We start from the raw sequence: 112,647 nt of genomic DNA on the forward strand, positions 1-112,647 counted from the left end.
CACGACCACCGTGTTGACGCCGGCCTTCTCCGTGTAGACCTGCGCCTGGCGGGCGTTGGTCTCCAGCCAGTCGCCGAAGGACGTCGACCCGGTGTAGTCGATGATCCTGATCTCCGGGCGGGTCGCGAGGGTCTTGGCGATGCCCTCGCCGGGGCGTTCGGCGGCCAGGGCCACCAGGTTGGCGTCGAAGCCGGCCTCGGCGAGCGCCTCGCGGGCGATCCGCACGGTCAGCGCGAGCGGCAGCACCGCGCGCGGGTGCGGCTTGACCAGGACCGCGTTGCCGGTCGCCAGGGAGGCGAACAGGCCCGGGAAGCCGTTCCAGGTCGGGAAGGTGTTGCAGCCGATGACCAGGCCGATGCCGCGCGGGACGGGGATGAACTCCTTGGTGAGCACCAGCGGGTCGCGCTTGCCCTGCGGCTTGGTCCACTCCGCCGTGCCCGGGGTGCGGACCTGCTCCGCGTACGCGTACGCCACCGCCTCCAGGCCGCGGTCCTGGGCGTGCGGGCCGCCCGCCTGGAACGCCATCATGAAGGCCTGCCCGCTGGTGTGCATGACGGCGTGCGCGAACTCGTGCGTCCGGTCGCTGATCCGCTTGAGGATCTCCAGGCAGACCACGGCCCGCACCTCGGGGCCGGCGTCCCGCCAGGCCCGCTGGCCCGCCTTCATCGCGGGCAGCAGCACGTCCAGGTCCGCGTGCGGGTAGCTGACGCCCAGCTCGATGCCGTACGGCGAGACCTCGCCGCCGACCCAGTCGTCGGTGCCCGGCTGGCCGAGGTCCAGGCGCGAGCCCAGCAGGGCGTCGAAAGCGGCCTTGCCCGCCGCCGCGTCCAGGCTGCCGTGTTCGCCGTACGCCTTGGGGTGCTCGGGGTGCGGGGACCAGTAGGCGCGCGTGCGGATCGCTTCCAGAGCCTGGTCGAGCGTGGGCCGGTGCTTGGCGATCAGCTCCGGGGCGGTCAGTTCGGCGGCCATGCGGGACCAACTCCTCGTCTCGGGAACTCTTCGTCGAGTTCACGTCCTGGCAGAAAGAGCAGCGGGATGGGACGGTCAGGGCTAGAGTAACCGAACGATCGGTCGGTTCAAGGGGGTCCGCCGTATCTGTGGAAAACCCCGTGCGGGAGGATCGCGGACATGACAGCACTCGACCTCAGCAGCCCCGTGGCCGTCGTCGGCACCGGCACCATGGGCCAGGGCATCGCCCAGGTCGCGCTGGTCGCCGGCCACCCCGTGCGGCTCTACGACGCCGTACCCGGGCGTGCCCGGGAAGCGGCCGCGGCGATCGGCGCCCGCCTCGACCGGCTGGTGGACAAGGGCCGGCTCGACGCCGCCGCCCGGGACGCGGCCCGCGCCCGCCTGGAACCCGCGCAGGCCCTGTCGGAGCTGGCCGACTGCGCCCTCGTCGTGGAGGCCGTCCTGGAGCGCCTCGACGTGAAGCAGCAGCTCTTCGGCGAGCTGGAGGACGTCGTCGCCGAGGACTGCCTGCTCGCCACCAACACCTCCTCGCTGTCGGTGACGGCGATCGGCGGCGCCCTGCGCCATCCGGGCCGCTTCCTCGGCCTGCACTTCTTCAACCCCGCCCCGCTGCTCCCGCTGGTCGAGGTCGTCTCGGGGTTCGCCACCGACGTCGCCTCGGCCACGCGCGCGTACGAGACCGCCCGCGCCTGGGGCAAGACGCCGGTGGCCTGCGCGGACACCCCCGGGTTCATCGTCAACCGGATCGCCCGGCCCTTCTACGCCGAGGCGTTCGCCGTCTACGAGGCGCAGGCCGCCGACCCGGCCACCATCGACGCGGTCCTGCGCGAGTCGGGCGGCTTCCGGATGGGCGCCTTCGAACTCACCGACCTGATCGGCCAGGACGTCAACGAGGCGGTGACGCACTCGGTGTGGCAGTCCTTCTTCCAGGACGTGCGGTTCACCCCGTCGCTGGCCCAGCGCCGCCTGGTGGAGTCGGGCCGCCTCGGCCGCAAGACCGGACATGGCTGGTACGACCACACCGAGGGCGCCGAGCGGCCCGAGCCGCACACCGCCGACAAGGAGCAGCCGCCCGCCCACGTCGTCGCCGAGGGGCGGCTCGGCCCCGCGCGCGAACTGCTCGACCTGATCCGCGAGGCGGGCATCCAGGTCCGCGAGGAGGACGAGGACAACGGCACCCGCCTGGTGCTGCCGAGCGGCGGCCAGCTGGTGCTCGCCGACGGCCAGACGTCCGTGGAGTTCCGCGACGTCGTCTACTTCGACCTCGCCCTCGACTACCGCAAGGCCACCCGTATCGCCCTGGCGGCCTCCCAGGACACCTCGCCCCGCACGCTCGCCGAGGCCACCGGGCTCTTCCAGGCGCTCGGCAAGGACGTCAGCGTCATCGGCGACGTCCCCGGCATGATCGTGGCCCGCACCGTGGCCCGGATCATCGACCTCGCCCACGACGCCCTCGTCAAGGGCGTGGCGACCAAGGAGGACATCGACACCGCGATGCGCCTGGGCGTCAACTACCCGCTCGGCCCCTTCGAGTGGGACGACAGGCTCGGCCACGACTTCGCCTACGAGGTGCTGGACGAGATGCACGACCGCGACCCCTCCGGTCGCTACGCGCCCTCGCTCGCGCTCTTCCGCCACTCGTGCGCCGCCGAACGGCGGGAGGACCCCTCATGACCACGGCACGACGCGACACGTACACCCCCGAGACGCTGCTCTCCGTGGCCGTCCAGGTCTTCAACCAGCGCGGCTACGACGGCACCTCCATGGAGCACCTGTCCCGGGCGGCCGGCATCTCCAAGTCGTCGATCTACCACCACGTCAGCGGCAAGGAGGAACTGCTGCGCCGGGCCGTCAGCCGTGCCCTGGACGGCCTGTTCGCGATCCTGGAGGAGCCGGGGGCGGGCGAGGGGCGGCCCGTGGACCGCCTGGAGCACGTCGTGCGGCGCATGGTCGAGGTGCTCATAGCCGAACTGCCCTATGTGACGCTGCTGCTGCGGGTGCGCGGCAACACCGCCACCGAGCGGTGGGCGCTGGAGCGGCGCCGCGACTTCGACCACCGGGTCGCGGAACTGCTCAAGGCGGCCGCCACCGACGGGGACGTACGCGCCGACGTGGAGGTGCGACTGGTCACCCGGCTGGTCTTCGGGATGATCAACTCCATCGTGGAGTGGTACCGGCCGGATGCGCGCGGCGCCACCGGCCGCGAGGTGGCCGACGCGGTCGTCCGGCTGGTCTTCTCGGGGCTGCGCGGGGACTGAGCTAGGGCCTCTCGTCTGGATCATGCCGGGCTCGCGGGGTCTGGCACGCACATCTGCGGCGTTGTCGTCGGTCGCCAACGCTCCGCGTTGACTCCCTCCTCCGCCTTGCATCTGCACGCACCAGACCCCGCTCCCTGATCCGGCCTGATCCAGACGAAAGACCCTAGGCGTCCGGCTCCAGGTCCTCCTCCTCGAACACCAGCAGCGTGCGGGTGCTCAGCACCTCGGGGATGGCCTGGAGCCGGGTGAGCACCAGCTCGCGCAGTGCCCGGTTGTCGGGCGTGTGCACCAGCAGCAGGACGTCGAAGTCGCCGCCCACCAGCGCGATGTGCGAGGCGCCGGGCAGCTGCCTGAGCTGTTCGCGGACCGTGCGCCAGGTGTTCTGGACGATCTTCAGCGTGATGTACGCCGAGGTGCTGTGTCCGGCGCGCTCGTGGTCCACGCGCGCGCCGAACCCCCGGATCACCCCGTCCTCGACGAGCCGGTTGATGCGCGCGTAGGCGTTGGCGCGCGAGACGTGGACGCGTTCGGCGACCGACCGTATCGAGGCGCGGCCGTCCGCCTGGAGGATGCGCAGAATGTCCTGGTCGATCGCGTCCAGCGGCCGGGCCGGGGACAGCACGGCCTCCTGCGTCTCGTCGGCCATTCGTTCAGGTGGCATGTCCCCCCGCTTCCTCGCCGTGGACGTCCTGCGTCCATTCCAGGCTGTGGAGAACCGTTTGTCCACAGCCTCGACCCGCCTGTAGCCAAATTGTGCCGACGACCGAACAATCGGTAGGTGAGGCGGGTCACAGCCGACACGCCTCCCGTAGCCGCTCCCACGAGGAGGTGCCGTCATGACGGTTCTGGAGCAGCGGGGCGCGTACCGGCCATCGCCGCCGCCCGCCTGGCAGCCCCGTATGGACCCCGCGCCGCTGCTGCCCGACGCCGAGCCCTACCGCGTCCTCGGCACCGAGGCGGCCGCCAAGGCCGATCCCGACCTGCTCCGCCGGCTCCACGCCCACCTGGTGCGCGGCCGCCGCTACAACACCCAGGCCACCGCGCTCACCAAGCAGGGCCGCCTCGCCGTCTACCCCTCCAGCACCGGCCAGGAGGCGTGCGAGGTCGCCGCCGCCCTGGTCCTGGAAGAGCGCGACTGGCTCTTCCCCAGCTACCGCGACACCCTCGCCGTCGTCGCCCGCGGGGTGGACCCGGTCGAGGCCCTCACCCTGCTGCGCGGCGACTGGCACAGCGGCTACGACCCCCACGCCCACCGGGTCGCCCCCCTGTCCACCCCGCTGGCCACCCAGCTCCCGCACGCCGTCGGCCTCGCCCACGCCGCCCGTCTCAAGGGCGACGACGTGGTGGCGCTCGCCATGGTCGGCGACGGCGGCACCAGCGAGGGCGACTTCCACGAGGCGCTGAACTTCGCGGCCGTCTGGCAGGCACCCGTGGTCTTCCTGGTGCAGAACAACGGTTTCGCCATCTCCGTCCCGCTCGCCAAGCAGACCGCGGCGCCCTCCCTGGCCCACAAGGCCGTCGGGTACGGCATGCCGGGCCGCCTGGTCGACGGCAACGACGCCGCCGCAGTACACGAGGTGCTCACCGACGCCGTACGGCACGCCCGCGCGGGCGGCGGCCCCACGCTGGTCGAGGCGGTCACCTACCGCATCGACGCCCACACCAACGCCGACGACGCCACCCGTTACCGCGGCGACGCCGAGGTGGAGGCCTGGCGCGCGCACGACCCGGTGCGGCTGCTGGAGACGGAGCTGACCGAGCGCGGCCTGCTCGACGAGGCCGCCCTGGAGGCCGTACGGGAGGAAGCCGAGGCGATGGCCGCGGACCTGCGCGCACGCATGAACCAGGACCCCGAGCTCGACCCCATGGACCTCTTCGACCACGTCTACGCCGAGACCACCGCCCAACTGCGCGAACAGCGGGACCTGTTGCGGGCCGAGCTGGCGGCCGAGCAGGACGGGCCCGACCAGCAGGAAGGCGACCGCCGATGACCACCGTGGCCGTCAAGCCCGCCACCATGGCACAGGCCCTCACCCGCGCGATGCGCGACGCGATGGCCGCCGACCCGAGCGTGCACGTCCTGGGCGAGGACGTCGGCACCCTCGGCGGAGTCTTCCGGGTCACCGACGGACTCGCCAAGGAGTTCGGCGAGGACCGCTGCACCGACACCCCGCTCGCCGAGGCCGGCATCCTCGGCGCCGCCGTCGGCATGGCCATGTACGGCCTGCGGCCGGTGGTGGAGATGCAGTTCGACGCCTTCGCCTACCCGGCGTTCGAGCAACTGGTCAGCCATGTCTCCCGGATGCGCAACCGCACCCGCGGCAGGATGCCGCTGCCGATCACCGTGCGCATCCCCTACGGGGGCGGTATCGGCGGCGTCGAGCACCACAGCGACTCCTCCGAGGCGTACTACATGGCCACCCCCGGCCTGCACGTGGTCACACCCGCGACCGTCGCCGACGCCTACGGCCTGCTGCGCCGGTCCATCGCCTCCGACGACCCGGTGGTCTTCCTGGAGCCCAAGCGGCTCTACTGGTCCAAGGACATCTGGAACCCCGAGCAGCCGGCGGAGGTCGAGCCGATCGGCCGGGCGGTGGTGCGGCGCACCGGCCGCAGCGCCACGCTGATCACCTACGGCCCCTCCGTGCCCGTCTGCCTGGAGGCCGCCGAGGCAGCGCGGACCGAGGGCTGGGACCTGGAGGTCGTCGACCTGCGCTCCCTGGTGCCGTTCGACGACGAGACGGTGTGCGCCTCCGTGCGCCGCACCGGACGCGCGGTGGTGGTGCACGAGTCCACCGGCTTCGGCGGGCCGGGCGGCGAGATCGCGGCCCGCGTCACCGAGCGCTGCTTCCACCACCTGGAGGCCCCCGTGCTGCGCGTGGCCGGGTTCGACCTGCCCTACCCGCCGCCCATGCTGGAGCGGCACCATCTGCCCGGCGTGGACCGCATCCTGGACGCCGTGGCCCGGTTGCAGTGGGAGGCCGAGGGCTGATGGCACAGGTGCTGGAGTTCAAACTGCCCGACCTCGGCGAGGGACTGACCGAGGCGGAGATCGTCCGCTGGCTGGTCCAGGTCGGTGACGTGGTCGCCGTCGACCAGCCGGTGGTCGAGGTCGAGACCGCCAAGGCCTCGGTGGAGGTGCCCTGTCCCTACGGTGGCGTGGTCACCGCCCGCTACGGCGAGGAGGGCACCGAACTGCCGGTCGGCGCACCGCTGCTGACGGTCGCCGTCGGCGAACCGGAGGCCGAGCCGGAGAGCGGTTCGGGCAATGTCCTGGTCGGCTACGGCACCTCCGAGGCGCCCGGCCGCCGGCGGCGGGTACGGCCGACGGCGCCGGCCGGCGGGGCGAGGGTGAACGGCGCCGCGCCCGCGCCCGCCGTGAGCGCCCCCGCCGTCGCCCCGGCCGCGGCGCCCGGCGGTCCCGTGCCCGTGATCTCCCCGCTGGTCCGGCGACTGGCCCGCGAGGGCGGGCTGGATCTGCGCGGGCTGGCCGGTTCGGGTCCGGACGGGCTGATCCTGCGCGCCGACGTGGAGCGCGCCCTGCGGACCGAACCGGACCGGGACCGCGGCCGCACGTCCGGGGCCCCCGCCGCGGCCGTTTCCGCCCCGGGCGCGGGGGAGGTCCGCGTTCCCCTCAAGGGCATCCGCGGCGCCGTCGCCGACAAGCTCTCCCGCAGCCGCCGGGAGATCCCGGACGCGACCTGCTGGGTGGACGCCGACGCCACGGAACTGATGCGCGCGCGGGCCGCGATGAACGCGGCCGGAGGGCCGAAGATCTCGCTCATCGCGCTGCTCGCCCGCGTCTGCACCGCCGCGCTCGCCCGCTTCCCCGAGCTGAACTCCTCGGTCGACAGCGAGGCCCGTGAGGTCGTCCAACACCCGTATGTGCACCTGGGATTCGCGGCACAGACCGATCGCGGCCTGGTCGTACCGGTCGTCCGGGACGCCCATAAGCGCGGCGCCGAGTCGCTGACCGCCGAGTTCGCCCGGCTCACCGAGGCCGCCCGCGCCGGCACGCTGACCCCGGGGGACCTCACCGGCGGCACCTTCACGCTGAACAACTACGGGGTCTTCGGCGTCGACGGCTCCACGCCGATCGTCAACCACCCCGAGGCGGCCATGCTCGGCGTCGGCAGGATCGTCCCCAAGCCCTGGGTGCACGAGGGGGAACTGGCGGTGCGCCAGGTCGTCCAGCTGTCGCTCACCTTCGACCACCGGGTGTGCGACGGCGGCACGGCGGGCGGCTTCCTGCGGTACGTGGCGGACTGCGTGGAACAGCCGGCGGTGCTGCTGCGCACGCTGTGAACCCGCGGTTCCCTGTGATCGGCCCGGCCCGCATACTCGGGGAGTGACCGACAAAGCCACCGCCGACGAGACCGGCGCCGGGCCGCCGGCCACCGCGGCCGCCACGACCCCCGTGCCGTACGACCCGTACGACGCCGTCGTGCTGGCCGGCGGTGCCGCGCGGCGGCTCGGCGGGGCCGACAAGCCCGGGGTACGGGTCGGCGGCCGGGCACTGCTGGACCGGGTGCTCGCCGCCTGCGCGGGCGCCCGTACGACCGTCGTGGTGGCCGCGCCCCGGCCCACCGTCCGGCCCGTGCGCTGGGCACGCGAGGAGCCGCCCGGCGCGGGGCCGGTCGCCGCGCTGGCCGCCGGTCTGCGGCACACCACGGCCGAGCACGCCGTCGTCCTCTCCGCCGACCTCCCCTTCCTCCGCCCGGCCACACTGCGCCGGTTGCTGGCCGCGCTCCACGGGACCGGCGCCGACGGCGCACTGCTCACCGACGCGGACGGCCGCGACCAGCCGCTGGTGGCCGCCTACCGCACCGCCGCGCTCCGCCGTGAACTGGCCGCGCTCGCCGCCGCGCACGACGGACTCACCGGCCTGCCGCTGCGCCGGCTCACCGGCGCCCTCCGCCTCACCCGCGTTCCGGACCCGCACGCGTCCTTCGACTGCGACACCTGGGACGACATCGTCAACGCCAGGGCGCGCATCAGGGAGCATGGGCACGTGTTGGATGAATGGATCTCCGCAGTCAAGGACGAGCTGGGCATCGACCTGGACGTCGACATGAACGTCCTGCTCGACCTGGCCCGGGACGCCGCGCACGGTGTCGCGCGGCCCGCCGCCCCGCTGACCACCTTCCTCGTCGGCTACGCCGCGGCCCGGGGCGAGGGTGGCCCCGAGGCCGTCGCCGAGGCCGCTCGCAAGGCCGCCGCACTGGCGCTGCGCTGGGAGGAAGAGGCGCGGGAGACCGGCGGGGCCGGGGAAGGGAACGGGGGCCCGAGCGCCCCGGACGCCGGATGACCGCGTCCCGCCTCCGCGGCGGGGCACCCGTGGAGGACGGCGACGACCTCGATGTCGAGGAGGCCCTGGCCCTCGTGAGGGAAGCCAAGGACGACGGCACCGGCCCGGCCCCGGTGCCCGGGACACGGGACGCGCGGACCGACGGGCCGCACCGGGCCGCCTCCTGGCCCGAGGCCCGCGAGATCGCCGCCCGCGCCGCCCGGACGGCCCGGTCCGCGGGCACCCGTCGGGGCCCCGTCTCCGTCCCGCTCGGCGACTCCCTCGGCCTGGTCCTGGCCGCGCCCCTCGACGCGCTCGGCGACCTGCCCTCCTTCGACACCTCCGCGATGGACGGCTGGGCGGTCGCCGGACCCGGCCCCTGGACGGTGCGCGAGGAGGGCGTGCTCGCCGGGCACGCCCAGCCCGCGCCGCTCACCGACGGCGAGGCGGTGCCCATCGCGACCGGTGCCCGCGTCCCCGCCGACACCACCGCCGTGCTGCGCACCGAGCACGGCCGCACCGACACCCAGGGCCGGCTGCACGCCACCCGGGACCTGGCCCACGGTCAGGACATCCGCCCGCGCGGCCAGGAGTGCCGCAGCGGCGACCAGTTGCTGCCCGTCGGCACCCTGATCACCCCCGCCGTCCTCGGCCTGGCCGCCGCCGCGGGATACGACACCGTCACCGTCGTCCCCCGCCCCCGCGTCGAAGTCCTCGTCCTCGGGGACGAGTTGCTGACCGAGGGGCTGCCGCACGACGGCCTGATCCGGGACGCGCTCGGCCCGATGCTGCCGCCCTGGCTGCGCGCCCTCGGTGCCGAGGTCGTCGCCGTACGCCGGGTCCGCGACGACGCCAGGGCCCTGCGCAAGGCGATCACCGCATCCTCGGCCGACCTGATCGTCACCACCGGAGGCACCGCCGCCGGGCCCGTCGACCATGTCCATCCCACCCTGGAACGCATCGGCGCCGAACTCCTCGTGGACGGCGTCGCGGTGCGCCCCGGCCATCCCATGCTGCTGGCCCGCCTCCAGGACGGCCGGCATCTCGTCGGGCTGCCCGGCAACCCCCTCGCGGCCGTTTCCGGCCTGCTCACGCTCGCCGAGCCGCTGCTGCGGACCCTGGCCGCCCACCCGGCCCCCGAGCCGTACGCGCTGCCGCTGACGGAGGCGGTGCACGGGCACCCCTACGACACCCGGCTCGTCCCCGTGGTGCTGCGCGGTGACCGCGCCGTACCGCTGCACTACAACGGCCCGGCGATGCTGCGCGGTGTCGCCGCCGCCGACGCGCTGGCCGTCGTACCGCCGGGCGGGGCCCGGCCGGGCGAGGAGGCGGAACTGCTGGACCTGCCCTGGGCGGTCGCCGGGATCGGGGTATGTTTCACGTGAAACACGCGGACTACGACGCCACCGCCTCGCCCGATTCCGACCGCCCCCCGGGCAACGGCACCCAGATGGACGAACGGTCGGCCACCCACCGGGTGAAACTTCCCGTGAAAGTGGTGGAACGCCCCCTCCGTCAGGTCGCCAAACGGCTGCTCATGGCGCTGCTGGTCCTGCTCCTCACCGCGCTCGTCGTCTACGTCGACCGCGAGGGCTACCGCGACAGCGCCGACGACTCCGTGGATCTGCTCGACTCCTTCTACTACGCCACCGTCACCCTCTCCACCACGGGATACGGCGACATCACCCCGGTCAGCGACAGCGCCCGGCTGACCAACATCTTCGTCATCACGCCCCTGCGCGTGCTGTTCCTGATCATCCTGGTCGGCACCACGCTGGAGGTCCTCACCGAACGGACCCGGGAGGAGTGGCGCCTGAAACGCTGGAGGTCCGCCTTGCGCGAGCACACCGTCGTCATCGGCTTCGGCACGAAGGGGCGGTCCGCCGTGCAGACCGTGTGCGCGACCGGGCTGAAGAAGGAGCAGGTGGTCGTGGTCGACCCCAGCGCCAAGGTGATCGACGCGGCGACCGCCGACGGCTACGCCGGGGTCATGGGCGACGCCACCCGCAGCGATGTGCTCAAGCGGGCCGAGGTGGGCAAGGCCCGGCAGATCATCGTCGCCCCGCAGCGCGACGACACCGCCGTGCTCGTCACCCTGACCGCCCGGCAGCTCAACCGGAGCGCCAAGATCGTCGCCGCCGTGCGCGAGGAGGAGAACGCCCCGCTGCTGCGGCAGTCCGGCGCCGACGCCGTCATCACCAGCGCCAGCGCGGCCGGCCGGCTGCTCGGCCTCTCCGTCCTCAGCCCCGCCGCAGGCATGGTCATAGAAGACCTCATCCAGCAGGGCAGCGGACTGGACCTCGTGGAACGGCCCGTGGTGCGCGCCGAGGCGGGCAAACGGCCGCGCGAGATCGACGACCTCGTGGTGAGCGTGGTCCGCGGCCACCGCGTGCTCGGTTACGACGACCGCTCCATCGGCACCCTGCAACTCACGGACCGGCTCATCACCATCGTCCGCGCCAGCCCGGGCACCCGGATCACCCCGCACATCCGCCCGCTGCCCACGGACTGAGCGAACGGCCCCCGCGCACCGGCACCGCGGCCCCTCGGGGAGTAGCGTCACCAGCATGCATGCGATCACGATTCCCGAACCTGGTGGTCCCGAGGCGCTGGTGTGGGACGAGGTCCCCGACCCGGTGCCCGGCGAGGGCGAGGTGCTGGTCGAGGTGGTGGCCGGTGCCGTCAACCGCGCCGACATCCTGCAGCGCCAGGGCTTCTACGACCCGCCGCCCGGCGCCTCCCCCTACCCCGGCCTGGAGTGCTCCGGCCGGATCGCCGCGCTCGGCCCCGGAGTGTCCGGCTGGGCCGTCGGCGACGAGGTGTGCGCCCTGCTCGCGGGCGGCGGCTACGCCCAGAAGGTCGCCGTACCCGCCGGGCAGCTGCTGCCCGTCCCGCAGGGCGTCGACCTCGCCCAGGCCGCCGCGCTGCCCGAGGTGGCGTGCACGGTCTGGTCCAACGTGTTCATGGTCGCCCATCTGCGCCCCGGCGAGACGCTGCTCGTGCACGGCGGCTCCAGCGGCATCGGCACCATGGCGATCCAGCTGGCCAAGGCTCTCGGCGCCAAGGTCGCGGTGACCGCCGGGACCAAGGAGAAGCTGGAGCGCTGCGCCGAGCTGGGCGCGGACATCCTGATCAACTACCGGGAGCAGGACTTCGTCGCCGAGATCAAGGAAGCCACCGGCGGCGCGGGCGCCGACGTCATCCTCGACAACATGGGCGCCAAGTACCTCGACCGCAACATCCAGGCGCTCGCCGTCAACGGGCGGCTGGCGATCATCGGGATGCAGGGCGGCGCCAAGGGCGAGCTGAACATCGGGGCGCTGCTGAGCAAGCGGGCCGCCGTCAGCGCCACCTCGCTGCGGGCCCGTCCGCTGGGCGAGAAGGCCACCATCGTGGCCGCGGTGCGGGAGCACGTCTGGCCGCTGCTCGCGGCGGGGCACGTCCGGCCGGTGGTGGACCGGGCGCTGCCGATGCCGGAGGCCGCGCAGGCCCACCGCGTGGTCGAGGAGAGCGGCCACATCGGCAAGGTCTTGCTGCTGGCGCCGTAACGGAGTCCGCCGGTGTGCGCGGGGGCGCTCAGCCCCTGCGCAGCCGCAGGCCCAGGAAGGCCAGCCCCAGCCCCAGGCCGATGAGGACGAGCCCGCTGCCCAGCGGGAGGATCCGCAGCTCCGGCTCGCTCGCGTTCTTGCTCTGCCGGGCCGCGTCCCGCGGGGCCCCCGTGGGATCGAGGCCCGCGTCCCGGGGCGGGGGCGAGGCCGCGGACGTGGGGCTCTCGGCGGTCTCCGGTTCCGCGGGCTGGGCCGCGGCGGAGCCGACCGGGTCGTCGTCGCCCTCCACCTCGGCCCAGGGGCCGTCCGGCCGGCCCGGGCGCATCCTGCCCTCTCCGGCCCCGCTCCCGGCCCGGGACGGCTCGGACGGCGGGTGGTTCGAGGAGGCGGAGGGCCGCGGGGCGTGCGTGGGACGCGGGGGATCGCCGGGCCCCGGACCGTCGTGCTCGTGACCGGGTTCGTGCCCCGGGCCGTCCTGGTGATCGTGCGCCGGGCGGGCCGGGTCGCCGGAGCTGCCCGCGTGCCCCGAGGCGGAGGACGAGGGAGACGGGGGAGGTGCCGCGGGCGTCGAGGAGTGCGGGGTGCCGGGGCCGGCGTACGCGGTGGCGGCGCCGTAGGCGGGCAGGGCCGTCGCGAGGACGACCAGCAGCCGCAGCGAGCGGTGGGTGAGTCGCAGCCATGGAGTCACGTCGGTGACCTCCCGGAGCCCAGCCGGCGTGAGCCGTGATCGATGGATGAACCGACGGGAACAGCCTCACATCCACCGACTCTCCGGGCATTCCGGATTGGGCCGACGGGTCTAAACCGACGATCGGCCGATCCGGGGGGCACCCCGGTGACGAGGTGGGCGGGTGCGAGAGAATGGCGGCATGGAGATGCCGAGGAACGAACGGTCGCCCGAGAATCCCCAGATCCTCGTCGTGGGCCAGGACGGGATGGCGCTCGGCGGAGGCACCGGGAACGACGATTCCCGCGAGACTCCGGTGACGGAGCAGGTCGAGCAGCCCGCCAAGGTCATGCGGATCGGCAGCATGATCAAGCAGCTCCTGGAGGAGGTGCGTGCGGCTCCCCTCGACGAGGCCAGCCGGGTGCGGCTGAAGGAGATCCACGCCAGCTCGGTCAAGGAGCTGGAGGACGGGCTGGCGCCGGAGCTGGTCGAGGAGCTGGAGCGGCTGTCGCTGCCGTTCACCGACGACGCCACTCCGAGCGACGCGGAACTGCGGATCGCGCAGGCCCAGTTGGTGGGCTGGCTGGAGGGCCTCTTCCACGGCATCCAGACCACGCTGTTCGCCCAGCAGATGGCCGCCCGCGCCCAGCTGGAGCAGATGCGCCGGGCGCTCCCGCCGGGCGTCACGGGCCCCGACGGCGACGACCATCCGGCCGGCGGCCGCTCGGGCGGCCCGTACCTCTAATAACCCCCCGACCGCGCGAAAGGGCCCGGCGCACCGGCGCCGGGCCCTTCTTCACGCGCGCGTCACTGCGGCGGATTGCCCGTCGACACGCTCAGCTCGATGGTGCCCGGGTCCTTGGCGTTCACGTCCGTGCCCTGGGACGGGAACTGGTCCATCACGGTCCCGTCGCCCCAGGTGTTGTCGTCCACCTTCTTGACCTTCAGCTGCCAGCCGGCCGCCTGGAAGCACGCCTTGACGGAGTTGATGTCCTTGTAGCGGAAGTCGGGCAGCCGGATCTTGGCGGGGTCGTCGTAGGACTCCTCCGGCTCCGTGCACTTCGTCTTGTCGATCACCCGGGTGGTGTCCGGTGCCCGGTAGCCCGGCCGGTGCGAGGCGGCCGCCGAGGCGGAGGCGCCGCCGCGCCCGCCCGTGTCCTCGTCACCGCCACTGTTCGCGGTCAGCGCCACGATCAGGCCGGCGACCGCGGCGAGCGACACCACGCTCGCGCCGATGATCACGGCCTTGTTGCCCCGGCCGCCGTCGGAGCCACGCCCGGCCCCCTGCACGGACGTGTGCGGCGTCTGGGCGTACGGCGGCGGGGTCTGCGGCCCGTAGCCCACGGGCGGGGTCTGGTAGCCGGCCTGCTGCGGATAGCCGTAGGCCGGGGCGGGCGCGACCGGGGCGGGGGTGCCCTGGCCGGGGCCGTACGGGCCCGGCTGGTACGGCGTCTGCACCGGCCCGGGCGGCGTCTGCCGCGCCTGGTCGACCGGCGGGAAGACCGCGGAGCCGACTCCCGAGCCGCTCTGCTGCGGACCCGCGCCGGGCACGATGCTCGGCGCCGCCGCCTGGAAGGAGGCGGCGACCCGAAGGCACTCCTCGCGCATGGCGTCGGCGGTCGGGAACCGCTCGTTCGGGTTCTTCCGCAGCGCGCGGGCGACCAGCGCGTCCACCGCGGGGGGCAGCGAGCGGTTGACGGAGGACGGCGCGACCGGCTCCTCCTGCACATGCGCGTACGCGATGGCCAGCGGGGAGTCCGCGTCGAACGGCAGCCGCCCGGTGACCAGTTGGAACAGCATGATGCCGACCGAGTACAGGTCGGAGCGGGCGTCCACGCCACGGCCGAGGGCCTGCTCGGGCGAGAGGTACTGCGGGGTGCCGACGACCATGCCGGTCTGCGTCATCGACGTCACACCGGACTGCATGGCGCGGGCGATGCCGAAGTCCATGACCTTGACCACACCGCGCTTGGTCATCATCACGTTGCCCGGCTTGATGTCGCGGTGGACGAGCCCCATCTCATGGCTGATGTCCAGCGCCGCCAGCACGTCGGCGGTGACCTTCAGCGCCTTGTCGGCGGGCATGGCGCCGTACTGCCGGATGTCCTCTTCGAGCACGGAGCCGAGCGGGCGGCCCTCGACGTACTCCATGACGATGTACGGCGTGGCCAGGCCGCCCAGGTCGTCCTCGCCCGTGTCGAAGACGGAGACGATGTTGGTGTGCGTGAGTTTCGCCACGGCCTGTGCCTCGCGGCGGAAGCGCTCGCGGAAGGCCTGTTCGCGGCCGAGTTCGGTGTGAAGTGTCTTGATCGCGACCTGACGGTCCAGCACGGAGTCGTACGCGAGGTGCACGGAGGCCATGCCGCCCTCGCCGAGCAAGTCGCGCAGCTGGTAGCGGCCACCGGCCAGCGCCTGCCCCGCGTACCGGCCGTGTGCGCCGTCCTGGCTCATCTTTCCGCGTCCCCCGTCGGCCGTCGGATGCCCTGGCTCATCGCGCGGGCCTTGATCGAATGTGTCATTCCCGGCCAAGTCTGCCCCAGGCCCCGGACACGTCAAGCTCGGTGCCCGTTCCGTGACCGTACGCGCAAGAAGCGTCGCGCAAGCGTTACAGGGGGTGTACGACCGGCACACACAATTTGCACGACGGCCCTTGCTGGGGGTTTCATGGCCGGTCCGTCGCTTGGCTGGTCCCGGTTCCGGTTCCGGACCGGTGGCCCCCACGGAGGCTGTAGCGTGGCCGACGGAGACCGTGACAACACCGCGCGCACCGCGGGCAGAAACGACGGCGAGGACTGATGGCACAGACGCAGCGCGCCCAGGGCCCGTCCGACCCCGAGGCGTCTGGCGGCGGCATGTCGGACGCGCCGGAGACGTGGGGCAACGGAGGGCTCGTCGGCGACGGCCGGTACCGGCTCACGCACCGGCTCGGCCGCGGCGGCATGGCCGAGGTCTTCGCCGCCGAGGACGTCCGTCTGGGCCGTACGGTCGCGGTCAAGCTGCTCCGCGCCGACCTGGCCGAGGACCCCGTCTCCAAGGCCCGTTTCACACGTGAGGCACAGTCGGTCGCCGGACTCAACCACCACGCGATCGTGGCGGTGTACGACTCCGGTGAGGACGTCGTGAACGGCCAGTCCGTGCCGTACATCGTCATGGAGCTGGTCGAGGGCCGCACCATCCGCGATCTCCTGATCAACGCGGAGGCGCCGGGCCCGGAGCAGGCGCTGATCATCGTCTCCGGTGTCCTGGAGGCGCTCGCCTACTCCCACCAGCACGGCATCGTGCACCGCGACATCAAGCCGGCGAACGTGATCATCACCGACAGCGGCGCCGTCAAGGTGATGGACTTCGGCATCGCCCGCGCCCTGCACGGCGCGCAGTCCACGATGACCCAGACCGGCATGGTCATGGGCACCCCCCAGTACCTCTCCCCGGAGCAGGCGCTCGGCAAGGCCGTCGACCACCGTTCCGACCTGTACGCGACCGGCTGCCTGCTGTACGAACTGCTCGCGCTGCGGCCCCCGTTCACCGGTGAGACCCCGCTGTCGGTGGTCTACCAGCACGTGCAGGACACGCCGGTGCCGCCGTCGCAGGTCCTTCAGGCCTGCCCGCCGGAGCTGGACGGCCTGGTCATGCGCTCGCTCGCCAAGGAGCCGGACGACCGGTTCCAGACGGCCGAGGAGATGCGCGGCCTGGTCCAGTACGGCCTGCAGATGCTGTACGACCAGGGCGGACACACGGGCACCTGGAACACCGGCCCGGTGACCGCGCACGACGCCCGGCAGACCCCCGCGGGCGGCTTCGCGGGCACGACCGTGATGCCGCACTCCATGGACGGCGCCGGCACCGCCCAGATCCCGCAGCCCCTGCTGCCGCAGGGCTACGGCAGCGGTGACGACGGCGGCTTCGAGGGCCACGGCAACAAGGGCAGCGGCCGCGGCAAGCTGTGGATCCTCGCCGTGCTCGCGGTCATCGCCATCGCGGCGGGCGTGGCACTGGCGGTCAAGGGCACGGACACCGGCGGCGGTTCCGGCACCGACACCAAGCCGCCGGCGACGCACACCAAGAGCACCAAGGACGACTCCGAGACCGCGAGCCCGACCGACGACAGCACCGGGCGGCCCACGGACACCACCACCGACAACGGGTCGGACACCGGTTCCGGGTCGGGCTGGGGACAGCCGTCGTACACGCCGTCGTACACCCCGTCGCAGCCGCAGAACACCGGCCAGAGCGGCCAGCCGACCGCCCCGCAGAGCACGGCCTCGCAGCCCGCGGACCCGTCGAGCGGCGGCGCGGACGCGGGGACCGGCGACGGCGGCACGGACGCCGGCAGCTCGGACGGCGGCACGGACGCGGGCGCCAACGGCGGCGGCACCACCAACGACGGCGGCCTGTCGGCCGGCGGGGCGGGCCTGCCCACCGGCTGAGCGGCGCCGCCGGTCACCGGGTGAACGCCTCGCACACCGCGTCGTACTGCCGGGTCCACCACACCGCGAGCGCGGAGGCGGCCGGGAACTGGCAGTCGGCGCGGGTGTCGCCGCGCTCGTAGTGCCAGCGCAGCATCCAGAAGTCGTTCAACCGCTCCCACCACACCCGGTGCACGGCCGCCGTCAGTTCCCCGGAGGTGGCGCCGGCCGCGCGCCGGTACGCGCGGGCGTACGCCCGCACCTTCGGCAGGTCCAGTGTGCCCTCCGGGCGGACGAAGAAGATCGCGGCGGCGCGTACCGCCTCCTCGGCGCGCGGCTGCACGCCGAGCCGGTCCCAGTCCACGATGGCCGCGGGGGCGCCGTCCCTGTAGAGCAGGTTGAACGGGTGGAAGTCGCCGTGCACCCAGCCGACCGGTCCGCCGGGCGGCGGGCGCCGGTCCGCGTGCCGCTCCAGCAGTGCGCGCCGCTCCAGCAGCCGGTGCCGGGCCAGCGCGTCGAAGGCGTCGGCGGGACGGTGCCGGCGCACCCGGGCGAGCAGCCGGCCGATGAGGTCGAAGGTGTCGGCGGGATCGGCGCTCTGCACGGGATGCGGTCCGGTGGCCGGGCGGGTGCGCCCCTTGGGCGGCATCACGCGCTCCAGACAGGCGTGCACGGCGCCGAGCAGCGCCCCGAGACGGGCGCTCTCCGAGCGGGTGAGCTGGCCGCCGTCGCGGTGCCCGCCGTCGATCCAGGGGTGCAGGGCGTAGGCGTGGCCGCCGATCACGGCGACGGTGCGGCCCTCGCGGTGCGCGAGCGGCACGGCGACCGGGACGCCCAGGTCGGCCAGGCGCTGGGTGGCCCGGTGCCGGCGTTCGATGGCGGCCGGGTCGGCGGTGTCGGGATCGAAGTGGTGCTTGAGGAAATAGCGGCCGCGCGTGGTGCACAGCCGGTAGCCGCGATTGAGCAGGCCCTGGTCGACCGGTTCGCAGGCCACAGCGGTACCCGCGGTGTCGTAAAGGCGTAGAAGGGCGCCCACCGGGGGCACGGGGGGTGGTACACAAGGGCGCGGCACGCCGGAGATGCTAGGGCACCGAAAAGGCCTGTGAGCTGGGCATTGTCACAGGAAGTCAGCGCTGATCGCATTCGGTCACAGGGTGTACCGCCGTGAACGCACACGTGTATTCCGGTATCCACCGCGAACTCTTCCCGTCACCTGGGTGAGCGGGATAACGTGCGGGTGCTCCGGCCTTGCCACAAGGCTGTGACCAGCACGCTTCCGCACCATCTCGATTTACTTGGAAATCCAAGCAAAATCGCAGGTCAGGTGGGGTTTCACAGAATTGTGGAGCACTGGGTAACGTAATGGTTGCAGGGCGCTCGCCGGGGCACCTGTCACGCCTGTTCCCGGCCGAGTGGCACCCACCCCGTGCCCGGTGGTCGAAACAGGTGAGCCGCACTGGCCTACCGGCAACCCCGGGGGCCGGAACGACGGAGGAGCACACGTGACCGTGGACAGCAGTGCCGCGCGCAAGCGCAGCGCCGCAGGCAAAGCCGGCACCACCGGCAGCAAGACCGGCACCGCCGGGACGACGTCCGGAGCCACCGGCGCCAAGCGCACCACCAGCACCACCCGGGCCCCGCGCACCGCGCGCGCCGGCGCCGGTAAGAGCACCGAGCCCGCTCTCGTGCAGCTTCTGACGCCGGAGGGCAAGCGGGTCAAGAACGCCGAGTACGACTCCTACGTCGCCGGCCTCACCCCCGAAGACCTGCGCGGCCTCTACCGCGACATGGTGCTCACCCGTCGTTTCGACGCCGAGGCCACCGCCCTGCAGCGCCAGGGCGAGCTGGGCCTGTGGGCCTCGATGCTCGGCCAGGAGGCCGCCCAGATCGGTTCCGGCCGCGCCACCCGCGAGGACGACTACGTCTTCCCGACCTACCGCGAGCACGGCGTCGCCTGGTGCCGTGGGGTGGACCCGACCAATCTGCTCGGCATGTTCCGCGGTGTGAACAACGGCGGCTGGGACCCCAACGGCAACAACTTCCACCTGTACACGATCGTCATCGGCTCCCAGACGCTGCACGCCACCGGCTACGCGATGGGCGTGGCCAAGGACGGCGCCGACTCGGCGGTCATCGCCTACTTCGGCGACGGCGCCTCCAGCCAGGGCGACGTGGCCGAGTCCTTCACCTTCTCCGCGGTCTACAACGCGCCCGTGGTGTTCTTCTGCCAGAACAACCAGTGGGCGATCTCCGAGCCGACCGAGAAGCAGACCCGGGTGCCGCTCTACCAGCGCGCCCAGGGCTACGGCTTCCCGGGCGTGCGCGTGGACGGCAACGACGTGCTCGCCTGCCTGGCGGTCACCAAGTGGGCCCTGGAGCGCGCCCGCAACGGCGAGGGCCCGACCCTGGTCGAGGCGTTCACCTACCGCATGGGCGCCCACACCACCTCCGACGACCCCAGCCGCTACCGCGGCGACGAGGAGCGCCAGGCGTGGGAGGCCAAGGACCCGATCCTGCGCCTTCGCCGCTACCTGGAGGCCTCGAACCACGCGGACGAGGGATTCTTCGAGGAACTCGAGGCCGAGTCCGAGGCGTTGGGCAAGCGAGTGCGCGAAGCGGTCCGCGCCATGCCCGACCCGGACCACTTCGCCATCTTCGAGAACGTGTACGCGGACGGGCACGCGCTCGTCGACGAGGAGCGGGCCCAGTTCGCCGCCTACCAGGCGTCGTTCGCGGACGCAGAAGGGGGTCACTGAGATGGCCGAGAAGATGGCGATGGCCAAGGCCATCAACGAGTCGCTGCGCCGCGCCCTGGAGGCCGACCCCAAGGTCCTGGTCATGGGTGAGGACGTCGGCAAGCTCGGCGGCGTCTTCCGGGTGACGGACGGCCTCCAGAAGGACTTCGGCGACAGCCGGGTCATCGACACCCCGCTCGCCGAGTCCGGCATCGTCGGCACCGCGATCGGCCTGGCCCTGCGCGGCTACCGGCCGGTGGTGGAGATCCAGTTCGACGGCTTCGTCTTCCCGGCCTACGACCAGATCGTCACCCAGCTCGCCAAGATGCACGCGCGCTCGCTGGGCAAGGTCAAGATGCCCGTCGTGGTGCGCATCCCCTACGGCGGCGGCATCGGCGCGGTCGAGCACCACTCGGAGTCCCCCGAGGCCCTGTTCGCGCACGTGGCCGGCCTGAAGGTCGTCAGCCCCTCGAACGCCTCGGACGCCTACTGGATGATGCAGCAGGCCATCCAGAGCGACGACCCGGTGATCTACTTCGAGCCCAAGCGCCGCTACTGGGACAAGGCCGAGGTGGACGTCGAGGCCATCCCCGCCCCGCTGCACAAGGCGCAGGTGGTCCGCGAGGGCACCGACCTGACGCTGGCGGCGTACGGTCCGATGGTGAAGCTCTGCCAGGAGGCCGCCGCCGCGGCCGCCGAGGAGGGCAAGTCGCTGGAGGTCCTGGACCTGCGCTCGGTCTCCCCACTCGACTTCGACGCCGTCCAGGCCTCGGTGGAGAAGACCCGCCGCCTGGTCGTGGTCCACGAGGCCCCGGTGTTCTTCGGTTCCGGCGCGGAGATCGCCGCCCGGATCACCGAGCGCTGCTTCTACCACCTGGAGGCCCCGGTGCTCCGGGTCGGCGGCTACCACGCCCCGTACCCGCCGGCCCGCCTGGAGGAGGAGTACCTGCCGGACCTGGACCGCGTGCTCGACGCCGTCGACCGCTCGCTGGCGTACTGAGGGAGAGGGTCGTGACGACGATGACGGACGCGTCCGTACGCGAGTTCAAGATGCCCGACGTGGGCGAGGGCCTGACCGAGGCCGAGATCCTCAAGTGGTACGTCCAGCCGGGCGACACGGTCACCGACGGCCAGGTGGTGTGCGAGGTCGAGACCGCCAAGGCGGCCGTCGAACTGCCCATCCCCTACGACGGCGTGGTCCGCGAACTGCGCTTCCCCGAGGGGACCACGGTCGACGTGGGCACCGCCATCATCACGGTGGAGGTCGCGGGCGGAGCCCCGGCCCCGGCGCCCGCTGAGCCCGAGGTGTCGGCGCCCCCCGCGGCGCCCGCCGAGGAGCCCAAGGCCGAGGGCCGCCAGCCGGTCCTGGTGGGCTACGGCGTGTCGACGTCCTCCACCAAGCGCCGCCCCCGCAAGGGCCCCGAGGTCACCGTCCCGGCGCCGGCCGAGGCCGTCCAGGCCGAGCTGAACGGCCACGCCCCCGTGGCGGACCGCTCCCGCCCGCTGGCCAAGCCTCCGGTGCGCAAGCTGGCCAAGGACCTCGGCGTCGACCTGGCGACGGTCACCCCGTCCGGCCCGGACGGCGTCATCACCCGCGAGGACGTCCACGCGGCGGCCACGCCGGTGGCCGCGCCCGAGCCGGTGGCGGCCCCCGCCGCTCCGGCCGCCGCTCCCGCCCCCGTGGTGACGTACGACGGCGCCCGGGAGACCCGCATCCCCGTCAAGGGTGTGCGCAAGGCGACGGCGGCGGCGATGGTCGGCTCGGCGTTCACGGCGCCGCACGTCACGGAGTTCGTGACGGTGGACGTGACCCGCACCATGAAGCTGGTCGAGGAGCTGAAGCAGGACAAGGAGATGCAGGGCCGGCGGGTCAATCCGCTGCTGCTGATCGCCAAGGCCCTGCTGGTCGCCATCAAGCGCAACCCGGACATCAACGCGTCCTGGGACGAGGCGGCCCAGGAGATCGTGGTCAAGCACTACGTCAACCTGGGCATCGCGGCGGCCACCCCGCGCGGTCTGATCGTGCCGAACATCAAGGACGCGCACGACAAGACGCTGCCCCAACTGGCCGACGCGCTCGGTGAGCTGGTGTCCACGGCGCGCGAGGGCAAGACCTCCCCGTCGGCGATGCAGGGCGGCACGGTGACCATCACCAACGTCGGCGTCTTCGGCGTCGACACCGGTACGCCGATCCTCAACCCCGGCGAGTCGGCGATCCTCGCGATCGGCGCGATCAAGCTCCAGCCCTGGGTCCACAAGGGCAAGGTCAAGCCCCGCCAGGTCACGACCCTGGCCCTGAGCTTCGACCACCGCCTGGTCGACGGCGAGCTGGGCTCCAAGGTCCTCGCCGACGTGGCGGCGATCCTGGAGCAGCCGAAGCGGCTGATCACCTGGGCGTGACGGCCCAGCGGAGGCCGTGACAAGGGCCGCGCACCCGGTCGGGGTGCGCGGCCCTGTCCTGTGGTGCGGCGGCCTCGGCCCCGGGGCGCGCGGCTCGGTCCCGAAGCGCGTGGCTCAGTTCCCGCCCGCGGGCGCTGCGAGCTGTCCGGCGACGAGTGCCAGCCAGCCGCTGGGCGAGTAGGGCGCCGGCGGGTCGACCTCCATGCCGAGTTCCGCGACGGCGAGGGCGTAGTCGGACTCGTCCAGGTCCAGCGCGAGCAGTTCCTGTAGCTCGCCCGCGAGGCGGGCGACGAGCTGCGGGTCGGTGGTGCGCCGGTAGTCCTCGACGGCGGCGTGGTGGTCGTCGAACTCGTCCGGCATGTCCTGGGAGAACCATCCCCCGAGGAACTGCCCGAGTTCCGGGAACCGGGCGTGCCACTCCCAGTGGGTGACGGGCGCCGCGGGCGCCGGCACCTCGCCGGTCTCGATGCTCGCCCTGATGTGGTCGGCGAGGCAGCGCAGCCAGGACTGGATCTCGCCCTGGTCCAGCCCGACGTCGGGAATCGCGTAGAACTCCCCGAGGCGCAGCCGAAGCCGTCCGGGCGGGTTGTCGGCGTACTCCCGCAACTGCCGCTCGGCGACGGCGAGGGCCCAGGGCCGGCTGTGCCAGGTGTGCCGGAGGTAGGCGGTGAGCGCCCGACCGGCCTGCTCCGGGGTGTCGTCGGCGGGCTGCCCCAGGTAGGCGCGCATGACCTGGTCGAGTTCGCCGTACCGGCGGTCGTGTTCGAGGGGGCTCAGGGGCACGGTGGTCAGCCTCTACGGGTCGCTACAGATGGATCGGGAAGGTGGCGTGCACGGCGAACCCGTGCGGGCGCGCGGGGTCCCTCCTGAGGACCACCCGGGCGGCCCGCGCCTCGACGGGCTCCCGGCCCGCCAGCATCATCGCCTGCAACAACACCCGCCCGACCGGCTCCTGCCGCGCGGGCCAGGCCGCCTCGATCGTCAACCGCGCCCGCGTGGACTGCGCGAGCCAGCGGTGAATGAGCTGCTCATTGGCGGTGACGACCTGCTGGGTGGCCCACTGGGCGGTTTCCCGGTCGGGGTAGGTGGCGGATCGGGTGCGCATCTAGCCGGCGTCCCCCCTCGGCCGGTCCTGGCCGGGTGTCCACAGCGGCGAGTGGGCTTCCCTCAGGTGCTCGATGCAGTGCCGGGCGAGCAGCGGGAAGAAGTCGAGGAAGTCCGCGCTGCCCGACCCGCCGCCCATCCCCTCCAGGGAGAAGAACATGTCCAGCTGGTCCTCGGTGTGGAAGAGCGCGAGGGCCTGGTAGCACTCGGACACGACACTCGGCAGCTGCCACGGGCACTGCGGGTGCGTCTCCTCGATGAACATGCGGATTCCGTCTTCCACGGAGGAGTCCTGCATCCCGTCGCTGATCGCGACGCCGTCCTGGCCCCAGTAGACCGGCAGGATCTGGGAGAAGCGCGGGAAGCGCAGCCGCAGCTCGCCCGTGGTCAGGGGGACGTCTTCACCGGACCGCCATTTCCCGCTCACCAGATGCTCGGCGATCTCCCGGAGCACCCGGGGCGTGCGGTCCTCGGTCTCCGCACGGGGAATGCGACCGAGTGCCTCGTGCGTCGGGTCGGCGTCGAAGAGGTCCGCGGCCACGCGCAGTTCGGCGGCGATCTCGCGGAGATTTCGGCCGCCGTCCTGTTCCGCATTCCGCATTCCGCGGATGAGGGGGAACAGCCGCGACTGCCATTGGGCGGGGTCGTCGGGAATTCCCGTGCCCCACCGGTCGTACGGGGACAGGAGCACGCGGGCGCCCTCAAGGCTCCAGTAATCCACGGATCCCGGATTTGTCATGCGCTCATCCTACTTCTCAGAGGTTCTTCGGCATCGAGGTCATGACGGTGAACGGGGGATCGAGATCCTCGTTGTACACGAGACGTGTTTCGACGCCCTGCACATTCCTCGCCTTGTCCGCCGGGAAGGGATCGCTCTTGAGCTCCGTCTTGCTGATGCTCCGGCCGCTGTCTCCGTACGGGGTATTGGGAACGCTGATGTCCAGGCGTTTCCGTTTACCGGGCTCCTCTTCCTTCTGCGCGGCTATCCATTCGCTGATCTGCTTGGAGTTCTGGTCGATGTTGTACTGCGTCATCTTCTGCGCGGACTCCAGGTCGGTGAAGGTCGACGCCTCCCCGACCATGGGCTGCCCATAGGGCCAGTCCGTTCCGGGGCGGGGCGGCTTCTTCAGCTCGTCCCGCAACCGCTGCGCCAACTGCTCGTCCGTCAGACCGACATGCTTGGTGACGGTGTGCGAGTTCTGCATCCACTCCGTCGAGGCGAGATCCACCTTGTAGACCCCGTGGTCCGCGTCACCCGGCGTGCTCCACTTGTGCTCGTTCTTGAAGTCGTTGAGCGAGCGTGCGCCGAACGCCTCCGCGCGCGCCTCTTCCGCCACGAACGTCGGAGCGCTCAGCGACGCCTCGTTCAGCTCGGGGATGAGCGCCCTGAGCTTGGCCGCCTGCTCGTGGAACGCCTTGTGGCAGTCCTCCACAGCCTTGTCGGCGCCGGACTTGTCCATGTGCGAGCGGAAGACGGCGACCACTTTGCCGAACGTCGCGATGGCGGCGAACTTGGTGAACTCCTCCCAGCTGAAGCCGTCGGGCGTCAGGTCCTTGACCGTCGCCTTGGCCGCCTCGGTGGCCAGGTGCTCGGTGATCTTCCGGCACTTCTCCGCGGCGGTCGCCGCGTCGTGGAACGCCGTCTTCATCTCGTCGCCGGTCTTCTTCAGGACGTCGATGATGGGGCGGCGGGCAGACGGCGCCACCGAGGGATTGGTGCGCCAGTCCCGGCCGCCGGTGTCCCCCGGGCCCATGAAGCCGCCGTCCGGCTTCCAGCTGCGCCCCCACGCGGTGGTGCCCCAGATCGACTGGCAAAACGCGTTCATGGCGCCCTGCCAATCGCTGTTGCCGCCGTCGGTCAGGTACGCGACGCAGCCGGTGAACGCGTCGGCGGACTTCTGCGCGGCCTTGCCCGCGGCCTCCCAGGCGTTCCCGATGCTGCGCAGGTCGTCGGTCTCGGCCCCGGGGGTGATCTCGGCGGTCTTGCCCAGCCGCAGGCCTTCCTCGATGGCGGGCTTGATCAGATCCGCCAGGAAGTCGGGTACTTCGCCGATCGCGCCCAGGATGGGGACGTCCGTGCCGTCGCCGGTGCCCGTCCACTTGATCGAGGCGACCGGGCCGTAGGACGCCTTGCCCACGCCGATCGGAGGATCCCTGCGCGGGGGCGGCCCGAAGATGCCGCGGGACGACCAGTCGGCCGCCACGTAGTTGTTCGCGGTGAGGGTCAGCCCGACGGCGACCCCGCCGATGCTGGCCACGGCCTTCGCCCAGACCTCCAGGAACAGCTTGGCGACCTCGTCGTAGGCCTTCGCGAAGTCGTCGGCGCCCGATCCCTTCCCGGCCGCCTGCCGGTGGTGCACGTCCTCGACCAGCTGTATGGCCGCCTTGTGGAAGGTGAACTGTTCGTCACGGATGAGGGCGGACGTGTAGTACACGTGACCGGGCTCGATGTGGAAACCCTTGCCGTCACTGCCCGGCGCGGGCTGCTTCAGCTGCTCCCGCTCCCACTTGCGGCGGGCGTCCGACGGCCGGCCGTCGGCCCCGGTGGGCGGCGGCGGAGGGGGCTTGTAGTTCGGGTCCGGGGACGGGCCGGGGCTGGGAGACGGCAGCTTGGGCTCGCTCGGCTCGTCCGGAGGGTTCGGGTTCGCGGAGGGGGTGGTGGAGGGAGACGGCTGCGGTGGGGGCGGGGTTGCCATCAGGCCGCTCCCCAGCCGCGCAGTACCGCACGGTGCGCCGCCGCGTAGTTGGCGTGGCCGGTGGTCACGTACGCGTGCAGCCATTTCTGGGCCGCCTGGAGGTCCTGGGCCGAGCGGTCCCACTCGTCGAGCTTCTGCACGAACACCTCGCGGGCCTCGCCCTTCCAGGACAGGACGACGGGCTCCACGCGGTCGAACAGGTCCTCCAGCCGGCCGTTGAGCTGCTTGAGGATGTCCTCCAGGTCGGAGGCGAGTTCGTGCAGGGTGGAGAACGAGACGGTGATGTGGTCGTCGGCGGAACCGGCAGACATGATCCCCCTTGTGTCGGTAACCGTGGCAGAGCGGCTTGTCCGGCGTCCCGGAGCGGCTGTCGATGTCGATGTGGATCCGCCGCATGTGCTCGAGCACCTGGAGATCGTCGGAACTGAAGCCGTCGCGGCTCAACCGCACGGCCTCCTCCAGCTGTTTCATCACTTCCCGGATCCGCACGGCATCCTCCGCCGCCGCCCGGTGGAACTCCCGGTACGCCCTCGCCGCCGGGCCCTGCCAGCCGGCCTCGATGCGGTCGACCAGTTCGTCCATGCGTCCGACCTGCTGGTCGAGGTGGTCCTGCATATGACCGAGGTCGTTCGCCAGCTTGGTGAGGTCCTGGGACGAGACATGCAGGTCGGCGCCTTGCCCGTGCTCCTGCCCGGTCCGTCGAGTGCTCATGGTCGTACCCCCCGTCATCGGCGGCACCAGTGGCCCACCGATGGAGTCATTCTACGGCGGTCTCACCGGAAGTGGCCTGGTCCGAGCGCCGCGTTGGCGCCTCCGGCCGTCAACCTCCCCTCCTCCTCGCGGGTGAATCGGGAGCATGCCCGGCGGGCTCCGGGGAGCGCCGGCGGGACGCACCCCCGGCGCACACCTCACGCGCCCGTCCGGCACGCCTTCTCAGCGCTCCCGGACGGTGACCAGAGTTCTCCTTGCCGGAGCCGGGTGCCCGGCTCCAGGCGCAGTTCCGCTCTTCGCTCCGGAGGTTCGATGACGACGCAATCCGGCCGGCCCCGTGGGCTCACGGTGCTGTTCGCCACCGTGGCCATGTCCGCCGCCTGTCTGACCCCCGCCGCCCAGGCGGCGCCCGCCACCTCGTACAACGACTGCGCGCACGGCCTGTTCTGCGTGTGGAGCGGTGACAACGGGACGGGGCAGCGGTGCGAGTGGCGGGTCGACGACGCCGACTGGCTCGCCGGGTCCCGGACCTGCAAGTGGGCCAGGGGAACCCGCGTGCAGTCGGCGTACAACCACGGCGAGTCCGGCGCGCCGGTCTCGGCGTACACCGCCGCCGACTACGGCGGCACGAAGATGTTCTGCCTGACCAGCGGCCGGCGCGCCAACCTCAAGGGCGTCGGCACGTACCTGCGGTCCCACAAGTGGGCGTGCTGACAGCCGTCGTCGAGCCGTACCCGCCCGCTGGACCGCTCCCGGCGAAGAGCTTCCTCGAAGGAACGCGAAGGAAAAAGGTGACTGGTTTGCGTAGTTCCGCCCTCGCCACCGTGTTCGTGGCCGCGCTCGGCCTGCCGCTGGCCGCGACCGCGCCGGCGTCCGCCGTCGCACCGGTGACGTACACCCACGCCCAGGCGGCCAAGGAGTTCCGGGCCCACGGGGTGTCCTGGACCTCGTCCGGGCACTGCGACAACCGCGACGACAGCAGGTGCACGTCGTTCACGGGCATTCGCCGCACCACCGTCTCCGGCGTCATCGCCCTGAAGCGCACGAGTCATTGCGCGGTGACGGTCACGGCGGGCACCGAGAAGGGCCACAGCCGGACGGGCAAGTACCGCCACGACAACGGCTACAAGGTCGACCTGCACGTGACCAACTGCCTGGACACCTACATCCGCAAGCACTTCCGCTCGGCGGGCACGCGCGGTGACGGCGCCAAGCTCTACAAGTCGGCCAACGGCAACGTCTACGCCTACGAGAAGCCCAAGAAGGGCGCCCTGCACTGGGACGTCACCTACTACAACGGCAGCGCCTGACCGTCCTGGCACGGCCCACCAGCCGCCCCTGTCCGTGCGCGACACACGGGCAGGGGCCTCACCGTGCGGCGGCGCTCACCACGGCCACCGGCGGCGCCGGTGCGGCCCGTCCCTGACGGTCACTCAGGGGCGGATCAGGGTTCCGCCAGGGAAGTCACGGATGGTGAGGATGTGATCGCGGACGGCACGCTGGTGCCATGACGAAATCCCCCGCAGCCGGGCCCCGTTCGGGTTCCGCTCGCCGCGCCGCCGTCCTCGTGGGCGCCGCCGTCCTCGCCGGTACGGCGGCGGTCTGCGCTCCCGGTGCCGCCTACTCCGCGCCCCTCCCGGCCGCGTCCCCGCCCACCACTCCTCTGGCCGTCACGTCCCCGTCACCGGCGTTGCCGTCCGCCGGATTCGCCTCCGCCGCGACCCCGGTGCCCGAGGCCGGCTTCCGTGACTGCCCGGCCCTTCCCGACGGCGTCGACCCGGCCCGCTGGAGATGCGAAGTGCACACGGCCGCACCGAGGTTGACCATGGGCGCGGTGTCCGTGCAGCTCGCCCCGATCACCATGACGCACGCCGAGGGCCCCCTGCCGGACGGCGGCGACGGGCAGGTGTGGGGAGCGATGCACACCACGCCGACCGCCCTGCCCGCAGGCCCCGGACCCGTCCGGCACCTCGCGATACAGCCCGAGTACGGCGGCCGTTCGGACTTCTACACCGGCCGGTTCAGCCTCCGCTTCCGCCTCCTCGGCCCGCGGCTGGCGCCCGGTTGCGAGATAGGCGCGAGCGCCCCCGTGGACTTCCGGCTGACGCGCTCGGGCCCGTCCACCTGGGTGTCCCAGGACCCGCCGCTGATCGAGTTCTCGGCCTATGACGACACCTTCACCGCGCCCGCCGCCGAACACTGCGGTCCCCTCACCACCGTCCTCGACCGGCGCCTCGCACTGCCCGCAGCGGAAGGGAACCTGATGACCTACGACGCCGCGTACACCTTCGAGACCTACGACCGGCTGGGCCGGGACTGACGCGCGCGGAGCGCGTTCAGCAGGGCCGCGCCCCGTTCCGCGTCGTCCAGGCTCACCGCGAAGTCGGAGCGCCGGCCCCGGGGCCGTACGACCAGACAGTCGCCGGCGCGGAGCATGACCGTGGTGCCGAGGCCGCTGATGCGGTAGCCCCAGCCGCCGACCTGGGAGGGCAGGCGCCGCTCGGCGCGGGCGGATTCGAGGGCGTCGGGGGACCAGCGGCGGACGGGCCGGCCGAACGGGCCGAAGGAGATCTCCAGCCCGGCCTCCGAGACCTTCGCCCGGACCGAGGAGGAGACGGTGCCCGCGAGGGCGACGACCGCGCAGGAGGCGCACACGATCCCGAGCGTCCCGGCGGGGGCCAGGCCCAGTGCCAGTCCCACGGCCGAGCCCACGGCGGCCACACCGGCGACCGCGGACAGCAGTTGCAGCCAGGGGTTGGCCGCGCGGGAGAACCAGACCAGCCGCTCGTCCCGCGGCAGGTCCAGCGCCGGGGTCCCGGCCCGGGGCGCGGCGGAGGCGGCGCGGACGGTCAGCCGCCAGGCGATCACCCCGGCGACCGCGGCCAGGGCCAGCGTCACGGCGATCCACCAGGACGGCTGCCGGGCCTGGTGCCAGTCGGCGCGGTCGAGGTTGGCGCCGACGATGGACACCTGGGCACCGAGGAGGACGACACCGGCGGGGGCCAGGGCGATCGCGGCCCAGGCGCGCGTCGAGGCCCAGGCGCGGCGCCGGCGCACGCTCACGGCGAGGGCGATGAGCAGCCAGACCGCGGTGGGGAACGCGCAGGCCTGCCACAGCGGCATCGAGCCGTCGGGCGCCGAGCCGCCGCTCCAGTGGGTGGCCAGCCGGTCGGGAAGCCGGTCCCGCTGGGTCCAGGGCAGCACGGCCAGCAGCGCCGCCACGGCCGCCGTAGCGCCGGCGAGCACCCAGGGCGCGGCGCGGTGCCGGCCGAGCCCTCCGTCGTGTCCGTCCGTCATGACAACCCCCGGATCATGTCGATGAGATCGGTCCGGCTGTATCCCAGCCGGGAGGCTTCCGCGACCAGTTCCCGCACCTTGATCTGGAGGCCCGAGCGGGGGGCCGCGGCGCCCTCGGCGACGGTGATGCCCCGGCCCCGGCGGAACTCCAGCAGGCCTTCGTCCCGCAGTTCGCGCAGGCCGCGCAGGACGGTGTTGACGTTGATGTCCAGGGCCGTGGAGAGGTCGCGGGCCGAGGGCAGGCGCTCGCCCGCGCGGCACTCGCCCTCCGCGACGGCCCGCCGGATCGCCGCCGCGACCTGCTCGTGCAGGGGGCGGGTGTCGGTGGTGTCCAGATGCAGCAGCATGGTGCTAATGAAGCTAGCACCATTCGCTTCATCGTGGCACTCCGGCCGGATCCTCCCGGGCCCCGCCCGGGTCCGGGCAGCGGAAAGGGCCCGCCGCTGGGTGCGACGGGCCCGGGAGTGCGGCCGAAGGTCAGCCGAGCTTGGCGAAGCCGTAGTTGAGGAGCTTCGTGGCGTCCGACTGGCGCTGGTTGACGGAGCTGGAGGCGAGGACGGTGCCGATGACCGTCTTGCCGTGACGGGTGGCGGCGAAGACCAGGCAGTACCCCGCCTCGGGGCCGGAGCCGGTCTTCACGCCGATGGTGCCGCTGTAACTGCTGAGCAGCGTGTTGGTGTTGGTCCACGTGCCCATCGTGCGGGTGCCGCCGGTCTTGGTCTTCGTCTTGGCCGTGTACGACTTGGTCTTGACGATGGTGCGGAACGTGGAGTTCTTCATCGCGCTGCTGGCGATCTTCGTCAGATCGCGCGGCGTCGAGTAGTTCTTGCCGTTGCCGATGCCGTCGAAGGAGTCGAAGTGCGTGTGCTTGAGACCCAGGCTCTTCGCGGCGCTGTTCATCTTGCCGATGAAGTTGGACACGCGGGCGGCGCGGGTGGAGCCGGAGCCGTACTTGTCCGCGAGGGCGTAGGCGGCGTCGCAGCCGGACGGCAGCATCAGGCCGTACAGCAGCTGACGGACGGTCACCTTGTCGCCCACGATCAGGTGTGCCTGGGAGGCGTTGTTCTTGACGACGTAGTCGCTGTACGCCTTCTGGATCGTCACCGTGGCGTCGAGGTTCAGGTTCTTCTGCGCCAGCACGACCTTGGCGGTCATGATCTTGGTGGTGGAGCCGGTGGATCGCGTGGTGTCCGCGGCCTTGGTGTACAGCGACGAACCGTTCGCGTTGTTCATCACGTAGCCGCCCTTGGCCACGATCGAAGGCGTCGTGACGGCCTGCGCGGGCGCCGCGGAGAGGGCGCCGGCGGCGAGCAGCGCGCCGGAGGTGACGGCGACGGCGGTGGCTCGGCGGAGGCGGATGCCCTTGATGCCGGTAATCAAAGTAAATACCCCGATTGTCTGGAATGCCCCTGGATGCGGCCGAGTTGAGGTGGCGAGAGTGGGGCCGCACATGTGTGACACGTAGGTAGCACAGAAGGTTGTGCGGCCGCCGGGGGTGATCCGGGTCATGTCCGCATCGTGGATACCAGGACGCGTTGCGTACCTGTTGTATCTATCCTGTAGGCATGAAAACGGCCGTCCCGCACTCCTCCCCGCCCACCAAGCAGCCCCCCGCCGCCGACCGGGTCTACGCCCACGTCAAGCAGGGCGTCCTCGACCGCAGCTACGAGGGCGGCACCCTCCTCACCGAGGGCGAGCTGGCCGAGGCCGTAGGGGTGTCGCGCACCCCCGTGCGGGAGGCGCTGCTGCGGCTGGAGGTCGAGGGCCTGATCCGGCTCTACCCCAAGAAGGGCGCCCTGGTCCTGCCCGTCTCCGCGCAGGAGATCTCCGACGTGGTGGAGACCCGGCTGCTGGTGGAGGAGTACGCCGCCCGCAAGGCCGTACCCGCCCCGCCGGGGCTGGTGGAGCGGCTGGCCGAGCTGCTGGAGCAGCAGAAGGCGCAGGTCGCCTCGGGCGATCTGGCCGGGGCCGCGGTGACCGACCGCTGCTTCCACGCCGAGATCGTCCGCAGCGCGGGCAACGAGATCCTCTCCCGCCTTTACGACCAGATGCGCGACCGCCAGCTGCGGATGGGCGTCGCCGTCATGTACTCCCATCCCGACCGGGTCGCGAGGACCCTCGCCGAGCACGCGGAGATCCTGGACGCGCTGCGGGCCGGGGACACGGACGCGGCCGTCGGGGTCGTGCACCGGCACGTGAGCCGGGTGTCGCTTCTGGCGCGGGGGGAGGCCCGATGAGCAAGGTCACCCTTCCGAGCGACCCGCCCGGCGGCCTGCGGGCCGTCGTCGTGTGGTCCGTAGGCGTCGCGGTCTACTTCGTCGCCGTCGTCTTCCGCACCTCGCTGGGGGTGGCCGGCCTCGACGCGGCGGCCCGCTTCCATGTGAACGCCTCCGCGCTGTCCACCTTCTCCATACTCCAGCTGCTGGTCTACGCGGGCATGCAGATACCCGTCGGCCTGATGGTCGACCGGCTCGGCACCAAGAAGGTGCTGGGGCTGGGCGCCGTGCTGTTCACCATCGGCCAGCTGGGCTTCGCCTTCTCCCCCTCCTACGGCACCGCGCTCGCCTCCCGGGCGCTGCTGGGCTGCGGCGACGCGATGACCTTCATCAGCGTGCTGCGGCTGGGCACCCGCTGGTTCCCCGCCCGGCGCGGCCCGATGGTCGCGCAGCTCGCCGCCCTGGTCGGCATGGCGGGCAACCTGATCTCCACCCTCGTCCTGGCCCGGCTGCTGCACAGCATCGGCTGGACGCAGGCGTTCGCGGGCAGCGCGCTGGCCGGTGTGGTCGTCCTCGTGCTGACGCTGCTCTTCCTGAAGGACCACCCCGAGGGGCACGAGCCCGAGCCGTCCGGGCACCGGGGCTCCGCCTACGTCCGCCGGCAGATCGCCGAGGCCTGGCGCGAGCCGGGCACCCGCCTCGGCATGTGGGTGCACTTCACCACCCAGTTCCCGGCGATGGTCTTCCTGCTGCTGTGGGGCCTGCCGTTCCTCGTCGAGGCGCAGGGCCTGAGCCGGGCCACGGCCGGTGAACTGCTGACCCTGGTGGTGCTGTCCAACATGGTGGTGGGCCTGGTCTACGGCCAGATCGTGGCCCGGCACCACACCGCCCGGCTGCCGCTCGCGCTGGGCACCGTCGCGGCGACGGCGCTGCTGTGGGCGGCGACCCTCTTTCACCCCGGTGCGCACGCGCCGATGTGGCTGCTGATCGTGCTGTGCGTGGTGCTCGGCGCGTGCGGTCCGGCCTCGATGATCGGGTTCGACTTCACCCGCCCCGCCAACCCGCCCGAGCGGCAGGGCACCGGCTCCGGGATCACCAACATGGGCGGCTTCATCGCCTCGATGACGACGCTGCTCGCGATCGGCGTGCTGCTGGACGCGACGGACGACAACTACACGGTCGCGTTCAGCGCGGTGTTCGTCCTCCAGGCGCTCGGCCTCAGCCAGATCCTGCGGCTGCGCGGCCGGGCGGCCCGCAGGGAGCGGGAACGGCTGGTGGCGAGCCGGGTGGAGACGGTGCACGTACCGGCGTGAGCCCGGGCCGGGCCCGGGTCAGCGCCGTTCCGGTACGAGGGTGAGGTAGGCGATCCCGAGGACGCCCCGGTAGCTCATCCACTGGGCCCGGTGCCGGTCCAGGCGGGCCCGGGTCTCGGCCGCCGACGGGTGGTCCGGGTGAGCGGCGAGCCAGACCTCCAGGTCCGCCTGGTAGCCCGACTCGAACTCCTCCCACTCCTCGCGGCTCGCGGTCTCGGTCCACTCCGGCCGGAAACCGGCGGCGACGGCGAGATCGAGCAGGGTCGCGAGGTCGTAGTGGTCGCCGGCGGTGGCGCCCGGCCACATGCCCGACAGTTCGGCCTCGGTGGGCGGCCGCTCCCAGAAGCCCTCGCCGACCAGCACCCGGCCGTCGTCGCTCACCAGGCGGCGCAGCTCGCGCAGGGCCTCGGCGGTGGCGGGTTCGGCCTGGCTGAGGGCCTGGGTGGCGCCCAGGCAGAGCACCAGATCGGCCGGTCCGCGCCGGGTCCCGAGGGCGGACTCCTCGGCGAACTCCACCCGGTGGGCGAGCCCGCGTTCCTCGGCGTTGTGCCGGGCGCGGGCGAGGTCCTCGGCGTTCACATCGACGCCGGTCCCGGTGGCGTCGGGCACGGCCGCCAGTATCCGGAGCAGCAACTCGCCCCAGCCGCAGCCGATGTCGAGGACGGTGCGGGGGCGGTTCGCGGCGAGGCGGCGGACGACGGCGTCGGCGCGGGAGGCCGAGAGGGGGCCGTGGAAGGTGAGCCGGGTGAGCCGGGGCAGGGCAGTGGTCATGCCGGGCACGCTAGGGGGATGTCCCGGCCGTCACCACTGATTTGCGGGTGACCCGGCCCCCCGGGGCCGTGCGGGCCTCACGGGGTCACGGCGAAGTTGTGCAGGATGGCCTTCGTCAGGTCCTGGTCGCCCTCGGTCTTGACGCGGTCCGCCACCGCCTCGGGGGTCACCCGGCCGCACGCCAGCCGGACATAGGTCTCCCAGTCTAGGGTGAGGGTGGCCACCGGGCCGAGCGCCGGGGCGGTCTCCAGGGTGCCGCGGCCCTGGATGTCGACGCGGATGGTGCGCAGGAACTCGACGGGGCCGCTCACGTCGAAGACGACGGCCGAACTGCGCGGCGCGTTCGCGTCCTTCGCGACGATCTTGGGCAGTGCCTCCAGCAGGACGTCACGCGTGACGTGCGCGCCGGGCGAGTCGAGGTTGCCGGGGCGGCCGAGGGCCGTGCGCAGGTCCTGTTCGTGCACCCAGACGTCGAAGGCGCGCATCCGGTAGGCGTGTTCGAGGGTGATGTCCTTGCCCAGCGGGCCGCGCACCGTGGTGGCGGGGTCACGGTTCTCGTTGCGCAGCTGGCGGTTGCGGCGGATGACCGTGTACTCCAGTTCGGCCGTCATCTCCGGCGCCGTGTGGTGGCGGCGGACGTCGACCTGCATCTCCATGTAGCGCTGGTGCGCGGTGGTGACGTGGAAGAGGTCGCGCGGCAGGGCGTGGATGGGGCGCGGGTCGCCGAGCAGCTCGCAGTCCATCCCGATGACATGCGACACGATGTCGCGCACCGACCATCCCGGGCACGGTGTCCGCCGGTTCCACTCGCCCTCGACCAGTGACTGCACCATCTCGGATATCGCGTCGACGGAGTGCGTCCAGGCGTCGGCGTAGGGCTGGAGGGTGGGATGCAGACTCACGGAACGGGACCCCTCGGCGGTCGGTACACGGGCAGGTTGTGGCGGCGTTGCCAGCGGGCGGCGGCTGCACGTCGGCGGGTGTCTGGGAAGCTAAGTTACGCTGCTGGCAGGCACCCCGGCAGTGCTTTCGCGTGACGATCGTAGGCCCGTGTGGACGACTCGAATGCCAGGACGGTGGTAGTGTGCGCGCCTCTCTGATCCAGATGGCCGTCGACGAGGGCGAATCGGTCGCCTCGCGCAGGCACCGGGCGGCCTCGCTGGTGCGCGCACAGGCCGGGGCCGACCTGGTGGTGCTGCCCGAGCTGTGGACCACCGGTGCCTTCGCCTACGAGGAGTTCGGCCGCGAGGCCGAGCCGCTGGAAGGCCCGACGTACGAGACGATGGCCAAGGCGGCGGCCGACGCGGGCGTGTGGCTGCACGCCGGGTCGATCCCCGAGCGCGCACCCTCCGGCGACGGCGCCACCGACGAGGGCACGCTCTACAACACCTCCCTCGTCTTCTCCCCCTCCGGCGAACTGGCCGCCGCCTACCGCAAGATCCACCGCTTCGGCTTCGACAAGGGCGAGGCCGTGCTGATGGGCGCCGGGCGGGACCTGGTGACGGTCCGGCACCCGCAGGCCACACTCGGCCTGGGTACCTGCTACGACCTGCGCTTCCCCGAGCTCTTCCGCGGGCTCGTCGACGCCGGCGCCGAGGTGCTGGTGCTCCCGGCGGGCTGGCCCGAGCGGCGACGCGCGCACTGGACGCTGCTGGCCCGGGCACGGGCCGTGGAGAACCAGGCGTTCGTGCTCGCCTGCGGAACGGCCGGGACCCACGCGGGAGTTCCGCAGGCCGGTCACTCGATCGTGGTGGACCCGTGGGGCGAGGTGCTGGCCGAGGCGGGTCCCGGCGAGGAGGTCCTCACCGTCGAGTTCGACCCGGCGAAGGTGGCCGCCACCCGAGAGCAGTTCCCCGCGCTGAAGGACCGCGTCCTCGGACTGGTCCCGCCGGCGCGGTAGGGGCCCGCCGGGCCGGGCCGGCGGTCGGGGCTCAGTCGTGTTCCCGCCCCTTCTCCGCCAGGTGGATCACGCACACCGCGACGGCGATGAGGAGAGCCGGGTCGGCGTCGTCGCGTACGACGTCCACGCCGTAGGTCTCCCGCAGGTGCAGCCAGCGCCGGGAGATCACGGCCAGCAGTTCGCCGTCGTACTCGACCGCGAACTCACGGTCGAGGATCTTGCCGCTGACGTCCAGTTCGGTGCCGTCCGCCAGCGCGACGCGGTAGTGGTTGCGCAGCAGGGACAGCCGCTTGCGCCGGATCGTGGCCAGGCCCTCGCCGTCCCGTTCGATCACCATCGTGTCGCGCAGCGCGAACATCTTCTGGTGGATGTCGATCAGGACCCGGCCGTGGGCGTCCTTCAGCTCGAAGGTGTCCCGCAGCCGCATCGCCTTGCCGTCGACGAGGAACACCTTTTGACCGTGCTCGTCCTCGATCCAGTAGTCCTCGCCGATGCCGAGGAGCCGGTCGCGTACCAGGAATCTCATGCCTGAGCCCTTCCCCGGTACGGCGGATTCGTCACGGCCGGACGCGGGGCGATCGGCCGGGCGCGGACCACTTTTCCACAGGCCGCGCGGGTGGGTCGCACCGTTGTCCACAGGCCCGGCGGGGTGCCGGGGACGGGTGGCACTCTGGAGCCATGACCGACTCCGCACGACCCCGGCGCCCCCGCGTCCGTGCCCCCGAGCTGACCGGCGAGGGCGGCTGGCTGAACACCGGAGGCCACCGCCCCACCCTGGCCGGCCTGCGCGGCCGCATAGTCGTCCTGGACTTCTGGACCTTCTGCTGCATCAACTGCCTGCACGTCCTGGACGAGCTGCGCGAGCTGGAGGAGCGGCACCGGGACACGGTGGTGGTGATCGGCGTGCACTCGCCCAAGTTCGCGCACGAGGCGGACCACCGGGCGGTCGCGGACGCGGTGGAGCGCTACGGCGTGGCGCACCCGGTCCTGGACGATCCGGAGCTGGCCACGTGGAAGCAGTACGCGGTGCGCGCCTGGCCGACACTCGTGGTGATCGACCCGGAGGGGTACGTGGTCGCCCAGCACTCGGGCGAGGGCCATGTGCACGCCATCGAGCGGCTGGTGGCGGAGCTGGAGGCCGAGCACGGCGCGAAGGGCACCCTGCGCCGCGGCGACGGTCCGTACGTCCCGCCGGAGCCCGAGCCCACGACCCTGCGCTTCCCGGGCAAGGCCGTGCTGCTGCCCTCCGGCGGCTTCCTGGTCAGCGACACCACCCGGCACCAGCTGGTCGAGCTGGCGGCGGACGGGGAGACGGTGCTGCGGCGGTTCGGCACCGGGACCCGGGGCCTCGCGGACGGCGGCCCGCGGCAGGCGTCCTTCAACGAACCGCAGGGCCTCGCCCTGCTGGACGACGGCTCGGTGGCCGTCGCCGACACGGTCAACCACGCCCTGCGCCGGCTGGACCTCGCGACCGGCGAGGTGACCACCCTGGCCGGCACCGGCAAGCAGTGGTGGCGGGGCTCACCGGCCTCGGGCCCGGCCCGCGAGGTGGACCTCTCCTCGCCCTGGGACGTGGCCTGGTGGCAGGGCCGGGTGTGGATCGCCATGGCCGGCGTCCACCAGCTGTGGGCCTACGACCCGGTGGCGCGGACCGTCGCAGTCACCGCGGGCACCGCCAATGAGGGTCTGGTCGACGGCCCCGGCGCCGAGGCGTGGTTCGCCCAGCCCTCCGGACTCGCGGCCACCGCCGACCGGCTGTGGCTCGCGGACGCCGAGACCAGCGCGCTGCGCTGGGTGGACCCCGACGGGTCGGTGCACACCGCCGTCGGCACCGGCCTGTTCGACTTCGGACACCGCGACGGCCCCGCGGAACAGGCGCTGTTCCAGCATCCGTTGGGCGTCACCGCACTGCCGGACGGCTCGGTCGCGGTCGCCGACACCTACAACCACGCCCTGCGCCGCTACGACCCGGTGACCGGCGAGGTCGGCACGCTCGCCACGGATCTGCGCGAGCCCAGCGGCGCCGTCCTCGCCGGCGAGGACATCGTGGTGGTGGAGTCGGCCCGGCACCGGCTGACCCGGCTGCGGCTGCCTCGGGAGACGGCGCGGGTGGCGCCGGTGGCCCACCGGACCCGGCGCGCGGTCACCGAGGTCGGCCCCGGCCGCCTCCGGCTGGACGTGGTCTTCCAGGTGCCCGCGGGCCGGAAACCCGACGACCGCTCCGGCCCCTCCACCCGCCTCCTGGTCTCCTCGACCCCGCCCGAGCTGCTGCTCGAGGGCGAGGGAGCGGACACCGGTCTGAGCCGTGAGCTGGAGCTCGACCCGGCCGTCCGGGAAGGGGTGTTGCACATATCCGCGATGGCCGCCTCGTGCGACGACGACCCGGGCGTCGAGTACCCCGCCTGCCATGTCCACCAGCAGGACTGGGGCATCCCGGTCCGCCTCACCGAGGGTGCGGCGGACCGCCTGCCGCTCGTCCTCGCGGGCATGGACGAGCAGGAGGGCGGTTCTCAGACGCCGTAGCCGTCCGTGTAGCCGTCGCCGGTGTGGTGGTGATGGTGGTGGGGTTCCTCCTCCACGACCGGCGTCGGCGGCACGATGACCCGCCGACGCCGCGCGATACCGCTGAACGTGGCGGTGCCGATCAGGCCGACGGCCATCAGGATCAGGCCGACGACCGTGAGGTTGACACCGTTCATGTGCCAGTCGGTAGCGAACGTGAGTATGGCCCCCACGGCGATGAGGATGATGCATCCGCCGAGCCCCATGAGGCTTCGCCTCCCCTTTCGGTTCCGGAATCTCCGGTCTCGTCCGGGTACCCCGGGGCTTCCCGGCTAGCCCTCCAGAAAAGCCGTCAGGGCGTTCGCGAGGAGGAACGGGTCGTCGGCGCCGCACAGTTCGCGGGCGCTGTGCATGGAGAGGATGGCCACGCCGATGTCGACCGTGCGGATGCCGTGCCGGGCCGCGGTGATCGGTCCGATGGTCGTGCCGCAGGGCATGGAGTTGTTGGAGACGAAGTGCTGGAAGGGGACGTTCGCCTTCTCGCAGGCGGCGGCGAACACCGCGCGGCCCGAACCATCGGTGGCGTAGCGGTTGTTGACGTTCACCTTGAGGATCGGGCCGCCGTTGACCCGGGGGTGGTGCGTCGGGTCGTGCCGCTCCGCGTAGTTGGGGTGCACGGCGTGGCCGGTGTCCGAGGAGAGGCAGACGGTGTCGGCGAAGGCGCGGGCGCGGTCCTCGTAGGAGCCGCCGCGGGCGAACACCGAGCGCTCCAGGACGGTGCCGAGCAGCGGGCCGTCGGCACCGGTGTCGGACTGCGAGCCGTTCTCCTCGTGGTCGAAGGCGGCCAGCACCGGGATGTGGGTGAGCGAGGCGCCACCGGTCGCGGCCGCGGCCAGCGCGGCCGCGCCCGCGTGCACCGACAGCAGGTTGTCCATGCGCGGCCCGGCGACCAGTTCGCGGTCCCGGCCGAGGTAGGCCGGCGCCTCCACCGGGTGCGCCATCAGGTCCCAGCCGGCCACCGAACGGGCTTCGAGGCCCGCCTCCTGCTCCAGGAAGGAGATCAGATCGCCGTCGAGCACCTCGTCGCCCAGGCCCCACACCGGCTGGAGGTGCCGCTGCTTGTCCAGCTTGAGCCCCTCGGTGCTCACCGAGCGGTCCAGGTGGATGGCCAGCTGCGGCACCCGCAGCAGCGGCCGGTCCACGTTCACGAGGACCGTGGAGCCGTCGCGCAGGGTGAGCCGGCCGGCCAGGCCCAGGTCGCGGTCGAGCCAGGAGTTCATCAGCGGGCCGCCGTAGATCTCGACGGCGACCTGGCGCCAGCCGTGCGCCCCGCTGTCCGGGCGCGGCTTGATCCGCAGGTTGGGGGAGTCGGTGTGCGCGCCGATGACGTGGAAGGGCGTGTGCGGCGCGGCGCCCTCGGGGACGTACCAGGCGACGATCGCACCGCCGCGCAGCACGTACCGGCCGCCGCTGGTGCCGTCCCAGGCGTCCGTCTCGGCGACCTGCCTGAAGCCTGCCTTCTCCAGCCGCTCGGCGACGTTCGCCACGGCGTGGTACGGCGACGGGCTCGCCGCCAGGAAGGCCATCAGGTCGTCGGTGTGGCCGCGGTCGAAGGTGAGGGGTGCGCGCGCAGCGCTCGCTGGAGGGGTGGCGGCGGGCGACGGGCTGGATGGTGCGCTCATGGGATTCACCTTAACGACGTGCGCGGGCCCGCTCCCGGTAAGGGGAAGCGGGCCCGCGCGGGGATACGACGGGGACGTCCAGAACGTCGGGATGGCGTACCCGAAACGTCCGGAAGCGTCCGGGGCGAGGTTCTAGAAGGCGGCCTCGTCCAGCTCCATCAGGTCCAGCTCGACGCCCGAGGCGACCTTGCGGGCCAGGGTGACGCCCGGCAGGACGTTCGCGGCGAAGAACTTCGCCGCGGCGATCTTGCCGGTGTAGAACGCCTTGTCCTTCGCGGAGGCCGTGGCCAGCTTCTCGGCGGCGACCGCGGCACCCTTGAGAAGCAGGTAGCCGACGATGACGTCGCCGGAGGCGAGCAGCAGGCGGGTGGTGTTCAGGCCGACCTTGTAGATGTTCTTGGCGTCCTCCTGGGTGGCGGACAGGTCGGTCAGCATGAGGCCGACGATCGCCTCCAGCTCGACCGCGGCCTTGGCCAGGTGCTCGCGGGCGCCCGCAAGCTCCTCGCCGCCGGTGCCGAGCGCCAGGAACTTCTTGATGTCCTCGGCGAGCGAGTTCAGCGCGGCGCCCTGGTTGCGGACGATCTTGCGGAAGAAGAAGTCCTGGCCCTGGATCGCGGTGGTGCCCTCGTAGAGGGTGTCGATCTTGGAGTCCCGGATGTACTGCTCGATCGGGTACTCCTGGAGGAAGCCGGAGCCGCCGAAGGTCTGGAGCGACTGGGCCAGCTGCTCGTAGGCCTTCTCCGAGCCGTAGCCCTTGACGACCGGCAGCAGCAGGTCGTTGAGGGCGTGCTCGGCGGTGGCGTCCTCGCCGTTCGCCTCCTTGACCTGGATCGCGTCCTGGATCGAGGCGGTGTACATCACCAGGGCGCGCATGCCCTCCGCGTACGCCTTCTGCGTCATCAGCGAGCGGCGCACGTCGGGGTGGTGGGTGATGGTGACCTTGGGCGCGGTCTTGTCCATGAAGTTGGCCAGATCCGGACCCTGGACGCGCTCCTTGGCGTACTCCAGGGCGTTCAGGTAGCCGGTGGACAGGGTGGAGATCGCCTTCGTGCCGACCATCATGCGGGCGAACTCGATGATGCGGAACATCTGGCGGATGCCGTCGTGCTTGTCGCCGATCAGCCAGCCCTTGGCGGGGTGCTTGTCGCCGAAGGTCATCTCGCACGTGTTGGAGGCCTTCAGGCCCATCTTGTGCTCGACGTTGGTGGCGTAGACGCCGTTGCGCTCGCCCAGCTCGCCGGTCTCGAAGTCGAAGAGGTACTTCGGCACGAGGAAGAGGGACAGGCCCTTGGTGCCGGGGCCGGCGCCCTCGGGACGCGCGAGCACGTAGTGGAGGATGTTCTCCGACATGTCGTGCTCACCCGAGGTGATGAAGCGCTTCACGCCCTCGATGTGCCAGGAGCCGTCCTCCTGCTGCACGGCCTTGGTGCGGCCGGCGCCCACGTCGGAGCCAGCGTCGGGCTCGGTGAGCACCATCGTGGAGCCCCACTGCTTCTCCACGGCGACCTTGGCGATGTGCTTCTGGACCTCGTTGCCCTCCTCGAAGAGGATGCCGGCGAACGCCGGGCCCGAGGAGTACATCCACACGGCCGGGTTGGCGCCCAGGATCAGCTCGGCGTAGGCCCAGATCAGGGAGCGCGGCGAGGTGGTGCCGCCGATCTCCTCGGGCAGGCCGAGGCGCCAGTACTCGGAGTCCATGAAGGCCTGGTAGCTCTTCTTGAAGGACGCCGGCACCGGGGCGGTGTTGGTCTCCGGGTCGAAGACGGGCGGGTTGCGGTCGGCGTCGGCGAAGGACTCGGCCAGCTCGTTCTCCGAGAGGCGGGTCAGCTCCTCCAGGACGCTCTTGGCGGTCTCGACGTCCATCTCCTCGAACGGGCCGGTGCCGTACACCTTGTCGCGCCCGAGTACTTCGAAGAGGTTGAACTCGATGTCGCGGAGATTCGACTTGTAGTGCCCCATGGCGACGGCTCCGTTGAGGGATCGGCGAGGCACTGACTCCTCGCATTCGGTTCACGTACCAACAAGTAGCTACGATGATGCTACCCGTCGGTAATAAGGCGCAACCCCTGTCCCGACAAGTGTGAGAAGGGTCTACTCCTCCGGGCCGTTCGGGTCCATCCCTGAGGCGGCCATTCCCTCGGTACGCTTGCGCCCATGTACGGATACGGCCAGCCCATGGACGGCGGCGCCGCGCAGCAGCAGTACACGTCGGGGCAGCAGCAGATGGCGGGCGGGGCCGGCGGGTACGGCCAGCAGCCGCCGCTCTACCCGGAGCCGTCCCCGCCGTCGCTCGCGGACGCGGTGCGCGCGTTCACCACCGGGCAGATGTCCCCCGAGGACTTCCAGCAGATCTTCGCCACGTCGAAGGTGTACTGCCCGCGCGGCGACACCCCCGGCTTCCTCGCCCTGCACAACACCCAGCAGCCGGTGATCCCGATGTTCACCTCGCTCAAGGAGCTGCGGCGGTACGCGGGCAAGGAGTCCAAGTACTTCGTGATCACCGGTGCGGAGGTGATCGACCTGCTGCCTACCGGCTACGGCTTCGTCCTCGACATGGAGGGCGAGCACCGGATGGTGTTCGACGCCAAGGCGGTCGAGCAGATGGTGGACTACGCGATGCGCCGTATGTACGGCTGAGATCGTCCGTACGGCTGAGAGTCGCCGTTGGAAGAGCCCGGAGGGAATGCCCTCCGGGCTCTTTCCGTTGTGGGTGGCGGGAAGTTCAACGCTCAACTAAACTGGGCGTACGAAGGAGGTAGCCACCATGCCTGCAGTGACCGTCGAGAACCCGTTGACGCTGCCCCGTGTGACCGCTCCCGCCGATGCCGTGGCGCGACCGGTGCTCACCGTCACCACCGCTCCCAGCGGCTACGAGGGCGAGGGCTTCCCGGTGCGCCGGGCGTTCGCGGGGATCAATTACCGCCATCTCGACCCGTTCATCATGATGGACCAGATGGGCGAGGTGGAGTACGCGCCGGGCGAGCCCAAGGGCACCCCCTGGCACCCGCACCGCGGGTTCGAGACCGTCACCTACATCATCGACGGCATCTTCGACCACCAGGACAGCCACGGCGGTGGCGGCACCATCACCAACGGCGACACCCAGTGGATGACGGCCGGCGCCGGCCTGCTGCACATCGAGGCGCCGCCGGAGCACCTGGTGGTCTCGGGCGGCCTCTTCCACGGCGTCCAGCTGTGGGTGAACCTCCCCGCCAAGGACAAGATGATGGCCCCGCGCTACCAGGACATCCGGGCCGGCAGCGTCCAGCTGCTGACCTCGCCGGACGGCGGCGCGCTGCTCCGGGTCATCGCGGGCGAGCTGGACGGCCACGCGGGCCCCGGCATCACGCACACCCCGATCAGCATGGTCCACGCGACGCTCGCGCCGGGCGCGGAGATCACCCTGCCCTGGCGGGAGGACTTCAACGGCCTGGCGTACGTGCTGGCGGGCCGCGGCAGCGTCGGCGTCGAGCGCCGTCCCGTCCGCACCGGCCAGACGGCGGTCTTCGGCGCCGGGTCCTCGCTGACCGTGCGCGCGGACGAGCAGCAGGACGGCAACACGCCGGACCTGGAGGTCGTCCTCCTCGGCGGCCGGCCGATCCGCGAGCCCATGGCCCACTACGGCCCGTTCGTCATGAACACCAAGGACGAGCTGATGCAGGCCTTCGAGGACTACCAGAAGGGCCGTCTGGGGACGGTCCCTGCGGTGCACGGCATGACGGACGAGGGCCCCGGGGCCTGAACCGGGACGCCGTCGCCCCACAGAACGAGGAGGGCCCCGCCGGGCCGAGGACGTCCCGGCGGGGCCCTTCCTCACCCGCCCGGCCGCGCGGGCAGGACACCCGGCCGCGGTCGTGATCCGCTGGGAACGTGCTGCTGTTGCCCGAGCCGGTCCGGCGGCTCGCCGCCTGGTGCGTCGTGCTGCTGCTCGTCGCCGGGGTCGGCTGGATCGGGGTGCGGCTGTGCGGGGAACTCCGTACGGCCGTCACGGCGGTGCTGCTGGCCCTGCTGGGCACCGCCCTGCTCGCCCCGCTGCACCGGCGGCTGGTGCGGGCCGGCGTGCGGCGCTCGGTGTCGGCGGGGCTGACCTGCGTCGCCGTGGTGGCCGTCGTCGGCGGCGCCCTCTACATCGTGGTCGCCGCCCTCGTCGACAGCGGCGACGAGATCATCGCCTCCCTGCGCAACGCGGGCAAGAGCCTCTCCGGGCACTTCGGCGCCGCCGGGACCGGCCTGGACGACCTCGCCGCCAACTCCCGTGAACTGCTGCGGAAGTTCGGCGGCACGGCCGCGTCCAACGTCATCAGCGGGGTCAGCGTCGTCGGCGAGAGCATCGCCATCGCGGTGCTCGCCCTCGTCCTGGTCTTCTTCTTCCTGCGCGACTCCCACCTCGTCCTGGGCACCCTGCGGGCCGTCGCCCCCGGGGACAGCGCCGACACCCTGGAGGCCGTCGTCCGGCGCGCCTACGAGGCGGTCGAGGGCTTCATGCGCGGCACCACCCTGATCGCGCTGATCGACGCCCTGTGCACCACCATCGGCCTGCTGATCCTGCGGGTGCCGGGCGCGCTCGGGCTCGGCGCGCTGGTGTTCGTCGGCGCCTACATCCCCTACCTCGGCGCGTTCATCTCCGGCGCGGTCGCGGTGCTGGTCGCCCTCGCCGACCGGGGCTTCGTCATCGCGCTGTGGGCGCTCGGCGTGGTCCTCGCCGTGCAGCTGCTGGAGGGGCACGTGCTGCAGCCGGTGATCCAGAGCCGCACCGTGCAGATGCACCCGGCGGTGGTGATGGTCACCATCACGGCCGGTGCCTCGGTGGCGGGCATCCTCGGCATGCTCCTGGCCGTCCCGCTGACCGCGGCCGCCTTCGGCGTCGTCCAGGAACTGCGCACCCGCTACGCGTCCTCGCCGCCCGGCTCCCCGGGGCCCCCGGACTCCCCGGCCCCCGAGCGCTCGTAGAGCTCGAACCAGATGCTCTTGCCCTCGCCCCTCGGCTCCACCCCCCAGGTGTCCGCCAGGATGCCGATCAGCAGCAGCCCGCGCCCGGACGAGGCGAGTTCGCCGGGGCGGCGCTTGTGCGGGAGGTCGTCGCCGGTGTCGAAGACCTCCACCCGCAGCCGGCGCCGGCCGCCGTTCGCGGCGACCTCGGCCAGCAGCAGCGCGTCGGTGTCGGTGTGCACCAGCACGTTGGTGACCATCTCGGAGGCCAGCAGCTCGGCCGAGTCCACCTGGTCGGGGTCGGCCCAGTCGTGCAGCAGCTCGCGCACGTACCGGCGGGCCTCGGCGATCCGCTCGGGCTCGTCCTGTCCCACCGGCAGCAGCACGCGCCGTACCAGGGGCCACACCGCCGCGCCGCCGTCCGGATCGCCGCCCCGCTCCGGACGGCACAGCAGCGCCAGCGCGATGTCGTCCTCGCGGCGGTCGGCCAGCGGGCCGGTGGTGTGGTGCGAGGAGGGCCCGTGCACGCCCTGCACCAGCGCGTCGGCCAGCGACTCCAGATCGCCGTCGTGGTCCTCCAGGATCGCGCGCAGCCGCCGCCAGCCGCTCTCCAGGTCGTGCCCGCCGGTCTCGATCAGCCCGTCGGTGCACAGCATCAGCGTCTCCCCCGGCTGGAGCGCGAACCGGGTCGTCGGATAGTCCGCGTCCGGGTCGATGCCCAGCGGCAGCCCGCCCGCCGTCGGCCGCATCATCACCGTGCCGTCGGCCATCCGGATCACCGGGTCCGGATGGCCCGCGCGGGCGATCTCCAGCCGTCCCGTCGCCGGGTCGACCGCCACGTACAGGCAGGTCGCGAAGCGCGGGTCGGACTCCTCCTCGTCCTGGGTGATCCCGTGCAGGAAGCGGGCGGCGCGCGAGAGCACGGCGTCCGGGCGGTGCCCCTCGGAGGCGTAGGCGCGCAGGGCGATCCGCAGCTGGCCCATCAGCCCCGCCGCCCGCACGTCATGCCCCTGGACGTCCCCGATGACCAGCGCGAAGCGGCCGGAGGGCAGCGGGATCATGTCGTACCAGTCGCCGCCCACCTGGAGTCCGCCGCCGGTCGGGATGTAGCGGGCGGCGATCCGGATCCCCGGGATCTCCGGGCCGAGCGAGGGCAGCATGGAGCGTTGCAGCCCCTCCGTCAGCTCCCGCTCGGACTCGGCGGTCTCCGCCCGGGACAGGGCCTGGGCGAGCATCCGGGCCACCGTCGTCAGCACCGCGCGCTCGTCGGGGGTGAAGGCCACCGGATAGGCGAAGCCCGCCATCCAGGCGCCCATCGTGCGCCCGCCCACGGTCAGCGGGAGGAACGCCCACGAGCTGCGCCCGAAGGGCCGGGCGAGCGGCCAGGTCACCGGATAGCGGTCCTTGTACTCCTCGGGCGAGGAGAGGTACACCGCGCGGCCGGTGCGCACCACCTCGGCCGCCGGGTACTCCATGGCCAGCGGCATCTGGGTGAAGGGGCCCATGTCGTCGGTCCGGTGCCCGTGGTGGCCGATCATCGTCAGCCGGTCGCCCTCGACGCCGAACACCACCAGCCCGTCCGGCGAGAACCCCGGCATCGACAGGCCCGCGGCGACCCGCAGCACCTCGGCCGTGGACCGCGCCTCCGCCAGCGCCCGGCCCGCGTCCAGCAGGAAAGCCTCCCGCGAGCGCCGCCAGGGACCGGTCACCGCGGTGCGGCCGCCCGCGTCCGGACCCGGCTCGGCGACCTCCTGGAGGGTGCCGGTCAGTACGTAGGCGTGCCGCTCGCGGTCGTACGACGGCTTGGAGCGGCTGCGCACGACGCGCAGCACCTCGCCGCGCTCGTCCATGATCCGCACGCGCACCTCGGCGAGGGTGCCCTCGGCGACCGCGAGCTGCACCACCGAAGTGATCTCGTTCCAGTCCACCGGATGCAGCCGGGCCCGGGTCTGGGCCTCGGTGAGGGTGGCCGGCGCCGCGGGCAGCCCGAGCAGCCGCGCCGCCTCCGCGTCCACGGTGACCAGCTTGTCCGCCGTGTCCCAGTGCCACAGCCCGGTCGCGAGGGCGGCGAGGACATCCCCTACGGCCGGGAGCGGCTCACCTGTGCGCATTGTCCCCATTTAAGACAATGTGTGCGCGGCGTGCCACCGTAAGCCCGCGGGCCGCAAATGGTGGGGAGCCGATCTTGGGGTGGCCGGTACCCTTGGTTCAGCTGGGGGCGGCAACCCCGGTGATCACCAACTCAATCCGCGAAGGACGATGAACGACGATGCATCGGTACAGGTCCCACACCTGCGGCCAGCTCCGCGCCTCTGACGTCGGCACCGACGTCCGGCTCAGTGGCTGGCTGCACAATCGGCGCGACCTGGGCGGCATCCTCTTCATCGATCTGCGCGACCACTACGGCATCACGCAGCTGGTCGCCCGCCCCGGCACGCCCGCCTACGAGGCCCTGGACAAGCTCTCCAAGGAGTCCACGGTCCGCGTCGACGGCAAGGTCGTTTCACGTGGAACCGAGAACGTGAACCCCGACCTGCCGACCGGCGAGATCGAGGTCGAGGTGACCGAGGTCGAGCTGCTCGGCGCTGCCCAGCCGCTGCCCTTCACCATCAACGCCGAGGACGGCGTCAACGAGGAGCGGCGCCTGGAGTACCGCTTCCTCGACCTGCGCCGCGAGCGCATGCACCGCAACATCATGCTGCGCACGGCGGTCATCTCCGCGATCCGCCACAAGATGACCGCGCTCGGCTTCAACGAGATGGCGACGCCGATCCTGTCCGCGACCTCCCCCGAGGGCGCCCGCGACTTCGTCGTCCCCTCCCGGCTGAACCCCGGCAAGTTCTACGCCCTGCCGCAGGCTCCGCAGCAGTTCAAGCAGCTGCTGATGATCTCCGGCTTCGACCGCTACTTCCAGATCGCGCCCTGCTTCCGCGACGAGGACGCCCGCGCCGACCGCTCGCCGGGCGAGTTCTACCAGCTCGACGTCGAGATGAGCTTCGTCGAGCAGGAGGACGTCTTCCAGCCGATCGAGCAGCTGATGACGGAACTCTTCGAGGAGTTCGGCGGCGGCCGCCACGTCACCTCCCCCTTCCCGCGGATCCCGTTCCGCGAGGCGATGCTGAAGTACGGCTCCGACAAGCCGGACCTGCGCGCCAAGCTGGAGCTGGTGGACATCACCGATGTCTTCGAGGGCTCGGAGTTCAAGGCGTTCGCCGGCAAGCACGTGCGCGCGCTGCCGGTGCCGGCGGTCCAGGACCAGCCGCGCAAGTTCTTCGACCAGCTCGGTGACTACGCGGTCTCGCTGGGCGCCAAGGGCCTGGCCTGGGTCCGGGTCGGCGAGGACGGCACGCTGTCCGGCCCGATCGCGAAGTTCCTCACCGAGGAGAACGTCGCCGAGCTGACCAAGCGCCTCTCGCTGGCCCCCGGCCACGCCGTCTTCTTCGGCGCGGGCGAGTACGACGAGGTCTCGAAGATCATGGGCGGGGTCCGCGTCGAGGCCGCCAAGCGCGCCGGCCAGTTCGAGGAGAACGTCTTCCGCTTCTGCTGGATCGTCGACTTCCCGATGTACGAGAAGGACGAGGAGACCGGCGCGATCGACTTCTCGCACAACCCCTTCTCGATGCCGCAGGGCGGTCTGGAGGCCCTTCAGACCCAGGACCCGCTGGACATCCTGGGCTGGCAGTACGACATCGTCTGCAACGGTGTCGAGCTGTCCTCCGGCGCGATCCGGAACCACGAGCCGGAGATCATGCTCAAGGCCTTCGAGATCGCGGGCTACGACCGGGAGACCGTCGAGGAGAAGTTCGCGGGCATGCTGCGCGCGTTCCGCTTCGGCGCCCCGCCGCACGGTGGCATCGCCCCCGGCGTGGACCGCATCGTCATGCTCCTCGCGGACGAGCCCAGCATCCGCGAGACGATCGCCTTCCCGCTCAACGGCAACGCCCAGGACCTGATGATGGGCGCCCCGACGGAGCTGGAGGAGGCCCGCCTGCGCGAGCTGCACCTGGAGATCAGGAAGCCGCAGCCGAAGTAGTATCTCCGGTGGTCGTCGAAACGCCCGGGGCCCTTGGGGTCCCGGGCGTTTCGCCGTCATTCGGCGTCCTCCGCTTCCTCCTCCCCGCCTTCCGTGTCGGGTGAGGCACCGTCCTCCAGCAGCCGTTCGGCGATGTCGTCGGACCACCGCTGCGCCCAGGCGCGCAGCTCGGTGAGCGCCGCCTCGTCCAGGCCGTAGCGGGTGAACTGGGCGTCGGAGTAGAAGTCAGTGCCGGTCAGCCGGGACTGGAGGGTGGGCAGGTCGAAGACGTCATGGGCGTGCCGGCGCCCCAGCTCCTCCAGACCGGGCAGGGAGAAACGGGCCGCCGCCGCTTCGGCGTCGATCAGGTCGACGGCAGCGCCCCGGTCGTAGAGGGCGCGGATCTTCGTGCCGACGGCGTCCTCCAGACAGAGGGTGGGGCCGTACTCGGTGAGGTCCGGCGGCCCCCACAGACTCTCCTTGTGCAGGGCGAGGACGCAGGGCTCGCCGGTCGGCGGGTCGGTGACGGTCAGCTGCGCGGTGCGCTCGGTGGCCGCGCCGGGGCGCACGGTACGGCCGCGCGCCTCCAGGGCGGCGGCGAGGGCACCGGCGAGGCGGTCCATGGGCTCGCCGCTCTCGGTGGCGAGGTCCACGTTGGCGTGCGGGCGCCGGACCAGTCCGTGCGCCTGGAGGGCGTAGCCGCCGGCGAGCACCAGACCGTACGGTCCGCCCGCGGTGACGGCGTCCGCGAGGAGCCGCCGGTGGGGTTCGGGAAGGTTCACGGCATCCGTACTCTGCCAGACGGGCCGCCGGTGACGGCGGATGCGGGAAGGACCCGGGAGCGGTGTGGCTTCCGGGTCCTTCGGGCGGGGGGTGTCCCAGGCGGGCCTGCTCAGCCTTCCTGGCCGCCGAAGCGCTCCTTGTAGGTGGCCAGGTCCTCGTCCGTCAGCTTGGCGAACAGGACCGGCGGGACCGTGAAGGCGGTGCCGGACGGGACGGAGGCGAGGGCCTTGGCCTCGTCCGAGGTGACCCAGGTCGCGGTGTCGGCCGGGAGGTCGAAGGCGCCGCGCATGGCCGCCGAGGTGGCCGGGATCAGGGGCTCGGAGACGACCGCGTAGAGGTGGATGAGGTTCATCGCGGTGCGCAGGGTGAGGGCCGCGCCGTCCTTGTCGGTCTTGATCTCCAGCCAGGGGGCCTTCTCCTCCAGGTAGGAGTTTCCGGCCGACCACAGGGCGCGCAGAGCGGCCGCGGCCTTGCGGAACTGGAGTGCCTCCATCTGCGACTCGTACTCCGCGAGCAGCGCCGCGATCTCCTCGCCGAGCTTCGCCTCCGCCTCGCCCGGTTCGCCGCCGGCCGGGACCTCGTCGCCGAAGCGCTTGCGGGAGAAGGACAGCACGCGGTTGACGAAGTTGCCGAGGGTGTCGGCCAGGTCCTTGTTCACCGTGGCGGTGAAGTGCTCCCAGGTGAAGGACGAGTCGTCCGACTCCGGCGCGTTGGCGATCAGGAAGTAGCGCCAGTAGTCGGCGGGCAGGATGTCGAGGGCCTGGTCGGTGAAGACGCCCCGCTTCTGCGAGGTGGAGAACTTGCCGCCGTAGTACGTCAGCCAGTTGAAGGCCTTGACGTAATCGACCTTCTTCCACGGCTCGCGCACGCCCAGCTCCGTGGCCGGGAACATCACCGTGTGGAACGGGACGTTGTCCTTGGCCATGAACTCCGTGTAGCGGACCTGGGTGTCGACGTCGTACCACCAGGACTTCCAGTCCCGGTTCTCCGGGTCCTGGTCCGCCCACTCCTTCGTGGCGCCGATGTACTCGATCGGGGCGTCGAACCAGACGTAGAAGACCTTGCCCTCGGCCGCCAGCTCCGGCCAGGTGTCCGCCGGGACAGGGACGCCCCAGTCCAGGTCGCGGGTGATCGCCCGGTCGTGCAGGCCCTCGGTCAGCCACTTGCGGGCGATGGAGGCGGCCAGCTGCGGCCAGTCGGCCTCATGCCGGGCCACCCACTCCTCGACCTCGTGCTGGAGCTTGGACTGGAGCAGGAAGAGGTGCTTGGTCTCGCGGACCTCCAGGTCCGTGGAGCCGGAGATCGCGCTGCGCGGGTTGATCAGGTCGGTCGGGTCCAGCACGCGGGTGCAGTTCTCGCACTGGTCGCCGCGGGCCTTGTCGTAGCCGCAGTGCGGGCAGGTGCCCTCGACGTAGCGGTCCGGCAGGAAGCGGCCGTCGGCCGGGCTGTAGACCTGGCGGATCGCCCGCTCCTCGATGAAGCCGTTCTCGTTCAGCTTGCGGGCGAAGTGCTGGGTGATCTCGCGGTTCTCCGGGCTGGAGCTGCGGCCGAAGTAGTCGAAGGCCAGCGCGAATCCGTCGTAGACGGCCTTCTGGGCGTCGTGCGCCTGCGCGCAGAACTCGTCCACCGGCAGGCCCTGCTCCTTGGCCGCCAGCTCGGCGGGGGTGCCGTGCTCGTCGGTGGCGCAGATGTAGAGGACGTCGTGGCCGCGCTGGCGGAGGTACCGGGAGTACACGTCCGCCGGGAGCATGGACCCCACCATGTTGCCCAGGTGCTTGATCCCGTTGATGTACGGAAGGGCGCTGGTGATGAGGTGTCGAGCCATCCGGCTGCTCCCAGGTCGGGTTGTTTTACGAACCTTGAAATGGTAGCCGAGACAGGTGGGCCGCCCGCTTCCCGTTTTACAGGGTGGGAAGGGGGCGGCCGGTGGCTGGACGGGGCGGGCCGGGACTACGGCGTGCTCACGGCCGCCAGGTGGCGAGTACGCCCTCGTACAGCTCCGCGTCGGTCAGTTCGCGGGGGGTGGGGCCCGCGTGGAAGAAGGCGGTGTTGGGGGTCTTCAGCTTGCGCAGGTAGTCGAACGCCTTGTTGTCGTGCTCACCGAACGCGACGAAGGAGAAGAAGACCGTGGGGTGGCTCTTCGCCGCGGCGGTGAGGGCCTGGGTCGCGGGCGTCTTGGCGTCCGGGGCGCCGTCGGTCTGGAACACCACCAGCGCCGGGGTGCCGGGGGCGACGTGCTCGTCGTAGTGGGCGAGCACGGCCTCCACGGCGGCGTGGTAGCTGGTCCGGCCCATCCGGCCGAGGCCCGCGTGGACGTCGTCGATCCTCGTCGCGTGGTCCGGGGCGAGGGTCAGATCGGTGCTGCCGTCGACCTCCGTGGAGAAGAAGACGGTGTGGACCGTGGTCTCGGGGTCCAGGTGAGCCGCGAGGGCGAGGGCCTGGTCGGCGAGGGCCTGCGCGGAGCCGTCCTTGTAGTACGGCCGCATGCTGGCGGAGCGGTCCAGCACGAGGTAGAGCTTCGCGCGGGTCCCGGTGAGGTCGGTCTTCGCGAGCGGCTCGACGGCGGCGGTGTAGGCCGTGGCGAGGGCGGGGGCGACGGCCTGGACGGCGGGGAGGGGAGTGGCGGCGGCCCGGCCGGCGTCGTCGGCGGGTGCCTCCGGGGCGACCGGCTCGGCGGGCTCGCTGTCGGCGGTGACGGCCTCCTGGCCGGGCGCGGGCTCGGCGGGTGCGGCTTCGGAGGTCGTCGCGGCGGGCGCGGGCTCGGCGGGTGCCGCGTTCGTCTCCGGCTCGGTTTCGGCGGGTGCCGCCTTCGTCTCCGGCTCGGTTTCGACGGTTGCGGGCTCCGGCTCCGTCTCGGCGGCGACGGGTTCCGGTTCCGTCTCGGCGGGTGCGGCTGCCGGCTCTCGCTCGGTCTCGGCGTCGGGGGTGGCGGTCTCCTGGGCGGGCGTGGCCGCTTCGGTGGTCGCCGTTTCCGGCTCGGTCCCGGTGGGCTCGGCCTCGGCGGCTGCGGCGTCCGACTCCGGTTCCGCCTCGGCGGTTGCGGCTTCGGCCTCGGGGGCGGCGGTCCCCTCGGTGGACTCGGCTTCGGCGGTGGCCGCCGTTTCCGGCTCAGCCGCGGCTGGCTCCTCCTCGGTCACCGTCTCCTCGGTCTCGGTGACCGACTCCGCGTCCGCGGTCTGCGTCGGCTCCGCGGGGACGGCCTCGGCCTCCGATGTCTCCGGCATGGCCGCCGGGGCGTCCGCGTCTTCCGGGGCCGGTGCGGGTTCCGCCGCCTCTTCCTCGGCGGTCGCCTTTGCCCGGGGCTCGCCCGACTCGGTGGTCTCCGGCTCGTCCAGGGGGGACGGCGCCTGCGGGGTCACCTCGTCCGCCGGTGCGGGTTCCGTCGTCGGCGCTTCTTCGCCCTGCGCCTCGGCGCTGGTCTCGGCCCCGGCCTCGGGTTCCACCGCCTCGGTGTCGGTTTCCGGCTCAGCGGTCACCTCCGGCTCAGCGGTCACCTCCGCCTCGGTCTCGCCGGTCGGCTCGGACTCGCCCTCGGCAGCCGTCACGGCGTCCGCCTCGGCCTCGGCAACGGCGTCGTCCTCGACAGGCACGTCCGCCTTCGCCTCGGTGTCGGTGTCGGCCTCCGCCCCGGCAACGGCGTCGACCTCGGCCTCCGCCTCCACCTCGGCCTCGGTGTCACCTTCGGCCCCGGCCCCCGTGCCCCGCTCGGTCTCCGCGTCGGTCTCCGCCACCGGCTCGGCCGCCCGCCCGGTCTCCTCGGTGGCGGGCGTCCGTTCGGAAGTCGTCGTCTCGGTGGTCGACGCGTCGGGTGCGTCGTCCGCCGGGGCCGAGGGGTTCGGTACCCGGACCTTGTCGAAGGCGGCGGACACCAGTTCGTGTTCCCCGGCGGAGGAGTCGCGGGGCTCGGGGACCGTCGCCGTCGGCTCGGGAGCGGCCGGGTCGCGGGGTTCCGGAACCGTCGGCGTCGGCTCGGCCGAAACCGGCTCCACCGCCTCCACCGGCTCCACCGGCTCCACCGACTGCGCCGGCTCGGCCGGGGGCTGGGCCGTCGCACCCTCTGCCTCGGCGGCTCGGGACTTGCGTGAGCGGCCGAATGCGTTCCGCAGGAGAGTGAGAATGCCCATGTGTGCAACCCTTCGCGTGAGGTGACACCGTCAATCGCTGGCCAGGACGGACACGTAAGGTTAGCGGCCCTGGATGTCCGCGGTGTGGCCCCGAACCCTCACGGCGCACCGTCGACGCGTGCCAGGAAATCCCCCAGCACCCGGTTGAACTCCTCGGGCCGCTCCAGATTGGGCAGATGGGCCGCCCCCTCGACGACCTCCAGGGTGGAATCGGGGAGGGATCGCGCCAGGGACTCGGCGTCGGCGACGGGGGTGTAGGTGTCGTCGGCACCCACCACCACCAGCGCGGGGACCGTCACCCGTGTCAGCAGGCCCCGGTAGTCGGGGCGTTCGGCCCGCCCGCGCAGGGACGCCGCCGCGCCCGGGGCGGCCGTCGCGGTCATCATGCCGTGGACGTGCGCCTTGACCTCCGCGCGCGCGTACGGCGCGACCATGCGGTCCAGCACCTCGTCGGCGTAGCCGCGCATCCCCTCCGCGAGCAGCCGGTCCGCCATCGCGTTGCGGTTCCGTACGCCCTCGGGGGTCTCCGGCTCGGCGAAGGTGTCCGCGAGGACCAGGCCCCGGATCCGGTCGCCGAAGCGGTCGTGGCACTCCATGGCGATCTGGCCGCCCATCGACAGCCCGGCCAGCACGAAGGTGTCGACGCCCAGGAAGTCGAGGAGTTCGGCCACGTCCTCGGCGTGGCGGGAGAGCGGGACCTTGCCGGGAGTGACCGGTGAGGCGCCGTAGCCGCGCAGGTCGGGGGCGACGACCCGGCGGCCGGCGGAGAACTCCGCCACCTGCGGGTCCCACATCGTGCGGTCGAAGGGGTGTCCGTGGATCAGCACCAGGGGGCAACCGGCGGAAGCGGAATCACGGCATTTGTCGGTGAACGCGAGGTACGGGGGCATGTGATCGACCCTAGGCGGGCCCAACTGCTCGGTGCAATAAGATCTTTGCCCTCGGTGCAATCGCGGGCTCGGCCGACGTGCCAGACCAACAGGGGGACCGATGAACGACTTTCGGCGGATCGCCGACCGGATAGCCGCCGACATCGCGAGCGGGCGGCTGCGCCCGGGGCAGCGGCTGCCGCCGCAGCGCGCCTTCGCGCGGCGGCACGGGCTCGCGCCCTCCACGGCGGGGCGGGTGTACGCCGAACTCGTGCGCCGGGGACTGGTGGTGGGCGAGGTCGGGCGGGGCACCTTCGTGCGGGCCACCGCCCCGGACGGACAGCCGGGACACGCCCTGACCGAGGCGGCGGCCGGGGCACCGCCGGTGAACCTGGAGCTGAACTACCCGGAGGCGGCGGGGCAGTCGGAGGCACTGGCCCGGACGCTCGCGCCGCTGCTGCGGCCGGACGCGCTCGGGGACGCGCTGCGGCCGGCCGGGGCCGCCGGTACGCCGGCCGCTCGGGAGGCGTTCGCCGCGCTGCTCGACGAGGGCGGGGTGCGCGCCGACCCGGCGCGGATCCTGTTCACCGGGAACGGCCGGCAGGCGATCGCCGCCGCGCTCGCCTCGCTGGCCCGCCCCGGCGACCGGGTCGGGGTGGAGCCGCTCACCTATCCGCTGGTCAAGGAGATCGCCGGCCGGCTCGGGCTGAGTCTGGTGCCGCTCGCCATGGACGAGGAGGGCGTCCGCCCGCAGTCCGTCGCCGCCCTCCACCGCACCGCGCCGCTGGCCGCCCTCTACCTCCAGCCGACCCTGCACAACCCGACCGCGCTGACCATGGGAGCCCCCCGGCGCGCCGAGCTGGCGGACGTCGTCCACAGGCTGGGGATACCGGTCGTCGAGGACCGGATCTGGTCCTTCCTGGAGCCGGGACCGCACCGGGTCCCGCCGCTGGCCGCGCTCGCGCCGGACCTCGTCCACCTCGTGGACGGGCTGTCCAAACGGGTCGCGCCCGGTCTCACCGTCGGGTTCGTCGTCGTACCGCGGGGGCGGGGCGAGGCGGTGGCGCGGGCCGTCCGGGCCGGGGGGTGGAGCGCGGGCGGGTTCGCGCTGGCGGCGGCCGTGCGCTGGCTCGCCGAGGGAACCGTGGACCGGCTGGTGGCCGCGAAGCGGCGGGACGCGGCGCGCCGGCAGCGGCTGGTCGCCGAGAAGCTGGCCGGCTTCGCGGTGCGCTCCGACCCGGCCGCCTGTTTCGCCTGGTGGCAGCTGCCCGCGCCGTGGCGCGCGGACACCTTCACGGCGGCCGCGCGCGAACACGGGATCGCGGTCACGCCCGGTACGGCCTTCTCGGTGGGGCCCGGCCGTGCCCCGGACGCGGTCAGGCTTGGGCTCGGTTCGGTTCCGGAGCCGACGCTGGCGCGGGCTCTGGAGACCCTCGCCACCGTCGCACGAGCCGGGCGGGGCGCAGATTCCGGGTCAGCCAGGTGGTGAGGGCCACCGTGAGGCCGAGGCCGAGCAGCAGCCAGGAGACCGTGCGCAGGGTGCCGGTCAGGGCGTCGTAGACGGCGCCGGCGGCCGGGCGGGGCACGTCGGCGGGCAGGTCGGCGAGGGTGAGTCGGCGGCCGATCGCCACGGCGAGACCGAGCAGCGCGCCGCCGAGGGCGGTGCCCAGCGCGGTCGCGGCGATGGCCCGGCGGCGGCGGACGGCCAGGGCGATCCCCGCGGCCGCGAAGGCCACGGCCGCCACCGGCAGCCAGAATCCGGCGACTTCGAGCACGTGGAACCCCTTTCGGAGCGACGTCAGTTCGTCGGCCGGGAGCACGGCGACAGTGGTGTGCTGCACCGGGATACGGGCGGCGAGCGGTATGTGCTCGTCGCTGAGCTGCTGTTTGACCTGGGCGGTGACGGGGGCGAGGTCGACGGTGACCGGCTCGGCGGCCGCGTCGTCGCGATCGTCGCGCAGCGCCCGCAGCACCGCGTCGTGGGTGACCCGGTTGCCGGTGTCCCAGGCCAGCCGGAAGGCCTCGGTCTGGGTGAAGGAGCGCACCGCGTCGTGCACGAACGGGCGCACCGAGCCCCGCAGCGGGCCGACGTCCAGCCGGTGGTCCACCTCGTGGAGCAGGCTGTCCCCGACGGCGTTCGCGACGGCCTCCCGCACGTCCGGGTCGGTGGCGAGCGGGGCCATCGTGGTGACGTACCGGCCCGTGTCGGTGAGCCCGTACGCCGCCCAGACCGCCAGCGCGCCGAACGGCACGAGCAGGCAGGACAGGGTGATCAGTACGGCCGACAGGGCGCTCCTGAGGCGTTGCGGCACCCTTTCAGGCAACGGCCCGCGGGGCCGGGACGCTACCGGGGGGCGCCCGTCCGGGCGACCGCCGCACGGGGGCGCGGCCTCAGCGGATCCGCCGTCCGAAGGCGTCCTCGCGGGTGTAGTACCGGTAGAAGAAGACGATGAAGGTGGCCGCCGCGACCAGCAGCGAAATCAGCGCGGTCCGGGCGACGGAATGGCCGGCCTGGCTGTACAGGAAGCCGAACGCGCAGCCGACGAACGCCGTCCACAGCAGCGCGTGCACCTCCCGGATCATCCGTGGGGCCAGCGCCAGCAGGGCGCTGCACAGCACGGCGAAGACGAGGAAGCTGGCGAAGGCGAGCAGAAGGTTCCAGCCGGTGACCGGGCCGCCGGAGCGGTTTATCTCCGCGACCCAGAAGCCGTAGATCAGGCCCAGCACCACCGGGACCGCGATCCGGCCGATCCGGTGGGTGCGGGCGTCGAAGACATCGGGGGTACGGCGCTGGTCGGGGGAGGTGGCGGCCTGCACCTCGGGCGCCGGGGCGCGCCGGGGGATGCCACCGGGTGCGGGTGCCGCATGGGTCATGTGAGCACTCCTCTCTCCTCGCCCCCCGTTCGCCTTCCAATGCACACCTGTGCGCCCGCCCCGGCAACTCGGACGGCGGAACCCCGGCAGACCGGACCGCCCCGCGAGACCGGAGCGGGGGTGCCCGGATGCGTGCCCCTTTACCCGTGTTTGTCGACCGAACCTGGAGACTCGGCCGATGTGAACCGGATGACGTACGAGCGGCACCGCCGACGGCGGCTCTGCGGACAGGGTTACGCCTGGCTGCTGCCGTTGCTGCTGCTCGTCGGCATCGTGCTGCTGGACTTCAACACGGGTGCGGAGTACCGGTTCGTCTCCTGGATCGTGCTGGTGCCCGGCATCGCCGCCGCGGTCTGCGGGGTGCGCACCACGGCCTGCTTCTGCGTGGTGTCGCTGGTGGCGTACGTGCTGGTGGACAACGCCTGGCCGGACCAGTACAGGGCGGGCTTCGCCGACTTCCTCCTGGTCGCGCTCGGCGGTGCGCTGGCCACGGTGGTCTCGGCCCTGCGGGTGCGCCAGGAGCGGCACATGCTGCGCATGGAGGACGTCGCGGCGGCCACGGTACGGGCCGTGCTGCGCCCGCTGCCCGAGCGCTGGGCGGGCCTCGAACAGGCGGGCGCGTACTTCCCCGCCGACGTGGAGGCGCAGGTCGGAGGCGATTTCTACGACATCCAGCCCGGGCCGTACGGCACCCGGGTGCTGGTCGGGGACGTCCAGGGGAAGGGGACGGGCGCGGTGGAGGCGGCGGCCGCGCTGCTCGGCAGCTTCCGCGAGGCGGGCTACTACGAGAAGGATCTCGGGACGGTCGCCGAGCGCCTGGAGATCCGGATGCTGCGGCTGCGGATCCACGCCACCGCGATCGGCCGCCGCGACGGGGACCGGTTCGCCACCGCGGTGCTGGTCGCCTTCTCCCGGGACGCCCCCGACACGGTCGAGATCGTCAACTTCGGGCACGAGGCGCCGCTCGTGGTCGGCCCGCGCGGGGTGCGCGAGCTGTCCTGCGGGGACGGACTGCCGGTCGGCCTGAGCGACCTGGTCGGCGGGCTGCCGCCGGTGCACCAGGTACCGCTGGCCGAGGACGAGACGCTGCTGCTGGTCACGGACGGGGTGACCGAGGCCCGGGACCGCCACGGCGAGTTCTACGACCTGGTCGGCGACGTCGCCGAAGCCGTCGTGGCCGATCCGTGCTGCGCCGAGCCCCAGCGCCTGGTGCGCCGCGTCCACGAGGGTGTCCGGCGGCACAGCGGGGGCGTGCTGGCGGACGACACCACGATCTTCGCGCTGCGCCGCCTCCCGGCCGGTGACGAAGGACCGCGGCCGGCGGTGTTCCCGGGGTGGGACAGCGAGGGATGGCTGGCGGAGCGGGTGTGGGCGGGCGACGACCCGGAACGGGGAAGTTCGGCGTCCTGAGGCGCGTCGGGGCGGTCGCAGCGGTTACGGTGCTGGCGGGAGAGTGCGGATCCACAGGGACCGCAGGGCCTACAGGGGGAGGGACCATGCCCGGAACCGTGCTGCTGCTCGCGGCCGCGCCGCTGGGCCGGGGACGCCTGGTGGACGCGGCCTCCGTGCTGCCGGTGCTGGCCGCCGTCGCCCCCGCCGTGCTGTCCGGCACCGACACCGCCAACGTCGTGGAACTCGCGGACCCGGTGGACCCGCAGGGCGTGCTGACCCGGCTGCGGGCCGCGGCGGCCGCGCCGGGGCCGCTCACCGTGTACCTCACCGGCCAGCTGCACCTGGACCGCCGGCAGCGGCTGCCGCACCTCGCGCTGGCCCGCACCACGCCGGCCACGGTCCGCTACACCGCGCTGCCCTGGCACTGGATCCGCGAGGAGCTGCGGCTGCGGCCGCCGGGGCAGACCGCGCTCCTCCTCGATCTGCACGCGGACCCGGAGGCCTGGCGGCACCTGCACGAACAGCCGCTGGACGCGGGCCGCACGGCCGCGGTCTACGGCCGCGTCGCACCGCCGCCCGGACGCCGGGGGCCGGCCGAGCCGACGTACATGAAGACGGTCGCCACCCTGCTGCGCAGCGGTCACCGCCCGCCGCTGGACGAACTCCACCACCAGGCCCTCGCCCGGATCGCGGAGGAGACCTCCGTCAACGTCCTCCTGGGACCGCCCCAGGTCGCCGCGTACGCCGGTCCCGGGTGGACGGGCCCCGCCGTGCCGGCCGGCGGGTTCGGCGCGGTGGCGGACGCCGGGCACCCCGGCGGGTATGCGGGGACCGGGGCGATCCCGGGGCCGCGGACGGACGCGCCGGACGCGGTGCCGGCCGGCGGTTCCGGTCCCGTGTCCGCCGACGCGGTCCGGCCGGATTCCGGCGCGGCGGCCGACGCCGGGGATGTGGCCGGGGACGCGGGCGTGGCCGGGCCGGCGGAGCCCGGCGCGGGCGGGGGGCCGGGGGACGACGCGCGGGCGGAGGGCTCCGCCGCTCCGCCGCCGGCCCCTGCGGACGGGCTCCCGGAGGCCGGGGGCGATCCGCACGTCGCCATCAGTGACGCCGTGCGGGACGGGCGGCACGAGGAGGCCGACGCGATCGCGGCGCGGCTCCAGGAGGCGGCCGTCGGGGAGCACGGGCCGGCGTCCGAGGACGCGCTGCACTGGGCCGAGGTGCGCGCCGACCTCGCGATGTTCGCGGGGGACGCGGGGCGCAGCTGCCGGGGCTGGATGACGGTGGCCGAGACCAGGCTCGCGGCGGGGCAGGCCCCCGACGCGCCCGCCGTGGAGGCCGCCGTCGACCGGGCGCACCACCAGTGGGGCCGTATCGGCGACACCGCGCGGGCCCGTGAACTGGGGCCCGCGCTCGCGGAGCTGCGCTCCAGGGTGCCGGGGCGCAGGCAGGGCGCGCTGGAGGACGTACGGCGGCAGCTGCGCGAGTTGCAGCGGACCTGACCCGGCTCACGCCTCCGACAGCAGCGCCAGTGCCCCCGACACCAGGGTCCGCACGCCCGGGGCGACGGTGGCCGGGTCGGGGGCGAAGCGGGGGCTGTGGTTGCTGGGGACGGCGGCGAGCTTCTCGGCGAGGGTGTCGCCGGACGCGAGGTCCCAGACGTCGGCGGGCGTGGTGGTGACGAACCAGTACGAGTAGGGGATGGCGCTGTTCAGCGAGAACTCCGGGAAGTCCTCGCTGCCCATCGCCGGGCCCGGGTCGAACACCGTGCCCGCGCCGAAGACCTCGCCGTGCACGGCGGCCACGGTCCGGTCGGTGTCCGCGTCGTTCACGGTCATCGGGAAGGTGTTGCCGAGGGTGACGTCGGGCTCGCGGGGGCAGCCGGCGGCCAGGCACTCGCCCTGGGCGATGCGCCGGATCGCGGCCAGCATCCGCTGCCGTACCGCCTCGGACTGGGTGCGCAGGTTGAGCGCGATGCGCGCCTCGCCGGGGATGATGTTGTGCCGGGTGCCCGCCTCGATCCGGCCCACCGTCAGCACCGCGGACTCGCCCGCCGCGACCTCCCGGGAGACCACCGTCTGAAGCCGGGTGACGAGGTAGGCGGCGGTCACCACCGGGTCCACCGTCGCCTCCGGGCGCGAGCCGTGCCCGCCCCTGCCGTACACCACGATGTCCACGTCCGTCGCGGCGGACATGATCAGTCCCGGCGCGTGCGGGTACAGCCCCGCCGGGCCCGGCGCGGCATGCTGGCCGAGCAGCACGTCGGGCCGCCCGAACCGCTCGTACAGCCCGTCCGCCAGCATCCGCTGGGCGCCCTGCCCGGTCTCCTCGGCGGGCTGCCCCACCACCAGCAGCGTGCCGCGCCAGGTGTCCCGCCCCCGCGCCAGCGCGGCCGCGGCCCCGGCCAGCCAGGTGACGTGCAGATCGTGGCCGCAGGCGTGCATCACCCCGTCCGTGGCGGAGGCGTACGGCAGTCCGGTCGCCTCCGGAACCGGCAGCGCGTCCATGTCGGCGCGCAGCAGCACGGTCGGGCCGTCGCCGTTGGCCAGCCGGCCCACGACCCCGGTGCCGCCGACGCCCTCGGCCGTCTCGAACCCCGCGTCCGCCAGCCGGCCGGCCAGCTTGCCGGCGGTGCGGTGTTCGCGCAGGGACAGCTCGGGGTGGCGGTGCAGATCGCGGTAGAGGTCCTCCAGGCCGGCGACCGGGAGGTCGGCGGTGAGGTCCAGCGCGGTGCGGGCGGCGGCAGAGGTCATGCGGGCAGGGTAGGCGGGTCCCGTGGTTTCCGACACCGGTTGTTCAGTGCCGGGACGCCGGCGCCTCAGCGGTGGTCCGCACGGCGGGAGCGGCCGGTGCCGTGGCGCGGGCCGGGCCGGCGTTGGCCGCGAGGATGAGCGAGGTGGCGGCGACCACGGCGGCGGCGACGGCCCTGCGCGCGGTGGAATTCCCGCGGGAACCGGGTGTACGTCCGGACACGGCGACCTCACAACACGACAGCGGCGTATTAAGCAGGTTTAACCCGCCGTTTAACCTAGAGGCAGCGGGAGCCGAACAGCAAGGCGGACAAGGGGAGTTGGGGGTGCCGGTGGTGCGGGAAAGGGACGATCCGGGAACGGTGGGACGACGGGTGCAGCAGTTGCGCGCCCAGCGCGGGCTCACCCAGCGGCAACTGGCGGAGCCGGCCTACACCCCGGCGTACATCTCCACCCTGGAGGCGGGCCGGGTGCGCGCCTCCGACGAGGCGCTGCGGCACATCGCGGACCGGCTCGGCGTGAGCTTCGAGGAACTGGCGCTGGGCCGCCCCGCCCACCTCGCCACAAAGCTGCGGCTGCGGCTGACCGAGGCGCAGCGGCTGCTGGCCGACGGCCGGGCCGAGGAGGCGGCGGCGCGCTACGCGGACCTGCTGGCCGAGGCGGAGGCGCACGCACTCGTTCCCGAACAGGCCGCCGCGCTGCTGGGGCTCGGCGAATGCGCGCTGGAGACGGGCGCGTTGACGGATGCCCGGACCCACTTCGAGCGGGCCGAGGAACAGCTCGCCGACGCCTCCCCGGCGGCCCGCGCCCCCGCCGTGCGCGGCCGCGCGGTCGCCCACTACCTGGCCGGCGAACTCCGTTACGCCGTCTACCTGCTGGAGACCACCCTCGACGAACTCAACCGGGGCGGGCTGCACGACCCGGACGCGCTGCTGCTCCTGTACGCCAGCGCCATCGGCCCCTACCTGGACATGGGCGCGCACGCCCGCGCAGCCCAGGCCGCCGAGTTCGCCCTCGCACTCGCCCCGCGCTCCGGCGACCCGGCGCTGATCGCCCGGATGCACCGCTCGGTGGCCCGCACCCTGCTCGCCGAGGGCCGCGCCGCCGAGGCCGACGCCTCCCTCGCCAAGGCGGCCGAGCTGTACCGCCAGCTCAGCCTGCGCACCGAGCTGGCGCACTGCCACTGGATGCGCGGCTACGTCCACGCGCAGAACAACCACCTCGAAGCCGCGGAGACGGAGCTGCGGCAGGCGCTGGACATGCTGTCGCGGACCCGGGCCGCCCTCTACCGCAGCCAGGCCGCGGTGGAACTCGCCGATGTGCTGCACCGGCGCGGCCGGTCCGCGGAGGCCGCGGAGCTGCTGGAGGGAGTGCTGGGCGACTTCTCCTCCGAGCGCGGCGCCGTGCACGCCGCCGCCGCGCACCGGCTGCTCGGCATCATCGCCGAGGACGGCCGCGACACCGAGTCCGCCGAGGAGCACTACGTGCGCGCCCTCAGCCTGCTGGAACGCGCGGGCGCCGCCGGTGACCTGGCCGACCTGTGCCGCCTCCTCGGCGATCTGCTGCGCCGTACCGGACGGGTCGAGGCCGCCCTGGACGCCTACCGCACCGGCCTCGGCCACCGCGCTGCCCCGGGCACCACGACGCTGGGCCCGGCACCGGCGCAGCCGCCGCTCTGATCCCGGCCTACACCTCCGCCCGGCCCTCCCTGCGTACCTGCGCGAGTCGCAGCGCTCCCACCTGGACGGCCGCCTGGGTGGCGTCGTTGGGGACGTCGGCGAGGCCGCCGTTGGTCAGGGCGAAGGCGTCGTTGCCCACCCGGACGGCGGCGACGTCGAGGGTGAGGTGGCTCTCCTGGTCGTCGGAGGTGGTGGCGTCGAGGGTGATGTGCAGGCCCTGGCGGGCGTCGCCCACCTCGGGCAGGGGGAGTTCGGCGACCCGGACGTCCTCCTGGGTGTCCTGCTGGGTGGTGGCCGTGAACCGGGCGCACTTGGCCGGCATCGTGCGCAGCCAGGCCAGCGCGGCGTCCACGTCGGACGGGCGGCGGGCGCCGATCTGGTAGCGCAGCTGGGCGTCGGTGTCGGCGTCGTCCAGGCCGACGGCGGCGCGGGCCGGGGCGCCCAGCAACCGGTCGCTGTAGAGCGCGTCGAGGAGTTTCTGGCAGTCGCCGGCCGAGGTGTTCGCCTTGAGCAGCCCGTCCCGCCAGGTCGCCGCGCCGCGGGTCGCGGCCCAGGGGGCGCCGAGGTCGGACTGGGTGAGCAGCGCGGACTGCGCCTGGCCGTCGGTGAGCGTGGAGCCGTCGGGCCGGGCCGGGGCCTGCTCGCCGCGGGAGGGGCGGTCGATCGTCGGGAGGGGCTGCGGCGCGGTCGCCGGCTGCTTCAGGGTCAGGGCCGCGCAGCCGCCGACGCCGAGGAGGCCGGCGCCTATGAGGCAGGTCAGCAGGCGTCCGTGCGGTCGTATGCCGTCGTACATCGCGGTGCCTCCCGGTGCCGGTGCCTCCTCTCACGGCACCACCGCCCCGGGCGCCCCACCAGCGCGCGGGCCCGGACGGGTGAGGGCCGGCCGGGCGGACGGGGGAGCGGACGGGCGGGGAAAACCCGTCGCCCGGCCCGCCCGGCCGTTGCTAGCCTCCCGGCCATGCAGCGCGCCCCGCAGTGCCCGAGCCCGTGCCCGAACGGCACGACGACGCCGGAGACCGTCCCGGCGCGCTGACATCCGACCTGTCCGAAGCCCCGGGGCGAACGCCCCGGGGCCGCTGGCGTGTCACGGGGTCGTCCGCCTCCGTCGAGCCGTCGAGGAGACACCGTGCACGACCAGCTTCCCGACCACCGCCGCATCGGCCGCGACCTCGGCCTGTTCGGCACCGATCCCCTGATGGGCGCCGGGCTGCCGTACTGGCTGCCGGACGGCGCGGTGGTCCGGCACACCCTGGAGGAGTACATCCGCGAGGCCGAGGTCCGGGCCGGGTACCGGCACGTGTACTCGCCCGCGCTCGGCAAGCGGGAGCTGTACGAGATCTCCGGCCACTGGGACCACTACCGCGACGACATGTACCCGCCCATGCGGCTGGGCGCCGAGGACGTCGTGCTGCGGCCAAGTCTCTGTCCCCACCACGCCCTGATCTATCGTTCCCGCGCCCGCAGCTACCGCGAACTTCCGCTGCGGCTCGCCGAGTTGGGCACCATGTACCGCGCCGAGCCGTCCGGGGCGCTGGGCGGGCTGACCCGGGTGCGGGCGATCCGGCTCAACGACGCCCATGTCTTCTGCACCCTGGACCAGGCGGTGGCCGAGTCCCGCGCCGCCCTGGAGCTGATCGCCCGCGCCTACGCCGACCTCGGCATCCGTGCCGTGCGCCACCGGCTCTCGCTGCCCGGCGCGGGCGGCAAGTACGTGGCCGACCCCGCGCTGTGGCGCCGGGCCACCGCGCTGCTGCGGGAGGTGCTGGACCGCGCCGGCATGGCGTACGAGGAGGCGGCGGGCGAGGCCGCCTTCTACGGACCCAAGATCGACGTGCAGATCGCGGACCCGGCCGGGCGCGAGTCCACCCTGTCCACCGTGCAGATCGACTTCCACCAGCCGGCCCGCTTCGGTCTGCGCTACACCGGCGCCGACGGCGCCCGGCACCGCCCGGTGATGGTGCACCGCAGCGTCATCGGCAGCGTGGAGCGTGCCGTGGCCCACCTGGTCGAGGTGCACGGTGGCGCCTTCCCGGCCTGGCTGGCGCCGGTCCAGCTGGCGGTGCTGCCGGTCGGCGCCGAGCAGGAGGAGCGGGCGGCGGCCGTCGTGGCCGAGGCGCGGGCGCGGGGGTTGCGCGCGGAGTTCGCCGGGCCCGGCCAGGGCTCCCTGGGCGCCCGCGTCCGCGCCGCGCGCCTGGTGCCGTACGTGGCGGTGATCGGTGCCCGCGAGGCCGCGGCGGACCGGGCCGCGGTACGGCTGCGGGACGGGCGGCGGCCCGGGGAGCTGCCGGTGGCGGAGCTGCTGTCCCGGGTCGCCGCGCGGGTGGCGGCGCGCGGGACCGGGCTGTGGGAGTGACGGGAGGGCTGAACTAGTGTTCGGGTCCCGTCAGACGAAGGAGTCCGCAGTGCCCGGTCCGCAGCCCGTCCCCGTGATCATCGACTGCGACACGGGTGTCGACGACGCCCTCGCGCTGCTGTTCGCCGTGCGCCACCCCGGCCTCGAACTGCGCGCGGTGACCTGTGTCGCCGGGAACACGGACGTGGACCGGGTGGTCCGCAACACCCTGACCGTGCTGGAGCAGGCCGGGGCGCCGGAGATACCGGTGGGGCGCGGCGCCGAGCGGCCGCTGCTCGAACCGGCCCGGACCTCGGGCTGGCACGGCGGCGACGGCATGGGGGACCTGGGGCTGCCGGAGCCGGTCCGCGCCCCCGCCGACGTGGACGCGGTGACCCTGCTGCGCCGGGAGATCCTGGCCTCGCCCCGGCCGGTCACCCTGGTCCCCACCGCGCCCCTGACCAACATCGCCCTGCTGCTGCGCACCCACCCGGAGGTGACCCGCCACATCGAGCGGATCGTCTTCATGGGCGGCGCGGTCGGCGCCGGGAACGCCACGGCCGTCGCCGAGTTCAACGTCTGGCACGACCCGGAGGCGGCGGCCGTCCTGCTCACCGCCGGGGTCCCGATCACGATGTACGGCCTGGACGTGTTCCGGGAGGTGGTGGTGACCGGCGCGCGGGCGCGGCGGCTGCGGGCGAGCGCCGAGCCCGGGGCCCGGCTGGCCGGCCGGCTCCTCGGGCACCGCCCGGACGGGCCCGAGAAAACGGGGTGCCTCGGGGACGCGGGGGCGGTGTGCGCGGTCGCCGATCCGGCGGGGCTGACCACCCGGCCGCTGCCCGTCGAGGTCTGCCTCGCCCCCGGCCCCGCGCGCGGCCAGACGATCGTGGACCGCCGCACGCGCCCCGGTGAGTCCGAGGCCCATCACGGACGTCGCGAACAGGCCCTGGTCGACGTCGCGTTGGCGGTGGACGCGGAACGCTACGCGCGGCTGTTCCTGGAGACCGTCGGCGGCCGCTGACGGACCGGTCCGGTTTCCAAGGTTCGCTTTCCGGGCAATGTGGACAGATTCCCTACAACCGTCTTGAAGGGAGCCCGCATGGCAGACCTCTCCTCCCGGAACCCCGACTGGTGGCGTCAGGCCGTCATCTACCAGGTCTACCCGCGCAGCTTCGCGGACGCCGACGGCGACGGGCTCGGCGACCTCCGGGGCATCACCCGGCGGCTCGGCCATCTCGCCACGCTCGGCGTGGACGCCCTGTGGCTGAGCCCGTTCTACCCGTCCGAACTCGCCGACGGCGGCTACGACGTCGCCGACCACCGGGACGTCGACCCGCGCCTGGGCACCCTGGACGACTTCGACGCCCTGGTCGCCGAGGCGCACCGGCTGGGCCTGAAGGTCGTGGTGGACCTGGTGCCCAATCACACCTCCCACCAGCACCCCTGGTTCCAGGAGGCGCTGCGGGCCGGCCCCGGCTCCGCGGCCCGCGAGCGGTACGTCTTCCGGCGCGGGCGCGGTGCGCACGGTGAACTGCCGCCCTCCGACTGGCAGTCGGTCTTCGGCGGCAGCGCCTGGCACCGGGTGCCCGACGGCGAGTGGTACCTGCATCTGTTCGCCGCCGAACAGCCCGATCTCAACTGGGACAACGAGGAGGTCCGCGCCGACTTCCGCACCACCCTGCGGTTCTGGTCCGACCGGGGCGTGGACGGCTTCCGCGTGGACGTGGCGCACGGCCTGGCCAAGGACCTGACCGAGCCGCTGCGCGACCTCGGGGACATCGGCGCCGCCGGGGAGACCGCCCTGCTGCGCGTGCCGCCCGGCGACCACCCCCACTGGGACCGCGACGAGGTGCACGAGATCTACCGCGACTGGCGCAAGGTCTTCGACGCCTACCGGCCGCCGCGGAGCGCCGTCGCCGAGGCCTGGGTGCCGGGCCCCCGCCGCGCGCTGTACGCCCGCCCCGACGAACTCGGGCAGGCCTTCAACTTCGAGTACCTGCAAGCACCGTGGGACGCGACCGAGCTGCGCCGCGTGATCACCGAGGAGCTGGCCACCGCGCGCGCCGCCGGGGCCGCCGCCACCTGGGTGCTGTCCAACCACGACGTCGTGCGCCACGCCTCCCGACTGGTCCTGCCGCCCGGCACCGACCCCGACGCCTGGCTGCTGTCCGGCGGCCACGCGCCCGCGATCGACCCGGCGGCGGGGCTGCGCCGGGCCCGCGCGGCGACCCTGCTGATGCTGGCGCTGCCCGGGTCGTCGTACCTCTACCAGGGCGAGGAACTCGGGCTGCCCGAGGTCGCCGATCTGCCCGCCGAGGTGCTCCAGGACCCGATCTGGGAGCAGACCGGGCACGTCCGCAAGGGCCGCGACGGCTGCCGGGTGCCGCTGCCCTGGACGACGGACGGACCGAGTTACGGCTTCGGGCCCGGCGGCGCCTGGCTGCCGCAGCCCGCGTCCTTCGCGGCGTACGCCGTCGAGGCGCAGAGCGGGGCGGCCGGGTCGACGCTGGAGCTGTACCGCACCGCCCTGCGGCTGCGCCGCAAGCTGCTCTGCGGGGAGGAACTGGAGTGGACGCCCGGATGCCCCGGGCAGGTACTGGACTTCAGGCGGAGCGAGGGGTGGCGGTGCGTCACCAATCTCGGGCCGGAGCCGGTGGCGGTGCCGCCGGGTGAGGTGCTGCTGGGCAGCGCGCCGCTGCCGGGGGACGGCGGGTTGCCGCCGGACACCACGGTTTGGCTCGCCTGACCGGCCGAAGACCGCCGGTGACCTGGGGATTGCCATGTGTTGGTGTACATGACACACGATTGGGGAAAGGTTGACCGGTCCTCGGGAGAAGGCCGCGCGGGCGCGGGCCTAGATTCGCCGCATGCCCCCACAGCCGGCCTCCGGGCCGCCCGCGCCCCGGCCCGCGGGCGCGCTGCCCGTCCTGCCCTACCGCAAGCCGACCCGGGGCCGCGACTACTGGGTCCTGGACGACGTGCTGCCCGATCCGGACGCGGTGCGCGCGCGGTGCCTGGCCAAGGACGACTGGGCGAAGGGGTACCCGTACACCTCCGAGACCTGGCCGGGCCTGCGCGCCATGCCCGGCCTGGAACCCGGTGAACTCGCGGTCGTCGAGAAGCTGGTGCGCGAGGCGACCGGCGCCGGGAAGCTGTGGGTGCAGCGGGCGCCCGGCGGCGGCACGCTCAACCACAACTGCGTCCAGGTCGTCGGCGCCGGCGAGAGCGAGCCACGCCCGCACACCGACTCGCGGGCGCTGTGCCGGTACGCGGCCGTGCTGTACCTCAACCCCGGTGTCCCCAAGGACTGCGGGACCAGCTTCTACCGCCAGCACCTGCCCGGCGGCCGGCTCGGCGGCAATGTCGTCCAGGCCCCGCACAACAACCTGGTGGACGCCCTGGGCACCCGCTTCGTGACCCCGGACGCCTTCGAGGAGGACGTCCGCGTACCCCACAGGTACAACCGGCTGCTCCTCTACAACGCCAACCTCGTGCACAGCGCCACCGGTTACACCGGCGACACGCTGGAGGAGAAGCGCATGACCGCCGTGTTCTTCTGGATGGCCTGACCGGCCGGGGTGCGGGGCGGGCCGCCGTGGGGTACGGATGGTGGGCGTGAGCACCATCGCCATCGTGGGAGCGGGATTCGGGCTCGGCGCCGCCGCCGCCCGCCGGTTCGGGCGGGAAGGGTACGACGTCGCCCTCGTCGCCCGCGACCGCGACCGGCTCGACGCGCTGGCCCGGGAACTGGCCGCGGACGGCGTCCGCGCGCGCGGCTTCCCCGCCGATGTGCGCGAGCCGGAACGGCTGGCCGGTGCGCTCGCGGAGGCCGGGCGGGAACTGGGGACCGTGGAGGTGCTCCAGTACAGCCCGTTGCCGCACCGGGACTTCATGCGGCCGGTGCTGGAGACCGGGTACCGGCAGCTGGTCGGCCCCGTCGAGTTCTCGGTGTACGGGCCCGTGGCCGCAGTCCAGCAGGTGCTGCCCGGGATGCGGGAGCTGGGGCGCGGCACGATACTGCTGGTGAACGGGGGTACCGCCGCCGTGCCGCACATCGGGCGGGCCGGTACGTCCATCGCGTTCGCCGCGGAGAGCGCCTACGGGCACCTGCTGCACGAACGGCTGGCCCCCGAGGGCGTCCACGTCGCGCAACTGGTCATCCCGGGCGCCATCACGCCCGGACACGCGCGCAAGGACCCCGCCGTGCTGGCCGAGATGCTCTGGGGCATGCACCGGGAGCGGCACGGCTTCCGGCACTTCGCGGACGACCTCGACAGCCGCTGACGGGCGGGCACCCACGAAGGGGTGAGGTCCCCCGGCTCACCCTGCGTGAAGAGCATTTCTGCCGCAATATGGTGACGTTGGCCGTATTGCTCCTCCTCAAGGGGGCCCTTCATGGCTGTCGAGATCCCGTCGCTGATCAAACCCTCCAAGCTGCGCGCCAGAGGCGGCCTGCTGGGCGAGTGCCTGGCGGAGTTCCTCGGGACGTTCGTCCTCATCTGCTTCGGCTGCGGTTCGGTCGCGATGGCCGTCGCCGCGCTGCCCGGCTCGGGCCGTGCCGCCACCCCCACCACCATCTTCCTCGCCGCCGGCGACTGGCTGCTGATCACCTGGGGCTGGGCGATGGCCGTCGTCTTCGGCGTCTACGTGGCCGGCGGAGTCAGCGGCGCCCACCTCAACCCCGCGATCACCCTGGCGATGGCCGTGCGCCGCGGCTTCCCCTGGGTCAAGGTGGTGCCCTACTGGTGCGCCCAGGTGGTCGGCGCCTTCACCGGGGCGGCCTTGGTCTACCTGGTCTACCACCAGGCGATCCACGCCTATGACGCCGCCGCCCCCGGCCCCAAGGTGAACGGGCACACGAACGCCACGTTCTCCATCTTCGCGACCTTCCCCGCCGCCTACTTCCACGGCGGGTTCTGGGGCCCGCTGATCGACCAGATCGTCGGTACGGCGTTCCTGGTGATGCTCGTGGTGGCCGTCCTCGACCTGCGCAACCAGGCCGTGCGGGCCAATCTGGCCCCCCTGATCATCGGCTTCGTCGTGGCCGCCATCGGCATGTCCTTCGGCGCCAACGCCGGCTACGCCATCAACCCGGCCCGCGACTTCGGGCCCCGGCTGCTCACCTACGCGGAGGGCTGGGGGAGCCTGGCCTTCCCGGGCAGCCTGTCCGGCGTGTTCGCCCACTACTGGTGGATCCCCATCGTGGGCCCGCTGATCGGCGGGGTCATCGGAATCCTGGTGTACGACCTGTTCATCGGGGACGTCCTGGTCACCCGCGCCCGGCAGGACAAGCTCCCCGAACCGGGCCGGGCCCGCCCGGAACGGCCGGTCGACGAGTAGCCTCCGGCACGTTCGGCGCGCGGCGGTTTCAGGAACGCGGCTGGGTGAAGCGGATGCGGTTGCCGAAGGGGTCGCGCAGCGGGTACATCGCCCGTTCCACCCGGCGGCGTTGCAGATGGCGGTGGGGTGTCTCGCCGAACGTGGCCCGGAAGGTGCGGCTGAAGCGCGCGGGTGACACCTGCGCGATCCGGGCCAGGGCGGAAACGTCCAGCGCCCGCGCGTAGTCGCGGTCCATCGCGTCCCGCGCCCGCAGCATGCGGCGGTTGGTCTCCTCGGCGGCGCGGCTCACGGCTTTCCTCCCGGTCACAGCGGCTGGCCGGGCCAGCCGAGGAGCCGGGCCCCGATCACCGCCGTCTGGAGCATGTACCGGTGCGCGGGGTCGGCGGGGTCGGCGGAGGTGAGTTTGCGGATGCGCTCCAGGCGGTAGGTGAGCGCGCGCACGCTGAGCGAGAGCCGGCGGGCCGCCTCGGCGGCCACGCAGCCGGAGTCGAAGTAGGCGACCAGGGTCTCCAGCAGCGGGCCCGCGCCGCCCCGGGCCTCGGCCAGCGGGCCCAGCGTGTGCTGCACCAGGTCGGCCATGGCCTGCCGGTCGCGGGCCAGTACCGGGTAGACCAGCAGGTCGGCGGCGCGCAGCACCGGCCCCGGCAGCCCCAGCCGCTCGGCCATGTCCAGCGCGGCCAGGGCCTCCTCGTACGACTGCACGACCCCGCCGGGGCCGGGCTGCGGGCGTCCGATGGCCACCCGGCCGCCCTCGGCGGCCGCGCACGCCTGCCGGGCGAAGTGGTCGAGCACCTCGCCGTTGTCGCCGGGGGCGACGCACAGCAGCCGGCCGTTCTTGGTGGTGAGCAGGATGCTGTGGGAGTCGAACCGGGCCAGCACCTCGCCCTCCACCCGCCGGGCCACCGGGCCGCCCTCGACGTACGGCTGCGCGCCCTCGGCGACCGCGACCGCGTGCGCGCGCGAGAGGCGCAGCCCGAACCGCTCGGCGCGCTCGGCCAGCCGTCCCAGGTCGCTGCGGCCGTAGAGCAGATCGTCGATGAACTCCCGGCGGGCCGCCTCCTCCCGGCGTACCGTGAGCCGCTGGGCGCGCTCGAAGCCCTCGGCGAACGCGTCGACGGCCTGTTCCACGGCGGCCAGCGCGGCCAGCGTGCTCTCCGCGCTGCCGGGGCCGACGGGCCAGGCGCCGCGCGCCGCGGCCAGATGGGCGACGACCAGCGCGCGCAGCCCGAGCCCGGCCTCGGCGGCCTGTTCGCCCAGGGTGCGGCGGGCCTTGATCTCCTCCCGGGTCAGCCGCCGGCCGGTGGCCGCGACCTCGGCCAGGATCGGGGCGAAACCGTCCAGATAGCGCCCCGGTATCTCGTGCTCGGCCACCCTGCCCCGTTCCCCCCGTGATTTTGACGCGCCGGTGACGCTTTCTTAGCGCATGTCCGGCATGCAGACAGTAGTGAACACTGCCGGAAACCGGCAATGCGCGAACGGCTGTTCCCGGCGCACCATCTGCGCGGGGAGCACTACGGAGGGTTCCGCCGCGGGGGCATGGGCGCATGCCTCCGCGGCCGGGCCTCGGGGGGAGCTCCGACCCACCGTCTGACGCAAGGACGTATGCCATGGAAGCCCTCGGTGTGCTCGTCGCCGCCTGTGTGATCGTCGCCCTGCTCCTGTTGTTCGGGTTCTCCCGGCTGTACCGCAAGGTCGACCAGAGCCAGGCCCTGATCGTGTCGAAGACCCGGCGGGTCGACGTCTCCTTCACCGGCCAGGTCGTGCTGCCGATCCTGCACAAGGCCGAGGTCATGGACATCTCGGTGAAGACCATCGAGATCAGCCGGGCCGGCCGGGACGGGCTGATCTGCCGGGACAACATCCGCGCCGACATCCGCATCCTGTTCTTCGTCAAGGTCAACAAGACCGTGCAGGACGTCATCAAGGTCGCCCAGTCCGTGGGCACCGAGCGCGCCAGCCACCAGGACACGCTCCAGGAGCTGTTCCACGCCAAGTTCTCCGAGGCGCTGAAGACCGTCGGCAAGCAGATGGACTTCACCGACCTGTACACCAAGCGCGAGGAACTGCGGTACCACATCATCGAGTTGATCGGTGTCGACCTCAACGGGTACCACCTGGAGGACGCGGCGATCGACTACCTGGAGCAGACGCCGCTGAGCCAGCTGGACCCGGCCAACGTCCTCGACGCCCAGGGCATCCGCAAGATCACCGAGCTGACGGCCGTCGAGCACGTGCGCACCAACGAGGCCAAGCGCACCGAGCAGAAGGAGATCACCCGCCAGGACGTCGACGCCCGCGAGGCCATCCTGGAGCTGGAGCGCCGGCAGGCGGACGCCGAGATCAAGCAGAAGCGGGAGATCGAGACCTCCCGGGCCCGCGAGGAGGCCGAGACCGCCCGCGTGGTCGAGGAGGAGCGGCTGCGCGCGCAGGGCGCGTTCCTGCGCACCGAGGAGCAGCTCGGCGTGCAGCGGGAGAACCAGGCGCGGGAGATAGCGGTCGCCGCGAAGAACCGCGAGCGGGTCATCGCCGTGGAGAACGAGCGCATCGAGAAGGACCGCCTGCTGGAGGTCATCGCCCGCGAGCGGGAGACCCAGCTGACCCGGATCTCCGCCGAGAAGGAGGTCGAGGCGGAGCGGCGGGACATCGCCGAGGTCATCCGGGAGCGGGTCGCGGTGGACCGTACGGTCGCCGAGCAGGAGGAGTCCATCAAGAAGCTGCGCGTGGTCGAGGAGGCCGAGCGCGAGCGGCAGGCCCTGGTCATCGCCGCCGAGGCGGAGGCGCAGGAGAAGCTGGTCAAGGACATCAAGGCCGCGGAGGCCGCCGAGCAGGCCGCCACGCACCGCGCCGCCGAGGAACTCACCCTCGCCGAAGCCCGGTTGAAGACCGCTGACCTCGACGCGCGGGCCAAGCTGCGGCTCGCCGAGGGCATCCAGGCGGAGTCCGCCGCCGAGGGACTGGCCGCGGTGCAGGTGCGCGACAAGGAGGCCGAGGTCACCGTGAAGGCCGGCCGCGCGGAGGCGGAGGCCACCCAGGCGCGGCTGCGCGCCGAGGCGGAGGGCGCCCAGGCGAAGGCCCTCGCGGAGGCCGAGGGGACGCGGGCCAAGGGGCTCGCGGAGGCCGAGGGCGCGCAGGCGGCGGCCGCGGCGACCGAGGCGCGGCTCAAGGCGGAGGCCGAGGGCGCGCGGGCCAAGGCGCTCGCCGAGGCGGAGGGCGCGAAGGCGGCGGCGCTCGCGGAGGCGTCCGGCATCGGCGAGAAGCTGAAGGCCGAGGCGGCGGGGCTCACCGAGAAGGCCGCCGCGATGGCCGCGCTGGACGAGGCGTCGCGCGGGCACGAGGAGTACCGGCTGCGGCTCCAGGCCGAGAAGGAGATTCGGCTGGCCGGACTGGAGACGCAGCGCCAGGTCGCCGAGGCACAGGCGACGGTGCTCGCGACCGGGCTGGAGAACGCCGACATCGACATCGTCGGCGGGGAGTCCGTCTTCTTCGACCGGCTGGTCTCGGCGGTCTCGCTCGGCAAGGGCGTCGACGGCTTCGTGGCCAACTCCCGTACCGCGCAGACGCTGGCGAAGCCGTGGCTGGACGGGTCGGCGAGCTTCACCGAGGACCTGAGCCGGGTGCTGGGCTCCCTGGGCACGGCCGACGTGCAGAACCTGACGGTGTCGGCCCTGCTGATGAAGCTGATGAACGGGGGCGGCGCGGAGGCCGCGCAGTTCCGTCAGCTGCTGGAGAAGGCGGGCGAGCTGGGCCTGGCGGACACGCCGCTCGCCTCGCTGAACGGGGCCGGGCGGAACTGAGGCCGGGCGGCACCGGGGCCGGGCGCGGCGGGCGCGTCCGGCCACCACGCGCCCGGCCGCGCGCCCGCGCCCCCCGGCGCGCCCCACCTTCCCGCACACGAAAGGGAACCCCATGTCCACCGCCCCCGAGCCGGAGGCCTCCGTCGACGCCGGCACCTACGACGTCCTGCGCGACCGGCTGGCCGGGCACGCGGCCGAGCTGGCGCGGCGGGCCGAGGCACTGAACGCCCGTCGCGCCGAGGAGTTCGGCTCGACCCGGCTGGAGCTCGCCGCCACCGCCCGCCTGAACACCCCGCACGCCTGCGTGCGGCAGGACGTCGTGGCGGTCGGCGACGCGCTCCTGTTCGGCAGCACCGGCCGCGGCGGCGAGAACGCGGCCGTCGCCGACGTGCTCGCCCTGTACGACCGCGACGGCGGACGGCTGGCGCAGGACGCCGTCCCCGGACTCCTCGACGACCCCGCGTTCGTGCGGGAGTTCACCGCCCTGCACCGCTACTACCGCGACGCCCGGCTGCTCCGCCTGCGCCGCACCGACGCGCGCCTGCTCGCGGTGTTCCGCACCGGCGAGAAGGCCGAGGACGTCCGCGTCCTGCGCTGGCGGCTGACCGAGGACGGCCGCGCGCGGTTCCTGGACGCGCGCGGCGACCGCGACGACGCCGTGCCGCCCGCCCAGGACGTGACCTGGACCGGGACCGGCCGCGCCGACCACGTGCTGGGGCGCGAGCCCTATGTGGCGGTGCCCGGGGGGCTCGGCGTCTCGGCCGTCGGCGGCACGCTCACCGTGCGCACCCGGGACGGCGAGGAGCTGTACGCCGAGCCGGTGGCGGAGCCGTTGCAGTCCCTCGCCGACGCCGCCGTGGCGCACGCGACGACCGGTCCCCTGGTGCTGCTGCGGGTGCGGCCGTACAAGGAGGACACCGACCGCTACCTGGTGTTCAACACCCTGACCCGGACCGTGGTCCGCCTCGACGGCCTCGGCCGGGCCTGCCGGTTGCTGCCCGAGGAGCAGGGCGTCGTCTTCCCGGGCGGGTACTGCCTGGCGAGCGGCCGGCACAAGACGTACGAACTCGACGTGCGCGGGCTGGAGTTCGAGCAGGAGGTGCGCGCACCCAACGGGGAGGACGTGCTGTACGCCTTCCGGGACCGGTCCGGGGGCGGCACGCTGCTGCTGTCGTACAACACCCTGCGCAAGGAGATGGCGACCCCGCTGCCGTGCCAGGGCTGGGCGCTGTTCGAGGACGGCGCGCTGGCCGTGCTGCGCGCCGGGGTCGGCGAGCCCGCGCACACCCACCCCCTCCAGTGGTGGACCTCCCCGTACGTCTCCGACACGCACGCCGCCGCCCTGCGCACCGGCACCGGCGCGCTCGCCCGGGTCGGCAACGCGGACCTGGTACGCGGCCTGGCCGACTGTCTCTCGGTGGCCCGGCTGGTCGCCGACGGCATCACGACCGGCGAGGGCTACCGGGCGCTGACCGCCGCCTGTGTCCGCGCGGCGGACACCCACCACTGGCTCGCCGAGCCCGAACTCGGCTCCGTCGGCGAGCCGTTGACGGCGGTCCGGGAGACCGCCGAGCAGGTGCTGGCCGAGTACGAGACCGTACGGGAGCTGACCCGGCAGGCCGCCGAGGCGCTGGAGGAGGCCGCGGAACGGATCGCGGCGGTGGTGCGCCGGCTGCGCGGCGAGGCACCCCGCGAGGCCGCCGCCTGGGTGCGCGGACTGACCGAACTGCGGCACGCCCACGGTCATCTGCTCACCCTGCGCGAGCTGCGCCACGTGGACGCCGAGCGGGTGGCGGAGCTGGCCGCCGAGACCGAGGACGACCTGGCCGCCTTCGGCAGGCGGGCGGTGGCGTTCCTGGCCCGTGAGGACGCCTTCACCGGCCAGCGCGCCGAGGTGGAGCGGCTGGTGGCGCAGGCGGCAGCGATCGAGACGGTGGCCGGCGCCGAACCGGTCGCCGCCCGCCTGGACGAACTGGCCGACGGGCTGCGCACGGTCACCGAGGTCGTCACCGGCCTCCACATCGCCGACGCCACCGTGCGCACCGCCGTACTGGAACGGATCGCCGACGTCCTCGGCGGCGTCAACCGGGCGCGCGCCACGCTGGACGCCCGCCGCCGGTCCCTGCGGGACCAGGAGGGCCGCGCCGAGTTCGGCGCCGAGACCGCGCTGCTCGCCCAGGCCGTCACCGCCGCGCTCGCCGCCTCCGGCACCCCCGAGGCCTGTGACGACCAACTGGCCGCCGTGCTCGCCCGGCTGGAGGACCTGGACGGCCGGTTCGCCGAGTTCGACGACTTCCTCGGCGAACTCGCCGACAAGCGCGCCGAGATCTACGAGGCGTTCGCCGCCCGCAAGCAGTCCCTCGCCGACGCCCGTGCCCGCCGCGCCGAGCAACTGGCCGTGTCGGCCGGGCGGATGCTGGAGACGGTGGCCCGGCGCGCGGCCACCCTCGCCGACGCCGACGCGGTCACCGCCTACTTCGCCTCCGACCCGCTGGTCGCCAAGGTCGCCCGGACCGCCGGTGAACTGCGCGAACTCGGCGACAGCGTGCGCGCGGAGGAACTCGACGGCCGCCTCAAGGCCGCCCGCCAGGAGGCCGCGCGCGCCCTGCGGGACCGTACCGACCTGTACGCCGACGACGGCCGCACCCTGCTGCTCGGCGGCCACCGCTTCGCCGTCAACACCCAGCCGCTGGACCTCGCCCTCGTCCCCCACGGCGACGGCCTGGCCCTCGCCGTCACCGGCACCGACTACCGGGCCCCGGTCACCGACCCCGACTTCGCGGCGACCCGCGCCCACTGGGACCGGCACCTGCCCTCCGAGTCCCCCGCGGTCTACCGCGCCGAGCACCTGGCCGCCCGGCTGCTCGCCGAGCACGGCGCGGCCGCCCTCGCCGCCACCGACGACCTGCCCGGACTGGTCCGCCGGGCGGCGCAGGAGGCGTACGACGAGGGCTACGAGCGCGGCGTCCACGACCACGACGCCACGGCCGTGCTGACCGCGCTCCTGCCCCTCCACGACGCCGCCGGCACCCTGCGCCACGAGCCCGCCGTCCGGGCCGCCGCGCAGCTCTTCTGGACCCACGGCACGACGGCGCAGGCCAGGACCGCCTGGACCCGCCGCGCCGTGTCCCTCGCCCGCGCCCGGGACGCCTTCGGGCCGTCGGCGGCACCGGGCGAGCTGGTGGCGGAGCTGGCCGCCGCCATCGGGGAGTGGGACCGGGAGACGGACGGCGCCGGCCCCGACCGGTCGCACGCCGCCGCCGCGTACCTCTTCGACGAGCTGACCGGCGGCCCCGAGGGCTTCGTGCTCGGCGCCGCCGCCCGCGCCCTCCTGGAGAAGTTCCGGCAGGCGACGGCCGGCTCGGAGTACGGCCGGGACCTGGCGGGGCTGCCCGAATGGCGGGACCGGCGGCAGGTGGCGCAGGCCTGGCTCACCGCGTACGCCGGCGCGAGCGGCGCCGACGCCGGGCCCGGCGAGCTGGCCGAGGCCGTCGCCGCCGAACTCTGCCCCGACCTGCCCCGCTACGACGGCGACGCCCCGCTCACCGCCACCGTCGAGGGCCTGCTCGGCGCCCACCCCCGGGTGGCCGGCGGACGGATGGAGCTGCGGCTGGACGAGTTCCTCGCCCGCACCGCCCGGCACCTGGCGCACGACGTGCCCGGCTTCCGCGCCTACCAGCGCCGCCGCACCGCCCTGCTGACCGCCGAGCGCGAGCGGCTGCGTCTGGCCGACCACCGTCCCCGCGTGAGCCCCGCGTTCGTGCGCAACCGGCTCGTGGACGAGGTGTACCTGCCGCTGATCGGCGACAGCCTGGCCCGCCAGCTCGGCACCACGGGCGCCGGCAAGCGCACCGACACCGGCGGACTGCTCCTGCTGGTCTCCCCGCCCGGCTACGGCAAGACGACGCTCATGGAGTACGTCGCCGACCGGCTCGGGCTGATGCTGGTCAAGATCAGCGGCCCGGCGCTCGGCCACACCGTCACCTCGCTGGACCCGGCCGACGCCCCGAACGCCACCGCCCGCCGCGAGATCGAGAAGATCAACTTCGCGCTGGCGGCCGGCAACAACACCCTGCTCTACCTGGACGACATCCAGCACACCTCGCCCGAACTCCTCCAGCAGTTCATCCCGCTGTGCGACGCCACCCGGCGCGTGGACGGCGTCCGGGACGGCGAGCCGCGCACCTACGACCTGCGCGGCAAGCGGTTCGCGGTGTGCATGGCGGGCAACCCGTACACCGAGTCGGGCGAGCGCTTCCGCATTCCCGACATGCTCGCCAACCGGGCCGACGTGTGGAACCTCGGCGACGTCCTCACCGGCAAGGAGGACGTATTCGCGCTGAGCTTCGTGGAGAACGCCCTCACCGCCAACCCGGTGCTGTCCCCGCTTGCCGGACGCGACCGGGCGGACCTGGACCTGCTGGTCCGGCTGGCCGCGGGGGACCCGACGGCCCGCGCGGACCGCCTCGCCCAGCCCCTGCCCCCGGCGGAACTCGACCGGGTCCTCGCGGTGCTGGCCCATCTGCTGGCGGTGCGCGACACCGTCCTCACGGTCAACGCGGCCTACATCGCCTCCGCCGCCCAGTCCGCCGACGCGCGCACCGAGCCGCCGTTCCGCCTCCAGGGCTCCTACCGCGACATGAACAAGATCGCCCAGCGGCTGCGCCCGGTCATGAACGCCGCCGAACGCGAGGCCGTGGTCCAGGACCACTACACCGCCGAGGCGCAGACCCTCACCACGGGCGCCGAGGCCAACCTCCTCAAGCTCGGCGAGCTGCGCGGCACGCTGGACGCGGGCCGGGCGGCCCGCTGGGCCGAGATCAAGGCCGCCCATGTCCGCACCCGCACCCTCGGCGGCCCGGAGGAGGACCCCCTGACCCGCGCGGTCGCCGCCCTCACCCTGCTGGCGGACCGGGTGGCGGCCGTGGAGTCCGCCATCGACCGGGCCGTGGCCGAACGTCCCGGCACGGGCCCGGCCAGGTGACGCCGGGCCGCGCCGTCCTCCACGGCGCGGCCCCGTTCAGGGGCGGGCGTTCGGGTCGTCGCCCAGCGGGCAGCGCCAGGACAGGACGCCGTTCGCCGCACGAGGGGCCGCCGGATGGGGGTGGCCGGGCACCGGGCAGGGGGGCACGGGGCGCCCGCCGGTGGACTCGATGACGCTGTCCTGGAGCTGTTCCGCCAGGAGGGTCAGCGCCGGCCGGTCAGGCAAGGCGTCGTCCAGGTCCACCGTGACGGAGGAGCCGTCCGGGTAGGCGAGGGTGACGTGCACCCCGCCGCCGGTGCCGGGGGCCGTGCCCTCCGCGACCCGGAGTTCGGCCCCTTCCGGCGCCCCCAGTTCGCGCAGCACGGACTCCGCCCAGCTCCGTACCGTCCCCACGTCGAGCGCCATGAGCCACTCCCCGTCCGCCGCTCCTACTTCTTCGCCGTCACGTCCGCCGCCCAAACCAGGGAGCCGGTGCCCGGCCGGCCGCCGATGCGGACACGGAAGGTCATGTAGTCCTGGAACTGGACGTGGTCGCCGTGCTTGACCGGCTTCAGCGTGCCGTGGAAGTGGTAGCTCTTGCCGACGACATGGCCCGCGTTCTTCGGCATCCGCTTGCCGTTGCGCCACCACGAGACACCGGACTCGTTGACGTTGCTCGTGATGACGGACTGCACCCGGGCGGAGATCTTGAAGCCCCAGTTGATGTTCGAGTAGGGGCAGTTGAACCGGGCCGCCAGGGTGCCGTTGGCGTCGCTCCAGCTCGGGTTCCTGTCGCAGCGCAGCACCGCGGAACGGCGTTCGGCGGCGGCGCGCTGCGCCACCGTTCCCGTCACCGCGTGCAGGCCGCCCTTGCCGAGCCCGAGTTGCGCGCCGACGCGGTCCAGGTCCGCTCGGGAGAGTTTCGCGCCGCCGTCCAGGGCGAAGCGCAACGTCGTGGTCCCGCCCCCGGTCGTCGTGGTCGCCGCGTAGGTCTGCGCCGCGGAGGCGGTGACGGCCCCCGTGCCCGCCCGGGCGCCGGCGCCGGGCGACCCCGGGGCCGCCTGGGCCGCCGGAGCGGCCAGCATCACGGCGGCGACCGCGGTCACGACGGCCAGCCTCCCCGGTACTCCCCTGCCGCCACGTCCCTTGCCGTCCACCATGCCGTTCCCCCTTTTCGTCGGCGTGGGTTCTCCACTTGTCCGTGTGGGACCTCCACGCCGTGATGCTCTCCCGCGGCATCCCGGACGAAGCGCGAACAAGCGGACATTCACCTGACAGAGCGACGGCGCACCCGGTTTCAGGGCACCCCCCGCGCTGAAACCCGCCTGAAGCCGCGCTGAATCCCCCGGGGCGCACGCTCTGGGACATGACGAACGCGGAACTCGCCATCGCGGCCCACGGGTTGCGGAAGGCGTACGGGGACAAGACGGTGCTCGACGGGATCGACGTCGAGGTGCCGGCGGGGTCGGTCTTCTCGCTGCTCGGGCCCAACGGGGCGGGGAAGACCACGGTGGTCAACATCCTGACCACGCTCATCTCGGCCGATGCCGGGCGGGCCCGGGTCGGCGGGTTCGACCTGGCCGCCGAGGCGCAGAAGGTGCGGGGGGCCATCGGGGTCACCGGGCAGTTCTCCGCCGTGGACGGGCTGATCACCGGCGAGGAGAACATGCTCCTCATGGCCGACCTGCACCACCTGTCCAAGACGGAGGGCCGGCGGGTCACCGCGGCACTGCTGGAGCGGTTCGACCTGCTGGAGGCCGCGAAGAAGCCCGCCTCCACCTACTCGGGCGGGATGAAGCGGCGGCTCGACATCGCGATGACCCTCGTCGGGGAGCCGCGGATCATCTTCCTGGACGAGCCCACGACCGGTCTCGACCCCCGGTCCCGGCACACCATGTGGGGGATCATCCGCGAGCTGGTCGCGGGCGGCACGACCGTCTTCCTCACCACCCAGTACCTCGACGAGGCCGACCAGCTCGCCGACCGGATCGCGGTGCTCAACGGCGGCCGGATCGTCGCCGAGGGCAGCGCCGAGGAACTGAAGCGGCTGGTGCCCGGCGGACACGTGCGGCTGCGGTTCGCCGACCCGGCCGGCTACGAGCAGGCGGCGGGCGCGCTGCGCGAGGCCACCCGCGACGACAGCGCGCTCACCCTCCAGATCCCCAGCGACGGCACCCAGCGCGAGCTGCGCGCCATCCTCGACTGGCTCGACACCGCCGGCATCGAGGCCGACGAACTCTCCGTGCACACCCCGGACCTGGACGACGTGTTCTTCGCGCTCACCGGCTCCGCCGACGTCCCCGCCCAGACCAACGGTTCCACCGAAGCCACCGAGAAGGAGACCGCCCGATGAGCGCCGCAGCACCGTCCCCCCGGGCCCACGCCCTGCGCGACAACCTCACCATGCTGCGGCGCAGCCTCCTGCACGCCCGCCGCTACCCCTCGTTGACCCTGAACGTGCTGCTCACCCCGGTGATGCTCCTGCTGCTGTTCGTCTACGTCTTCGGCAACGTGATGAGCGCCGGCATGGGCGGCGGCCACGCGGACCGCTCCCAGTACGTCGCCTACATCGTGCCCGGCATCCTGCTGATGACCGTCGGCATGATCTCCCTCGGCACCGCGGTGTCCGTGGCCACCGACATGACCGAGGGCATCATGGCCCGGTTCCGCACCATGGCGATCTCCCGCGCCTCCGTGCTGGTCGGCCACGTCATCGGCAGCGTGATCCAGACGATGCTGGCCCTGGTGCTGATCCTCGCCATCGGGCTCGCCATCGGCTTCCGTCCGAACGCCACGCCGGTCGAGTGGCTGGCGGCGGCCGGGCTGATGGCCCTGGTCAGCCTCGCGCTGACGTGGATCGCGGTCGGTATCGGCCTGGTGAGCCCGAACCCCGAGGGCGCCAGCAACCTCGGCATGCCGCTGACCATGCTGCCGCTGCTGTCCAGCGCCTTCGTGCCGGTCGACGCCATGCCCACCGGGTTCCGCTGGTTCGCCGAGTACCAGCCCTTCTCGCCCGCCATCGAGACCCTGCGCGGGCTGCTGCTCGGCAGCGGGATCGGCACCGAGAACGCGGTCCTGGCGGTGGGCTGGTGCCTGGCGCTGACCGTGCTCGGCTACGTGTGGTGCAGGGCGCGCTTCAACCGCGAGCCGCGGCGGTGAGCTCGCGCAGGGCCTCGGCCCGCAACTCCTCCGGCCCCAGGGCGGCGTACGCCGATCTCGTCTCGGCGTACGCCGCCCCGGCGGCGTTCTCGGCCGCCTGCCGGCAGCGCGCCGAGGACAGCGTGGGGTAGTCCCGCAGTACCGGCATCCGCTCCGCGAGCGCCATCAGCCGCACGGCCGCCGTCTCGCCGCGGGCCAGTCCGGCGAAGCCGAGCGCCACCAACACCGTGCCGTACACCGGCAGTTCCACCAGTTCACCGGCTTCGGACGAACCGGACAGCATGGCGAGCAGCTTCTCGCGCAGCCGCTCGGCCAGCCCGGCCACCGGCTCCAGCCGGCCGTGCTGCGCGTGCGCCGCGAGCGCGGCCGCCTGCATCTGGAGCGACCAGGAGTCCGCGAAGGGATCGCCGGCCTCCAGGGCCCCCTCCCGCATCCGTGCCGTCGCCTGGCGCCACAGGCCGAGCCCGACCTCGCTCAGCCCCCGGGCCAGTGCCACCTCCGCCCGCGCCGACAGCAGTTCCGGGGACGCGGTCCCCGGCTGCTGGTCCCCGGCCGCGAGGCCCAGCCAGTACTCCGCCTCCTCGATCTCCCCGCGCTGGAGGCAGGCGGAGACCAGCCCGTAGCGGACGCCGATCAGGTCCGTCCAGTCGCCGTACTCGCCGAGCGCCTCCGCGGCCCGCAGATGGTCGTACGCCTCCGCGCCGCGCTCCAGCTTCAGGCACAGCTCGCTGATCCGGCCGTGACCGAGCAGCAGCGTGGACGGGTTGGCGCGGGGGCCCAGCGCGGCCAGCATCCGGCGGGCGCAGTCCAGGGCGCGCTCCGTCTGCTGCTCGGCCTCCCACACATAGCTGGCCACACCCGAGGCGATGCCCGCCAGCATGGGCTCGGGGGCCTCGCACAGCCGCTCCAGCCGCTCGTACCCGGGCGGGCGCGTCTCCGGGACGGCGGCCAGGACGACCGCGAGGGCCCGCAGCGCGGTGTCCGGCGGGGCGGGCGGCAGCCGGCGCAGGGTGACCAGATGGCGTCCGGCGCGCGGTCCGTAGCCCATGAACAGGCAGGTCGTGCAGACCACCGCCGCGCTCCGGGCCGTCTCCACGTCCTCCGGGTGCTCCGGCCGGAAGTGGGACAGCGGGCCGGCGGTCTCGGCGACGAGGGCGGTGAGCCGGGTGTAGCTGTTGCCGGCGGACCACAGGGCGGCCAGTACGGCGGTGAGGGCGGCGGTGGCCGGGCCGTCGGCGCGGGCCAGGGCGTGTCGCAGCGCCAGGACGAGGTTGTCCTGTTCGGCGCGGGCGAGGTGGAAGGAGGACGGCGCGTCCCCGCCGAACAGCACGTCGTGGTGGGCCCGGCCGAAGTCCCGTGCCCAGGCGAGGAACCGGTCGGTCACCGCCTCCTCCTCGCCCGCCTCCGCCCGCCGGGCCGCGCTGAACTCGCGCAGTGTCTCCAGCATGTGGAAGCGCACCCCGAAGGGGCCCTCGCCCACCTTGATCAGGGACTGGGCGGCGAGCTGCTCCAGCAGGCCGAGCGCGTCGCCGTCCTCGCCGAGCACGTACTGGGCGGACTCCTCGGTGAAGCCGCCCGGGAACACCGACAGCGCGCGCAGCGCCGCCCGGCCGTCCGGCTCCAGCAGGTTCCAGCTCCACTCGACCACGGCGCGCAGCGTGCGGTGCCGCTCGGGGACGTCCCGGGCGCCGCCGCGCAGCAGCGCGAAGCGGTCCCGCAGCCGGTGCGAGATGTCGGCGACGGACAGCACCCGCACCCGGGCCGCGGCGAGTTCCACGGCGAGCGGCAGCCCGTCCAGGTGCCGGCAGATCTCGGCCACGCGGTCGGCGGGCAGCTCCACACCGGGCCGGGCGGCCCGCGCCCGCTGCTCGAACAGCTCGATGGAGGTGGCCAGGGAGAGTTCGGGCACCGCGTAGACGGCCTCCGAGGTGAGCCCGAGCGGGGCCCGGCTGGTGGCCAGCACCCGCAGTTCCCGGGAGCGCGAGACCAGTGCCTGGGCGAGCGCGGCCGCCCCGGCGAGCACGTGCTCGCAGTTGTCCAGCACCAGCAGGGCGGGGCCGGGGCCGAGCGCGGCGGCGACGGCGCGCACGACGTCGCCGTCGCCCGGGCCGGGGGGCTGGCGCGCCTCGCCGGCACCCACGGCCGAGGCCACCTCCGCGGCCACGTCCTCGTCGGCGATGACACCGGCCAGCGGCACGAAGTGCACCACCGGATGGTCGACGGCCCGGCTCACCGCGTGCGACAGGCGGGTCTTGCCGAGCCCGCCGGGGCCGAGCAGGGTGACCACCCGGGCCTCCCGCAACAGGGCGGTGACGGCGGTGACGTCGGCCTCCCGGCCCAGCAGCGGGTTGGGCTCGTGCGGCACGCCGTGCCGGGTGGGGGCGGTGTCGGGGCGCAGCAACTCGGTGTGCAGGGCGCGCAGTTCGGCGCCCGGGTCGGCGCCCAGTTCCTCGCGCAGCCCGCGCCGGTACTCCTCGTACCGCAGCAGCGCGGCGGGTCGTCCCGCCGTGGCGGCCTCGCAGCGCAGCAGCTGCGCCAACAACTCTTCGTCGCGCGGGTGTTCGCGGTGCAGTTCGGTGAGGAGCGGAAGGGCCTCGGCCGGGCGGCCGAGGCGGGCGAGGGCGAGCGCCCGGTGCCGTATCAGCGCCCGGTACGGCCGCACGCGGGCAGCCCGCAGCGCCGTCACCGGATCGTCCGCGTCGTCGTCGCCCACGCTCCCGTCCCACAGCGCGAGACCGGCCTCGCTGCGCGCCAGGGCGCCCGCGTGGTCCCCGGCCCGGGCGCACGCGGCGCTCGCCGCCTCGTGCGCGAGCAGCGCGGAGCTGTCCACCTGGGTCTCGTCCAGCGCCAGCCGGTAGCCGGTCGGCGTGCTCACCACCACGTCGGCGCCGAGCTGGGTGCGCAGCCGGGACACCAGCACCTGCACCGCCTTGCCCGGCCGCTCCGGCTGCTCGTCCGGCCACAGTCCCGCCACCAGCCGGCCGGTGCCGCACCCGGCGCGCAACTCCTCGGCCAGCAACGCCAGTAGCCCGCGCAGCCGGGGCGCGGTGATCTCACGCCCGCGGTAGGCGACGCGGGACAGCAGGGCCAGCTCGGTGGTCACGGGGGCACACCCTAGCCCCAGGGCGCCTGGTTCGGGGCGCCTGGTTCGGGGCGCCTGGTTCAGGGGTGGTGATGGCCGTGCTGCTCGTGCTCGTGCTCGTGCTCCTCGGTCTCCTGCGGGGAGCCGCCCATCATGCGCAGCATCGCCGGGCCGCCGGTGCGCAGGAAGCGGACGACGAGGCAGGCGGCGAGCAGGAGGAAGGCGATGTTGAGCCAGGTCGTGTAGTTCCAGCCGATGCCCTCCTCGGGGAGCCGGGCCACGGCCTGGTCGGGGACGAGGCCGAGGCCGCCGAAGACGAACTCCACGACGTAGCCGGCCACCGCTATGGCGGCGAAGAAGGCGGCGAGCAGGAAGCCGGCCATGCGGGCGCCGTAGTACTTCCGGTAGATGTTGAGGATCGGCAGGATCAGCAGGTCGGCGTAGATGAAGGCGATGACGCCGCCGAAGCTGATGCCTCCCTTCCAGAGCACCACCGCGAGCGGCACGTTGCCGATGGAGCAGACGAACGTGGCGATGGCGACGACCGGACCGATCAGCGGTCCGACCAGCTTGGCGGCGAGGGGGTGGCCGGCCAGGAAGAAGGTGTGCCAGAAGTCGCCCGGCACCCAGGCGGCGATGGCCCCGGCGATCAGCAGGCCCACGACCAGGTCGCGCAGGATCGCGGCCCACTCCATGACGAAGATGTGCGACACGGAGGTGAGCCCGTCCCGGGACAGCAGCCGGCGCAGGAAACCGCCCTCGCCCCCGACGGACATGTCCATCGCCGCGTGCCCCTCCATCGACCCGGCGAGCCCGCGCTCGGCCTGCCGGCGCGCCTCGCGCAGCAGCCGCTCCCGCAGGAACACGCGGAACAGCACCGCGAGTACGACGATCATGACCGGGCCGCCGACGAACTCGGCGGCGGTGAACTGCCAGCCCATCAACAGGGCGAGGATCACGCCGAGTTCGATGACCAGGTTGGTGGAGGCGATCTCGAAGGCCATCGCCGCGGTGAAGTCGGCGCCCTTGCGGAACAGGGAGCGGGCGAGGGCGACGGCGGCGTAGGAGCAGGAGGACGAGGCCGCGCCGAGCCCCGCGGACAGGGCGAGGGTGCGCGGCCGGTCGTCGCCGAGCAGCCGTACGACCGTCGAGCGGCGCACCACCGCCTGGACGACGGCGGAGAGGGTGAAGCCGAGGATCAGCGCCCAGGTGATCTCCCAGGTCATCGAACCGGTGATGGACAACGCGTGCCCGATCGCGTGCATGCGGCGCGCTCCCTTCACGGTGGTGCGGTTCCGCCACTCGGCGGAGAGTACCCCCTCGGGGTATTCGAAAACGCCGGGAAGGCCCCAGTCCGGTGATCGGTATCCTCCCGCCATGGATATCCGTGTAGAGGTCGTCCGGGAGGCCGGCCAGGAACTCGTCGACGCCTTCGGCAGGCTGCTTCCGCAGCTGTCCCGGACCGCCGAACCCCTGGACCGCGCCGCGCTCGACCGGATGGTGGCCTGCGACGCCAACACGGTGCTGGTCGCCCGGACGCCCGACGCGATCGTGGGCGCCCTGGTCCTGGTGCTGCTGCCGCTGCCGTCCGGGCTGCGGGCCCGGGTGGAGGACGTGGTGGTCGACGGCGCGGCGCGCGGCCGGGGCGTCGCGGGGCTGCTGCTCGAAGAGGCCGTGCGGCTCGCCCGGAAGGCGGGGGCGCGCACAGTCGACCTCACCTCCCGCCCCGACCGCACCGCCGCGAACCGCCTCTACGACCGCATCGGCTTCCGCCCCCGCGAGTCCACGGTCTACCGCCTGGCGGAGTGACACCGCCCGGCGGCACTCGGCTCAGCGGGTGGCGGTCAGGCGGCGCAGGGCGGCACGGGCCGGCGGGCCCCAGGCCGGTTTGCGTCCGCGGTGGTCGGCCGCGGAGATCAGGAGGCAGCCGAGGGCGCGTGCCAGGGCCCAGCCGCGCGCCCGGCGCACGGTCGCGGGGTCGGGGGCCGGGCGGTACGCGGCGAGGCAGCGGTCGGCGGCGCCGTCCGGCAGGAGGGTCCAGGCGGCGGCCAGGTCGCAGGCCGGGTCGCCCGCGCACAGGTCCCCGAAGTCGATCACCCCGCAGAAGGTGCCGTCCGCCGTGAGCACGTTGGCCGCGTGCAGATCGCCGTGGAGCCAGACCGCCGGTCCCGGCCACGCGGGCGCGGCGACGGCGTCCGCCCAGAGCGCGCGGGCCGCGCGCGCCGTCCCGTCCGGCAGCAGGCCCAGCTCGGCGGCGTGGGCGAGGCCGCCACGGACCCGCGCGTCGTGGTCGGCCAGGCTGCCGCCCCGGTCGCGGCCGGCGGGCGCGTCGGCGGGGGCGGGTTCGTGCAGCGCGGTCAGGAAGGCGGCCAGGGCGTCGGCGGCCTGCTGGGCGCGGGTCGCGGGGGCCAGGTCGGCGGGGGTGCCCGGCAGCCAGGTGGTGAGGAGCCAGGGGCGCGGGAACCGGTCGGAGGGCTCGCCCAGGTGCCGGGGGACGGGCACCGGCAGGGGGAGGCGCGGGGCGAGGAGGGGCAGCCAGGCGTGCTCCTTGCGCAGCAGCGTGTCCGCGTCGGCGGTGGCCCACGGGAGCCGGACCGCGAGGTCGTCGCCGAGCCGCCACAGCTGGTTGTCCCAGCCGCGCGCGCCCAGTCGCAGGGGCCGCTGGGCCAGGTCCGGGTGGCGGGCGCGGAGGAGGTCGCGGATCAGGTCCGCGGTGATCTCGGTGCCGGAGTGGGCCATGCCGGACAACGGTAGTGGTCCGGCACGGCACGGGCCGTGCGTACGGCGCGCACGGCCCGGTCGGGCGTCAGGACGCCTGTGACGACAGCAGCGGGCGCAGCGCGCCGGCGCGCAGCCGGTCGACCAGTGGCGGCGCGAGACGGCGCAGCACCAGGACGGTGATCAGGGAGACCACGCTGCCGACCAGCGCGCCCACGGCCACGTCGTGCGGGTAGTGCGCGCCGACGTACACCCGGGAGGCGCCCATCGCGATCGCGGTGATCAGGGCGAGGGAGCCGAGCCCGCGGGCGATCAGCAGCAGCGCCACCGCGAAGGCGAAGGCGACGGTGGTGTGGTTGCTGGGGAAGGCGTAGTCGTCGGGCGCCGGGCACGCCTCCAGGAGGAAGTCGTGCGGGAGCGCCCGGCACGGCCGGGGTTCGTCGAAGACGTCCTTGATCCCGCTGTTGACCACGTAGGCGAGGACGACCGCGATCGGCGTCGCCAGCACGGCGGCCATCGCGGTGCTGCCCTGCCCCCGGGCCCGCCACCAGGCCACCAGCAGGTACACCACGAACAGGCCGATGCCGATGGAGCTGAACACCGTCGCCGGCTCGTTCAGCCAGTGCGTGTGCCGGGCGAAGTCGGTGACGTCGGTGTAGAGGCCGCCGTCTATCGCCGCGCCGTCGAGCGCCAGGGCGGTTGGGGAAGAGGTCGTCATCAAATGGGTCTCCGGGCCGTGCAGCATGTGCCGGGCGCTCCGCGAGAACGGGAGCGGACACAGATCGGACGTACGGATGAAGCTCGGACGTCTCCAAGGTAAACGTCTACAAGTATGTAGACGATACCAGGTCCCCGCATCCCGGCGTGCCTCCCCCTGACCCGAACGGCCCCGCCCTGCTCGCGCCCGCGCCCGGACGGCGTTGCGCTGGCAACCGGAGCGGCCTTCGGCGGCGGCCCGGAACGATCCGTACGGTGCGGAGGTGCGCGGTGACGAACGACGCGACCCCCGGCGGTCCCGGCCGCCAGGAGCCGGCCCGGCCCGCCTCCGCCACCCCGCGGCCGGGGCGCGGGGTCCGCCGCCTCGCCTCCGCCCTCGCCGGCCCGCTCCTCGTCCTCGGCTGTCTCCTCGTCCCGCTCGCCGTCGTCGCCACCTGGGCCGCCGACCTGGTGGGCGACACCGACCGCTACGTCGCCACCGTCGCCCCGCTCGCCTCCGACCCCGCCGTGCAGGAGGCCGCGGCCGACCGGGCCACCGACGCGCTCATGGCCCACATCCACCTGCCCGACCTGCTGGCCGGCGTGGCACCGAAGGACCGGCCCGCCCTGGAGAAGGCGCTGGGCACCGGGCTCGGCGGCGCGCTGCAGGGCGCCGTGCGGGACTTCGTGCACGACCGGGCCCGCAAGGCCGCCGCGTCCCCCGCCTTCGCCACCATCTGGACCGACGCCAACCGCGAGGTGCACGGCGTCCTGGACAAGACCCTCACCGGCACCGGCGCGGTCCGGCTGACCGACGACACCGTGACCCTCGACCTCGCGCCCCTGGTGGACGACGTGAAACGGCGCCTGGTCGGTGACGGCATGGCCTTCGCCGCCCATCTGCCCACCCCGCACGCCGAGTTCACCCTGCTCCAGTCCCACCAGGTCGGCACGGCGCGCACGTACGTCCGGCTGCTGCGCAGCGCCGGGAACTGGCTGCCCTTGCTCGCCGTCGTGCTCATCGCCGCCGGGGTGCTGCTGTCCCGGCGGCGGCGCCGGGCCCTGGCCGCGGGCTGTCTCGGCGCGGCCGTCGCCACCGCCCTGCTCGGCATCGGGCTGCGGGTCTTCCGCGGGTTCTACCTCGACCGGCTGCCCGCCGACGTCTCCCCGGCAGCGGCCGGCGCGGTCTACGACACCCTGACCCGGTTCCTGGCGACCGCCGTGCGCACGGTGATCGTGCTCGCCGTGGTGATCGCCCTGGGCGCCTGGCTCACCGGCACCGGACGGCGGGCCGGGCTCGTCCGGGGCCTGTGGACCTCCGGCATCGGCGCGGCCCGGTCCACCGCCGGCCGCGCGGGTCTGCGCACCGGCCCGGCCGGACCGTTCGTGCGCCGCCATCGCGCCTGGTTCACCTGGCCGCCGGTGGCCGCCGCCGTGGCGGCCTGCGTGCTGTGGCCCCGCCCCACGGGGTGGGTGGTGCTCGGCATCGCCCTGTGCCTGCTGTTCGTGCTGGCGGTGGTCGAGTTCCTGGCCGCGGGCGCCGCACAGGAGTGCCACGGAGCGCATTGCTGATCCAGCAGCTTCTCCCCGGTGCAGTAGCTTTCCGGAGCCCTTGGACTCCCCGACCGCACCGGAGACCCGCCATGCCCCGACAGGCGCCCTACCTCGCCGTGGCCGACGCGCTGCGCGCGCGGATCGTCGCGGGGGAGTGGGCGGTCGGCGGGCGGCTGCCGTCCCGGGCACGGCTCGCGGTGGCGTACGGCGTCGGGCGCAACGTCGTCCAGCGGGCCGTGGACCGGCTGATCGCCGAGGGGCTGCTCGAAGGGCGCGCGGGTTCGGGGACGTACGTCCGCACGCCCCGCGAGCGGCTGCCGATGATCCGTGCCCGCCGCCACGGCCGGGGCGGACATCCGGCCACCGCGCTGACGGAGCGGGGCCGCGCGGGCGCCTGGGACTTCCGCACCCTGGTGCGCGTCCCGGCCCCCGAGGCGATCGCCGCGCGGCTCGCCATCGCGCCCGGCGACCTCTGCGTCAGCACCCACTACGAGTTCCTCGCCGACGGCGTCCCCGTCCAACTCTCCCATTCCTGGGAGCCGTTGGCGCTGACCGGCGGCACCCCGGTGGTGCTGCCGGAGCGGGGGCCGCTGGCCGGCAAGGGGGTGGTCGAGCGGATGCGCGCCATCGGGGTGAGCGTCGAGACCGTGGCCGAACTGCCCCGCCCGGCCCGCGCCACCCGGGAGCAGTCCCATCTGCTCGGCATCGCCGTCGGCGACCTGGTGCTCCGCATCGAGCGGACCCTCTACGACGCCGGGGGCCGCCCGGTGGAGACCGCCGACATCGTCATCCCGGACGCGCGCCGGGAAGTGCTCTACGAGTTCGCCGTCGACCAAAGGCGGCAGCCGTCCTCATGACCCCTCCCCGCAGCCTGCTGCGCGACCGGGACTTCCGCCTCCTGTTCGCCGCCACCGCCCTCGGCCAGCTCGGCGACCGCGTCGTCTTCCTGGCCCTGCCGCTGGTCGCCATCACGGCCCTGGGCGCCGACGAGTTCCAGATCGGTCTGCTGACCGCGACGACCACCGCCGGCTCCCTCCTCGTCGGACTGCCGGCCGGCGCCTGGGTGGACCGGGTGCGCAAACGCCCGGTGCTGATCGGCACCGACCTCGCACGGGCCCTGGTCCTCCTGTCGGTCCCCGCGGCCTGGTGGGCCGGAGCGCTGACCGTGCCCTTCCTCTGCGCGGTCGCCCTGGCGCACGGTCTGCTCGGTGTCTTCTTCGACGTCTCCTACGCCAGCTTCCTGCCCCGTCTGGTCGGCCGCGACCGGCTGCTGGAGGGCAACTCCACGCTGTCCGCGGTCCGTTCGGTGACCAGCATCAGCGGGCCGGCGCTGGCGGGCCCGCTGGTCGGCGGCCTCGGAGCGGCCCCGACCCTGGTGGCGAGCAGCGCCGGGATGACCGCGTCGGCCCTGCTGGCGCTCGCCATCCGGGGCCGCGAGGACAAGCCGAGGCCGGCCGAACGCCCGCGTCTGCGCCGGGACGTCCTTGTGGGCCTGCGCTTCGTGCTCGCCCGTCCGGCCCTGCGCGCGACCGTCCTCGGCGACGCCCTCTTCAACCTCTTCCTGGCCATGTACCAGACCATGCTGCTGGACTTCCTGGAGCGGCGGCTGGGACTCGACGCGAGCGGTGTCGGACTGGTCCTGTCCGGCATGGGCTGCGGCGCCCTGCTGGGCGCGCTGACGGCCACCCGGCTCGCGCGCCGGCTCGGGCAGGGTCCGGTCATCTGGCTGGCGCCCCTGCTGACCTGCCCCCTCACCGTGCTGACGCCCCTGGCGCACCCGGGCGGCGCCGGCGTGTACGCGGCGGCGGCCGGACTGGCGGCGCTGTCCTTCGGCGGGGTCGTGCGCGTCGTCGCCCAGTCCAGCCTCCAGCAGGCGCTCACCCCGGACGGGCTGCTCGGCCGGATGAACGCGACCGCCCGGTTCGTCTCCTGGGGCGGACTCCCGCTCGGCGGACTGCTCGGCGGCGCCTCGGGCACGGTGTTCGGCGACCGGGCCACCCTGTGGCTCGCCGCGGCCGGTATGACCCTGAGCTTCCTGCCCGCGGCGCTGTCCCCGCTGCGGGGCATGCGCGCCGCGGACCGTGCGCACGGCGCGGACGCGCGCCCTTGACACGGTCGGCCGAACCGGCCTCACCCGCACGGAACGTGTACGGACGACCGACACCGACGCCCCCAGCGACCACTACCCGGCCGGTACGACGTTCCGGATCGGCTGAAGCCGCGCCGGGCGCGGTCCGGCGGACCCGGTGGCCCGCAACTCCGTCGTGGGCCACCGGGGTTGGCGAAGGCTAGGATCCCGGTCATGGCCCTGACGGCGAGCGAAGTGGACCGGTTCGAGGCGTCCAGGCACCGGCTGGAGGCCCTCGCCTATCGCCTGCTCGGCTCGGCGAGCGAGGCCGAGGACGTCGTGCAGGAGACGTTCCTGCGCTGGCAGGGCGCCGACACGGGGCGCATCGAGGTCCCCGAGGCCTGGCTGACCAAGGTGCTCACCAATCTGTGCCTCAACCAGCTGACGTCGGCCCGCGCCCGCCGCGAGACCTACGTCGGCGCGTGGCTGCCCGAGCCGCTGCTCGCCGGGGACCCGATGCTGGGCCCCGCCGACACCGCGGAGCAGCGCGAGTCGGTGTCGTACGCCGTGCTCACCCTGCTGGAGCGGCTCACCCCCAACGAGCGCGCGGTGTACGTGCTGCGCGAGGCCTTCGACTACCCGCACCGGGAGATCGCGGAGATCCTCGACCTCACCGAGTCCGCCAGCCAGCAGATCTTCCACCGCGCCAAGAAGCACGTCGCGGACGGCCGGGCCCGCGCCGAGATCGACGAGGCGGCCGCCCGGCGGATCGTGGACGAGTTCCTCGCCGCCGCCACCAGCGGCCGTACCGAACCGCTGGTGCGGCTGCTCACCGAGGACGTCTTCGCGATCGGTGACGGCGGCGGCAAGGTCCCGGCCCGCGCACGGGCCTTCGAGGGAGCCCGCGCGGTCGCGACGTTCATGCGGGGCCTGTTCAAGCCGGGCAAGGCCAAGCGCAACCTGGTCGGCGGCTCCCCCGACGTCCATGTGGAGGACGCCAACGGCATGCCCGCGATCGTGGTGGTGCTCGACGGCCGGGTCATCGGCGTCACCTGCCTGGAGATCACCGAGCAGGGCATCACCGCATTCCGCAGCCAGGTCAACCCGGACAAGCTGGTCCGCGCGACCCGGCGGTGGGCGGCCGGCGAGCACGGCGAACCCGTGCTCAGCCTCTTCTGATCCTCGTGTGACCGGCGTCACAGCGCACTCCTGTCAGGAAACGGCGGGCCGCCCGGTTCAAGGGGCGAACCGCGCACGACGCGGCGCACGCACGAGCGACAGGAGCAGGCAATGCAGCACCGCATCATCGTCCTCGGGGCCGGATACACCGGAGCCATCGCCGCCGGCCGCATCGCCCGCCGGCTGCGCCGCGAGGACGTCGCCATCACCCTCGTCAACGCCGAACCCGACTTCGTCGAGCGCGTCCGGCTGCACCAGCTGGCCGCCGGGCAGGACCTCAGGCCCCGCCCCCTGGACGCGATGTTCGCGGGCACCGGTGTGGCGCTGAAGGTCGCGAAGGTCACCGGGGTGGACGTCGACCGCAAGGCCGTGACCGTCGCCGACGCGCGGGGCACGCGGGAGGAACTGCCGTACGACAGCCTCGTCTACGCCCTCGGCAGCACCGGGCACGACCAGGGCGTCCCCGGAGTCGCCGAGCACGCCCACGACATCGCCGGCCGGCCCGGGGCGCTGCGGCTGCGCGAACGGCTGGCCCGCCTCGACGCCGGGGCGCCCGTGGTCGTGGTCGGCGCCGGGCTCACCGGGCTGGAGGCCGCGACCGAACTCGCCGAGGCCCGCCCCGACCTGGCCGTCGCCCTCGTCGCGCGCGGCGCCCTCGGGGACTGGCTCTCGCCCAAGGGCCGCCGCCATGTGCGCGAGGTCTGCGACCGGCTCGGCATCACCGTGCACGAACACACCACCGTCACCGCCGTCACGCCCGACCGCGTCACCACCGCCGACGGCACCGGCATCGCCTCCCTGGCCACCGTCTGGACCACCGGGTTCGCCGTCCATCCGATCGCGCGGGCCACCACCCTGGAGACCGGCGACAACGGGCAGATCGTGGTCGACTCCTCCATGCGCTCGGTCTCGCACCCGGACGTGTACGCCGTCGGGGACGCGGCCCTCGCCATGGGCCCCGGCGACAAGCCGCTGCGGATGTCGTGCGCCTCGGGCGTGCCCGGCGCCTGGCAGGCAGCCGACGCCCTCGTGGCCCGGCTGACCGGGACGAAGGTGCCCACCACCGCGGTGCGCTACTACCAGCAGTGCGTCTCCCTCGGCCGGAAGGACGGCCTGATCCAGTTCGTCACCGCCGACGACCGCGCCGTCGACCGGGCCCTGACCGGACGCCTGGCCGCCCGCTACAAGGAGGCGATCTGCAAGGGCGCCACCTGGGGCGTCGCCCACCCGCTGCTGCTGCCGGCCCGCGTCCGCCCGGTCGCGCCGGCGGCGCGGCGGACGGCGGACCCGAAGGTGGACACGGCCGCCTGAGCGGCCGCCGGACCGCGTCCGTCCACGGAACGGCGGTGGACGACGACGGGGGAGGGCGGGGTGGCGGTGAGGGCGGCGCAGGGAATTCGGGGACGTCCTCGTGCGCGCGGCGGTGTCCGGCAATTCTCACGACACGTGAGGGTCGGGCCGTGTTCACCCGGTCTTCGGTCGGCTTCACACCGGGCGCGTTCTCGCACTACGTTGGGGGCGAACGACCGGGTGCCGCCATGGGTCGTGCCGTGTCGGCGGCCGCGTTCGCTCCGTCCCGAGCGCGCAAGGAGCCCGCATGCCGCACTCGACCTCGCCCCCCGACGCCGTGCCCGCCCGTGAGACACCGGGGGTTCCGCGCCTGCTGACCGCCGCCGTGCGGCTCGCCGGCGCCCTGCCCGCGACGCGCTCCACCCTCGGCGTCGTCCGCGGCCGGCACCAGTCCGACCGTCAGCGGGCCGGTGCCCTGCGCGCCCGGCTTGCCGAACGGGGAGTGGCAACAACGGAGTTGAGCCCGCTGCCGGAACCCGGCGAGCGCGGCGGCTCATACGGCCTGCCGGTGCGGGCGGTGGGGCTGCTGCTGCACACGCCGGGCGTGCGCCCGGAGCAGGCGATGCGGGCCGCCGCGTTATGGCGGCTGCCGCTGCTGACCGAACGCCCCGAGGGCGCGGCGGGCGGCGAGCCGGGCGGGCTCGGCGGCCGGCGGAGCGCCGTCATCGGCATCCACCTCGCCGACCGGGGCTATGAACTCGCCCTGCACCGCGTGGGGTTGGTGTCCCTGCGCCCGGACCCCGGGCCCGCCCGCCTGATCCTCGACAACGAGAAGATCACCGTGCCGGGCGGCCGTCCCCTGTGCGTCACGGTCACCGGATCGGGGCTGCTGGAGGTGCGCGGCGACTCCTTCGGCACCCGCCGGGTACGGCGGCTGCGCTTCGAACGGGCCTCAGGCGCACACCGGTTGGACCTGGACGGCACCCCCGTGCGCGAGGTGCGCGCCCCGCTGCGGATGGCGGCCGAGCCGGGCCGGCTGCACCTGCTGTACCCCTGAGTCTCAGCCCTTCGCGCCGAGGCGGCGGCGCAGGGTGGCGGCGAAGTCCTCGGCCATCTCCAGCCGGGCCCGCAGGGTTTCGCAGCGGGCGTCGGCCACCTTGCGGTACGCGTCCAGCCGCTCCCGCAGCCGCTCCAGCTCCGCGCCGGCGGGCGGCTCGTCGGCCGCGCCCAGCCGGTCGGTGATCTCCAGCAGGTCCCGCATCTCCTCCAGGGAGAAGCCCAGCGGCTTCATCCGGCGGATCGCCATCAGCCGGTCGACGTCGGACTCCGTGTACAGCCGGAAGCCGCCCTTGCTGCGGGCGGAGGGGACGACCAGCCCCACCTCCTCGTAGTGGCGCAGGGTGCGCGGCGACAAGCCGGTCCGCTCGGCCACCTCACCGATCCGCATCCGCGGCTGCTCCGTCATCGCCCCTGATCCCCTTCCCGGTGTCCACGCTCCGGTCGCGTCCCATACTCTCCCCTTACGTCAGGGCAGAGTCGTGGGGTTCGGGGGAGGCGCGCGCCCGAACGGAAACGGCCGCATGTCCTCACCCCTGCCCGCGGCGCCCCGACTGCGCACGACTGGCGGGGCAGCCGGCACAGGGCCACTGAGCCCGCTCGGGCGTGTGGCGGAACCGTGTAGAAAACCCGCACGGTTCCTGGTCGTCGGTGCCCTTTGGGTGCTCGGCGCCCCGGCGGTCGGCGGGCGCGTGAAAGAGTGGGCCGACCGTTGACGATCAAGGAAAGGCGCGGGCATGGCGGCGCGGTTGACCGAGCAGGTGCGGGGGCGGCTGGAGGCGCCGAACTTCTGGTTCGTGGCCACGGTGACACCGGACGGAGCGCCGCACGTGACGCCGATGTGGGTGGGGCTGGAGGACGGGCTGATCGTCTTCAACACCTCGGTGGGCCGGATCAAGGAGGAGAACCTCCGTCACGACCCGCGCGTCCACCTCTCCCACATCGACGCCGACAGCCCCTACGACCGGGTGCAGATCTCCGGCCGCGTGGTGCGCCTCGTGACGGGCGAGGAGGCCGAGCGCGGCATGGACCGGCTGGCCCGCAAGTACCTGGGCCTGGACGGCTACCCCTGGCTGATCGAGGGCGAGCAGCGGGTGCACGTCCTGGTCGAGCCGGAGCGCGTGCGCCACATCGTCGGCGTCGAGCCGTTCCGGCCGGGGATCATCCCCGCCTGACGCGCCTGACGCGCCTGACGCGCCTGACGCGCCTGACGCGCCTGACGCGCCTGACGCGCCTGACGCGCCTGACCCGCCGGGCCTCGGCGCACCGCACGGGACCGCCCGGCCGCCGGCCCCGGCACCTACACTGTCCGGGCGCAGTGTGTCGGCTTCGGGGGCGGGACGGGAGGGCGGCGGGTCGTGGGGGAGAACGGCGGTGGGTTCGAGGATCCGCCGGCCGAGGTGCTGGCGGCCGCCGCCGGTGCCTTCGGGTTGCTCGCCTCGTCCGTCCGGCTCCATCTGATGTGGGCGCTGTCGCAGGGGGAGAGCGATGTCACGCACCTCGCCGACCGGGTGGGCGGCGCCCTGCCCGCCGTCAGCCAGCACCTGGCGAAGCTGAAGCTCGCCGGGCTGGTGCGCTCGCGCCGGGAGGGCCGGCGGCAGGTCTACTACATCGACGACCCGGACGTCGTGACGCTGGTGCGAGTGATGATCGGGCAGCTGACGGCACGGTCCCACCAGGGCGCCGCGCCGATCCGGCTTCTGCACGGGACCAGTGGCTGAGACCACCGCGGCCTTCGACCGGGACGCCGGGCCGCCCGCCGCGGTGGCCGTGCCGGCAGCGGATGCCGCCCCCGGCGAGCCGGGCGCGGCCGCGCCGACCCTGCTGGAGGTCCTGCGGCGGCTGGACACCGGCCCGCGCGGGCTGACGGAGGCCGAGGCCGAGGCGCGCCTGGCCCGGTTCGGCGCGAACACCCTGCCGGCCCGCCGCGCGGCCGGCCGGTCCCGGCTCTTCGTGCGCAGCCTGCGCGACCCCTTCACGGCGGTGCTGCTCTGCCTCGGCCTGGTCTCCGCCGCCGTCCTCGCCTGGGGCACCGCCTCGGTGATCCTCTTCCTCGTCGTGGTCAGCTGCGCGCTGCGCACGGCCGGCGAGTACCGGGCCGACCGGTCCACGGCCGCGCTGCGTGAACTGGTCGCCACCACGGCGACCGTGCTGCGGCGCGCCGACGAGGAGGCGGCGCCCACCGCCCGCGAGATCCCCGTGGAGGACCTCGTGGCCGGCGACGTGATCCGCCTCGGGCCGGGCGACCTCGTCCCCGCGGACGTACGGCTGCTGCGCGCCGGCGGACTGACCGTGCACCAGTCCGCGCTCACCGGCGAGACCGCACCCGTCGCCAAGCACGCCGATGCGGTGGCGCCGGGCAGCGGGCCGTTCGACCAGCCGCAGTGGTGCTTCCAGGGCAGCGGCATCGCCTCCGGCAGCGCCACCGCCGTGGTCACCGCGACCGGCGCGCGCACCCGGTTCGGCGCCGCGCACGGCCGGGCGCCGGGCCGCCCGGAGCCGAGCGCCTTCGACCGGTCCGTGCACGGCGTCTCCTGGATCCTGATCCGGTTCATGCTGCTGACGCCCCCGCTGGTGCTGATGGCCAACGCGGCGCTGCGCGACCGGGGCCTGGAGACACTGCCGTTCGCGGTCGCGGTGGCGGTCGGGCTCACCCCGGAGATGCTGCCGGTCCTCGTCACCACCTGCCTGGCCCGCGGCGCCGCGCTCCTGGCCCGCACCCGGGGCGTGATCGTCAGACGGCTTCCCGCCTTGTACGACATCGGCGCCGCCGACGTGCTGTGCCTGGACAAGACCGGCACGCTCACCCAGGACCGGCCCGTGGCCGACCGCGGCCTCGGCCCGGACGGCGAGGACGACCCCGAGGTCCTGCGCTGGGCCGCCCTCAACTCCTGGTGGACCCTGCAACTCGCCGACCTGCCCGAGCCCGACGCCCTGGACGAGGCGCTCCTCGACGCGGTCGACGAGGACGACCTCCTCGCCCACGACGGCGTCGCCGCGCTCCCCTTCACCCCGGCCCGCCGCCTCGCCACCGCGGTCCTCCGCACGCCCGGCCGGCTCGGCACGCACACACTGGTCGTCAAGGGGGACGCCGAGGCCGTCCTCACGCGCTGCGCCCTCGACGAGGAGGAACGCGGCCGCCTGCGCGACCTCGCCGCCCGGCAGGCCGAGGACGGGGCGCGCGTCCTGGCCGTGGCCACCGCCGAACGCCCGGCCCGCGCCCGCGGCTACACGGAGGCCGACGAACGCGGCCTCGCCTTCCGCGGTCTGGTCACCCTGCGGGACGCGCTCGCGCCCACCGCCGCCGAGGCGCTGAAGGTCCTCACCGGTCAGGGCGTCACGGTCAAGGTGCTCACCGGGGACCACCCCGGCACGGCGGTCCGCGCCTGCCGCGACCTCGGCGTCCCGGTGTCCGCCGACGCCGTCCTGACCGCCGGTGCCATCGACGCCCGCACGGACGCCGAGCTGACCCAACTCGTCGCTCACGCCACGGTGTTCGCCCGCTGCACCCCCGAGCACAAGGCCCGCGTGGTCCACGCGCTGCACCGCGCCGGGCACACCGTCGGCTTCCTCGGCGACGGCGTCAACGACCTGCCCGCGCTGCGCGCCGCCGACGTCGGCATCGCCCCGCAGGGCTGTGCCGACGCGGTCCGCGAGCGCGCCGACGTGGTGCTCGCCGAGAAGGACCTCACCGCGATCGCCCACGCCATCGACGCGGGCCGGCACGCGGGCGGCAACATCGCCACCTATCTGCGGATCACACTCTCCTCCAACCTCGGCAATGTGATCGCGATGCTCTGCGCCGGCCTGCTGCTGCCCTTCCTGCCGATGCTCCCCGCCCAGGTCCTCGCCCAGAACCTGTGCTTCGACGCCGCCCAGCTCACCTTCGCCCACGACCGTCCGCACCGCCTGGCACGGCGCCGGCCCAGCACGCTGCACCCCCGCGAACTGCTGCGCTTCATCACGGGGTTCGGGGTGCTCAACGCCGTGGCCGACGTCGCCACCTTCGCCGTGCTCGCCCTCGCCCTGCACGGCCTCGGCCGGGGGGTGGCCGAACCGGTCTTCCACGCGGGCTGGTTCACCGAGAACCTGCTCACCCAGGCCCTGGTGATGGTGCTGCTGCGGACCGGCCGCCGGGCCGCGCGGGACCGCGGGCCCGGACCCGTCGGCCGGGCCGCGCTCGCCCTGGCCGTCATCGGCCTGGCACTGCCGCCCTCCCCGCTCGGCCCGCTGATCGGCCTCGCCCCCCTGCCCGTCGTCTACTACCCGCTGCTCGGCGTCGTCCTCGCCCTGTACACCGCGGCCCTGCTGGTCGCCAGAGCGCGCCACGAGCCACCGGGCGCCCCGGACGGCGGCAGCGCCTCACGCCCGTCTTAGGGTCTTTCGTTTGGATCAGGCCGGATCAGGGAGCGGGGTCTGGTGCGTGCAGATGCAAGGCGGAGGAGGGAGTCAACGCGGAGCGTTGGCGACCGACGACAACGCCGCAGATGTGCGTGCCAGACCCCGCGAGCCCGGCATGATCCAGACGAGAGGCCCTAGCTCCTCCGCGGTACAAGGGCGTCGGCTGACGGCAGACGCGGGAGGCCGGAGTCATGGCGGAATCGACGGCACCGAGGCGCGGCCGATGGCTGCTCCTGGCGCTCCTCGCCCTGGTGCTGTACGGCATCGTCCGGCCCACGGGCACCCCGTCCACGCCCGAGGCGCCGTCCCGCCCGAAGGCCGGCCCGTCCGCTTCCCGGGCGGCACCGCGCACCTCGGGCCCGCCGTCCGCACCGGCGTCCGCCGGGTACGACCCCGCCGACTACGCCGTCCAGGTCCGGACCCGTGCCCGCGAGGCGGGTGTCAGTGCCCGGCTGGTGATGGCCGTCCTCTACAACGAGTCGTACAAACCGCACGACCCGTCCTTCGAGCGGGCCTGGCAGAAGTACAAGCCGGACGCCGCCTTCGGCATCGCCGACATGCACCGCGCCACCTTCGACGAGGTCAAGCGGGGCCGCCCCTTCGCCGGCCGCCGCTGGGAGGAACTGCCCGACGACCGCGACCTGGCGATCGAGGCCGAGGCCTGGTACCTGCGCGACCTGGCGGACCGACTGCCCGCGCACTGGGCGGGCCCCTACACGAAGGACGAGCTGCTGGCGCTCGGCTACAACACGGGCGCGGCCAACATGCTCGCGTTCGCCCGCGGCGCCGCACCGGGCGGCCAGGCCCGCTCGTACCTGGACCGGCTGCACGGGAACTGGGCCGAGGCCGGGCGGGCCGTCGGCGCCCGCTGACGCCCCCACACCAGCCTCCGCACCTCCGTGACTTGCGAAATTGCGCAATAATCGCAGCCGTCCGGGGCGCGTCCCGTGGTCCGGGGGAGGAGGGGCGTCCATGTCGCGCGGTGACATCCGGCGGGTGCGTGAGGCGAATCTGCGGCTGGGTGCCGCCCTGGCCGAGGTGGAGGGACTTTACGCGGCACTGCTGAGAGCGGGCACCTCGGCCCGTCGCCGGGAGTTGCAGGCCGAACTGGCGCGCGCCGCCGCCCGTCTCGCCTCGGTGGCGCGCGCGTCGGCACCGGCCCCGTCCCTCGGTGTGCCACGCTCGCGGCGGGCGCGGCGCAGGGTGCTGGCACAGCGCGGCGCCGCCTGGATCATGGCGCGCTACGGGCGGGGCGGTCGCTGAGCGCGGCGTTGGCCGCGGGACCGGGAGCGGGACCGGGGGATTCGCACGGCCCAGGCTCATGGTTGCCGGATTGCGCGAACAGGCAAGTGTCTCGTGGTGGCGGCCTGCGCCCGTCCGTGACGGCCGCGACCGCCGGCCGTACCCACCGATGGCCCGGCCCGGCCCGTGCCGACCGGACGCCGGCCAGGCCGGGACCCGCGCCGCGGCCGGCCCCTGCAAGACGGTCGAGCTGGACGGCGTATCCATGACCCCCGCCCATGCCTGAACGCGGGCCTGGAGCAAGCCGGATCGCCCCTCAGGCGCCCTGCCGGGACAGCGGCCCGGTCGACGCGGCCGCTATCGCCTCGTCCAGGACCTCCCGCGAGCGGACCAGGTCGGCGATCAAGCGGTCGATACGGTCGCGCTCCTCGGCCAGTTCGTCCACCAGCCGCGCCGTGGCGAACTCGTTCGGCCCGCCGTCCGCGTCCCGCATACAGGGCAACAGCCGCGCGATCTTCTTGCTGTGCAGACCGGCCGCGTACAGCGCCTGGATGCGCACGACACGGTCGACGGCCCACTCCCCGAACTCCCGCTGCCCGCCGGGACTCCGCTCGGAGACCAGCAGCCCCTGACTCTCGTAGTACCGCAGGGAACGCTCGCTCACCCCGCTGCGCCGGGCCAGCTCACCGATCCTCATCCCTCACCTCGCATGCCGAAGCGGGCTTGAACCTGACACCGGTGTCAACTTCTACCGTACGGCCATGACGAACGCACCCGCCGATTCCGGCCTCTTCGAGCCTGCCCGCCTGGGCCCCCTGCACCTGCCCAACCGCCTGGTGATGGCCCCCCTGACCCGCAACCGCGCCGCGGCGGACGGGGTCCCCGGGCCGCTCATGGCCACCTACTACGCACAGCGCGCGTCCGCCGGGCTGATCATCGCCGAGGCCACCACGCCGAACGCCGTGGGCCAGACGTACCCCGGCATCCCCGCCATCCACGACGCGGCCCACGTGGCCGGCTGGCGCCGGGTCACCGACGCGGTACGGGCCGAGGGCGGCCGGATGTTCCTGCAACTCCAGCACGGCGGCCGGGTCGGCCACCCCGACAACAGCGGGCTGACGCCGATCGCCCCCTCGCCCGTCCCGCTCCCCGAGACGATCCACACCCCCACCGGCCGCCAAGAGGCCGTCGTACCGCGCGAGATGACGCTCGCCGACATCGAGACCACCGTCGCCGACTTCGCCACGGCCGCCCGCAACGCGATCGACGCGGGCTTCGAGGGCGTCGAAGTGCACGCGGCCAACGGCCACTTGCTGCACCAGTTCCTGGCGGCGAACACCAACCACCGCACCGACGCGTACGGCGGCCCGGTCTCCGGCCGGATCCGCTTCGTGGTCGAGGTGGTGCGCGCCGTCGCCGCCGCGATCGGCCCCGAACGCGTGGGGCTGCGGATCTCCCCCGGGAACACCGTCAACGGCATCGCGGAAGGGGCCACCGGGGAGATCTACCCGGCACTCGTCGAGGCCCTGGCGGACACCGGACTCGCCTATCTGCACCTCGTGTTCGCCGACCCGGACCAGCCCCTCTACCACGAACTGCGCGGGGCCTGGCCGGGCACACTGATCGCCAACCCGGCGCTGGGGTGGGGCGAACCGCTCCCGCCCGACGGCGGCCGACGCGCGGGCGAGCGGCTCCTCGCCGCGGGCGCCGACCTGATCGCCCTCGGCCGCGCCTTCCTCGCCAACCCCGACCTCGTCGAACGACTGCGCATCGGCGCACCGCTCAACCAGGTGCGGGACCGGTACGCGATGTACACGGGCGGAGCGACCGGCTACACCGACTACCCCACCCTGGCCGCCGCCGGCTCCCCGGTCGCACAAATGAACTGACAGCACGGCCCGGTGGTGCCTATCATGCCCGCGATGAAGAACTACTCCTCGCTCGGATTGGGGGACTCGTTCGCGCAAGGTGAGTGCTGATGGCACACCACGTCGCGAACGACCTTCCGCCCCACCTGCCGATGTGGCAGCGCGTACGCGAGTACGCCGTGCCACCGTCCATGATCGAGACCGCGACCGCCCGCCGCGCGGTCGGTGACTGGGCGGGGGCCTGCGCCGCCGCCCGGATCGACGTCGACCTCGATCTGCGCGCCGTGCGCGACCGCCACGGCACCGATCTCGTCACCCGCCTCCGCGCGGATCTGCGTCGGCTGGCACCCGACCTGCTCCGCTGGCACATGCCCCGGATCGCCCCCGACGGGCGCCTGCGGCCCGGCCTCACCCTCTCTCTCGCCCGGTACGGCGATCCGGGCACGCCCCTGCACCTCGTGGTGCGGACACCACCGGCCCGGGCGGACGCCGGACAGCGCATGTCCCTGTCCCTGTGGACGGGCCCGGGGGACGGCGCTCCGCGCCACCATCCGCACCCGCACCCCGACCGCCGTTTCCGCCTCGACCTGCACCGGCACCTCTGGGACGCCACCCGCAGCGGCGAACTGGCGCGGCGCAGCGGCTGGTCCGGCACCCCCGCGGTGCCGTCCGCCGACCCGCCCTGGGCCAAGGACCGCTGGGCCGCCGAGGCGGAGCTGCTGCTGCGCGCCGAGGGCCGGTCCCGAGGGGCCTTCACGGTACGACTGGCCGCGCGCAGCCGCCTCGTACTCGAACTCGTCGCCCCGGACGACGCCCACGTCCCGGTGCTCCGGCCACCGCGTGCCGCCCCGCCGCCGCAGGAGGCCGCCGCGCTCCCGGTGCTGCCGGAGGCGGCGGCCCGGCTCCTGCCGGACCTGGAACTGCTGCGGGCCGGGCTGATCGCGCCGGAGCGGCTGCACCCGCTCGTCGCCGCGGCCCTGCCGGTGCCCGGGCCGGCACCGGCGGCCGCCCCCGCGCCCGAGCCCGGCGATCCGCACCGGGTGGAGTGCCGGGGCGAGGTCCACCGGCTCGCGCTGCGCGACGGCGTGCTCACGGCCGTCGACCACGACCCGGACCAACTGCGCCGCGAGGAACTGCTGGTGGCGCTCGGCGGCCCTCCGCTGCCCTGTCTGCGGGCCATCGACGCGGTGCACCGCAACCCGCAGGCGCTGCCCGCGGTCCGGGAGCGGCTCGGCCACGGTGACGTCACCGGTGCGCTGGCCGTGGTCGAGGGCCTGCTCGGCCCCGGCGCGGTGCTGCGCGACGGACCGCTCCGGGCGGAACTGGAGTCGGCGGCCGCCCGCCGTGTCGACCACGGCCTGTTCCGCTCGGGGCTGGTCGCCGAGCACCCCGGGGCCCGCGCGGCCGGGGGCGGGGGCGTCGCGGACCCGTACCAGGGCCACCGCCCCCGGCTCGACCGCCGTAGCCGCCGTACCCCTCCCGTGCTGCTCGACAAGCGGAACAGCCGCTCCCGCCCCCGCACCGGCCAGCCCTGACCCCGACCGGCGCCCCGCCGGAACCCGGCCCTTGCCGAGCCCGCCGACCGGCGGACGAGCCGGCATCCGTTTCCCGCGCCACCGGCACCCGTGTGCCGTGCCGCGCGCACCAAGACGTCCGCGACGGCTCCTCGCCCGTCCCCTCCTCCCACCCCAGGTGATGCCCATGACCTCCAGCGCCCTCCTGCCCGCCCCGCCCGCGACCGGCGCCCGACTCGCCGTCGCGGACGACCTGTTGTCCCTGCTGCGGACGACCACCACCGAGCCACGCCCCGACGAGCAGCTCGAAGCGCTCACGCTCGCCGTCGCCGCCGACCTGCCCGTGCTGCTCTGGGGCGAGCCGGGCATCGGCAAGACCGCGGCCCTCACCCAGCTCGCCGCCTCCCTCGACCTGCCGCTGACCACCGTGATCGCGAGCGTCCACGAGCCGTCCGACTTCTCCGGGCTGCCCGTCCTGGGCGACGACCCGGCCGTCCAGGGGGTGCCGATGGCGCCACCGCAGTGGGCCGTGGAACTGGTTCGCGCCGGACGGGGGCTGCTCTTCCTCGACGAACTCTCCACCGCCACCCCCGCCGTCCAGGCCGCGCTGCTCCGGGTCGTCCTGGAACGGCGGGTCGGCGCGCTCCGACTGCCGCCGGGCGTAAGGATCGTCGCCGCCGCCAACCCGCGCGCGTCGGCCGCGGACGGGTGGGAGCTGAGCCCGCCGCTGGCCAACCGGTTCGTGCACCTGCACTGGGTGCACGACCGGGAGGTGGTGGTCCGCGGACTCGGCGGGGTCTGGCCCCGCGCGGAGCTGCCCCGGCTGGTGCCGGAGCGGCTGGCGGAGGCGGTGGCGTTCGCCCGTCGGGTGGTGTGCGGGTTCCTGGAGGCCAGGCCGACACTGATCCACCGGCTGCCGAGCACCGAGACCCGGCGCGGCGGCGCCTGGCCCTCGCCCCGCAGCTGGGAGGCCGCGCTGACACTGCTGGCCTTCGGCACGGCCGCCGGCGTCTCCCGGGACGTGCTGGCGCTGCTGGTGCGCGGCGCGGTGGGGGACGGGCCGGGGCTCGAACTCCTCGCCCACATGGACCGGATGGACCTGCCGGACCCGGAGTCGCTGCTGGCCGACCCGCCCACCGCGGAGCTGCCGGTGCGGGGCGATCTGCGCCAGGCGGCGCTGGAGGCGGTCGTCGCCGCCGTCGGCGCGCGGCCCCGGCGGGAGCGGTGGGAGGCGGGCTGGGCGGTGCTGGTCCGCGCCCTGGAGACCGGCGCCCCGGACCTGGTGGTGGCCCCGGCGACGGCACTGGCCGCGCTGCGACGCGACGACTGGGAGGTACCGGACACCGTGGAACGGCTGGCCGGAGTGATCGACCTCGTCCGGCGGGCGGACCGCTCGGTGGCCCGGGCCAAGACCCCGGCCACCGCCGGGCACCCGACGGGAACGGCCCGGTGAACGGCTCCGCGCGTACCCGGCGCCCGGCCCCGGGACTGACGGACCAGGCGTCGCCACGCCCCCTGCCCGCACCTGCCCGGCCCCCGCTGCCGCGCCCGGTGCCCCGCCCGACGGCCCGGCCCGCTCCGCCCCGCCCGGTGCGGGCCGCCGCACCGAAGCCGCCGGGCGGCTCGGCCGCGCCGCCCCTGGACATGGAGAAGCTGCTGGCCGCCCGGCTCCACGCGGTCAAGGTCCGCCCCTACCTGGCCGACGCGCTGTTCGCGCTGCACGTCGTGGAGGACCGGTCGGTGCCGACGATGGCGGTGGACCCGTACTGGCGCTGCTACGTGTCACCCGCGTTCGTGGCGCGCACCCCGGTCGAGGAACTGGCCGGCGTGTGGGTGCACGAGGTCTCCCACCTGCTGCGGGACCACCACGGACGTGGCGAGCGCCACGCACGCGCACACGAGGAGCAGGGGCCGGGCGCCGGGGACCGCGCGGCCGAGGACCGCAGCAGGCTGCGCCGCAACATCGCGGCCGACTTCGAGATCAACGACGACATCTACGGCGACGGGCTGCCCCGGCCCGCCGGTGCGGTGCTGCCGTCGCTGCTGCGGCTGCCCCCCGGGCTGCTGATGGAGGAGTACCTGCGGACGGCGTCGATGACCGGGCTCACCGCGGAGCTGGCCTGGCTGGACTGCGGCAGCGGCGCCGACGGGCAGCACCGGCCTTGGGAACTGGGGCCCGAGGGCGCCCACGGACTGACCAGGCAGCAGCGGGACGCCGTCCGCTTCCGGGTCGCGGAGGGCATCAAGGGCCGGCCGGGCGACGCGCCGGAGGGCTGGCGCCGGTGGGCGGACGAGGCGTTCCATCCCCCGCAGCCGTGGCGGCAGCTGCTGGGCGCCGCGGTCCGCTCCGCGGCGGGGGCACCGGGGGTGGGCGAGAACCACAGCTACCGGCGCCCGTCGCGGCGCTCGGCCGGTGTCCCCGGGGTGCTGCTGCCGAGTCTGCGCCGCACGCCGCCCCGGGTCTGCGTGGTGATCGACACCTCCGGCTCGGTCAGCGACGCGGAACTGGGCGGCGCGCTGCTGGAGGTGGCGGCGATCTCACGGGCGGTCGGCGGGCGGCGGGACCTGGTCTCGGTGGTCTCCTGCGACGCGGCCGCCGGCATCGCCGTCCCCCTCTGCCGCGCCGAGAGCATGACGCTGATCGGCGGCGGCGGAACGGACCTGCGCTCCGGCTTCGCCCAGGCCCTGCGCTCCCGTCCCCGCCCGGACGTCATCGTCGCCCTGACCGACGGCCAGACCCCTTGGCCCTCCGCCCAGCCGCCCTGCCGCACGGTCGTCGGCCTCTTCCCGCGCCCGGCCCGCGCCGTCGACGAGGAAGACCCCGACTACACCCCGGCCGGCCCGCCGCCGTGGGCGCGGGTGGTCACCATCGGCTGACGGGACCGGCACGGCGGCACCGGCCAGGAGTGGACGGCGCCGGGCGAGGACCGTCGGCGTCAGTTGCTCCGCGGGGCGGAACGACGGGTCCGCGCGCCGGCCCGCCCGCTCCCGCCACGGCCGGCGCCGGAGCCGCGCCGCCTGCGCCCGCCGGACCCACCGCGCTCGGCGCCCTCGGCGACCGGTACGGCGATGACGACGGGCACCCCGGACGGAGTCCGGGCGCCGGTGATGCGCTGCAACTCGGCATCGCCCGGGCGCACCATGGCGGTCCGCGGAGCGATGTCGGCGTCGGCCATCAGCCGGTCCATCGCGCGCCGCTGGTGCGGCAGCACCAGGGTGACGACGGTGCCGGACTCGCCGGCCCGCGCGGTACGGCCGCCCCGGTGCAGATAGTCCTTGTGGTCGCCCGGCGGGTCGACGTTCACCACGAGGTCGAGCCCCTCCACATGGATGCCACGCGCGGCGACATTGGTGGCCACCAGCGCCGTGACCTGCCCGTCCTTGAACTGGGCGAGGGTCCGGTTGCGCTGCGGCTGGGACTTTCCGCCGTGCAGGGCCCCGGCCCGCACCCCGACGGACAGCAGGTGCTTGACCAGCCCGTCGACCGCGTGCTTGGTGTCCAGGAACATGATCACCCGCCCGTCCCGGGCGGCGATCTCGGTGGCGGCGGTGTGCTTGTCGGCGTCCCGCACGTGCAGCAGATGGTGCTCCATCGTGGTGACCGCCCCGGCGGACGGGTCGACCGAGTGCACGACCGGGTCGTCGAGGTAGCGGCGGACCAGCTGGTCGATGTTGCGGTCCAGGGTGGCCGAGAACAGCAACCGCTGCCCGTCGGCGGGCACTTGGTCGAGCAGCTCGGTGACCTGCGGCATGAAGCCCATGTCGGCCATCTGGTCGGCCTCGTCCAGGACGGTGACGGCGACCTCGTCCAGCCGGCAGGCGTCGCGCTCGATCAGGTCCTTGAGCCGGCCGGGTGTCGCGACGACGACCTCCGCGCCGCCGCGCAGCACACCCGCCTGCCGGCCGATGGACACGCCGCCCACCACGGTGGCGAGCCGCAGGCGCAGGGCGCGGGCGTAGGGGGTGAGCGCGTCGGTGACCTGCTGGGCCAGTTCCCGGGTGGGGACGAGGACCAGGGCCAGCGGCTGCCGGGGCTGGGCCCGCTGCCCGTCGAGCCGGGCCAGCACGGGCAGGCCGAAGGCGAGCGTCTTGCCCGAGCCGGTACGGCCCCGGCCCAGGACGTCCCGGCCCGCCAGCGCGTTCGGCAGGGTGGCCGCCTGGATCGGGAAGGGCGTGGTCAGGCCCTGCTGGACGAGGGCCGCGGTCAGCCGGGCGGGCATCTCCAGTTCGGCGAACGTCTCGACCGCGGGGAGCGGCTCGGTGAGGGTGACCGGCAGGGCGAATTCCTGCCGTCGCGGGGCCGGGGACGTGCCCTGGCGGCCCGGCTTGCGGGAGCGGAAGCGGCCACCGCGGTCGGCGCCCGCCGAACGTGTGGGCCTGCCGCCGGTATGACGGGTGCGGTTCATGGAGGAACCCTCCTCGATGCGGCGTATCGAGGAATTCCGTCAGCGGAGGTGACCGCGCGAGATTCGCAAGAATGTGCCGAAGAAAAAGTGTGGAGAGGCGGCCCGTTCGGGAAACGGGCACAGCAATGGGCTGGGGCCCGCACCCCGAGGGCGCGGGCCCCAGCCGCATGATGCGCGAACCAGCGGCTCGCTAAGACTGGCGTCAGTGTCAGGCGGGAACGATGTTCTCGGCCTGCGGGCCCTTCTGGCCCTGCGTGACGTCGAAGGTAACCTTCTGGCCTTCCTGAAGCTCACGGAAGCCGCTGGTGGCGATGTTCGAGTAGTGGGCGAACACGTCGGCGCCGCCGCCGTCCTGCTCGATGAAGCCGAAGCCCTTTTCCGCGTTGAACCACTTCACGGTGCCAGATGCCATATTGAATCTCCCTTGAGGGGCAGTGCCGGACTCCGCACTTTACGGAGCCGAGTCGCCGCGATGATCACCCCTCCGGAAAGATCCGGAAAGTTTGCAAAGAAAAAATCTCTGGCAACCAAAACTGCAACTGCTATCACGCTAACACAGGTCGGTTCGCCGCGCCCGGACGTTTTTCCGGGTGTCGCGAAAGTATCCCCCGTCACGGACCGTAATTCTGTACCAGCGAGACCAGATAATCGTGGTGTCCTCGTCCGGTGCCCGGCGCATTGCCGGGTCCGGTGGGGCGCGCCGTCCGGTCGGCCCCGAGGACGACGATGGGGTACGCGGCCTCGGCCCGGGTCCCTGGCCGGTCGGCACCCGGTGCGGGCGGCGGTGTGTGGCGGGTTGCGCGCATACCGGCGGCGGCCGCCATCCGACCACGGCAGGATGATCGCCCTTACGTCACTGGATCAGAAAACATGCACTGGTCGCGACAGGTTTCCAGCGCGGTCGGCGAAGCCGATGCCTCACCCCGGTTCGGCCGTATGAGAGGTGTCTCTCGTGCCGGACCCCGAAATCCAGGGCGCGGAGCCGGCCCGCGCGCCGAGATCGGGCAGGCCGGGGATCACGGTGGACGCGGCGGACCGTGCGGGCGTCGGCGATTCGCACGGCCCGGGCGGCCCCGGCCGCGTGCGACCGCGACGCCCGGCGCGTGGTCACCGGGAGCCTGCCGCGCGCGGGTTCAGCCGGAGCCGGAGCCGCCCGCCGACTGGCCGGCGGCACGGCGGTACTCGGCGTTGATGCGCTGCGCTTCCTCAAGCTGGTCCTCAAGGATGACGATGCGGCACGCGGCCTCGATCGGGGTCCCCTTGTCGACGAGCTCGCGGGCGCGCGCGGCGATCCGCAGTTGGTAACGGGAGTACCGGCGATGCCCTCCCTCCGAGCGGAGTGGAGTGATCAGACGAGCCTCGCCGATGGCTCGGAGGAAGGCCGGGGTGGTCCCGAGCATCTCGGCTGCCCGGCCCATGGTGTACGCGGGGTAGTCGTCGTCGTCCAGACGATCGTTCAGAGAGTTGTCCGATGTCATGTCACCTCGCTGTGCAACGCGTCGAGGGGCCCTGGCGCCGAACGGCACCAGGGCCCCGAAGGAAATTCAACACCATCGGTCGGCGCCTACTGCTGGGCCGACCTTCTGTTTCCGCTACCCGGCCCGGCAGGGCGGAGCGGGGGATCGCAGCTGCGTGACCGGGGACCACCATCCATTCCGGGGTCTTGCGGTACCCGGGCCGAGTGCCTCTCGGACCGGGCGATCCTGATGGCGTCTACTCCTCCATTCCTCTCTGAACCGAACCAGCCACCGGATGAGCCGGTGCCGCTGGCGGCGGCTCCTCGTCGGACGAGCCGCCCAGTGCGGCTCCCGGTCCCGCCGACGTGTCGGAACACGGGGGCTTGAGGCTGGGAGCCGCACTGACCTGCGTTACTTCGTGTTCAGGCTGCCGCCAGTTCGTGTCTGGCGGGTCTCGTTCGACCGTGTCTACAAGAAGAAGCATACCCACGATGGGAATGAAAAGCTACTCCCACAAGAGTAGATTTCACTCTTCCGCTGGAGAAAGAACGCTGGCCTGGACGGGCCGGGCCCTCAGCGGTCGCCGGGAACCGCCCGCCGGAGCGCGGCCGCCTCGGCTCCCGCCGGAGGCCGGGGCGCGGGGCCGCATAAGCTCTG

Annotated in this window: 96 protein-coding genes and 2 pseudogenes (1 of these 98 cut by a window edge); 55 read left to right on the forward strand and 43 right to left on the reverse strand. The window is 73.6% G+C overall.

Annotated elements, in window-relative coordinates:
- Window positions 1–969, reverse strand: partial view of a phenylacetic acid degradation protein PaaN gene (gene paaN, locus HZZ00_RS00270; RefSeq protein WP_180330333.1) — the 5' portion only. The gene continues 729 nt to the left of window position 1, outside the view; only the first 969 of its 1,698 coding nucleotides appear in the window; its start codon is at window positions 967–969; its stop codon lies off the left edge, out of view.
- A 159-nt stretch (window positions 970–1,128) separates the two neighbouring features.
- On the opposite strand from paaN, the gene HZZ00_RS00275 reads away from it, so the two are divergent.
- Both HZZ00_RS00275 and HZZ00_RS00280 read left to right on the forward strand, forming a co-directional pair.
- Window positions 1,129–2,643 (forward strand): 3-hydroxyacyl-CoA dehydrogenase, encoded by a 1,515-nt coding sequence (locus tag HZZ00_RS00275; RefSeq protein ID WP_180330332.1) that lies wholly within the window; start codon window positions 1,129–1,131, stop codon window positions 2,641–2,643.
- Complete coding sequence (locus HZZ00_RS00280; protein ID WP_180330331.1) at window positions 2,640–3,227, forward strand: TetR/AcrR family transcriptional regulator; 588 nt, start codon at window positions 2,640–2,642, stop codon at window positions 3,225–3,227. Before HZZ00_RS00275 ends, HZZ00_RS00280 begins: the two co-directional genes overlap by 4 nt.
- Before the next feature lie 163 nt (window positions 3,228–3,390).
- Here the strand turns inward: HZZ00_RS00280 and HZZ00_RS00285 are convergent, their stop codons facing one another.
- Window positions 3,391–3,888, reverse strand: a complete 498-nt coding sequence (locus HZZ00_RS00285; RefSeq protein WP_257585574.1) for an Lrp/AsnC family transcriptional regulator — start codon at window positions 3,886–3,888, stop codon at window positions 3,391–3,393.
- Window positions 3,889–4,063: 175 nt separating this feature from the next.
- Here HZZ00_RS00285 and pdhA (HZZ00_RS00290) point away from each other — a divergent pair, with 175 nt between their 5' ends.
- The 7 genes from pdhA (HZZ00_RS00290) (at window position 4,064) to HZZ00_RS00320 (ending at window position 12,062) form a co-directional block, all read left to right on the forward strand.
- Window positions 4,064–5,218 carry a pyruvate dehydrogenase (acetyl-transferring) E1 component subunit alpha gene (pdhA, locus tag HZZ00_RS00290; protein WP_180330330.1) on the forward strand — a complete coding sequence of 385 codons (1,155 nt, stop codon included), beginning with the start codon at window positions 4,064–4,066 and terminating at the stop codon, window positions 5,216–5,218.
- Complete coding sequence (locus HZZ00_RS00295) at window positions 5,215–6,219, forward strand: alpha-ketoacid dehydrogenase subunit beta (RefSeq protein ID WP_180330329.1); 1,005 nt, start codon at window positions 5,215–5,217, stop codon at window positions 6,217–6,219. The genes pdhA (HZZ00_RS00290) and HZZ00_RS00295 overlap by 4 nt, the downstream gene beginning before the upstream one ends.
- The gene (locus HZZ00_RS00300; RefSeq protein ID WP_180330328.1) at window positions 6,219–7,532 is read left to right on the forward strand and encodes a dihydrolipoamide acetyltransferase family protein; all 1,314 of its coding nucleotides are present in this window, start codon (window positions 6,219–6,221) and stop codon (window positions 7,530–7,532) included. The genes HZZ00_RS00295 and HZZ00_RS00300 overlap by 1 nt, the downstream gene beginning before the upstream one ends.
- 112 nt (window positions 7,533–7,644) lie before the next feature.
- Complete coding sequence (locus HZZ00_RS00305) at window positions 7,645–8,535, forward strand: molybdenum cofactor guanylyltransferase (protein ID WP_257586042.1); 891 nt, start codon at window positions 7,645–7,647, stop codon at window positions 8,533–8,535.
- On the forward strand, window positions 8,532–9,899 hold the full coding sequence (locus tag HZZ00_RS00310; RefSeq protein WP_180330326.1) for a molybdopterin molybdotransferase MoeA: 1,368 nt from the start codon (window positions 8,532–8,534) through the stop codon (window positions 9,897–9,899). Before HZZ00_RS00305 ends, HZZ00_RS00310 begins: the two co-directional genes overlap by 4 nt.
- Window positions 9,887–11,026, forward strand: coding sequence for a TrkA family potassium uptake protein (locus HZZ00_RS00315; protein WP_180330325.1), 1,140 nt, complete (start codon window positions 9,887–9,889; stop codon window positions 11,024–11,026). The genes HZZ00_RS00310 and HZZ00_RS00315 overlap by 13 nt, the downstream gene beginning before the upstream one ends.
- A gap of 55 nt (window positions 11,027–11,081) precedes the next feature.
- Window positions 11,082–12,062: an NAD(P)H-quinone oxidoreductase gene (locus HZZ00_RS00320; RefSeq protein WP_180330324.1), complete on the forward strand. Its 981-nt coding sequence runs from the start codon at window positions 11,082–11,084 to the stop codon at window positions 12,060–12,062.
- Between the two features lie 28 nt (window positions 12,063–12,090).
- On the opposite strand, the gene HZZ00_RS00325 is transcribed toward HZZ00_RS00320, so the two are convergent.
- Entirely contained in the window at window positions 12,091–12,750 is a 660-nt protein-coding gene (locus HZZ00_RS00325; RefSeq protein WP_180330323.1) for a hypothetical protein, read from the reverse strand.
- A 181-nt stretch (window positions 12,751–12,931) separates the two neighbouring features.
- Between HZZ00_RS00325 and HZZ00_RS00330 the strand changes: the two genes are divergently transcribed.
- On the forward strand, window positions 12,932–13,474 hold the full coding sequence (locus tag HZZ00_RS00330; RefSeq protein ID WP_070024393.1) for a bacterial proteasome activator family protein: 543 nt from the start codon (window positions 12,932–12,934) through the stop codon (window positions 13,472–13,474).
- A 62-nt stretch (window positions 13,475–13,536) separates the two neighbouring features.
- Here HZZ00_RS00330 and HZZ00_RS00335 read toward each other — a convergent pair whose 3' ends face one another.
- Complete coding sequence (locus HZZ00_RS00335; protein ID WP_180330322.1) at window positions 13,537–15,180, reverse strand: protein kinase; 1,644 nt, start codon at window positions 15,178–15,180, stop codon at window positions 13,537–13,539.
- 344 nt (window positions 15,181–15,524) lie between these two features.
- Between HZZ00_RS00335 and HZZ00_RS00340 the strand changes: the two genes are divergently transcribed.
- Window positions 15,525–17,156, forward strand: coding sequence for a protein kinase (locus tag HZZ00_RS00340; protein ID WP_180330321.1), 1,632 nt, complete (start codon window positions 15,525–15,527; stop codon window positions 17,154–17,156).
- A gap of 13 nt (window positions 17,157–17,169) precedes the next feature.
- On the opposite strand, the gene HZZ00_RS00345 is transcribed toward HZZ00_RS00340, so the two are convergent.
- Entirely contained in the window at window positions 17,170–18,207 is a 1,038-nt protein-coding gene (locus HZZ00_RS00345) for a phosphotransferase (RefSeq protein WP_374028506.1), read from the reverse strand.
- Window positions 18,208–18,637: 430 nt separating this feature from the next.
- Here HZZ00_RS00345 and pdhA (HZZ00_RS00350) point away from each other — a divergent pair, with 430 nt between their 5' ends.
- From pdhA (HZZ00_RS00350) to HZZ00_RS00360, 3 genes are read left to right on the forward strand one after another with little or no spacing between them, the layout of a single operon-like run.
- Window positions 18,638–19,891 (forward strand): pyruvate dehydrogenase (acetyl-transferring) E1 component subunit alpha, encoded by a 1,254-nt coding sequence (pdhA, locus tag HZZ00_RS00350; protein WP_180330319.1) that lies wholly within the window; start codon window positions 18,638–18,640, stop codon window positions 19,889–19,891.
- 1 nt (window position 19,892) lies between these two features.
- Entirely contained in the window at window positions 19,893–20,870 is a 978-nt protein-coding gene (locus HZZ00_RS00355; RefSeq protein WP_070024386.1) for an alpha-ketoacid dehydrogenase subunit beta, read from the forward strand.
- Between the two features lie 11 nt (window positions 20,871–20,881).
- Window positions 20,882–22,270: a dihydrolipoamide acetyltransferase family protein gene (locus tag HZZ00_RS00360; RefSeq protein WP_180330318.1), complete on the forward strand. Its 1,389-nt coding sequence runs from the start codon at window positions 20,882–20,884 to the stop codon at window positions 22,268–22,270.
- 114 nt (window positions 22,271–22,384) lie between these two features.
- Here the strand turns inward: HZZ00_RS00360 and HZZ00_RS00365 are convergent, their stop codons facing one another.
- The 6 genes and pseudogenes from HZZ00_RS00365 to HZZ00_RS00390 form a co-directional block, all read right to left on the reverse strand.
- A complete protein-coding gene (locus HZZ00_RS00365; protein ID WP_180330317.1) occupies window positions 22,385–23,053 on the reverse strand; it encodes a contact-dependent growth inhibition system immunity protein in 669 nt (222 codons plus the stop codon).
- Window positions 23,054–23,075: 22 nt separating this feature from the next.
- Window positions 23,076–23,375 carry an RNase A-like domain-containing protein gene (locus HZZ00_RS00370; RefSeq protein WP_180330316.1) on the reverse strand — a complete coding sequence of 100 codons (300 nt, stop codon included), beginning with the start codon at window positions 23,373–23,375 and terminating at the stop codon, window positions 23,076–23,078.
- The gene (locus tag HZZ00_RS00375; protein ID WP_180330315.1) at window positions 23,376–24,113 is read right to left on the reverse strand and encodes a hypothetical protein; all 738 of its coding nucleotides are present in this window, start codon (window positions 24,111–24,113) and stop codon (window positions 23,376–23,378) included. It abuts the gene before it with no gap.
- 16 nt (window positions 24,114–24,129) lie between these two features.
- A complete protein-coding gene (locus tag HZZ00_RS38160) occupies window positions 24,130–26,070 on the reverse strand; it encodes an RNase A-like domain-containing protein (protein ID WP_257586040.1) in 1,941 nt (646 codons plus the stop codon).
- Entirely contained in the window at window positions 26,070–26,381 is a 312-nt protein-coding gene (locus tag HZZ00_RS00385; RefSeq protein WP_180333331.1) for a WXG100 family type VII secretion target, read from the reverse strand. The genes HZZ00_RS38160 and HZZ00_RS00385 overlap by 1 nt, the downstream gene beginning before the upstream one ends.
- 169 nt (window positions 26,382–26,550) lie before the next feature.
- Window positions 26,551–26,799, reverse strand: a pseudogene (locus tag HZZ00_RS00390) (WXG100 family type VII secretion target); the annotation flags it as partial.
- A gap of 294 nt (window positions 26,800–27,093) precedes the next feature.
- Between HZZ00_RS00390 and HZZ00_RS00395 the strand changes: the two are divergent.
- The 3 genes from HZZ00_RS00395 to HZZ00_RS00405 all read left to right on the forward strand — a co-directional run bounded on the left by HZZ00_RS00395 (window position 27,094) and on the right by HZZ00_RS00405 (window position 29,101).
- Entirely contained in the window at window positions 27,094–27,495 is a 402-nt protein-coding gene (locus HZZ00_RS00395) for a peptidase inhibitor family I36 protein (RefSeq protein ID WP_180330314.1), read from the forward strand.
- An 86-nt stretch (window positions 27,496–27,581) separates the two neighbouring features.
- A complete protein-coding gene (locus HZZ00_RS00400; protein ID WP_180330313.1) occupies window positions 27,582–28,091 on the forward strand; it encodes a hypothetical protein in 510 nt (169 codons plus the stop codon).
- A gap of 197 nt (window positions 28,092–28,288) precedes the next feature.
- Window positions 28,289–29,101 carry a hypothetical protein gene (locus tag HZZ00_RS00405; protein WP_257585573.1) on the forward strand — a complete coding sequence of 271 codons (813 nt, stop codon included), beginning with the start codon at window positions 28,289–28,291 and terminating at the stop codon, window positions 29,099–29,101.
- Here the strand turns inward: HZZ00_RS00405 and HZZ00_RS00410 are convergent.
- From HZZ00_RS00410 to HZZ00_RS00420, 3 genes are all read right to left on the reverse strand, one after another.
- Complete coding sequence (locus tag HZZ00_RS00410; RefSeq protein ID WP_257585572.1) at window positions 29,077–30,078, reverse strand: DUF1648 domain-containing protein; 1,002 nt, start codon at window positions 30,076–30,078, stop codon at window positions 29,077–29,079. The two genes, HZZ00_RS00405 and HZZ00_RS00410, sit on opposite strands and share 25 nt — an antisense overlap.
- Window positions 30,075–30,425, reverse strand: a complete 351-nt coding sequence (locus tag HZZ00_RS00415; RefSeq protein WP_070024375.1) for a GntR family transcriptional regulator — start codon at window positions 30,423–30,425, stop codon at window positions 30,075–30,077. Before HZZ00_RS00415 ends, HZZ00_RS00410 begins: the two co-directional genes overlap by 4 nt.
- A gap of 130 nt (window positions 30,426–30,555) precedes the next feature.
- On the reverse strand, window positions 30,556–31,458 hold the full coding sequence (locus HZZ00_RS00420; RefSeq protein ID WP_180330312.1) for a D-alanyl-D-alanine carboxypeptidase family protein: 903 nt from the start codon (window positions 31,456–31,458) through the stop codon (window positions 30,556–30,558).
- A 185-nt stretch (window positions 31,459–31,643) separates the two neighbouring features.
- On the opposite strand from HZZ00_RS00420, the gene HZZ00_RS00425 reads away from it, so the two are divergent.
- Window positions 31,644–32,315: a GntR family transcriptional regulator gene (locus HZZ00_RS00425; protein WP_180330311.1), complete on the forward strand. Its 672-nt coding sequence runs from the start codon at window positions 31,644–31,646 to the stop codon at window positions 32,313–32,315.
- Window positions 32,312–33,607, forward strand: a complete 1,296-nt coding sequence (locus tag HZZ00_RS00430) for a nitrate/nitrite transporter (protein WP_180330310.1) — start codon at window positions 32,312–32,314, stop codon at window positions 33,605–33,607. Before HZZ00_RS00425 ends, HZZ00_RS00430 begins: the two co-directional genes overlap by 4 nt.
- 18 nt (window positions 33,608–33,625) lie before the next feature.
- On the opposite strand, the gene HZZ00_RS00435 is transcribed toward HZZ00_RS00430, so the two are convergent.
- Both HZZ00_RS00435 and HZZ00_RS00440 read right to left on the reverse strand, forming a co-directional pair.
- Window positions 33,626–34,378: a cyclopropane-fatty-acyl-phospholipid synthase family protein gene (locus HZZ00_RS00435; protein WP_180330309.1), complete on the reverse strand. Its 753-nt coding sequence runs from the start codon at window positions 34,376–34,378 to the stop codon at window positions 33,626–33,628.
- 77 nt (window positions 34,379–34,455) lie between these two features.
- Window positions 34,456–35,280 (reverse strand): maleylpyruvate isomerase family mycothiol-dependent enzyme, encoded by an 825-nt coding sequence (locus HZZ00_RS00440; protein ID WP_180330308.1) that lies wholly within the window; start codon window positions 35,278–35,280, stop codon window positions 34,456–34,458.
- Between the two features lie 182 nt (window positions 35,281–35,462).
- Between HZZ00_RS00440 and HZZ00_RS00445 the strand changes: the two genes are divergently transcribed.
- Entirely contained in the window at window positions 35,463–36,278 is an 816-nt protein-coding gene (locus HZZ00_RS00445; RefSeq protein ID WP_180330307.1) for a carbon-nitrogen family hydrolase, read from the forward strand.
- Window positions 36,279–36,309: 31 nt separating this feature from the next.
- Here the strand turns inward: HZZ00_RS00445 and HZZ00_RS00450 are convergent, their stop codons facing one another.
- Complete coding sequence (locus HZZ00_RS00450) at window positions 36,310–36,804, reverse strand: LURP-one-related/scramblase family protein (protein WP_180330306.1); 495 nt, start codon at window positions 36,802–36,804, stop codon at window positions 36,310–36,312.
- 152 nt (window positions 36,805–36,956) lie between these two features.
- Between HZZ00_RS00450 and HZZ00_RS00455 the strand changes: the two genes are divergently transcribed.
- On the forward strand, window positions 36,957–38,801 hold the full coding sequence (locus HZZ00_RS00455; RefSeq protein ID WP_180330305.1) for an NHL domain-containing thioredoxin family protein: 1,845 nt from the start codon (window positions 36,957–36,959) through the stop codon (window positions 38,799–38,801).
- Here the strand turns inward: HZZ00_RS00455 and HZZ00_RS00460 are convergent.
- The 3 genes from HZZ00_RS00460 to HZZ00_RS00470 form a co-directional block, all read right to left on the reverse strand.
- Window positions 38,789–39,046 (reverse strand): DUF6458 family protein, encoded by a 258-nt coding sequence (locus HZZ00_RS00460; RefSeq protein ID WP_180330304.1) that lies wholly within the window; start codon window positions 39,044–39,046, stop codon window positions 38,789–38,791. The genes HZZ00_RS00455 and HZZ00_RS00460 overlap by 13 nt on opposite strands.
- 66 nt (window positions 39,047–39,112) lie before the next feature.
- On the reverse strand, window positions 39,113–40,366 hold the full coding sequence (locus tag HZZ00_RS00465; protein ID WP_257586039.1) for a M18 family aminopeptidase: 1,254 nt from the start codon (window positions 40,364–40,366) through the stop codon (window positions 39,113–39,115).
- Window positions 40,367–40,594: 228 nt separating this feature from the next.
- Window positions 40,595–42,421, reverse strand: a complete 1,827-nt coding sequence (locus tag HZZ00_RS00470) for an acyl-CoA dehydrogenase (RefSeq protein ID WP_070024355.1) — start codon at window positions 42,419–42,421, stop codon at window positions 40,595–40,597.
- Between the two features lie 195 nt (window positions 42,422–42,616).
- Between HZZ00_RS00470 and HZZ00_RS00475 the strand changes: the two genes are divergently transcribed.
- The 3 genes from HZZ00_RS00475 to HZZ00_RS00485 all read left to right on the forward strand — a co-directional run bounded on the left by HZZ00_RS00475 (window position 42,617) and on the right by HZZ00_RS00485 (window position 45,412).
- Window positions 42,617–43,099: an SseB family protein gene (locus tag HZZ00_RS00475; RefSeq protein WP_071828465.1), complete on the forward strand. Its 483-nt coding sequence runs from the start codon at window positions 42,617–42,619 to the stop codon at window positions 43,097–43,099.
- A gap of 127 nt (window positions 43,100–43,226) precedes the next feature.
- Window positions 43,227–44,204: a pirin family protein gene (locus HZZ00_RS00480; protein ID WP_070024351.1), complete on the forward strand. Its 978-nt coding sequence runs from the start codon at window positions 43,227–43,229 to the stop codon at window positions 44,202–44,204.
- Window positions 44,205–44,332: 128 nt separating this feature from the next.
- Window positions 44,333–45,412, forward strand: a complete 1,080-nt coding sequence (locus HZZ00_RS00485) for an AI-2E family transporter (RefSeq protein ID WP_180330302.1) — start codon at window positions 44,333–44,335, stop codon at window positions 45,410–45,412.
- Here the strand turns inward: HZZ00_RS00485 and HZZ00_RS00490 are convergent.
- Entirely contained in the window at window positions 45,349–47,502 is a 2,154-nt protein-coding gene (locus HZZ00_RS00490; RefSeq protein WP_180330301.1) for a SpoIIE family protein phosphatase, read from the reverse strand. The two genes, HZZ00_RS00485 and HZZ00_RS00490, sit on opposite strands and share 64 nt — an antisense overlap.
- Before the next feature lie 158 nt (window positions 47,503–47,660).
- Here HZZ00_RS00490 and aspS point away from each other — a divergent pair, with 158 nt between their 5' ends.
- A complete protein-coding gene (aspS, locus tag HZZ00_RS00495) occupies window positions 47,661–49,424 on the forward strand; it encodes an aspartate--tRNA ligase (protein WP_180330300.1) in 1,764 nt (587 codons plus the stop codon).
- A 56-nt stretch (window positions 49,425–49,480) separates the two neighbouring features.
- Here the strand turns inward: aspS and HZZ00_RS00500 are convergent, their stop codons facing one another.
- The 4 genes from HZZ00_RS00500 to HZZ00_RS00515 all read right to left on the reverse strand — a co-directional run bounded on the left by HZZ00_RS00500 (window position 49,481) and on the right by HZZ00_RS00515 (window position 55,200).
- Window positions 49,481–50,185, reverse strand: coding sequence for a hypothetical protein (locus HZZ00_RS00500; protein ID WP_180330299.1), 705 nt, complete (start codon window positions 50,183–50,185; stop codon window positions 49,481–49,483).
- Window positions 50,186–50,295: 110 nt separating this feature from the next.
- Window positions 50,296–52,011 (reverse strand): methionine--tRNA ligase, encoded by a 1,716-nt coding sequence (gene metG / locus HZZ00_RS00505; RefSeq protein WP_180330298.1) that lies wholly within the window; start codon window positions 52,009–52,011, stop codon window positions 50,296–50,298.
- Between the two features lie 136 nt (window positions 52,012–52,147).
- Window positions 52,148–54,310, reverse strand: coding sequence for a VWA domain-containing protein (locus HZZ00_RS00510; protein ID WP_180330297.1), 2,163 nt, complete (start codon window positions 54,308–54,310; stop codon window positions 52,148–52,150).
- 98 nt (window positions 54,311–54,408) lie between these two features.
- Window positions 54,409–55,200 (reverse strand): alpha/beta fold hydrolase, encoded by a 792-nt coding sequence (locus HZZ00_RS00515; RefSeq protein WP_180330296.1) that lies wholly within the window; start codon window positions 55,198–55,200, stop codon window positions 54,409–54,411.
- Window positions 55,201–55,300: 100 nt separating this feature from the next.
- Here HZZ00_RS00515 and HZZ00_RS00520 point away from each other — a divergent pair, with 100 nt between their 5' ends.
- A complete protein-coding gene (locus HZZ00_RS00520) occupies window positions 55,301–56,668 on the forward strand; it encodes a PLP-dependent aminotransferase family protein (protein ID WP_180330295.1) in 1,368 nt (455 codons plus the stop codon).
- Here the strand turns inward: HZZ00_RS00520 and HZZ00_RS00525 are convergent.
- Window positions 56,556–57,491: a hypothetical protein gene (locus tag HZZ00_RS00525; protein WP_180330294.1), complete on the reverse strand. Its 936-nt coding sequence runs from the start codon at window positions 57,489–57,491 to the stop codon at window positions 56,556–56,558. The genes HZZ00_RS00520 and HZZ00_RS00525 overlap by 113 nt on opposite strands.
- A 79-nt stretch (window positions 57,492–57,570) precedes the next feature.
- Window positions 57,571–58,053 (reverse strand): hypothetical protein, encoded by a 483-nt coding sequence (locus HZZ00_RS00530; RefSeq protein WP_180330293.1) that lies wholly within the window; start codon window positions 58,051–58,053, stop codon window positions 57,571–57,573.
- 189 nt (window positions 58,054–58,242) lie between these two features.
- Between HZZ00_RS00530 and HZZ00_RS00535 the strand changes: the two genes are divergently transcribed.
- Together HZZ00_RS00535 and HZZ00_RS00540 are read left to right on the forward strand one after the other, a co-directional pair.
- Complete coding sequence (locus HZZ00_RS00535) at window positions 58,243–59,463, forward strand: PP2C family protein-serine/threonine phosphatase (RefSeq protein WP_180330292.1); 1,221 nt, start codon at window positions 58,243–58,245, stop codon at window positions 59,461–59,463.
- 86 nt (window positions 59,464–59,549) lie between these two features.
- Window positions 59,550–60,944: a hypothetical protein gene (locus tag HZZ00_RS00540; protein WP_180330291.1), complete on the forward strand. Its 1,395-nt coding sequence runs from the start codon at window positions 59,550–59,552 to the stop codon at window positions 60,942–60,944.
- A 6-nt stretch (window positions 60,945–60,950) separates the two neighbouring features.
- Here the strand turns inward: HZZ00_RS00540 and HZZ00_RS00545 are convergent, their stop codons facing one another.
- Window positions 60,951–62,195 (reverse strand): amidohydrolase, encoded by a 1,245-nt coding sequence (locus HZZ00_RS00545; protein ID WP_180330290.1) that lies wholly within the window; start codon window positions 62,193–62,195, stop codon window positions 60,951–60,953.
- 43 nt (window positions 62,196–62,238) lie between these two features.
- A complete protein-coding gene (locus tag HZZ00_RS00550; protein WP_180330289.1) occupies window positions 62,239–62,415 on the reverse strand; it encodes a hypothetical protein in 177 nt (58 codons plus the stop codon).
- Between the two features lie 112 nt (window positions 62,416–62,527).
- Here HZZ00_RS00550 and HZZ00_RS00555 point away from each other — a divergent pair, with 112 nt between their 5' ends.
- Window positions 62,528–63,871, forward strand: coding sequence for a helix-turn-helix transcriptional regulator (locus tag HZZ00_RS00555; RefSeq protein ID WP_180330369.1), 1,344 nt, complete (start codon window positions 62,528–62,530; stop codon window positions 63,869–63,871).
- Window positions 63,872–63,878: 7 nt separating this feature from the next.
- Here HZZ00_RS00555 and HZZ00_RS00560 read toward each other — a convergent pair whose 3' ends face one another.
- Window positions 63,879–64,664 (reverse strand): hypothetical protein, encoded by a 786-nt coding sequence (locus HZZ00_RS00560; RefSeq protein WP_180330370.1) that lies wholly within the window; start codon window positions 64,662–64,664, stop codon window positions 63,879–63,881.
- A 333-nt stretch (window positions 64,665–64,997) separates the two neighbouring features.
- Between HZZ00_RS00560 and thrS the strand changes: the two genes are divergently transcribed.
- From thrS to HZZ00_RS00590, 6 genes are all read left to right on the forward strand, one after another.
- Window positions 64,998–66,224 carry a threonine--tRNA ligase gene (thrS, locus tag HZZ00_RS00565; RefSeq protein WP_180330371.1) on the forward strand — a complete coding sequence of 409 codons (1,227 nt, stop codon included), beginning with the start codon at window positions 64,998–65,000 and terminating at the stop codon, window positions 66,222–66,224.
- A 49-nt stretch (window positions 66,225–66,273) separates the two neighbouring features.
- On the forward strand, window positions 66,274–67,224 hold the full coding sequence (locus HZZ00_RS00570; RefSeq protein WP_180330372.1) for a nucleoside hydrolase: 951 nt from the start codon (window positions 66,274–66,276) through the stop codon (window positions 67,222–67,224).
- 78 nt (window positions 67,225–67,302) lie between these two features.
- Window positions 67,303–68,949 carry a glycoside hydrolase family 13 protein gene (locus HZZ00_RS00575; RefSeq protein ID WP_180330373.1) on the forward strand — a complete coding sequence of 549 codons (1,647 nt, stop codon included), beginning with the start codon at window positions 67,303–67,305 and terminating at the stop codon, window positions 68,947–68,949.
- A gap of 121 nt (window positions 68,950–69,070) precedes the next feature.
- Complete coding sequence (locus tag HZZ00_RS00580; protein ID WP_180330374.1) at window positions 69,071–69,772, forward strand: DUF6445 family protein; 702 nt, start codon at window positions 69,071–69,073, stop codon at window positions 69,770–69,772.
- A gap of 46 nt (window positions 69,773–69,818) precedes the next feature.
- A complete protein-coding gene (locus tag HZZ00_RS00585) occupies window positions 69,819–70,487 on the forward strand; it encodes an SDR family oxidoreductase (RefSeq protein WP_180330375.1) in 669 nt (222 codons plus the stop codon).
- Between the two features lie 111 nt (window positions 70,488–70,598).
- On the forward strand, window positions 70,599–71,543 hold the full coding sequence (locus tag HZZ00_RS00590) for an MIP/aquaporin family protein (protein WP_180330376.1): 945 nt from the start codon (window positions 70,599–70,601) through the stop codon (window positions 71,541–71,543).
- A gap of 70 nt (window positions 71,544–71,613) precedes the next feature.
- On the opposite strand, the pseudogene HZZ00_RS00595 reads toward HZZ00_RS00590, so the two are convergent.
- Window positions 71,614–71,832: pseudogene (locus HZZ00_RS00595) on the reverse strand (helix-turn-helix domain-containing protein); the annotation flags it as partial.
- A 14-nt stretch (window positions 71,833–71,846) separates the two neighbouring features.
- Window positions 71,847–72,914 carry a CdaR family transcriptional regulator gene (locus HZZ00_RS00600; RefSeq protein WP_180330377.1) on the reverse strand — a complete coding sequence of 356 codons (1,068 nt, stop codon included), beginning with the start codon at window positions 72,912–72,914 and terminating at the stop codon, window positions 71,847–71,849.
- Window positions 72,915–73,150: 236 nt separating this feature from the next.
- On the opposite strand from HZZ00_RS00600, the gene HZZ00_RS00605 reads away from it, so the two are divergent.
- Window positions 73,151–75,337 (forward strand): flotillin family protein, encoded by a 2,187-nt coding sequence (locus HZZ00_RS00605; protein WP_180330378.1) that lies wholly within the window; start codon window positions 73,151–73,153, stop codon window positions 75,335–75,337.
- A gap of 112 nt (window positions 75,338–75,449) precedes the next feature.
- Window positions 75,450–80,321, forward strand: coding sequence for a DNA repair ATPase (locus HZZ00_RS00610; RefSeq protein ID WP_180330379.1), 4,872 nt, complete (start codon window positions 75,450–75,452; stop codon window positions 80,319–80,321).
- A gap of 36 nt (window positions 80,322–80,357) precedes the next feature.
- Here HZZ00_RS00610 and HZZ00_RS00615 read toward each other — a convergent pair whose 3' ends face one another.
- Window positions 80,358–80,726 carry a hypothetical protein gene (locus HZZ00_RS00615; RefSeq protein WP_180330380.1) on the reverse strand — a complete coding sequence of 123 codons (369 nt, stop codon included), beginning with the start codon at window positions 80,724–80,726 and terminating at the stop codon, window positions 80,358–80,360.
- A gap of 23 nt (window positions 80,727–80,749) precedes the next feature.
- Window positions 80,750–81,460 carry a hypothetical protein gene (locus tag HZZ00_RS00620; RefSeq protein ID WP_180330381.1) on the reverse strand — a complete coding sequence of 237 codons (711 nt, stop codon included), beginning with the start codon at window positions 81,458–81,460 and terminating at the stop codon, window positions 80,750–80,752.
- Between the two features lie 206 nt (window positions 81,461–81,666).
- Between HZZ00_RS00620 and HZZ00_RS00625 the strand changes: the two genes are divergently transcribed.
- Both HZZ00_RS00625 and HZZ00_RS00630 read left to right on the forward strand, forming a co-directional pair.
- Entirely contained in the window at window positions 81,667–82,653 is a 987-nt protein-coding gene (locus tag HZZ00_RS00625) for an ATP-binding cassette domain-containing protein (protein WP_180330382.1), read from the forward strand.
- Window positions 82,650–83,459, forward strand: a complete 810-nt coding sequence (locus HZZ00_RS00630) for an ABC transporter permease (protein ID WP_180330383.1) — start codon at window positions 82,650–82,652, stop codon at window positions 83,457–83,459. The genes HZZ00_RS00625 and HZZ00_RS00630 overlap by 4 nt, the downstream gene beginning before the upstream one ends.
- On the opposite strand, the gene HZZ00_RS00635 is transcribed toward HZZ00_RS00630, so the two are convergent.
- A complete protein-coding gene (locus HZZ00_RS00635; protein ID WP_180330384.1) occupies window positions 83,437–86,562 on the reverse strand; it encodes a BTAD domain-containing putative transcriptional regulator in 3,126 nt (1,041 codons plus the stop codon). The genes HZZ00_RS00630 and HZZ00_RS00635 overlap by 23 nt on opposite strands.
- A gap of 59 nt (window positions 86,563–86,621) precedes the next feature.
- Window positions 86,622–87,806 (reverse strand): permease, encoded by a 1,185-nt coding sequence (locus HZZ00_RS00640; protein ID WP_180330385.1) that lies wholly within the window; start codon window positions 87,804–87,806, stop codon window positions 86,622–86,624.
- A gap of 112 nt (window positions 87,807–87,918) precedes the next feature.
- On the opposite strand from HZZ00_RS00640, the gene HZZ00_RS00645 reads away from it, so the two are divergent.
- Window positions 87,919–88,350, forward strand: a complete 432-nt coding sequence (locus HZZ00_RS00645; protein ID WP_070024296.1) for a GNAT family N-acetyltransferase — start codon at window positions 87,919–87,921, stop codon at window positions 88,348–88,350.
- Between the two features lie 21 nt (window positions 88,351–88,371).
- Here HZZ00_RS00645 and HZZ00_RS00650 read toward each other — a convergent pair whose 3' ends face one another.
- Both HZZ00_RS00650 and HZZ00_RS00655 read right to left on the reverse strand, forming a co-directional pair.
- A complete protein-coding gene (locus HZZ00_RS00650) occupies window positions 88,372–89,280 on the reverse strand; it encodes a phosphotransferase (RefSeq protein WP_180330386.1) in 909 nt (302 codons plus the stop codon).
- Between the two features lie 67 nt (window positions 89,281–89,347).
- Complete coding sequence (locus HZZ00_RS00655) at window positions 89,348–89,977, reverse strand: phosphatase PAP2 family protein (protein WP_180330387.1); 630 nt, start codon at window positions 89,975–89,977, stop codon at window positions 89,348–89,350.
- A gap of 269 nt (window positions 89,978–90,246) precedes the next feature.
- Between HZZ00_RS00655 and HZZ00_RS00660 the strand changes: the two genes are divergently transcribed.
- The 6 genes from HZZ00_RS00660 (at window position 90,247) to HZZ00_RS00685 (ending at window position 97,103) form a co-directional block, all read left to right on the forward strand.
- Entirely contained in the window at window positions 90,247–91,527 is a 1,281-nt protein-coding gene (locus HZZ00_RS00660; RefSeq protein ID WP_180330388.1) for a hypothetical protein, read from the forward strand.
- Between the two features lie 71 nt (window positions 91,528–91,598).
- Window positions 91,599–92,366 (forward strand): GntR family transcriptional regulator, encoded by a 768-nt coding sequence (locus tag HZZ00_RS00665; RefSeq protein ID WP_180330389.1) that lies wholly within the window; start codon window positions 91,599–91,601, stop codon window positions 92,364–92,366.
- Window positions 92,363–93,619 (forward strand): MFS transporter, encoded by a 1,257-nt coding sequence (locus HZZ00_RS00670; RefSeq protein ID WP_180330390.1) that lies wholly within the window; start codon window positions 92,363–92,365, stop codon window positions 93,617–93,619. The genes HZZ00_RS00665 and HZZ00_RS00670 overlap by 4 nt, the downstream gene beginning before the upstream one ends.
- A 192-nt stretch (window positions 93,620–93,811) precedes the next feature.
- Window positions 93,812–94,756, forward strand: coding sequence for an RNA polymerase sigma-70 factor (locus tag HZZ00_RS00675; protein WP_180330391.1), 945 nt, complete (start codon window positions 93,812–93,814; stop codon window positions 94,754–94,756).
- Between the two features lie 111 nt (window positions 94,757–94,867).
- A complete protein-coding gene (locus HZZ00_RS00680) occupies window positions 94,868–96,067 on the forward strand; it encodes an NAD(P)/FAD-dependent oxidoreductase (protein ID WP_180330392.1) in 1,200 nt (399 codons plus the stop codon).
- A gap of 286 nt (window positions 96,068–96,353) precedes the next feature.
- Window positions 96,354–97,103: a hypothetical protein gene (locus tag HZZ00_RS00685; RefSeq protein WP_180330393.1), complete on the forward strand. Its 750-nt coding sequence runs from the start codon at window positions 96,354–96,356 to the stop codon at window positions 97,101–97,103.
- A 3-nt stretch (window positions 97,104–97,106) separates the two neighbouring features.
- On the opposite strand, the gene HZZ00_RS00690 is transcribed toward HZZ00_RS00685, so the two are convergent.
- A complete protein-coding gene (locus HZZ00_RS00690) occupies window positions 97,107–97,511 on the reverse strand; it encodes a MerR family transcriptional regulator (protein ID WP_180330394.1) in 405 nt (134 codons plus the stop codon).
- A gap of 328 nt (window positions 97,512–97,839) precedes the next feature.
- Between HZZ00_RS00690 and HZZ00_RS00695 the strand changes: the two genes are divergently transcribed.
- The 5 genes from HZZ00_RS00695 to HZZ00_RS00715 all read left to right on the forward strand — a co-directional run bounded on the left by HZZ00_RS00695 (window position 97,840) and on the right by HZZ00_RS00715 (window position 102,766).
- The gene (locus tag HZZ00_RS00695) at window positions 97,840–98,277 is read left to right on the forward strand and encodes a PPOX class F420-dependent oxidoreductase (RefSeq protein ID WP_180330395.1); all 438 of its coding nucleotides are present in this window, start codon (window positions 97,840–97,842) and stop codon (window positions 98,275–98,277) included.
- Between the two features lie 183 nt (window positions 98,278–98,460).
- On the forward strand, window positions 98,461–98,823 hold the full coding sequence (locus tag HZZ00_RS00700) for a metalloregulator ArsR/SmtB family transcription factor (RefSeq protein WP_180330396.1): 363 nt from the start codon (window positions 98,461–98,463) through the stop codon (window positions 98,821–98,823).
- Window positions 98,816–101,479, forward strand: a complete 2,664-nt coding sequence (gene mgtA, locus HZZ00_RS00705) for a magnesium-translocating P-type ATPase (protein ID WP_180330397.1) — start codon at window positions 98,816–98,818, stop codon at window positions 101,477–101,479. Before HZZ00_RS00700 ends, mgtA begins: the two co-directional genes overlap by 8 nt.
- Before the next feature lie 215 nt (window positions 101,480–101,694).
- Complete coding sequence (locus HZZ00_RS00710; protein WP_180330398.1) at window positions 101,695–102,375, forward strand: lytic transglycosylase domain-containing protein; 681 nt, start codon at window positions 101,695–101,697, stop codon at window positions 102,373–102,375.
- A 100-nt stretch (window positions 102,376–102,475) separates the two neighbouring features.
- Window positions 102,476–102,766 (forward strand): hypothetical protein, encoded by a 291-nt coding sequence (locus tag HZZ00_RS00715; RefSeq protein WP_180330399.1) that lies wholly within the window; start codon window positions 102,476–102,478, stop codon window positions 102,764–102,766.
- A 295-nt stretch (window positions 102,767–103,061) separates the two neighbouring features.
- Here the strand turns inward: HZZ00_RS00715 and HZZ00_RS00720 are convergent, their stop codons facing one another.
- On the reverse strand, window positions 103,062–103,442 hold the full coding sequence (locus HZZ00_RS00720) for a MerR family transcriptional regulator (RefSeq protein WP_180330400.1): 381 nt from the start codon (window positions 103,440–103,442) through the stop codon (window positions 103,062–103,064).
- Window positions 103,443–103,506: 64 nt separating this feature from the next.
- On the opposite strand from HZZ00_RS00720, the gene HZZ00_RS00725 reads away from it, so the two are divergent.
- The 4 genes from HZZ00_RS00725 to HZZ00_RS00740 all read left to right on the forward strand — a co-directional run bounded on the left by HZZ00_RS00725 (window position 103,507) and on the right by HZZ00_RS00740 (window position 109,004).
- The gene (locus HZZ00_RS00725; RefSeq protein WP_180330401.1) at window positions 103,507–104,634 is read left to right on the forward strand and encodes an alkene reductase; all 1,128 of its coding nucleotides are present in this window, start codon (window positions 103,507–103,509) and stop codon (window positions 104,632–104,634) included.
- Window positions 104,635–104,723: 89 nt separating this feature from the next.
- On the forward strand, window positions 104,724–106,148 hold the full coding sequence (locus HZZ00_RS00730; RefSeq protein ID WP_180330402.1) for a hypothetical protein: 1,425 nt from the start codon (window positions 104,724–104,726) through the stop codon (window positions 106,146–106,148).
- Window positions 106,149–106,314: 166 nt separating this feature from the next.
- Complete coding sequence (locus tag HZZ00_RS00735; RefSeq protein WP_180330403.1) at window positions 106,315–107,580, forward strand: MoxR family ATPase; 1,266 nt, start codon at window positions 106,315–106,317, stop codon at window positions 107,578–107,580.
- 191 nt (window positions 107,581–107,771) lie between these two features.
- Window positions 107,772–109,004 carry a VWA-like domain-containing protein gene (locus tag HZZ00_RS00740; protein WP_180333334.1) on the forward strand — a complete coding sequence of 411 codons (1,233 nt, stop codon included), beginning with the start codon at window positions 107,772–107,774 and terminating at the stop codon, window positions 109,002–109,004.
- A 59-nt stretch (window positions 109,005–109,063) separates the two neighbouring features.
- Here HZZ00_RS00740 and HZZ00_RS00745 read toward each other — a convergent pair whose 3' ends face one another.
- The 3 genes from HZZ00_RS00745 to HZZ00_RS00755 all read right to left on the reverse strand — a co-directional run bounded on the left by HZZ00_RS00745 (window position 109,064) and on the right by HZZ00_RS00755 (window position 112,011).
- Window positions 109,064–110,533, reverse strand: a complete 1,470-nt coding sequence (locus HZZ00_RS00745; RefSeq protein ID WP_180330404.1) for a DEAD/DEAH box helicase — start codon at window positions 110,531–110,533, stop codon at window positions 109,064–109,066.
- Between the two features lie 208 nt (window positions 110,534–110,741).
- Entirely contained in the window at window positions 110,742–110,945 is a 204-nt protein-coding gene (locus tag HZZ00_RS00750; protein WP_007383480.1) for a cold-shock protein, read from the reverse strand.
- 721 nt (window positions 110,946–111,666) lie between these two features.
- Window positions 111,667–112,011, reverse strand: coding sequence for a MerR family transcriptional regulator (locus HZZ00_RS00755; RefSeq protein ID WP_180330405.1), 345 nt, complete (start codon window positions 112,009–112,011; stop codon window positions 111,667–111,669).
- Window positions 112,012–112,647: the final 636 nt, after the last annotated feature.

The organism is Streptomyces sp. NEAU-sy36, from assembly GCF_013423905.1.
Classification (GTDB): domain Bacteria; phylum Actinomycetota; class Actinomycetes; order Streptomycetales; family Streptomycetaceae; genus Streptomyces; species Streptomyces misionensis.

Excerpts from the sequence above, each read along its gene's own strand:
- HZZ00_RS00620 (WP_180330381.1), bottom strand. The coding sequence starts at position 81,460 with ATGGTGGACGGCAAGGGACGTGGCGGCAGGGGAGTACCGGGGAGGCTG.
- HZZ00_RS00560 (WP_180330370.1), bottom strand. The coding sequence starts at position 64,664 with ATGTACGACGGCATACGACCGCACGGACGCCTGCTGACCTGCCTCATA.
- HZZ00_RS00460 (WP_180330304.1), bottom strand. The coding sequence starts at position 39,046 with ATGGGGCTCGGCGGATGCATCATCCTCATCGCCGTGGGGGCCATACTC.
- HZZ00_RS00715 (WP_180330399.1), top strand. The coding sequence starts at position 102,476 with ATGTCGCGCGGTGACATCCGGCGGGTGCGTGAGGCGAATCTGCGGCTG.
- HZZ00_RS00450 (WP_180330306.1), bottom strand. The coding sequence starts at position 36,804 with ATGAGATTCCTGGTACGCGACCGGCTCCTCGGCATCGGCGAGGACTAC.
- HZZ00_RS00280 (WP_180330331.1), top strand. The coding sequence starts at position 2,640 with ATGACCACGGCACGACGCGACACGTACACCCCCGAGACGCTGCTCTCC.
- HZZ00_RS00320 (WP_180330324.1), top strand. The coding sequence starts at position 11,082 with ATGCATGCGATCACGATTCCCGAACCTGGTGGTCCCGAGGCGCTGGTG.
- HZZ00_RS00725 (WP_180330401.1), top strand. The coding sequence starts at position 103,507 with ATGACGAACGCACCCGCCGATTCCGGCCTCTTCGAGCCTGCCCGCCTG.
- HZZ00_RS00675 (WP_180330391.1), top strand. The coding sequence starts at position 93,812 with ATGGCCCTGACGGCGAGCGAAGTGGACCGGTTCGAGGCGTCCAGGCAC.
- HZZ00_RS00650 (WP_180330386.1), bottom strand. The coding sequence starts at position 89,280 with ATGGCCCACTCCGGCACCGAGATCACCGCGGACCTGATCCGCGACCTC.
- HZZ00_RS38160 (WP_257586040.1), bottom strand. The coding sequence starts at position 26,070 with ATGGCAACCCCGCCCCCACCGCAGCCGTCTCCCTCCACCACCCCCTCC.
- HZZ00_RS00465 (WP_257586039.1), bottom strand. The coding sequence starts at position 40,366 with ATGGCCTTCCTGGCGGCGAGCCCGTCGCCGTACCACGCCGTGGCGAAC.
- HZZ00_RS00435 (WP_180330309.1), bottom strand. The coding sequence starts at position 34,378 with ATGACCACTGCCCTGCCCCGGCTCACCCGGCTCACCTTCCACGGCCCC.
- HZZ00_RS00490 (WP_180330301.1), bottom strand. The coding sequence starts at position 47,502 with ATGCGCACAGGTGAGCCGCTCCCGGCCGTAGGGGATGTCCTCGCCGCC.
- HZZ00_RS00750 (WP_007383480.1), bottom strand. The coding sequence starts at position 110,945 with ATGGCATCTGGCACCGTGAAGTGGTTCAACGCGGAAAAGGGCTTCGGC.
- HZZ00_RS00370 (WP_180330316.1), bottom strand. The coding sequence starts at position 23,375 with ATGCGCACCCGATCCGCCACCTACCCCGACCGGGAAACCGCCCAGTGG.
- HZZ00_RS00285 (WP_257585574.1), bottom strand. The coding sequence starts at position 3,888 with ATGCCACCTGAACGAATGGCCGACGAGACGCAGGAGGCCGTGCTGTCC.
- HZZ00_RS00755 (WP_180330405.1), bottom strand. The coding sequence starts at position 112,011 with ATGACATCGGACAACTCTCTGAACGATCGTCTGGACGACGACGACTAC.
- HZZ00_RS00405 (WP_257585573.1), top strand. The coding sequence starts at position 28,289 with ATGACGAAATCCCCCGCAGCCGGGCCCCGTTCGGGTTCCGCTCGCCGC.
- HZZ00_RS00590 (WP_180330376.1), top strand. The coding sequence starts at position 70,599 with ATGGCTGTCGAGATCCCGTCGCTGATCAAACCCTCCAAGCTGCGCGCC.
- HZZ00_RS00615 (WP_180330380.1), bottom strand. The coding sequence starts at position 80,726 with ATGGCGCTCGACGTGGGGACGGTACGGAGCTGGGCGGAGTCCGTGCTG.
- HZZ00_RS00475 (WP_071828465.1), top strand. The coding sequence starts at position 42,617 with ATGTACGGATACGGCCAGCCCATGGACGGCGGCGCCGCGCAGCAGCAG.
- HZZ00_RS00610 (WP_180330379.1), top strand. The coding sequence starts at position 75,450 with ATGTCCACCGCCCCCGAGCCGGAGGCCTCCGTCGACGCCGGCACCTAC.
- HZZ00_RS00630 (WP_180330383.1), top strand. The coding sequence starts at position 82,650 with ATGAGCGCCGCAGCACCGTCCCCCCGGGCCCACGCCCTGCGCGACAAC.
- HZZ00_RS00665 (WP_180330389.1), top strand. The coding sequence starts at position 91,599 with ATGCCCCGACAGGCGCCCTACCTCGCCGTGGCCGACGCGCTGCGCGCG.
- HZZ00_RS00415 (WP_070024375.1), bottom strand. The coding sequence starts at position 30,425 with ATGCTGCTGCATCTGGACACCACCGACACCCGCCCCCTGCACGAGCAG.
- HZZ00_RS00535 (WP_180330292.1), top strand. The coding sequence starts at position 58,243 with ATGACGTACGAGCGGCACCGCCGACGGCGGCTCTGCGGACAGGGTTAC.
- aspS (WP_180330300.1), top strand. The coding sequence starts at position 47,661 with ATGCATCGGTACAGGTCCCACACCTGCGGCCAGCTCCGCGCCTCTGAC.
- HZZ00_RS00275 (WP_180330332.1), top strand. The coding sequence starts at position 1,129 with ATGACAGCACTCGACCTCAGCAGCCCCGTGGCCGTCGTCGGCACCGGC.
- HZZ00_RS00480 (WP_070024351.1), top strand. The coding sequence starts at position 43,227 with ATGCCTGCAGTGACCGTCGAGAACCCGTTGACGCTGCCCCGTGTGACC.
- HZZ00_RS00315 (WP_180330325.1), top strand. The coding sequence starts at position 9,887 with ATGTTTCACGTGAAACACGCGGACTACGACGCCACCGCCTCGCCCGAT.
- HZZ00_RS00580 (WP_180330374.1), top strand. The coding sequence starts at position 69,071 with ATGCCCCCACAGCCGGCCTCCGGGCCGCCCGCGCCCCGGCCCGCGGGC.
- HZZ00_RS00455 (WP_180330305.1), top strand. The coding sequence starts at position 36,957 with ATGACCGACTCCGCACGACCCCGGCGCCCCCGCGTCCGTGCCCCCGAG.
- HZZ00_RS00670 (WP_180330390.1), top strand. The coding sequence starts at position 92,363 with ATGACCCCTCCCCGCAGCCTGCTGCGCGACCGGGACTTCCGCCTCCTG.
- HZZ00_RS00605 (WP_180330378.1), top strand. The coding sequence starts at position 73,151 with ATGGAAGCCCTCGGTGTGCTCGTCGCCGCCTGTGTGATCGTCGCCCTG.
- HZZ00_RS00430 (WP_180330310.1), top strand. The coding sequence starts at position 32,312 with ATGAGCAAGGTCACCCTTCCGAGCGACCCGCCCGGCGGCCTGCGGGCC.
- HZZ00_RS00330 (WP_070024393.1), top strand. The coding sequence starts at position 12,932 with ATGGAGATGCCGAGGAACGAACGGTCGCCCGAGAATCCCCAGATCCTC.
- HZZ00_RS00295 (WP_180330329.1), top strand. The coding sequence starts at position 5,215 with ATGACCACCGTGGCCGTCAAGCCCGCCACCATGGCACAGGCCCTCACC.
- HZZ00_RS00575 (WP_180330373.1), top strand. The coding sequence starts at position 67,303 with ATGGCAGACCTCTCCTCCCGGAACCCCGACTGGTGGCGTCAGGCCGTC.
- HZZ00_RS00310 (WP_180330326.1), top strand. The coding sequence starts at position 8,532 with ATGACCGCGTCCCGCCTCCGCGGCGGGGCACCCGTGGAGGACGGCGAC.
- HZZ00_RS00545 (WP_180330290.1), bottom strand. The coding sequence starts at position 62,195 with ATGACCTCTGCCGCCGCCCGCACCGCGCTGGACCTCACCGCCGACCTC.
- HZZ00_RS00625 (WP_180330382.1), top strand. The coding sequence starts at position 81,667 with ATGACGAACGCGGAACTCGCCATCGCGGCCCACGGGTTGCGGAAGGCG.
- HZZ00_RS00515 (WP_180330296.1), bottom strand. The coding sequence starts at position 55,200 with ATGCCCCCGTACCTCGCGTTCACCGACAAATGCCGTGATTCCGCTTCC.
- HZZ00_RS00640 (WP_180330385.1), bottom strand. The coding sequence starts at position 87,806 with ATGCACGCGATCGGGCACGCGTTGTCCATCACCGGTTCGATGACCTGG.
- HZZ00_RS00685 (WP_180330393.1), top strand. The coding sequence starts at position 96,354 with ATGCCGCACTCGACCTCGCCCCCCGACGCCGTGCCCGCCCGTGAGACA.
- HZZ00_RS00655 (WP_180330387.1), bottom strand. The coding sequence starts at position 89,977 with ATGACGACCTCTTCCCCAACCGCCCTGGCGCTCGACGGCGCGGCGATA.
- HZZ00_RS00530 (WP_180330293.1), bottom strand. The coding sequence starts at position 58,053 with ATGACCCATGCGGCACCCGCACCCGGTGGCATCCCCCGGCGCGCCCCG.
- metG (WP_180330298.1), bottom strand. The coding sequence starts at position 52,011 with ATGGCTCGACACCTCATCACCAGCGCCCTTCCGTACATCAACGGGATC.
- HZZ00_RS00540 (WP_180330291.1), top strand. The coding sequence starts at position 59,550 with ATGCCCGGAACCGTGCTGCTGCTCGCGGCCGCGCCGCTGGGCCGGGGA.
- HZZ00_RS00355 (WP_070024386.1), top strand. The coding sequence starts at position 19,893 with ATGGCCGAGAAGATGGCGATGGCCAAGGCCATCAACGAGTCGCTGCGC.
- HZZ00_RS00720 (WP_180330400.1), bottom strand. The coding sequence starts at position 103,442 with ATGAGGATCGGTGAGCTGGCCCGGCGCAGCGGGGTGAGCGAGCGTTCC.
- HZZ00_RS00375 (WP_180330315.1), bottom strand. The coding sequence starts at position 24,113 with ATGACAAATCCGGGATCCGTGGATTACTGGAGCCTTGAGGGCGCCCGC.
- HZZ00_RS00710 (WP_180330398.1), top strand. The coding sequence starts at position 101,695 with ATGGCGGAATCGACGGCACCGAGGCGCGGCCGATGGCTGCTCCTGGCG.
- HZZ00_RS00695 (WP_180330395.1), top strand. The coding sequence starts at position 97,840 with ATGGCGGCGCGGTTGACCGAGCAGGTGCGGGGGCGGCTGGAGGCGCCG.
- HZZ00_RS00425 (WP_180330311.1), top strand. The coding sequence starts at position 31,644 with ATGAAAACGGCCGTCCCGCACTCCTCCCCGCCCACCAAGCAGCCCCCC.
- HZZ00_RS00645 (WP_070024296.1), top strand. The coding sequence starts at position 87,919 with ATGGATATCCGTGTAGAGGTCGTCCGGGAGGCCGGCCAGGAACTCGTC.
- HZZ00_RS00340 (WP_180330321.1), top strand. The coding sequence starts at position 15,525 with ATGGCACAGACGCAGCGCGCCCAGGGCCCGTCCGACCCCGAGGCGTCT.
- HZZ00_RS00745 (WP_180330404.1), bottom strand. The coding sequence starts at position 110,533 with ATGAACCGCACCCGTCATACCGGCGGCAGGCCCACACGTTCGGCGGGC.
- HZZ00_RS00520 (WP_180330295.1), top strand. The coding sequence starts at position 55,301 with ATGAACGACTTTCGGCGGATCGCCGACCGGATAGCCGCCGACATCGCG.
- HZZ00_RS00740 (WP_180333334.1), top strand. The coding sequence starts at position 107,772 with ATGGAGAAGCTGCTGGCCGCCCGGCTCCACGCGGTCAAGGTCCGCCCC.
- HZZ00_RS00385 (WP_180333331.1), bottom strand. The coding sequence starts at position 26,381 with ATGTCTGCCGGTTCCGCCGACGACCACATCACCGTCTCGTTCTCCACC.
- HZZ00_RS00395 (WP_180330314.1), top strand. The coding sequence starts at position 27,094 with ATGACGACGCAATCCGGCCGGCCCCGTGGGCTCACGGTGCTGTTCGCC.
- HZZ00_RS00735 (WP_180330403.1), top strand. The coding sequence starts at position 106,315 with ATGACCTCCAGCGCCCTCCTGCCCGCCCCGCCCGCGACCGGCGCCCGA.
- HZZ00_RS00680 (WP_180330392.1), top strand. The coding sequence starts at position 94,868 with ATGCAGCACCGCATCATCGTCCTCGGGGCCGGATACACCGGAGCCATC.
- HZZ00_RS00510 (WP_180330297.1), bottom strand. The coding sequence starts at position 54,310 with ATGGGCATTCTCACTCTCCTGCGGAACGCATTCGGCCGCTCACGCAAG.
- HZZ00_RS00410 (WP_257585572.1), bottom strand. The coding sequence starts at position 30,078 with ATGACGGACGGACACGACGGAGGGCTCGGCCGGCACCGCGCCGCGCCC.
- HZZ00_RS00470 (WP_070024355.1), bottom strand. The coding sequence starts at position 42,421 with ATGGGGCACTACAAGTCGAATCTCCGCGACATCGAGTTCAACCTCTTC.
- HZZ00_RS00300 (WP_180330328.1), top strand. The coding sequence starts at position 6,219 with ATGGCACAGGTGCTGGAGTTCAAACTGCCCGACCTCGGCGAGGGACTG.
- HZZ00_RS00730 (WP_180330402.1), top strand. The coding sequence starts at position 104,724 with ATGGCACACCACGTCGCGAACGACCTTCCGCCCCACCTGCCGATGTGG.
- HZZ00_RS00690 (WP_180330394.1), bottom strand. The coding sequence starts at position 97,511 with ATGACGGAGCAGCCGCGGATGCGGATCGGTGAGGTGGCCGAGCGGACC.
- pdhA (WP_180330330.1), top strand. The coding sequence starts at position 4,064 with ATGACGGTTCTGGAGCAGCGGGGCGCGTACCGGCCATCGCCGCCGCCC.
- HZZ00_RS00335 (WP_180330322.1), bottom strand. The coding sequence starts at position 15,180 with ATGAGCCAGGACGGCGCACACGGCCGGTACGCGGGGCAGGCGCTGGCC.